The sequence below is a fragment of the Paenibacillus xylanexedens genome (assembly GCF_007676705.1).
Lineage (GTDB): Bacteria > Bacillota > Bacilli > Paenibacillales > Paenibacillaceae > Paenibacillus > Paenibacillus xylanexedens_C.
This window is the reverse complement of sequence record NZ_VEBF01000003.1, coordinates 403,700-519,042: the sequence shown is the minus strand read 5'-3', so window position 1 is coordinate 519,042 and position 115,343 is coordinate 403,700. Positions and strand designations below refer to the sequence as shown.

Genomic DNA, 115,343 nt, shown 5'->3' with positions numbered 1-115,343 from the left:
CTGACCTTCATTTTGGTCTGACCATTCCTTAAATGCTTTAATTAACATCTATATAGCTCCTCCTCAAAAAAACTGACTTTACAGATTTTCTGTAAAATCAGTTTATCATATTACCCGTTTACGTACGGGCAGTTTATGATTGAAATCATGCAATCATCTATACTTTCGGCTTTGTTTTTCAATCCAAAATGAGGCTCCGGGCTGCTGTTATCAGCAATCTGGGGCCTTATTGATGTGAGTCTAGGGCTCAGCCTAATATGACATTCGTGAAACGTTTTGCGTGGAGATCACGTTATAATAGAGTAGACTTAGGGCTGGATCTTCATTTGTAACCATGAGGTTTCGGCAGCCGATGTGCCTTTCAGTGATTCTCCGCCATCATCATGCATGCGGGAGAGCACGGTTAATGTTATGGACAAGGCGAAGGCGAGCAGCACGTATATGAAAATGTTTTTTTTGTTCATAGGGAGGTACCTCTCTTGTTGATGAGCTAAAGTAGACATCCGGCCGTTATGAGAAAAAAAGCACAACGTCTGGTATAGTAGAGTTAGCAGAACCAGATATAAATCGTTCCTGTATATCACTATATGGATGTATAGCGGTGCAAACAATGGAACAAATCTGATGATCTTATCATTATTGTTACGAAATGTTTATAGAGATCGATTGATCATTGAAGGTGGGAGAATAACATGCGGGAGACGGCAAAAATCGTCATTCGTACGCCAGGACAGGAAAGTGATGGCTCATTCGCTTATGTAAGCCAGGGTCGCTCCATTACCGTGGGACGTTACACAGGCGGCAGCGAGTTGGACTTGTCTGTCTATAATCAGATGATATCGAAGCGGCATTGCCGCATTCATTATGATGCACAACAGCAGCTATGGATTGAGGATCTGGATAGCAAAAATGGAACCGAACTGAACGGGCAGCGCCTCGTTCCGTATGAGAAATATCCGTTTGGCGAGGGAGACAGCCTGACGTTGGTCAACGGCCTGATTCAGCTTCGCACGGAAGGCGATCTTGGAGAGACCAGGGAGTATCGTGTGTCGGATCTGCTGGGTGAGGGCGTACGTTTACAGGATCACCTGCAAACGGTGCAGATTGGAGAAGTGGAAATTCCACTATCCAAGAAGGAATATCAGCTGTTCAAGTTGCTGTACAGTGAGTTGGACCACTTTGTGACAAGGGAACAGATTGTGGCTCAGGTGTGGCCGGAGCGGAGCATGCTGGAGAGTGAAGCGGTAGGGATCGACGAGATTAACTCGCTGATCTATCGGACGAATCGCAAGCTAGGTGTACACTTTACCATCAAGTCTGTTTACAAAAAAGGGGTATACATGAAGTCTCATGTGCCGGAATGAATGAGTGATAACAAAGGGATGAGTTCATGTTCATCATTTACCTGATTCCATGGCTGATTGCCGTGGTGACATTGATCGGCGTCATATCCATCGTGCTCATCAGTTGGAAGAATGGAATTTCACCGATGCCCACATCCAGCCGCGTCAGGCAGGTGGTCATTCAAGAGGTGAACCGGATTCCCGGGTACGGGGATGTGCTTGAAGCAGGCTCCGGATGGGGCACATTGGGACTGGATGTTGTAAGGCATTGTCCTGGCAAAAGGCTGACTGGGATTGAGAATTCTATCATTCCCTTGTGGTCTTCCCAACTGATTGCCTATCTGAGTGTTCGCTTAAGGCGAGCGAAGGGAAAAGGACATTCTCTTCAGGGCAGGCTGCGCTTCATGCGCGGGGATATCTACACCAGTTCCTACGAACATGCAGACTGTGTCATCTGTTATCTGTTCCCGGGAGCCATGACCCGGCTTCTGGACAAGTTCAGTCGTGAGCTTCCGCCCGGAGCCAAGGTGATTAGCGTCTGTTTTGCCTTGCCGGGAAAAGAACCGCTACGCACCATTACATGCCGGGATGCCTTGCGCACCAAAGTGTATGTCTACACCTTCTGAGGGAAGGAATACATCCACTTTCCCTTAAACAGGGCGGTGTAATCCTGTTTCTAGAGAGATAACGTAAAAAGGCTCCGAACTCACTGTGAACGTGAATTCGGAGCCTTTTTTGTTTAGTCTTAGCTAGCGAGGTAACCTGTATCGCTCAGCATCATGTCTTATTTTGCAGAATCCGTAGTAGTGCCTGTGCTCTCAGAGGTTGTACCGGATTGCGTCCGATTTCTACCGCCTCCGAAGCCGCCTTGGCCACGGCCTCCTCCTGGACCACCCATACCTGAATTGGCTGTAGTTACACCAGATTCATTGACCCAAGTTACATTGCTTGTCGATTGGAAGGCAACCACTTGAGTTCCACCACTATACGTACCGTCTGTGTAGAGTCCATCTACCGCTTTACCTGTCGATGTACCACCAGAGTAGATCACGTAGGAACCATCTTTCGCAAGATCCGGGGAGCTGACAACCACGGTTTGATAATCTTTTGCCGGAGCGAACGTCAGAATGTTGTTGCCTTCGCTATCTTGTACATGTACAAGTGTTCCAGCTTTTTGTGTTTCAGGGAATGTCATCACAATGGTATTTTGCGTAGACGCGTCGGATGTTCCTTGTGCCATGCCAGAGCTTCCGGCAGCCACCAGGTATCCACCACTGATTTCAAAGGTGCCGTCATAATCCAATGCTCCGTTGCCGCTATCCGTCGGTCCGTTCACAATAACCGTTCCGCCAGTCATGTTAATGGAACCATTGGAATCCAGTCCATCACCACCTGCGTTCACCGTGAGGGAACCGCCGTTAATGTGAAACTCGTTATTGCTCGCTGTTGCACCTGGCATACCGCCGGGTGCGCGGCCTTGACCTGCATCTGTACCTTGGGATGCCTGATCGGTAGTCGATGTTGTGCCCGTCGTTTCGGTCACAGAGATGTTGGATGTCGTTGCGGCACCAGTTGTTGTGGTAGCACTATCTGTACTTGTCGTTGTATTCGCGGCTGTTTCCGTCTCGCCACCTGCAGCGTTTACGCCATCATCGGATGCCGTTACATCCACATCCCCATCATTCAGGGTGATGACTGCCCCCTCAAGTCCTTCGTAGCTCTTCGCAATGGTGATAGTTCCACCGTTAATCGTCAGGGCCTGATCTGCATGGATGCCGTCATCACCAGATTCAATGCTGAATGTTCCATCGTTGATGGTTACGTTATTGTTGCTGTGCAGGGAATCATCCATGGAATCAATGGTATACGTACCGCCATTAACCGTAAGGTCTGTACCTGCTTTGAGCGCTTTGGCACTTGTAGACTCGGTTGCTGTTGTGGCTGAATCAGCATCGGCATTGGAATCCGTCGCTGGTGCTGCATTAGCAGAACTGGATGCTGCTGCGCCGTTTGTATTAGCACCTGCATTCGTACCGCTGCTATTCGGAATCTCCGGCATATCTGCAGGAGGTTCGCCATCCGGTGGTGTGCCCATATCCGTTGGAGGTGTGCCGCCACCCCATCCACCGCCACCGCCGCCAAATGGACCTTCTTCTACTTTGGCTGGTGCATTGGCGCTACCGCCGGCAGTCACAATGTTGTATGTGCCGCCATCCGCAACGAGTGCGGTTTCGGCTTGAATACCATCGTTGCCACTCTGAATATCGAAGGTACCTCCTGCGATAGCAACGTAGCCTTTGGTGGTATCCGTGTCATTGGTCGATTTAATGCCGTCGCCTTTGGCCTGAATAGTAATCGTACCTGCTTGGATGGCGACCATATCTTTACCTTTGATGCCGTCATCGGCTGCTTTGACACTGATGGTCCCGCTAATGATTTTCAGGTCATCCTTGCTTGTAATACCTTCATTATAGTTACCTGTGACGGTCAATTGACCTGCACCGTTGAACGTAAGATCCGCTTTACTGAAGATCGCAGCATCCGGCTCATCTGTCGTAGCGTCGGCGTACACATATGTTTTACCATCGGAAACGGTATTCTTGGTTCCTTTTTCGAGCGTTATCACCGCTTTACCGGCTTGCTGAATGTAGATCGCTGCACTGTCGTTATCATGAATGGTTGCTCCGTTTAATACGAGATGTACGGTGCCCTTATCGGCAACGTTAACCACGATCTGGCCGTCGGTTAGCTCACCGCTAAGTACATAAGTGCCTGCCTCGGAGATGGTTACTGAGCCATTCGCTGCTTTGGCACCCGAACCGGTTACTGTTGCCGTTGTTCCGTTCAGCTTAATCGCTGTGGAATCCCCCTCACTCCAGCTAATATGGGTATCGTCCGCATCCAGAGAGACCAGATCTGCGTATTTTACAGAAGTTTGCTCGCTGATGGATACCGTTTTGGTTGTTCCTGTCGTTGACGTTGCGGCATTGGCCGTTGTGCTTGTGGTTGCTGGTGCACTGCATGCTGCGAGTAGGCTGGTAATCATAGCGATGGACCATAGTTTGCTGCCTGTTATCATGTTCTTCTTCATATTGGATCGTTCCCTTCGAATTAAAAATTAATATTCCGTTGTTGGACTCATGGTTAAGGAGATATCCAGGTTGCCGTTCCGTGTACGGATGGCGTCGAGGAATTCCTTTTGGCTAACACTTTCGTGAATGGTTACACTGTAGACCAGCTCATACAGACTGCCGAGTTCGGTCGTTCTGATTTTTTTCAGATCAAAAGGTACATTGAATGTATGGAACACTTCATTAAGGGCTTCTTCATAGCTCAAGTTCTCGGGAATGGTGACTTTCAGCGTTTTCAGCTGACTTTTCTTGCTGCCGAAGTTGAAGCGACTCAGTACAAACATCAGTACACACAAGATAATGGTGAACAGCACCGCGTATCCAAAAGCACCTACACCGCAGGCAAGACCGGAAGCCATCGTGAACAATACATAAGCAATGTCTTTTGGATCACCAGGCGCACTGCGGAAACGAATGATGGAGAAGGCACCCGCCAAGCTGAAAGCTCGTGCGATGTTGCTGCCGATGAGCAGGATGATAATAGCGACAATGACGGGCAGGACGACCATCGTTAAGGTAAAGCTCTGGGAGTATGTGCTCTGGTTGGTCTTCATGTAGGTGAGGCTGATGATCAACCCCAGAATGATGGCAAGACCAATGGTGATGACCGCGTTGTTAAACGTCAGGTTGGTATCGGTTAGGGCTGAACTGAAAAGGGAATCAAGCATATAGGACACGCTCTCTTTCTATGATCGTTTTATCTTGTTCTATGGATGGGTTGAAATCGGTACCTGGTACAAGAATGCGTTCCGTCTGGTAATTCAGGTTCGTTGTTCTCGCCAGATGTCTGTACTCGTTGCCGTATTTGGAGAATCCGGTACGGTACAGTCCATGTTCGGACAGCAGTTGTGACAGCCACATCGGAACGGTTTTCTCGGCTTTCACTTCCATCAGCCATCGACCGTCCTTCACCAGCGGTTCACCGTAATCTCCCTGTTCCAGCTTCAGATCGTATCTGCGACTGCGGATGTTGGTGTCAAAGGTAATGCGGAGATCCCGACTGTTCTTGTCGAAGAGCGCTTTGCGTTCATACGCCAGATACACTTTAGGTTCCAGATCGTATACCCGAAGGAAATACTTGATCTCCTCGACAACCTGCTTGTTCATGTAATCCGCCAGCTCCGGCGCCTGTCCCGAACGAACGAATTCGTAAGCTTCATCCAGCTTCAAGGCGGTTCTGCGCTTGTTCACCAGGCCAAATACTTTCTTTTTGATCTCCAGATACACTTTGGCATTTTCTTCAGGTATTCCATAAGCCCGCAGTCTCAGCTTCTCCTTATATTTCGGTTTGGAGAGACTGGCGCGGATCAGCGAATCTTGTGGAGTGTCAAAGTACAGGTTACTGATGGAGTAATACTCATGTTTCTTGTTGTAGGCATCCAGCTCCATGTATTTCAGCAGGTCATTGTAGAAATGTGCGTACTGCTCATCCGTCAGAAGATACTTGCTCTCATATCGGTTGAATACTTCAATCGCCATGTGGGACTCATTCCTTTCGTTTGCGAGTTGTATGTTTTGTTCCATCGTGTATTGCTTCCATGTCTGTATCTTAGAGCGCCAACCTTGAATGAATCTTAAATGGTTTTACATTGCGTTAACATTTTTTTTACCTTCCTATAATAGTGCGCATGCACAAAATGAATTAAGATTGATTCAAGGTTTGATTGATAGAATAGGCGATATCATACAAGGGTTAATGAAGACGAATAATTCAAGCAGAGGAATGAATAGATGATGAGAATATTAATTGCGGAAGATGAGGTTCATTTGGCTGAGGCTGTGTCGCAGATTTTGAAAAAAAACAACTACTCCGTGGACATGGTCCACGACGGCAGATCAGGGCTCGATTATGCGCAGAGCGGTATCTACGACCTGTTACTGCTCGACATCATGATGCCGGAGATGGACGGGATCACCGTCCTGAAGAAACTTCGCAGTGAAGGGAATCATACCCCTGTCATTCTGCTTACTGCGAAAGGTGAACTATCAGACAAAGTTACAGGCCTTGATTATGGTGCTGATGATTATATCGCCAAGCCCTTTGCCACAGAGGAATTGCTGGCCCGGATTCGTGCAGCCTTACGGCGGAAGGGTGAAGTAGTTCCCGAGGATGGACTGAAGTTTGGCGACATTGAGCTGAATACAACTCAGTTGAAGCTGAGCGTTCAGGGGAAGGAGATCAAGCTGAACTTGAAAGAGAATGAACTGCTGGAGCTGTTGATTGCCCGCAAACAGGCGATTACTTCCAAAGAGCAGATTATTGAAAAGTTATGGGGATTCGATTCGGAAGTGGAATATAACAATGTGGAGGTCTACATCTCGTTTTTACGCAAAAAGTTAACCTTCCTGAACTCTGCTGTCCGCATTAACACGATTCGGGGTGTGGGGTATGTACTTGAGGTGACATCCTGATGTTCAAGAAACTCCGAAATCGATTCCTAATCGTGAATCTGGTGTCCATCTCCATTATGATGCTGGTAGCATTTGCGACGATCTATACGATTACTTATCAGAATGTGCAACGTGAGACAAATATGGAGTTGTACAAAGTGTCGGATTTCTACCACAGTCCTTATAATTCATCCAAGATGCCGCGCGGGGAAGGGCAGGGTTCCGGTTCAGATTCGTTTCCCTCCGATGCCATGGGTGGTGATAATGGAGGACCGGGAGGGGATCCCAACTCACCTCCGGCACGTTCCGTGTCGTTCATGATCAAGACGGATGACCAGTGGAAGATTACGGATACGCATTCCCGCTTTGATATGGAAGATACGTTCTACACCGAGGCACTGCAAAAGGTTGACCAAGATAGAGTTGGTGATTCGGGACGGCAGACTGGACAATTTGCGCTGGATGGAACGGACTGGGCCTTTGTGGTTGATCCGAGCGGTGATGGGCACATGATTGTCTTCATTGATGTGACGGCACAACAAGGTATTCTTACGAATCTGATCTATACATTTGCAGTTGTCGGACTGGTTATGCTGATTGTGATCTACTTCTTGAGCCGTTATTTTGCGAATCGTTCCATTGCACCAGTGAGGGAAGCGTTTGAGAAGCAAAAACAATTCATCGGAGATGCTTCACATGAGTTGAAGACGCCGCTGGCGATCATCAATACCAATGCCGACGTGTTGCTCGCGAATCAAGAGGATACCATAGCGAATCAGGCGAAGTGGCTTCACTATATCAAGTCGGAGACCGAGCGAATGACCGGACTTACGAATGATCTGCTCTATCTGACACAGATGGACGACTCGCGCTCCACGATGATTCATGCGAAGTTCAATATGAGCGATGCGGTGGAAAGTATTATTTTGCCGATGGAGGCCGTTATATTTGAGAAAAATATCTCCCTCGATTACAACATTGAGCCGAACCTTATGGTTCATGGGAACTGTGAACAGATCAAACAGGTCATTCTGATCCTGCTCGATAATGCTGTGAAGTATTCTGGTCCCAAAGGATCCGTAAAAGTCACGCTCCAGAAACAGAATAATGATGTCATGCTGGCTGTGTCCAACACAGGGGAAGGCATTGCACCGGAACATCTGGACCGGATCTTCGATCGATTCTATCGTACGGATTCTTCAAGAGCCCGCAAACATGGTGGGCATGGTCTGGGGCTGGCGATTGCTCGTTCCATTGTGGATCAGCACAAAGGAGAGGTATACGCTCGAAGCGTAGTCGGGGAAGGCGCTACATTTTACGTGCGTTTGTCGTAAGGGTGGAGTGATGGGCTCCTTTGCTCCCGCTCTATAATCGTTGGTCAGGCATAAGTTCTGCCTGTATTGGGTTAACCTATGCTACAATGGCAACAGTATGTATGAATCAAGGAGATGAACTGACGTGGCAGAAGCAAACGCAATTAATGAACAAGAAATGATGCAGTATATTGCAGATAAAACGAAGGCAAGCCAGGCGAATATCGCCCTTGTGCTGAAGCATGAGCAAGCGTACATCAACAAGGCGCATGAGAATGCCAAAGGCAACGATGTTGATATTGACGGCGATGATCTGGCTGACTATATTCTTAGCTGCAAAGATGTGAAGTTGGATGAGTTGACGGTGGAAAGCATTCTGGATGCTGAAATGGACTATCTGATGGACAAGGGTCACGCAGGGTACGTGGATTAAGTTCCGCGTAGGCAAAATCTAAAGAACCTGACAGACGCTATTCAGATTTTTCTGGCTCGTTTGAGAATTTAACGAATCTCAGAGATGTTATTCTCTGGATATATGTGAATTTCCGATGTAGTTGCAGCATTTCTGCAGAATTAGCGTGTCTGAGGTTCGTTAGAGTGATCACAGAGTGTAACGAAGCGTTAGTGGTTATTCCAAAAGTGGAATTTTATCTATGCAGCCATCTGCATGCGATGTGTTGTACTGAAAAAAGACCTCAACTCCACGTTACTGTGGTGTTGAGGCCTTTTTTTGGATTGTAGCGATCGGCATCCCTTCGTGACAAGCTATCGGTGTAGCTCTACTAAGGATGGAATTGGAGTTCTATCGACCCAATCTCTATCAATCCTACCGTTTGCAGCTTCTTATTGACCCATCATGCCGCCATCTACGGTGTAGAGGGAAGCTGTTACATAGGATGCTTCTTCGGACAACAGGAAGTTCATCACCGCAGCGACTTCTTCCGGTTCGCCATAACGGCCCATTGGAATGCTGGACACAGTTGCTGATTGATAGTCTTCCACGTTACCGGAATTAGCTTCGATCTGGCGCATCATACGTGTGTTGATTGTACCTGGCAATACAGCGTTAACCCGGATGTTGTAAGGTGCCAGTTCATTCGCAGCGGTACGCGTGAGACCAACTACGGCATGTTTGGACATAATATATGGAGACACAGCAGGTGCACCCATCAGACCCGCGAGGGAAGAGGTATTGAGAATCGCACCGGATTTTTGTTTTTTCATAACCGGAATAACGTTTTGCAGACCCAGGAATACCCCACGAATGTTGACGTTATAGACCATATCCAGTGCTTCAACACTCAGGTCTTCGATCAGCCCTGTTGGACCTTCGATCCCAGCATTGTTGGCAAAATAATCGATTCGGCCAAACGCATCCAGTGCTTTTTGCACATAGTTTTTCACGTCTGCTTCCTGAGATACGTTCGCTTTTACGGCGATTACGTGCTCTTTGTCGAGGTTTAGATCGGTAATTGTCTGCTGGATGGCTTCTTCATTCAGATCCACCAGAACCAAGTTGATTTTGCGCTCAGCGAGGCGGCGTGCCAATTCTTTACCAATGCCTCCGGCTGCTCCTGTAATAACGGCTGTATGTGTATAAGATGTACTCATGATATATCCGCTCCTTATTCATTATTGGCAGGTATTTCTCAAAAAAAGTTTCAACCTGTCGTCTATCTTTCCTGTCTCAATGTTAAGATATACATAGCAGTGTGACAATAATCATTGACAGCGCATATGTCAGCTATCGGACAGAGATGTAAGCGGTGTTCATTTATATTACAATAATGAACAAAGGAGGCGAGAATGTTGATCATTGAACATCCTCAGGACCGGAGAGCACGAAGAACGCAGGATGCCATCATCGCTGCGGCAGTTTCTTTGATATTAGAGAAGGGAGCGGATGCATTAACCATTCGGGATATTACGGAGCGGGCGGATTACAACCGAGGAACCTTCTATTTACATTTTCCCGGCAAACCGGAGTTGTTGCAGTTCATTCTGGATGATTTCATGCAGGGAGTGGGGCGAGCTTATGCAGAACCATACGCACAGCTCAAAGAAGTGGACATGACTGTATTGCTGCCATCCACGATGCCTGTATTCGAATATATTGAAGCCCATCAGGATATCTTTCGTGCATTAATAACGATGCATTCAGATATGGGTTCCCGGCTGTGCAATATGTTTAGAACGTATCTAACCGAAGATTTTGTATTGGTGACCGAGGATAGTGAGTGGACGATTAATTACGACATCATGTTAAGTTATCTGGTATCTGCTACGGTAGGCGTGATCATGCATTGGGCAGAGATTGGATTCAAATATTCTGCGCATTATATGGGAGAGCAGCTTACGGCGCTGATTAACATCAAACCGACCCGTCTGCTGATTGAACCAGGGCAGAAGGGTCGGACTATTCACGAGCGTATGCTGTTGGATTGAGTCAGATTATCCGGTCATGGAGGCGTTCGCGGCCTGTTGCATCTGAAGCAGCTGTTCGCGGATCAGGACAGACTCTCCGACCATAATTAATGCGGGATTATTCACTTTATGCGACTTGGCGAGGGAGTGGAGTTCGGCAAGTGTGCCGGTAATAATGCGTTCCTCCGAAGTGGTTCCCCGTTCGATTAAAGCCGCAGGGGTGTGTCCACTTTTGCCATGGTGAAGCAATTCATGTTGGATCTGGGGCAGTTGGCTAATACCCATATAGATGACCAACGTATCTACACTATGGGCGAGCAGGTCCCAGCGGACCGAAGATACACTTCCATCACTGCCGGTTCCCGTGACACATGCGAAGGATGAAGCAACCCCGCGATGGGTTAATGGAATAAGGGATGAAGCGGATGTACCTACAGCCGAAGTAATACCGGGAATGATTTCAAATGCAATCCCTGCTTCCGCCAGCACAAGCGCTTCTTCACCACCACGACCAAAGATAAACGGATCGCCACCCTTGAGTCGTACGACTTGTTTGCCTTCTGCTGCATGCGCAGCAAGCATCCGTCCAATCATCTCCTGACTCATGGAGTGAAGGCCTGGAGCCTTGCCGCAGTAGATGCGGAGTGCTCCTTCACGAGCCTCAGCGAGCAATTGATCATTCACAAGCCGATCATACATAATGACATCTGCAGACTGAATACGTTTCAGGGCTTTTACCGTAATCAGATCGGGATCTCCAGGACCAGCGCCAACAATACTAACCAGGCCCCGACTCATGATCGTGTCCCCAGTTTCGGTCCAGCATCGGAACTTGCCAATCCTGAACGACCACCCTGAATGGTCGCCAGTCTGGTCGATATCTTCACCGGATTTCCCCAGTGGTGGGCGGCATACAGACCGAGTCCAGTAAATACGGCTCCGCCTATGAGATTGCCAACCAATACCGGAATCTGATTCCACAGCCACCAGTCAGCGAGACTGACCTGTGCGCCGAGCATCATGCCTGCTGGAATGACGAACATATTTACCACAGCGTGCTCAAATCCCTGAGCGAAAAATATTGTAATGGGCAGCCACATCGCTACGATTTTGCCCAGTGTGGAAGTGGAGGTCATCGCCATCACTGCCCCGAGTGTGACCATCCAGTTACATAGAATGGCTTTGATGGTGACCAGAACAATCCCAGCTCCACCCAAGTGCTGATACCCCAGTGTCTTGGCTTCACTGGTCTGGATCAGCGTTTGAATTAGAGGGTTGCTCATATCCGTACCCATCTTCGTAATGGTCAGGCCGTATAAGAGAGCATAGAATGCACATCCGATCAGATGACCGGTAATCACCCAGAAATAATTTCGGAGCATCTCCATCCATGTAATTCTACGTTTCATCACTGCGAGTGGAAGCACCGCAAAGTTTCCTGTCACCAATTCAAGACCCAGTAGAATAATAATGGCGAATCCAGCCGGGAATATCAGTGCACCTGCCAAACCAACGGAAGTTTGAGATACAGCGGTATATGCCAGTGTCGTTGCAAAGGCAAGGATAGCCCCCGCCAGAAAACCACGGATCAGCATCTGTACCCGGTTCATTCTGGCCTTGCTCTCACCAGCTTCGACCATCGATTGCAGCACTTCTGCAGGTTTAACAAAATCCATAGCGCACGCCTCCTTGATGTCAGGGTATCTCTAGCATTTAGCCCGCAATCGTGATGTAAATTTCTCCGCTGTTGCCATCCACTTCTGTTTTGTAGGTATTCAAGCAGCCTTCATCCGGCTCATGTACCTTACCGTTACGCAGATCAATCTTCCAATCATGCAAAGGACAATGAACGGTTGTCCCGCATACCATGCCTTCCGACAGCTTGCCGCCCTTGTGAGGGCAGCGATTCTCGACGGCGTGCAGACTTCCGTCGCTCAGTTTGAAGACTGCAATTTCGGTATCCTGTATCAGGAATGTCCGTGCTCCCTTTTCATCAATATCCGCAAGGTGTCCAATCCGGAATTTGTTCATCGCTGTTCCTCCTCTTCTAGTGGGTTACCGGCTCGGCACCGGACAGTGGGGTGAAGTTTTTACGTAATTTCTCGTCTTGAATGATTTCTTTCCAAGGATCAACCGTGTGACCCAGTGTAACTTCCAGACGTTCAACCAGAGCGAGACGCACATCCCGATCCGCCAATGCTTCCTTCACATGATCCAGACCTACCCGTTCAATCCATGCCGCTGTTCTCTCATTCCATTTTGCGTTCTCTCTATAGTACTGCAGGTAAGAGTAAGTCCACTCTTCCACTTCTGCATCGGTCTTCACCGTACACAGCAACTCGGCTGCACGAACCTTGACTCCGGCGTTACCACCAACATGAATCTCCCAAGCGCCATCAATGGCGACAACACCCAGATCCTTGATGGTCGCTTCAGCACAGTTCCGCGGACATCCAGAGACAGCGAGTTTTACTTTGGCTGGAGCCACCATCTTGTCGAGTTTTTTCTCCAGACGAATACCCATCTCAATGGAATCCTGTGTGCCGAATCGGCAGAACGTATTACCTACACAAGTCTTCACCGTACGCAGCGCCTTGCCATAACCGAAACCGGAAGGCATATCGAGCTCTTCCCAGATCTTCGGCAGGTTCTCCTTCTGAACACCGAGCAGATCGAGTCGTTGTCCACCCGTGAATTTCACCAAAGGCACATCGTATTTCTCTGCAACAGTCGCAATTTTGATCAATTCCGCTGGAGAAGTAACACCACCATAGATCCGTGGAATAACGGAGTAGGTACCGTCCTTCTGGATGTTGGCGTGATAACGTTCATTGGTGAATTTGGATACACGCTCGTCTGTGTATTCAGCCGGCCAGATCATACCGAGATAATAATTGAGGGAAGGACGACACTTGGAGCAGCCTTCTGGTTCATTCCAACCGAGAACATTCATGACTTCCTTAACGCTTTTGAGTCCCATCTCCTTGATCTGAGCAACAATCTCATCCCGATCATAGGATGTACAGCCACAGATGCCTTCTTTGGTCTGTTCGCCTACATTATCACCTGCGTAATACGTGAGCAGGTTTTCGATAATAGGTTTGCATCCACCGCAAGAAGCGGAAGCTTTGGTACAGGACTTGATTGCACCGAGCGTATTACAGCCTTTGTTCAGAACAGCATCTCCGATGGAAGCTTTGGTAACACCGTTACAACCACAGACGATCTCGTCATCCGGCATGCTCGCCATGCGTTCTGCGACAGATGGGCCAGATCCGGAGCCACCGGAAGGTATGCCGAGCAAAATTTCTTTCTCGCGGCCACTGATGTTCTCACCACTCTTAATGAGGGAAAATAGAGAAGCGCCGTCTGTGGTATCCCCGAACAATACAGCTCCGATCAGCTGTCCGTCTTTGATCACCATCTTTTTGTACACGCCATCGACGTCATCCTGAATACGAATGCTGCGAGTGTCCGCAGCGTCTTTGAATTGTCCGGCAGAGAATACGTCAACACCGGATACTTTCAGCTTGGTAGAAGTGACTGAACCTTCGTATCCCTCGGTTGCCGCGCCAGCCAGGCGTTTCGCGAGCACCATACCTTGTTCATATAATGGCGCAACCAGTCCGTAAGCAATGCCACGGTGTTCTGCACATTCGCCGACGGCAGAGATGCCAGGAATGCTGGTATGCATATAATCATCTACAATGACTCCGCGATTCACATCGAGGCCGGTATTGCGAGCCAGTTCAATCTGCGGACGAATCCCGACTGCCATGACAACCAGATCCGCTTCAAGCACCGTTTGATCAGTGAAACGTATGGCTTTTACTCGATGTTTCCCTGTGATTTCTTCGGTATGTTTGTTCAAAAGGAACTTCATGCCCTGATTTTCAAGCTCTCGCTGGAGCATCAGGCCTGCCGGCAAATCCAGATTCCGGTCCATCAGATGGCCGTTAATATGGATGACAGTGACGTCCATGCCCAGATTAAGCAGTCCCCGCGCTGCTTCCAGTCCAAGCAATCCGCCTCCAATGACGGCAGCTTTACGATACTTTTGTGATGCTGCCATCATCGTTTCACAGTCTTTAATATCGCGGAATCCGATAACGCCTTCCTTATTAGCGCCGGGAAGTGGCAGGATGAACGCCTGTGAACCTGTTGCCATAATCAGCTCATCATAGGTTGCACGTACACCATTTTGAGATACAACTTCTTTGCGCTCGGCATTGATCTGAACGACTGGGTCACCGGGGTATACCCGAATGCCGTTATCTTCGTACCAGCTCCACTCGTTGATTACGATATCTTCGATCGTTGTTCCGCCTGCCAGTACAGAAGATAGCATGATACGGTTGTAGTTGGGATGCGGCTCTGCGCCGAAGACTGTAATTTCATAAGCATGCGGAGCAAGCTTAAGGATATGTTCAATTGTGCGGATTCCCGCCATGCCATTACCGACCAGCACCAGTTTTTTCGTTGTACTCATTATGATTAGCCCCCTTAGGTCCATTCTGCAAACTGCCTCAAAACCTTGTCTCTAAAATCGAAAAAGCCTGTTATGCCTCGGAGGACTGCGCATATACATACGCATCCCTTGCTCCGAGATTGCAAAACAGGCTTCATTGCCGTTTCAACCAGCTACGCCGTTGTAACTGTGATCGATTCAAATATGGAGTTGTTATGGCTTAACTATAAAAGATCGACTTAACCATGTCAAGATAGTTAACATAAAAAAGTATTTGAAATTTAAAGTTAATTATGTTTACATGAGTTTATTGGAATATCAATGGGACGACGACGTTTTACAGACATACCTTCATAAGAATGAAGGATTTAGATAAAATTAGTATACCGGATACAAATAAAACTGTAGAAAAGGTGCCATGGTCACTGTTTCACCCTTTTTTAGTGCAGGATGGCGAGGCGTGAAATGCTTATCAACATGTTGAATTCAGAACGTATAATCGTGACTATTTGGTTTTTGTCAGGTAACATGACACATTTATTGCTTTCGTGTATTAACGCCTTAAATGTTATGGACTCTGACTATACGTTATAGGGAGGGATTGATCCATCATGCGATCTTTATTGGTCATCCGTGTACAACCAACGATAGCTGCCTCATCCGATGCAATCCCTCTGACACCGGAGAGGCTGCTGGGAGCAAACGGGTACCATGTACAGGTGGCAGGCAGTGAAACGGAAGTGCTGAAGCTGGCTCGTGAGGCGGAAGCATCCATTTTACACCTATCCCTGACTGATGTGGAATACTGGGGGAACTGCCTGGGAAAGGGCAAGTCGGATACCCCGCTGCTCTGGTGGTGCGCGCCAGATACGGCCTCTTCTTCCGCAGAATCTTGCGAGATTGAGACCTCACTTGATGGAATACTTACACCATCGATGTCCGGACCGGAGATCCACTGGACCCTTCACTTTGCAGCCCGGCGCTACATGGAGCGCAAACAGTGGGAGCAGGAACGGAAGCAGCTGCAATCCAGGCTGGAAGATCGGAAGTGGATTGATATGGCGAAGGCTATCCTTAGTGATCTGAAGCAGATCTCCGAGGCCGAAGCCTATGACCTGTTACGTAAGAAAGCGATGGATGAACGCAAACGGATGGTCGATGTAGCTACAGCAATTGTGAAGGCACATCAACTGCTCCAGTCTTAATCGGAAGGAGGGTTCTGCATGGATATGTCTCAAATACTCCGAGAGGTCGGACGTGGGAAACGAGGCTCGCGTGATCTGAATTATACAGAGGCACTGACCGTAGCAGAGAAAATCCTGAAACAGGAGGTTTCTCCTGCCCAGACGGCTGCGTTTCTTATGGCTGAACGTATGAAAATGGAAAACGTCGAGGAACTGGAAGCTTTTGTTCATGCTTGTCGTAACAGTGCGGAACGTTTCTCCGTATTTCAGGACGGTTTGGACTGTGCCGGTCCTTATGATGGACGGACAAAGTCATTCATGGCTACGTTTCCGGTTGCATTTGTACTCGCAGCGGCAGGGTTGCCGGTAACTTTACACGGGAGTGATCCTTTACCACCCAAGTGGGGCGTTACGTTGTCGGTACTGTTGAAGGAAGCAGGAATAGATGCAGGTAAGATGGATCGTGAAGATGCCCGGAGTGCTGCACTGCGTTCGGGTGTCATGTACGTGCCTTCCGAGGATTGGTGCGCGCCTCTTCGTAAGCTTCGTCCGTTACGGGAAGAGTTGGGCTTCCGCACGGTGTTTAACACGGCAGAGAAACTGATAGATTATAACCGTTCACCATACCTGGTGTTTGGTGTATTTCATAATACTTTTCTAGATCGGATTGCGAAGCTGCTTACCCGCTTTACTTACCGCCGTGCTTATGTGGTACAGGGAATGGAAGGTTCTGAAGATCTGTACATCGATCGGCCGACCCGCGTATACGCAGTAGAAGACGGAGATATGAAGCTGGAACTCATTGACCCCGCTGCTTATGAACTGGATATGCCTGTGCCGGAACTGGTATGGACGGCTGCCAAGCAGCTCGAAGTGGCAGAAAGTGTGTTAAGCGGGGAGGGTCATATTGCTTTTGTGAATCAGGTCTTGTTAAATGGGGGCTTCCGTTTGTACGCGGCGGGACGTGTCAATTCCATCGAAGAGGGCATATACACTTGTCAGGGGTTACTGGAGAGTGGTTCGGCGTATCGCCTCTACCAACAGTGGTGTGTCTCCATGGGTGGCGAACTGCCGGATAGCAGACCCATGTCCATCTATCCGGCATCGTCCAGATAATGTAATGCTTGTGTTCAAGCTTGTTATTGTTTAGCGTGTTTTTATTCCCATGGATAAGTGACGGTCAGGAAGTCAGCGAATTTCTTGCTCTCTTCCCGCCGTTGTTTCCGCATGGCCGCCCGATCCGGAGCGGTCTCGTATAGTTTCTTCTCTTCTTCCGTCTCCGGGATAATGCGGGGTACGATCAGTTTGCGATTATTTTCGTCTAAGGCCACAAAGGTCAGAAAAGCCGTCGCCGCAATTTTCTTCTCTCCGGTCTTCAGATCCTCACGAATCACCTTCACAAAAATCTCCATGGAACTTCGTCCTGTCCAGGACGCGAACGATTCCAGCGTAACGGAATCTGTCGGGTTAATCGGGTACAGAAAATCGACTGAGTCGGTTGAAGCCGTTACGGTATTGACCCGACACAGCTTCGATGCAGCGATGGACGCAATATCATCAATGTAGGACATCAGCTTGCCGCCGAACAGCGTATTATGATTGTTGACATCCGTTGGAAACACCCGTGCCGTCTTAAAACAACGCGTTTCGCGTACATACTTTTTCTCCACCTGATCCATCTCCGTAGGTTTCGGTATCTCTCTCATGCTTTTTCCTCCTTACAGTATGGCTGCTGTGGCATTTGTTGTGTTGCAGGGTCTATTTATGATCTATTATCCCTAGTATAGGTGTCGGACAGATACATATTCAATTGAAGTCAGACTGCAAAAAAACCGCCAGGCGCGGACCGGCGCGCTGGCGGTTTACTGCTGTATATTAAGCCTTGGGTTTGAAGATGCCGGACGGTTTGCCGATCGGCAAGAACGCATAACCGAAGTGAGCGTTCAGTACCGAAGCACCTGTACCATACAGGGACACAATTCCGATCGCCAGTTCAGCGTATGCTGCAATGGTGTGGAAAATGTGAGGAGCTACGCCGAAAGCGTCAAAGGTCAAGCCAAGGAACAGGAAGTCAATCAGAATGAAGATGATAAGCAATACTTTATTCGCTTCAATAGCACCGATCGTCATGAACAGGGTGAATACGAGGTATCCGGCAAAAGCAAATCCGAGCTGCTTGCCATCGGCCTGTTCAGCGAGAGTGGAGCCAAATACGCCCATTTTGATCATCCAGTTGGCAGCCATGGCAAACCAGAAGAATGCGTACGCGCCAAAAGCCGTTGTGCCAAAGGTGTTGTTACGTTTGGAATCTTGAATACATGCGAATAGCTGGGCAAAAGCACCCAGGAAGATCGCCCAAGGAATAGCGTAGCTAAGTCCTTCTGTAATGCCAAGCTTTTGGGAAGAAGCGACCAGGGTTACGATAGCCAACCCAAATAATCCCATTGCGCTGGGATCGGCGTTAACAATTTTGACTTTAGTCTGTGAATCGGTCTGCATGGTGATGATAAGCCTCCAATAATATCAAATCAGGATCAATGGCCGTCGTTGGCCGTCCTCTACATTACATCATTTGTATCCGCCGGGTCCGGACACACACATCGCCCTATTGTACCTGAATGACCCCATTATGGAAAGGGATTTTATTACCTTTTAAACCAATAGACTTTTTGTTTTTTCAATATACACATTTACGACACAATCCGTTCTGGCCGTGAATGATGAGGCCAGACGTTAGAATCCAACCCTCGGTGATACCACTAAAATTGCGTCATATCAGCCATTTTCGGATAAGCTCTAGTGTGATAAAATAATCTTTATCAAAATTTGGAGAAGAATACAAAACATCCTTGTCTCCTATGCCATATGTTAATCCAACTATAGATTGACAGGAAAAACTAAAATGGTTCACAGAATAAGGAGGTATCAGGGGTCATGGTTATGAGTTTGGATTTGAAAAATAAAATAGAGAAGGCCAGACATAACCTTCATATGCTGGTAGAGCATAACAAGGGTGGTCTTGGGCATCCCGATGTGATTCGGCAGTCTATGGCATTGGACGAATTGATTAATGAGTATAACCGAATTAGCCGAAACCATTCACGGGCCTGAACCCAAAGCGATTTTAATTTTATACACGGAACAAATCACATAGATTGTAACGCTTGATCGTACAGACGGGCATGAATATAGCCGGTATGGACAGCCTCAGTTGAAGAGGCGGTATCCTACCGGTGTAATATTCATGCCCGTTTGTTTTTGCATCGTATCCATCATGCATCTGTTTAATGCAGCAATCGTTTGGCTTCCAAATATAGGACCTGCACGAACTTTTTTGTATTAATGCGTGTCTGGGACAAGGAAGGCTCCACATTGTTTTGCAGCTCCAGCATTTTCTTGCGAATTTCGGTAAAATCGAAAAATTTGGATGCATAGTTCTCGAACTTGGGATGTGTATAATCTGTTAATCCCAGAGAAACCACATGGCTCAGAGTCTGGAAGATGGCCCGGCGAACACGTTGTTCTGATGCCTTGATCTCCTTATTCACCTCTGCGAGAGAGGCGTCTTCTCCCAGTTTACGTATCGCTACATTCTGGAAGATGTCTTTGAGGGATGGGAACGTATAGGGGGACAGCTTATGTTCATCTGTCTCTACCTGTTCCAGATATTCCAGCATGTCCAGCAGATCCCTGCTGCCCGCTTCGCCGATCATGCCCATCTCGGACAGCAGGAAATGTCCTGCAGTCGTGATTGTTTTGTCCGGAACCGGAGCCGCAGCACGTTCGGTAGAATTTAAACCGGACAATCCCTGCAATGTCCGCTGAATATCTGCGATGGATTGCTGCATACGCAACCTCTCGCCTACCAGCCGCAGAACAGACAGAATCTCCAGTCGATTAATCGGCTTCGTAATATAATATTCAATCCCTAGTGAATAGGCTTCTCCGATCATGTTTTTCGACTCAATCTGGGAGATCATGACGATCTTGCCCTCGAACCTTCCTTCAAGCGCCCGCACAGTCTGAATCCCGTCCCGTTGTGGCATCAGTAGATCAATCAGCAGTACATCGACCTTATGCAGCTCCAATATCTCTGCGTGAATATGTGCTCCGTCCTCAGCTTCTCCGGCAATATCGCCAAGTCCTTCATCCTCAATAATATCCATCAGCATGGAACGAACGCCAGGATCATCATCCACAATAAAATAACGCATATCCGTCATCTCCTTTCTCTGCCAATGGTGTGATCGATAAATTTATGATAAAGACGGTTAGCTCCGCCGCGAACTCTCGTTCCAGTGTAATCGTTCCTTTCCTTCTTGCATAGAACCTGACATGTTAGGTTAAATGACAAAGATTGGGCGAGCAACGCCCATTTTTAAAATAAATGTAGAGAGTGCATGTAGGTATTTGTCGATTTTCGTAGATGTACTTGTAGTATAAGTAACATCCCAGAGTCTGGGTCAAGAGTTGTGCAGAATGGTACAAACTTTTCATGTGACCCATCTCTGTAACGTGAAATACACCTATAAAGGGGCATACCGATGGAGCAAACAATACAAGATATTGTCGTCATTTTCAATGATTTTCTATGGTCCAAAGTGTTAATTATACTATTGGTAGTATGTGGTATATACTTCACCACCAAGACTCGATTCATGCAATTCCGCATGATTGGAGATATGGTGAAGGTGCTTCGAGAGCCGAAAAGCAAGGAACCAGGCAAAATTTCACCATTTCAGGCGTTCTGTATCAGTATGGCGGCCCGCGTAGGTACAGGGAATATTACCGGTATTGCACTAGCCATCGCACTGGGTGGACCTGGGGCAGTATTCTGGATGTGGGTTATTGCGATTATTGGTTCTGCCTCCAGTTTTGTGGAGAGCACGCTGGCTCAGATCTATAAGGTGAAGGATAAGGGCGGATTCCGTGGGGGTCCTGCTTATTATATGGAACGTGGGTTGGGCAAACGCTGGATGGGGATTTTGTTTGCCATTCTCATTACGCTCTCATTCGGATTGGTCTTTAATGCAGTACAGTCCAATACGATTACAGTCGCATTCGAAAACTCATTCGGTACGGATCGGTTGACGGTGGGTATCATTATGGCTGTGGTATTTGCAGGAATTATTATAGGCGGTGTCAAACGGATTGCAAAAGCATCGGAATACATCGTCGTTGTGCTTGCCGTATTATACATTGGAGTAGCGGCTTTTGTGGTGCTGGCGAACATTACCCAGCTTCCGGCCATGATCGCATTGATCGTTAAAAATGCCTTTGGCATTGAACAGGTTGCTGGCGGAACGTTGGGTGCTGCGCTGATGAACGGAGTGAAACGCGGATTGTTCTCCAATGAGGCGGGCATGGGTAGTGCCCCGAATGCCGCTGCAACAGCGGATACAACACATCCGGTGAAGCAGGGACTTATTCAGGCTTTTGGCGTGCTGACAGATACACTTGTTATATGTACAAGTACAGCCATGATTATTTTGCTATCCGGGGTGTACAAAGGTTCCAATCTGGGTGGCATTGAATTGACTCAGGCTGCATTGAGTGTACATATTGGTCCATGGGCATCGGGATTCCTGGCGGTCATGGTGTTCCTGTTTGCCTTTAGTACGCTAATCGGAAACTATTACTACGGGGAAACCAACATTGAGTTTATCAAGTCCAACAAAGTTTGGCTGTGGGTATACCGCATTTGCGTTATCGCCATGGTTATTTTCGGTGCGGTTGCCAAGGTGCAGCTGGTATGGGATTTGGCAGATTTGTTCATGGGGCTCATGGTTGTTGTGAACCTGATTGCTATTCTGATGCTGTCCAAGGTGACTTTTGAAGCACTGAAGGATTACAAGAAACAGAAAGCTGAAGGACGTGACCCGATCTTTACGCGGGACCGCATTCATATTCCGGGTGAGGTGGAGTGCTGGGAATCCGAAGCAGAGGTTATTGGGGATAAATCATTCCATGTGATGAAGTAAGATTGCAGCTGATTTGGGTTGAATTATAGAAATGGACTTAATTAAACAGGACTTGGATTATCCATTATTGGGCAACCCGAGTCCTGTTTGTACATATATATTAGGTGGTTCCTCGGACTAGCCGAAGTTCATCTAAAGATACATTGTGATTTAGTTTTTAATCGAGTAGCTAATCAGTTGTTCAGACAGAATCTTCATTCGCTCGCCTGTGTCATTGAGCTTCTCGATGACATCTGTGAAGGAGGATACAAGCGTCGCTTGTTCCTGTGAAGAGGCAGCAATCTGGGAAACCTCAACTTCCATCTGTTTGATCACCTGTTGCACATCTCTTAGACTGACATCAATATCCGTTGTGGCTTGCTTCGCATCCACAGAGAGCTTACGTACTTCGGATGCAACCACACCGAAGCCGGCACCAGCTTCACCAACACGGGCAGCTTCAATGGCAGCATTCAGGCCAAGCAAGTTCGTTTGTTCGGAGATTTCGCGAATGAATCCGGCTACCTTATTGATTTGGGAAGAATTCTGAACAGCAAGTCGTGTATTCTCCAGAATCTGCTCACTGGTGGCTTGCAATTCTTCGGCATGAGCGGCAACGTGCTGTACCATTTCAACCAGGTTACCATTGATGGTTTGATTTTCTTGTATAATATCTTCAAGTTGATTCTGATTCGATTGGTCGTATGATACGCAGAAAACAGCCACGACTTTTTGCTGATCATCAAAGATGGGGATGTTCAGGGTGTCCAGTTCGAGACCGAAAACCTCCTTGGGGATTGTAGAAAGGCTGGCCTCTCGTCCATTTTTCAAGACGGCAAAGTTTTGGAATGAATCCAAAAGCGGCATTCCTTTTTCAAAACCAAGGTCAAACCTCTCTGTGGTGATAACTTCCAATACCTTCTCGTGATCATATACCGTTAGGCTTGCGGGTTCTCTAAGAATCTGACTGATATAAGGCATGACTTTAAGCAGTGCATCTACAACGTTCATGGAATAGGACCATCCTTTCAATATATGAATAAATTATTTTAACGGTCTATGGAATGACTCTATCTATCATCGGATAGAAATGGCTTTTCGTGAACGGCATTCTGTTAAAAGAATGAACATTTTATGATTAAATTTTAAAATATTTCCCATCTAAAATGATTTATTGGATATAAGTGTTAGTTGTAACTATTTTTATATCAAGATATTTGTACGGATGTATATCAAATATAGGACATGTGTCCTTTTGTGTACGTTATATAGGGCAACGGAGGGAAGTCGAAATGAAAGAAATCATGGATTTTGGACTTGTGCGTCAGCTCGCACGTGAGAATGGGTTGGACCAGGTGTTGGACGAGCCTGCACTCGCAGAATTAAGACTGCTGGAGGCTGCTAAAGGCGAATTGATCTGTGCCAAAGGTGAGCGGCCTGAACGATTGTATTTTCTTGTACAGGGTAAGCTCAAGATCTATACCACACTGTCTAACGGCAAATCTCTGTTGCTCCGTTTCAGTACGCCATTAGCGCTCGTCGGCGATCTGGAGCTGGTTAATGGCAAGGAGGCCAAGAATACGGTAGAGTCTGTGAGCAACAGTCTGCTGCTTGGTATTAGCTATCGCTCTCTCCAGAATACGTATGCGGAAAACCCTAAATTTCTCCACTTCATGCTCAGTCAAGTTACGCACAAGCTGTACACCTTCTCCAACCTGTCCAGTCTGAATATGCTGTATCCGGTAGAGAGCCGATTTGCCAGCTACCTGCTGTCTACAATGGACCCGAACGAGTCCACCTCGGAAGAGATTCAGACCTCCAAACTGACCGAACTGGCGGATATGCTGGGTACCAGCTACAGACATCTCAACAGGGTCATTCACGAGCTGTGTAATCGAAATATTATTCGCAAAGTGCAGCGGAAGCTTGTGATCTGTGATCTGGAGCAGCTGCGCGCCATCGCAGGAGGCAATATATATGAGTGATGGTTATAAAATAAAGGCCAAGTTGGCGTATCTATACGACATGACACGACATAGTAAAATACATTAGGTACAGCCAAGAACACCCTCCGGGAAAAAAGAGGGTGCTCTTGGTTCACCGCGCTTTAAGCGAATTAGATATCTCCGCGTTGCTCAAACAATTGAGCGATCTCTACAATGACACGAGTTGCCTTAACCATATTGTCTACCGATACATATTCGAATTTGCCATGGTAGTTCTCTCCGCCAGTAAAGATATTCGGTGTTGGCATGCCCATATAGGAAAGCTGGGAACCGTCTGTGCCTCCCCGGATGGGGCGAATTACCGGTTCGATGTCGAGTCGGGTCATGGCTTCATGGGCAATGTCTACGATTTGGCGTACCGGTTCGATTTTCTCACGCATGTTGTAGTACTGGTCATTCAACTCTACAGTGATGCTTTTCTCTCCGTATTTGATCTTCAGTTCGTTTGCGATATTCAGCAGATTCGTTTTGCGAGCTTCAAACTTCTCCCGGTCAAAATCACGAATAATGTAGCTCATTTTCGTCAGCTCAACATCACCCTCCATGGACAATAGATGGTAGAACCCATCATAACCGTCCGTGAATTCAGGAGCTTCCTCTGCAGGCAGACGTCGATTCAATTCCATCGCAATTTTCAGAGAGTTCACCATTTTATCCTTCGCTGTTCCGGGATGCACATTGGTGCCTCGTACTGTGATTTTGGCGGCAGCTGCGTTAAAGCTCTCGTATTCCAGTTCGCCAAGGGGTCCGCCGTCGACCGTGTAAGCATATTTGGCTCCAAAAGCAGCTACGTCAAACTTGTGCGGTCCACGGCCAATCTCTTCATCCGGGGTAAAAGCAACCCGAATCTTACCGTGTTTCACTTCCGGGTGCTCAATCAGATAGGCCATTGCCGTCATAATCTCGGCAATGCCAGCTTTATTGTCTGCCCCAAGCAGCGTTGTGCCGTCCGTTGTAATCAGGGTGTGGCCTTTATATTCGTGGAGTTCCGGGAAATCCTTGTTGGACAGCACAACGTCCAGTTCCGAATTCAGAACAATGTCACCACCGTCATAGTTATCGATAACCTGCGGTTTAACATCTTTACCTGTAAAGTCAGTCGCTGTATCAAGGTGAGCCAGGAAACCAATCACGGGAACATCCTTGTCGGTATTGGACGGTAATGTAGCCATGACATAACCGTTCTCATCCATCGTCACTTCCTGCAGACCAATAGATTTACATTCTTCCACGAGTAGTTTGCCCAATTCCAGCTGGCCGGATGTGGAAGGGCATGTCTCACTATTTTCATCGGATTGGGTGTCCATCTGAACATAAGTACTCAATCTTTGAATTAATATATCTTTCATCTATAATCTCTCCTTGGCTTGAGTAGTATATAAGTTGAACTACTTGTTTTACACTGATCCACTACGAGGCCAGAACAACCTTCTGATCTATCTGAGGATAAAGGCGAAGTGTATGCTTTCGAAGTAGCTTTCTTGCAGAAAGCTTTTAGCTTCGCTTCTACAGGTTATTTCTGCCCTCTTCGTTTTCGTGTAACCGTTAGTCACAACTTATGTAAATTGGGTATAGTATTCTTGCGTATCTCTATGGTTATTATCATATCATGTTTTGCAGTCATTTCCAGAATGGAGCAGAACCGATATGTGAGGGGATGACTAGGTATCAAAAAGGGCCCTAGGCACCAAAATGTACGTACTTGCATTTCCATACGTCAGGTTCATAATAATCAGTGAAGAAAGGATGTGTTCAAGACATGCCATTTATCACCGTTAAGGTACTGGAAGGCAAGACGAGGGAGCAGAAACGTCAGTTGATTGAACGTATGACCCAAGTGGCTTGTGAGACACTGGATGTTGATCCGAGCAAGGTCTTTATTTTCATTGAGGACCTGGAGAAGGACAACTACGGCAAGAATGGGAAGATGTTTTCGGACTTGGACCAATAAGTAAGACTTCATATATATCATGATCAAGGAACAGGAGATGTAGCATAAATGACTGAGCAATTATTTTCCCCCTATCAATTTAAGAATTTGCAATTAAATAACCGTGTCGTCATGGCACCCATGTGCCAATATTCCGTGACGGCAAAGGATGGCATTCCGAACGATTGGCATCAGGTTCACTATGTAAGCCGTGCGATTGGAGGCACAGGACTGATTGTGATCGAGATGACGGATGTGGACCCAGATGGACGCATTACGGACAATGACTTGGGAATATGGTCAGATGAGCACATATCTGCCTTCACCAAACTGGTCGATGGAATGCATGCTTATGGCTCCAAAGTAGCTATTCAGATTGCACATGCGGGACGGAAAGCAGAGGATGCAGAGCAACCCGTTGCCCCATCGGTGGTCACATTCCCGGGAGAAAAGTACAAGAAACCTCGTGCTTTGAGTACAGAAGAGGTAGAAGCCATGGTGCAGAAATTCGCAGACGGTGTTCGCCGCGCAGTAAAGGCGGGAGTGGATGCCATTGAGCTGCATGGTGCACACGGTTACCTTATTCACCAGTTCCATTCTCCGTTGATGAACCAGCGCGAGGATGTATATGGGCAGGATCTGTCCCGTTTTGGGGTTGAAGTCATTCGTGCTGTGAAAAAGGAAATGCCGGAAGGCATGCCGCTCATTTTGCGGATTTCAGCTGTAGAATACGCAGATGGTGGATATGACATCGAGCATGCGATTCATATCTCCCGTGCCTACCAGGACGCAGGTGTGGACATGTTCCATATCAGCTCAGGCGGTGAAGGGCCTTCCGGACAACGGAAACCTGGCAACTATCCAGGTTATCAATTGCCTTTTGCCCGTCGTTTCCGTGAAGAACTGAACGTTCCTGTTATCGCAGTGGGAATGCTGGAGGATGCAGCTCTGGCCCAAGCGGTTATTGGCAACGGGGATGCGGATCTGGTTGCGGTTGGCAGAGGTATGCTGCGCGATCCATACTGGGCGAACCATGCGGCTCTGGAGCTGGGTGTCAGCAAGGATCAAGCTGCCATTGCGGAGCAATATTCTCGTGGATACTAATTGGCTCTAAATTATATTAATAGTAAAAAAGGCCGCAGCATGGGTTAAACCTTATGCTGTGGCCTGATTTTGTATAGAGAGAAGCATATACGTCCAATCATGGGTGACTACGTTCTTCGAGTCGCTTCATAGACAAATTTCTGATTCGATTTTGTAGGTGGCTGATCCGGGTTGAAGTCGGCGTACACTTTGATATCGGAGAAGCCAACGTGTTTGAGAATCAGGCGTAACTCTTCTATGCCGTACCAACGCAAGTTGAGTTGTTGCATCTCGGTCGCAACAAGAGCGCCCTGATGCCATTGTTCATAGCGAATTAAACTCACTTTGTACTGGTGAAGAAGGTTCACTTCAATGGTTTTCACTTCTACTGTGATCGTATCACCATCGGGTAATGAAACGGTTGATGTTTCTACCATAGAGGGCTGTGTCACATCGGGCAGAAACAGATCAAATACGAGCTTGCCTCCAGGCTCCAGGTGTTGAAATAGATTACGCAATGCGTTAATCGATACCTGTCTGTCTTGGATGAGGAGCAGAGAACCTCCGGGAATGATAATTGTTTCGTATCGATACGGAAGATCAAGCTTCTCCAGATCGGCAACGAACAACTCAGGCATGGGCAATGCCCGTTCCTTGCAACGAGAACGGCAGGAGTCGATCATATCTGTTGAGTAATCAAGGCCATCTACTTTCAGCCCAGCTTCAAGCAACGGAATGAGTACTCGGCCAGAACCAGACATGGCTTCAAGGATACGTCCTTTGCAGCCCTGAAGATGTTGGCGATAGAATTCAATGTCTCCTCCCAAGGAGTGTCCCACGGGTTTCGTTAGATCATAAACGGCGGTGCATAATGGACCGTAATAACGGAATGACATGGTATAGGTATCCCCCACATGTAAATGTATTAAAATGAAAACGTGGAAGGGAAGTCATTAAGATTATCCCTTCCGGCAACGGTTGGAATTGGATTTTTCAGAGCAGACTATCATAGGAATCACGCACCTTTTATGTAATATGTTCCAATTATATATTATACGAACCAATTTGACATCTATCTTCAAAACTCAAACAATGAATGATATATATCCAAGGAGGCGATACGAGTGGAATCATCATCAAGTGCATTGCCGGATATCCGGCAAGAACTATTACTTCATGCACCTGTGGAGAAGGTTTGGGAGATGGTCTCGACGGCGCAAGGACTGAAAACTTGGTTCATGCCAGGGGGTCTGGAAGCCGTAGAAGGTCATGAATTTATATTGGAAGCAGGACCCTTTGGTCAATCGCCTTGTCAAGTGACGGAGGTCCTTCCGCTACAGAAGTTATCATTTCGATGGGGGAAAGACTGGACTTTGACGTTCCAATTGCTTGAACAGCCGGAGGGAACGGATTTCACACTGATTCACAGCGGTTGGGATGCGGATAAACTGACTGAGTTTGGACAGGCTCACGCCATGGTCCGCGAACGTATGGAACAGGGATGGGCAGGGATTGTTCAAAAGCTTGCCCAAGTTGTGAAGTAGAAGCGAACAAGCGTCGCTGGCTGCAGACTGAACAGTTTCGAAAAAGCCAAGATTAGATACAAGAAATAAGTGCAACCCCAGGTCGATCCGCCCGTTCACTCGGTGGAAGTCGGCTTGGGGTTCTTTCAAATTATTACGAATTTGACCGATTATCCTATCTTTGTTACGGCTTACGCCGATCATGCGGTGGAGGCATTCGAGCTGCATGCACTGGATGATGTACTTAAACCGATACGTACTGCGCGATTGATCAAAACCATGACCGGATTGTAGGTAAGATGTCAACTCATTCGCAGGTTGCAGCACTGCAGAGCGCCAAGAAACATAAGTGGCGCACAACCAAATCCCAGGAATTGTTTGCTTTTCTGTTTCATCACAGGGAAGAGTGGGTAAGCAAGGAGATTCTGCTGGATAAGCTGTATGACTCGCAAGCTGGGGTACAACATGAATCGCTATCGTCTGTTAACATGCAATCTGGTGAGTGACGTGGAACAATTCGAGAGAGCCGTGGTCTACAATGCCATCACATCAGACAATGTCGATGACCTGAGGCATATGATTCCACTCTATTGTGCTGATTATCTGGAAGAGCAAGATTACCACTGGGCGAGAGCCAAAGCAAGGGAACTCCGACGCACATCGCCGGAGCAGGAAACAAGCAGGTTATATCAGAACCTGACGAAGAAATAAACGTGAGTTCAGGTAGGAGGGTGAGGCATGAAGCTATTCATACACCGTAAAGACTTGCGTACAGATGATCTGGCCGCATTCGATTATTTACGGGAACACGAAGAAGAGAGTGTACATGTACTCATCTACGATCCTTTTCTCCTGCGGCAAGGGCGAGAGAAGGAACACAGCGGTGTGAATTTCAGGCAGCATGCGGCGGAACTAGCCAGGCAGTATCTTGAAGCCAAACGAAAACTGCATGTTGCTTATGGTAAACCGGCCGAGGTGGTTGATTTCATCTTAAAAGAATTCAAAGGTGATATTGATGAGATTGTGGTCCACCGGGACATGACGCCATATGCAATGGAGCGGGACAGAGCCATACGCAAGGTAAGTGAGGCGCACGATGTTCTGTTCACGCAACTGACGGATCATCTACTGATGGATCTGAATGGATTTGCTCATTTTACAGGCAAGTCGGAGCCGTATAAAGTATTTGCGGCTTTCCACCGGCGGTGGGTGGAATTCATGAATGAACATCCCAATCCTCCTTCGGCAACAACGGTTGCAGATTTGAAGGTGAGTGATCGCCAGATTGAATGGCCGGATGCGATGAGTGTACCTTCAGAGTTGCTGGAGTCCAGTGGTTCAGATGATGAGGACCCGCATCTGCTGCTGGACCAATTTTTGTCGGATCGAATTGCTGAATACGGTGATCATCGGGATGAATATGAGGCCTACGAACCAAGCCATCTCAGTTCTTATGTGGCAGTGGGGGCTGTATCCATTCGCAAGATGTATGATGCAGCGAGCCGGACGGCAGAGGCGGGGGAATGGATCAGGCAGCTGTGCTTTCGCGACTTCTACCTGTATCGGGCAGTCTATGAGAGTCACTATTTTACATATGAAACGGTGTACGATCTCTCGGCCCTCCATGACGGTCACTTCGAACGTTGGTGCGGGGCCGAGACAGGCATTCCGATTATTGATGCAGCGATGACGGAGCTGAATGAGACTGGACATATGCCGAACCGTTTGCGCATTCTTACGGCGATGTTCCTTACCAAAAACCTTCAATGCCCGTTCACTTTGGGCGAAGCCTATTTCAGACGCAAGCTGCGTGATTATGACAATATTCAGAACCGTGGTAACTGGTTATGGTGTGCCTCGCTTGGTGAGAATGCAGCACCGTATTTTCGGGTGAACAATCCGGTAACACAATCCGAGAAATATGATCCGCAAGGCGATTATATTCGCAGATGGTTGCCTGAACTGAAGGATCTGCACAGCAAGGACATCCATCAGCCGCGCAAGGACGCCATTGTCGATCTGAAGGCATCAAGGCAGGCAGCTATTGACGTGTACAAACAGATTCTGGCGAGTCGTGAGAAGTAGGTTCAGTTCGGGACGAATTCATGCTACACCCAAATTTACCATTCTCAACCGGTTGAACCAACAATCATTGGTTGGAAGCAGGATGTTGCATAGACCGCGTACTCGCGGTCTTTTTTACATATATAGACATGAAAATACTGTGAAATATGATGAAAATTTAGGAATTGTTAAGAAAATGGACTACCCATCTTAAGCATTATGGCTTTTAATAGATAGAGAGCTTTATTGTATTAAGTCATATCTGACATATTGACGAACACATGAAGGAGAAACGTTAACATGAGTGAAACACTGAAAAGAGAGCGAATTCCGGAGCTGAATCTGGTACGTGCCATGGCGATTATCGGCGTACTGAGTGTGCATTCCACTTCTTACGCGACGGTGGACATGACCGGTTCGGGCTATTATTGGCTGTACAACTTTATTAATATCTTTATGAAATATGGTACGCCAACCTTTATTTTTATGAGCAGTTTCGTACTGTTCTATAACTATTATTCCCGTCCACTGGACAAGAAACTCGTAAGTAACTTTTACAAGAAAAGATTTGTGTATATTTTGCTTCCGTATTTCCTGTTCTCCTTAATGTATTTTGTGTTGCTGCATTTCACGCATTATCAGGGCCGACCGTTCGGCGAATCGGCTGTAAGTTTCATTACGAAATTGTTTACGGGTAAGGCCTATACACATCTGTACTTTGTGTTTATTAACATGCAATTCTATCTGTTATTCCCATTGGTGTTGTGGCTACTCAAGAAGTATCCCTCCGTGGTGAAATGGTCTGTACCGATTGGATTATTGATTCAATGGGCATTCATCGTAAGTAATAAATATGGGTTCCAGGTACCCAATAAGGGAAGCTGGGCGTTCTCGTACTTTTCCTATTTTATGCTTGGGGCATTTATCGGGGTGTACTTTCCTAAAATTAAGCAATGGTTCGTTATCAGTCGGGCCAATGCAACCAAAGGGCGCGTAGCTTCATGGATTCTGCTCTGGGCGGTGTGGATCATTGCCGGACTGGGCCATGTGTACATCTATTATCAGCTGCGTCTGAAGATCGCAACGTATAACACACTGTGGTATGAATTTTTCTGGAATGTGCATACCTTCGCTTGTGCGCTGGTACTCATCCAGATCTCTTATCTGCTCTACCGCAAAGGGCCGTCGCTGATCGTAAAGCCGCTGAACCGGCTTGGGGCACTGTCCTTTGGAATCTATCTGATCCATCCATTCTTCCTGCTGGTGTATCGGAATTATCCACCGCAAACAGGAGTGTCTTGGTTAGTGCATCTGTGGTATGCCGGAGGATTCGGTGTAGCTCTGATCGCTTCGTGGATCGTTGTTGGATTGACAGCAAGGTTCGTTCCATATGCATGGGTGATCTTTGGTAATCTGCCAAAACCGAAACCACGTCTCGCGCCACAACAGAACTCGGGACAATTGGACGTACGTTAAGATACATTTCCAATTAGAGGAATAATAAACCGTTTCTTGGTCGACCTTAGGGGAGAGCAGGAAGCGGTTTTTTTGGTCTATTCATATGAGTGTGATGTGGGGAACGGGTGTTTCTTTATCATGTACGAGGGTAATCATAAGGCGGAACGAAACTTTCTAAGAACAGGATTAAGGTGAGAATAATGACAACATGTGATAAATGCGGGAGACCGATGGAAGATATATTGGAATATGTGGAACACATTCTTCACGAATGCAGTGAACAGACACAGGAGTACAATTCGAAAGATTATCAGGCCTATGGCCATGAGGGTGTTCACGAGCAGATGTGATACAATAGAAAGAAACCGGATTCATTCGGAACCGAGGTGACAACATGGAGACGGGGCCAGCCCCTTTCCGGCAAGGAAAGACGGAACAAGAAGCGCGATTGACCAAGACATGTATGTATTGCGGACAACAGCGGCCTATGTCCGAATTCCGGCGTAGAACCGGGAAGCGGTCTGGCCCCGGAGCCAGACGGGGAGCCTGTCGCAGCTGTCGTCAGCTCGGTGGACAGGCTGATCACGATGCCGGTTCAAGCGTGAGCGGGCAAACGAATGAACAGATCGGGCGTCCACGTGATGGTTTGGAGACCCGTGTGGTTACTGACAGGCCGTCTGCCTCAGCGAAGAATGAACGAGAGCGGGCTGCTCATGTGAAGCAGGGATCTGCTTCCACGACTGAGCGGGAGAGACGTATGGATTCATTGCCATTGGCAGAGTCATCTTCTACAGAGGATGGACATCCCGAACATGCTGACTTGGTGACTTCTTCAGGTACTTCTTCCTCGGGCAACCGGAAGAAGAGGAGAAGACGCCGGAAGAGCAAACGTGCAGAGATTCTCACCGGCAATGCGCAACCGGAGACGAGCTTAGAGCGTGATGGCTCGGCAGATGAGGTCTTGGTTGATCCACAGCCACGTGAGCGCTGGCGGGGGGAAGAAGGGCATTCGCAGGGCCATACTGCTGCGAATGATAAGGGCACTGCACAGCGGGCAGGCGCGCGAGCTGCCGCTGCAGTGCAGGCCGCCGAGCAGACCGCGGCGGCCCAAGCTCTGCTGCCGGCTGAGCCGCAAGGCCTGGCAGCAGAGCCCATGGCTGCGGATCAACAGACCGCAGCCAAATGCAAGCGCAAGCGGCGCCGCAAGCGTGCTGCCGCGCTCGCGCCCGGCGCAGGGCAGGCCCGCAGCGTAGCTGCTGAGGCCCATGCGCCGGCCCTGAGCGACCGTGGCGATGCCACCACGGTCGCTGCACCTAAGGCGGCGGAGGCACAGCCTGCCGCCACCGGGCGCGAGCCCGGGCAAGCGCCGGGAGCTGCTGCGGAGGCAGGGCCTCCTGCGCCCGTGCGCCAGCCTGGCTCGCCAGGGTCCAAGCCGCGCCAAACGCGCAAGGAGCGTGCGCCCAAGGCGAACGGCGAAGACGCTGCCCGCGGTACATCAGGGCAGCGCCCCGCGCATTCCAGCCGCAGTCACGCAGCTGGAATGGACGGCCGTCCCCGCCGCCAGACTCCGGCGACCCCGGTGGCCATCGACCCGGAAGATCCGGCTTCGCTCCGGACCAACCGGCAAGGTATGGTACGGATGCGAGGCAAGACGGATAAGGGCAGACGATGGCATCAGGAAGTGGACATGGAGCTTGCGGTCACGCTGGTCAAGGAAAAAGCTGCTGTGGTGGTCAATCGGTACACGATTCGCCGATTGTTCAGCAATAAGGATTTCAAGCGGTATATTCTGACCCGGGATCACTACACCTGTTACTTCTGTGGTTCGTATGGAGATACGATTGACCATCTGCTGCCGCGTGCCAAAGGTGGACATACCACCCCGCTGAACTGTGTCTGCGCCTGCAATCTGTGCAACCAGTCCAAAGCAGCGATGGATGCCGAAGAGTTCATGCGTTCAGGCATTCCGGAATGGAATGCAGCACATCAGGCAGAATTGATTGAACTGGAAATGCAGGAAGCACAGCTGGAAGAAGGATAAATGCCCCCAAAGAAGGATCGGGGTTTCGATATGAAGAGCACACCAAGACCACAAGAGGTCGAGGTGTGCTTTTTTGATTTAATTTTGATTTGGGTGGGAAGTAAGTTTGCAGTGCAATAATTTCTTCAAATTGACAACGGTGTTCATCGAAGATGTACGTTATACTGGGAGGACGTTAGTTAGGATGTGTCTCAGCATTGGTTTGAATGATGAAGTTGCATGTGGAATAACCAACACTAGAAAGTAGACTGTATAGATTGGATGGATGCAGATGACCCCGGCAGCATTGGACATTATGTCATATATCACGGAAGAAAATATTCGTTTCTGGCTGGAGAAGTTTCGCTCTTTGGGCCCGTTACCGGGAATTTTGCTTACGTTTATGAAATCATTTGTGCCGCCACTGCCAACGCTATTAATTGTGGGCGTGAACGGTGCGGTATACGGTCTGTGGGCAGGGTTTTTATATTCATGGATCGGCATGGTTCTGGGTTGTACCGTTACGTTTCTGATCGTACGGGAGATCGGGAAGTCCGCTTTTGTGGAACGATGGGCACGCAAACCCCGTGTGCAGCGCAGCATGGTATGGATTCGGAGGAACGCGTTCGGTTATGTCTTTCTTCTGAGCATCTTCCCGGTAGGTCCATTCGTCATTATTAATGTGGCGGCAGGTATCGCGCGAATGCGGTTGTTATCCTTCCTGCTGGCAGTGGGCTGTGGTAAAGCGATCATGATCTTCTCTGTTACGTATATTGGTTCCAATGTGGAACAATTCCTGGAGCACCCTGTACGCTGGGTAGGCGTATTGCTGTTCATTGCAGTATCCCTGTGGGCAAGCCGCAAACTGGAGCGACACTTTACCCGGTCATCGTCAGATGGTGAAGATCTACATGATCTGAATCAACCCTCTGGAAAATCGATTTCATCGTAATAAAAGAAGTTATGAGTGCAGATATATAATTTTTTTTGAATATTGACGCTTGCATGGGGGAGGATCAACATGATTGACGATATGTATGCATTCAGCCGAATGTTAAATCGCATGAAAGAAGATGAACTTCGTTCATTGCTGCGTTATGTCTATATGAAATCTGAATCAGTGGTCAAGCGGCAGGAAGAGCAATGCGAAAAGGTGGATTTTGCGGACGCGGTACAGTCACTGTTTCGGAATATGGATACTCCTTTTGATCTGGGGCGTCTGGAACAACAAGCTCTCGCCGAGGTCGACAAGCCAAATGAAATTCATATTACGTTTGGAGAATCACCTCTGAGTAGTCTGAAAATGGGAATGAGTACATTACCTGATCAGGAAAAACGGAGCTTTTTCTCTATAGATGATAATTATGCGGTAGGGCCGTTAGGTGATCTGACCCGGCGTGCAGACTTGCAACGCAGGCATCTCTGGCTGACCGAACGAATGTGTCTCAATGACCGTGAGGCATACGCCATGCATGAACTGGACTCGTTGTCTGAACTCAACACCAGACTACAGTCTATTGATGACAGGACTTCAATCATCATCTGGTATGCGAATAATGCACGGGAGAAGACGGGACTGCTCTACGCCATGTATCTATTGCGGAACAGCGAGAGTCCCATATATCTTATCGAGACGAGTGGCTTATATCAGCAATTATTCAATCGTCCTGACATTCAATACGATGTGCTCCACACAGGCGAGATTCTTCCGGAAAAGCTTCTGGCGATGTGGCACGTCTGCTCCGAGCAAGAGCCGCTGTCCAAAGAAGAACGCCTCCAGCTGGAACAGGATTGGCTGGAACTTTCGGTACAGCCTGGGCTATTACGTATGGTGGAGAATGGCGCGATTCGGAGCTTAACTGAAGATGCGTTGGACGAGTACATTATGCAGAAGGTGAGGGAACTGACACCGAACTGGGAGCCAGGCAAGTATATCCGAGCAGCTCGTATTGTGGGTGAAGTGATTGGTACGAGTAGCCAGCATATAAGTGATGCGTTCGTGGAGTACCGTCTACGACAACTGGTGCTGCAAGGCCAACTTGAGATGGATGGAAAGCCACTTGCAATGAGGTATTACAGTGTTCGGCTTGCCGAGCACTGAAAGGGACTAAGGCTGAAACGCACAGATAGAAAGTAAGCGACAAGATCGCAAAGTTTGAAATAAGACGGAAGATTTGAGCACTTCCTTCCGCATACAGGAAGATGATCACGAAGTGTCTCCGATACCAGCTGTTCAGACTTAACACTTAAATAGACTGTTCCACCGGTGAGTGACTCCTACATGTCCGGGGAACAGTCTATTTGTTTCTCGTTAAGTACTGAACCAACTTCGCTTGTGCATTGTCCAATAACATTCGTCTTTATGATCATCATTTGTATTATGATTTCTTCCCATTCCAGAGTTCCATTAGAGGCCCATCTTGTCCATAGACCGGATCAGTATGCGGGATTGGAACCTCTTGAATCTCCTGAAGAGCCTTGTGTCGCTCGCCTTCCTCACCTGTGCGTGTGTTGTAACTCATGCCGCCCGGATAAGCACCGGCAATACGAAAATCAGCGCTGGACTCCAGACGTTTATGCCCTGTTCCAGCGGGAAGCACGACAACGTCGCCTGTTTGAAGGTAAACTTTCTGACCATTTTCTCCGCCTAAAATCAGTTTCACGAATCCACTCACCACAGCAAGAGCCTCATGAGCATTACTATGATAATGATGATAATTGAACACACCATTCAACCAGCTATTTCCCCATCCATTACGGTTCAGCAACGACTCTGCGTGAAGGGCCTCCTCTGCCCAAATGTTCTTATACAGAAGCACAGGCAGGGTCGGATGATTGGGAATTACACCGTCATCCTGAAGAAATAACGTCTCTATGTCCTTTTTCCGTTCAGTCATCTCATATCACCTCACTTTAAATTACCCGATAACCTCAAGGACAAACAAAAAACAATTGTAAAATGATACAAAATGTATCATTTTAAGGTTATACTCAGTACATAAACTCTCTTCAATGCACTCGTTGTATAAATCGCAAGGGGGAATCGTGTGTGAACATTGTGATTACAGGGGCTTCTGGATTTTTGGGATTTAATCTTTCACAGTATTTGGCCCAAAAGGGGCATCGAATTACCCTTTTGGATCGGGATGATTATTGTCAGAGGCTTGTTCATATCTCTCCTCTGCATGAGATGCCTTTCATCTGTTGTGACCTTGCATCAGATCGGATTCAGCTGCCTGCAGGAACGGATTACATTATTCATCTGGCTGCCATGCCACATGTGGATTATTCGTATCATCAGCCAGGGGAAGTTTTCCGCAATAATACGCTCAGCACACAGGCTATCCTTCAATATGCTACGGAACATCACATACCGGTCTTGCTGGCCTCATCCGTTGAAGTTTATGGCGGCGATTGGGGCAGAGTCTATCATGAATCGGATCCGTATGCACCCGTCTCTCCTTATTCCGCGTCCAAAGTCGCCTGTGAAATGCTTGCTCATTCATACGCTCAATGTTACCAGCTTCCAGTCAAACTCTTCCGTTTGACCAACCTCTATGGTCCATGGCAATTGCCAGACCGTGTTATTCCCCGAAACTTCGGTCGGATGCTGGATGGACTGCCTCTGGATATCCAGGGATCGGCAGTGAGGGATTTTTTGTATGTGGATGATGCGCTCCGGGCTATTGAACAGATTATGCTGAAAGGCAAAGACGGGCAAGTGTATAACATCTCAACAGGGATTGGGACAACCATGCAGGAAATCGGGGAATTGTTGAAACCGATGGATCGATCCGTAGCTGCTGTAGAGATCCGGGAGCAGGAACCAACCCAGTCCAGAGGATCCAGTCTGGTCGTGCATTCAGGCAGGTTAAGAGCGGAATTGGGATGGCTACCGCAAATTAACCTAGAGCAGGGATTGGAAAGAACCTTCCGTTGGTACCAGGCACATCCTGAATGGGTGAGACAGTTCAGCCGTGAATATCATACAACAAGAGAGACGCGCAGTTTCATTATCGATATGGCAAGGTACGCAGTTCCAGCTGTATAAATTGCACAAAAAAAGCCAGGGAAGGGTGTATTGAGTAACACCTTCCTTGGCTTTTTTGCGCCTCCGTCACATATACGGATTCATCCGAACACGGACGGTTAGGCTATTTTAAAACGATCTATTGCACGAAATCTTCGTGCTTTCTGACTTTTGCATCAAAAGAATCTAGTGATCTCTTTTAACGTCGGCAATTTTATCCTGTACAGCACCTTTGGCTTTGTCTTTTTTACCCTCAGCCTGAAGGGATCTGTTGTTGGTTGCATTACCGATCTGATCCTTCACTTCGCCTTTGGCCTTGTTTACGCCTGCTTTGATTTTATCGCTAGTTGAATTACTCATATCGAACATCTCCTTCGTTGTCTGGTGTAGTCCTAATTAACCGGGATGCCAGCATTCTAAACAAAAGAGGTTTGATACAAATTTTGCATTCGCGGCGCAAGAGGTTCATACTTGAAATAGAAAAGATGTCTCAATAATGGAATAAGGCTGTGCTCATCGCTGCATAATAACGACAGTGACCAATTTCGTTGCGCGAGATGATTGAATTTGGAAAACAATTCCTGTGGATATCGATAAACCAATCCTTCCTTGTGTACATATCGCACATCTGGTCATATGTGATCTTGTCTTAATACCACATGTGGTAGGAATACGGATCTTGGACAGGAAGATCGGCAGCGTTAGCTTGCCTGCATGGGTTGACAAAAAAATCGATTTTGTTACAATGTTCACAATATCTTCACAAGTGTAAAAAATTTCTTTTTCATGTTCATGTGTAAGAGGTGTAATATAAGGGTATAGAGTTCGGTTTCGGCCTGCTTGTCGTTTTGTGCGTCAACACATGTTGTCCGCAATAGATCCAAGATACAATGCATGATATGGGAGTGGCCATGAGCTACGCTCATCCTATTGTGTGAAATTTGGTACATTTAGATGTATTCGATGTATTTTGTGGTTCGGCTCTGCTTGACAGGCATCATGAAAGTCGCGGACTTCTATCCCAAAGTAAAGGAGGACTTTCTCTTATGTCACAATCGCCTACTCAACAAGAGGTGCCAGTTACAGAAGGTGCCAACGTTTCCGAGCGCCAGTCCTTGGACGTTCTGGATCAACTGATGAAGCCTGAGGTACAGGAGTCTTTAACCGTTCTGGTGGAGAACCTGCCTAAATTGGCTGAAATGGTTACTGCTATGACGAAAGCTTATGACTTTGCACAAAGTGTAGCAACAGACAAAGTTCTGATCAGCGACACAATGAGCGCGATGGGTGAGTTCGCTAAGCCTGTTGTAGACAAAGCTAAAGGTGTAGCTTCTGCTGCCATCGAAGCCAATGACCGTGCGCAAACAGAGCAAACTTCAGTTGGCTTGTTCGCTATGCTGAAAATGCTCAAAGATCCAAACGTACAACAATCGCTTCGTTTTGCTCAATCTTTCCTGAGCATCTTGAACGAGCGTCAACAACCGAAACGTTAAGACTTAGAAGAACGGAGGATGGATATGTCGAAGCAAATTTTGATCTTGGGTGGAGGATACGGCGGTCTGTTGACTGCATTGACTGCGCGTCAATACTTGTCTCCGGAAGAAGCGACAATTACTGTCGTGAACCGTTACCCTACACACCAAATTATCACGGAACTGCACCGTCTTGCAGCGGGAAGCATTGCTGAGCAAGCAGTAGCTCTTCCGCTCGAAAAATTGCTGCGTGGCAAAAACGTGAACTTGAAAATCGATACGGTGGATACAATCAAGCCGGACGAGAAGAAAGTTCTGATGACCAGCGGCTCCACATACTCTTACGATGCACTCGTCGTTGCCCTGGGCAGCGAAACGGCATTCTTCGGAATTCCGGGATTGCAAGAGTACAGCTTCACGCTCAAATCGGTTAGCGATGCAAACCGTATTCGTGCACATGTTGAAGCGCGTCTTGATGCGTACAAACAGTCCGGCAACAAAGCAGACGCTACGTTTGTTATTGGTGGCGGCGGCTTGACAGGTATTGAGCTTGTTGGCGAATTCGCTGACCTGCTTCCTGCAGTATGTCAAGAAAAAGGGATCGACTTCAAAGAAGTATCCCTGTACACGGTTGAAGCAGGTCCATCCATTCTGGCAGGATTCCCGCCAGAGCTGGTTGAGCGTGCAAAATCGAGTCTTGAGAAACGTGGCGTTAACTTCATCGTTGGCGTAGCGATTACTGAGATGAAAGAAAACGAAGTTCTGCTGAAAGACGGCAGTTCCATCCCTACGAACACACTCGTATGGACAGGTGGCGTACAAGGCAACGCGGTTGTTGCTAACAGCGGAATTGAAGTGGATCGTGGCCGTGCGAAAGTTACGGAAGTTCTGCAATCTACTTCTCACAAAGACGTGTTTGTTGCTGGTGACAGCGCAGTGGTCTTCCCTAGCGAAGGCGCTCGCCCTTACCCTCCAACAGCACAATTGGCTTGGCAAATGGGTGAAACCATTGGTCACAACCTGGGCGTAATGTTCAAAGGTGGCGCAATGGAATCCTTCACACCAGTATTCTCCGGTACGCTGGGAAGTCTGGGTCGTAAAGATGCTGTCGGCATGATCGGTGGCAACCAGACTCGTCTGAAAGGTCTGCCTGCAACCATGATGAAAGAAGCAAGTAACATCCGTTACCTGGCTCACATTCACGGTTTGTTCGCACTGGCTTACTAATCTTCATGCTATTCAAGGGCGCCCTTTTGGGCGTCCTTTTTTGTTGTGAGGGTTAAAAGAATCACAGGTATGCAGATGTGAAAAGGGACCAGCAGAAGTGGTCCATGTGAGGTCGCGTATAAACCACATAGGGTATATGGTATATTAATGGGACAAGGGAATATGGAACGACATGACCTGGAAGCCGGCGCTTAGAAGCGCCGGCTTTCGTTTAAATTATAGGATGAGCATCTCTAAATAAAAGGAACGGGTAGCCGCAACAAGCGTCCGTTCAACTGAGAGGAGAAATGACGTATGAACGTTTTAGTTATAGGAGCAAATGGACAAATCGGCAAGTTTGTGGTGGAGCAGCTGGTGCAGGAAGGCAAACATAAAGTAACGGCCATGATCCGCAAACCGGAGCAGGCGGATGCGCTGAAGGAACTCGGTGCAGATGTGGTGATCGGTGATCTGGAGGGCAGTGTTGAGGACTTGGCTGAGGCAATGAAGGATCATAATGCCATTGTGTTTACGGCGGGTTCTGGCGGATCTACCGGTCAGGACAAAACGCTGCTTATTGATCTCGACGGTGCGGTGAAGACGATGGAAGCCGCAGAGAAGCAAGGAATCTCCAGATATATTCTGGTCAGTGCGTATGGCGCAGATCAACGGGAGAAATGGTCAGAGTCCATCAAGCCATATTACGTGGCCAAACATTATGCGGATCGTGCACTGTTTGCAAGTGATCTGAATTACACTATTATTCGTCCTGGTGGTCTGGAGAATGAACCGGGCACGGGCAAGATTGCAGTTGGAACGGATCTGGAGCCGGGAAGCATCCCGCGTGAAGATGTGGCCCGCGTCATTGTGGCTTCTTTGCACGAAGAGAAGACGTACCGGATGGCCTTTGATCTGATTGCCGGGGATCATCCCGTAGAAGATGCTTTGGGCAAACTGTAGATAGTGTTGTAAGATAACGGGAGAATGAAATGATGGGAATGAGGGGGAGCGCTGCATGAACGAAGCCGTGCTGGTCATAGAGGATGAGCCCAAAATAGCACGTCTGCTTGAACTGGAATTACAGTATGAGGGATATCAGGTGGGCAAGGCAGGTAGTGGAACAGAAGGGTTGGAGAAGTATGCGGAAGGACAGTGGGATCTGATTCTGCTTGATGTGATGCTGCCTGGTCTGAGTGGAATTGAGGTATTGCGCCGAGTTCGGGCCAAAGATGCTGCAGTTCCGATCATTATGCTAACCGCCAAAGATTCCGTGGAAGATAAGGTATCTGGTCTTGATCTCGGAGCCAATGACTACATCACCAAGCCGTTTCAGATTGAAGAATTACTAGCCAGAGTTCGGGCCGCATTACGGCTTAGTGCAGTCGCGTCCGTTGCTTCTTCTGCTTCATCTTCTACATCTAGTGCAGGGAATGACTCGTCTGGGTATAAGGATGAAGCTGAGGGCTGGTTAACGGCTGCCGGATTGAAACTGCATGAAGGAACGCGAGAGGTATTTCGAGATGGTGTGCCTATTGAGCTTACTCCGCGTGAGTTCGACCTGCTGGTGTACCTGCTTCAGAATCAACGTCAGGTGCTCAGTCGTGACCAGATTGTGCAGGCTGTTTGGGGATACGATTATTATGGAGATACCAATGTGGTGGATGTGTATATCCGTTATGTGCGCAAAAAGGTGGATAACGGATTCACTCCCCCTTTAATACATACCGTACGTGGCGTAGGATACGTCCTGAAGGAACAGTTATGAGCCTGCGCAGTAAAATCTACGGATATTCGTCTGTATTATTTGCTGTGCTGTTAATCGCGGTGAACCTGTCCGTCTATATCGTGTTTGAGCGGATGTCGATTGATAACGAGGTTAATCGGGTGGAGGCGGAAGCGGAGTCCATTGTCAAAGGAGTGCGTCAGTCTGCCGGCTCTATTCCGCCGGACGACTTGCTGCGGGCCTACGCGCCTGTGAACGGCATGCTTCGGATCGTCAATGAAGACGGCACCAGTTCCCCGGTGACGACAACAGCAGCTTCTGAGCAGCTCAGCAAGCTGCCTTATAAGTACGAAAGTGAGAAGAAGTCAGAGTATACCCAAGTGGAACAGATTGGGTATGTATGGGTTTCAGTCCCGGTCATCTGGCCAGATGGCGAGGTGGTGAATGTGCAGGTCACCGAGAGCGTTGCAGAGACAGAGAATCGCCTTTCTGTACTGCGAACCGTGCTTGTGGCGGTCACGATTATTGCTCTCATCCCAGCCATTATCTCCAGTCGGATTCTGGCGAACCGGATGACCAGACCGATTCAGCAGATGACACGAACGATGAGTGACATTCAGTCCAGCGGCCAATTCAAGCGTCTTCCACTGGAGGAAGGATCGAAGGATGAACTGAAAACGATGGGGCAGACGTTCAACCGGATGATGGACCTGCTCGAATCGAACTTTGAACGACAGGAACGATTCGTATCCGATGCATCTCATGAGCTCAAAACTCCACTGACCATTATTGAGAGTTATGCCAGTCTGCTACAGCGGCGAGGAAAAGAGCGGCCCGAGGTATTTGATGAAGCGGTGGAAGCGATTCTGTCCGAATCTGTCCGTATGCGGGAGATGACCGAGCAACTGCTACTGCTCGCGAAGCAGCCAGAGCAGTGGAATGTGCAGTTGGCGCGTGTGGATATCACAAGACTGGCAACAGACTCCACACGTGCGTTTCGCGAAGCCTATCACCGCGAAGTCCGGTGTGAAGATTCGGGTCCAATCTGGGCGATCAGCGATGAGAGCAAGCTGAAGCAGTTGTTGTTTATTTTGCTGGATAATGCCCGTAAGTATAGTGAAGATGCGATTGAAGTCAGGCTGGAAGCCAAGGGACAAGAGTGCCGTATTCGGATCGTGGATACCGGGATTGGTATGCGGGATGATGAGCTGGAGAAGGTATTTGACCGATTCTACCGGGTTGATCCGGCCAGAACACGCAGTGGAGGTGCAAGCGGTTCAGGTCTGGGGTTATCTCTTGCCAAAGAACTTGCCGGTGCAGTGGGAGCCCGAATTGAACTGACCAGCACCGAGGGTGAAGGGACCGAAGCTTCGATTATTTTGCCCCTATCGGTTCAGAACGGACCGCTCTCATGAAATTCTCATTCTTCTCTTATATACTGATAAGCATCAGATCAACTGGGGATGATAAGAGAGTGCATAGGGGGAAACGTGATGACAGAGCATGAGCAGCGACCACCGGAAATGAAACGGGAAGAACAAGGGAACAGCGGATGGGCTAAATCGCGAAGATCACTCTGGTGGAGTGCAGGAATTCTGGTTGTGCTGATTGTGGCAGTTGTTGCTTGGTGGAAGCCGTGGCAAACGACTGGTGCGGTGCTTACGGCAGATGCAGCAGCTCAATCCGTACTGGATCAATATCCAGGGGAGATTGTGAATTCTACGCTGAAGGACGGGACGTACATTATGCAGCTTCGCTCGGAGACCGGACTGTATGATGTGCAAGTGGATGCCGTTACAGCCACTGTGAATTCCATCAAACGACTGGAGTCCAATCCGCAAGCGGAAGAGAAGACGTTATGGAGCCGCGAGCAGATCAAGACGGCGCTGTTAAAACAACAAACGGATGACCAATTGGTCTCCCTTGAACTTGTGGAGCAAGAGGGCAGTCCGGTATACACCGCGGTAGTGAAGGCAAAGGATAACAGCCGTGAAGAACTCACGATTGATCCATATACCGGAGAGACGATATCCTCCAAAACAATAGCAGCACCGACAACTGAACCGACCAAGGAAGATCCCAAGCCTCAGTTTCTGAGTGAAAAGCAAGCGAAGCAGAAGGCACTTGCAGAGGTCCCGGGAGAAGTGGACGACATCGAACTGCGTGGAACCAATAGTGGGAATCCATATTACCTGGTTGAGATTGATCTGGAGGATGGCCGGGAGGCCATTGTGCAAGTGAATGCCATCTCGGGAGTGATTCGTTCCGTGACTTGGGATGAGGACGAGGATTAACACTTGTACAGGAACCCATTGAATATAGAGTGTCACCTTGTTGAACAGATGATTCCTAATTTAGGGGTCATCTTTTTCATTTAGTTTAGATTACATGCAGAATGAACACCTGTTAAATGAGTACTCTCCTCATTTTCTCATCAAATTCTAATCTAACTCTCGCTGATCTCTCATTCCTGCAGGTTATTCTATAAATGTAGACGAGAACGAAAACAACAAACGAGGAGATGAATGATGATGATGAACAAACATAAACTTTGGATTGGTAGCTTGTCAGCAGCCGTATTACTTGGTGGATCAGCCGTAGCGGCTAGCGGGAATGTGAACGGACAATCGGTGCAAACTACACCAACATCAACAACGCAATCTGTAACACAGAATCAGAACAGCACAGGCAAAATGCTGAATGCATCACAAGCGAAAGCGCTAGCGTTGAAAGCAGCCGATGGTAAAGTGGATGACGTGGATCTGGAGCGTAGAAACGGCCAAACGTTCTATGAAATTGAGATCGACAGAAAAGGAAACAATGATGTTGTCGTTCGTCTGGATGCCTACACAGGTAAAATTCTTGCAGTCGTGAATGATGAAGACTACGATGACGACGATGATTATCAAGGTACTGTAACAAGCGACACATCTAACACCTCTGCTTCCAAGCAGGTCAAATTGACGGCATCCCAAGCTTCAAACATTGCATTGAAGCAGGTGACAGGTGGTAAAGTCACCAAAGTCGAGCTGGATCATGATGATGGTCGTTATGTGTATGAGATCGAGCTGAGAACCGCTCAAGGTGAAGCGGATGTAGATATCGATGCCAACACAGGCAAAGTGTTGTCGTTCGACCAAGATTTTGACGACGAAGATTAAGCAATAAGGGCGAGTATACGCCGATAAAACATCATATCATGCACCTGCCCACGAACAGCCACACACAGCCAGAGACAGTTACATCATGGAGGGCAGGGCAGGTATAGCAGAGGACGCCTCGGGGGAAGCGTCTTTTTGCTGTCTATGGAGAGAGCGGAGTATGAAATTGTACATGTTCAGCCGGATTGTTCACTATGCGAACAGGGACGTGGCGCATACAATCAGAGTCAGGGAGGTGAATGCCTAGCCAGTCTTGCCAAGAATTCTAATGCTATAATGCATCATCGATCGGAGGCAGATGAGACATATCGATTTTAATTTTATGTAAGCGCTTCATAAAAAACATGGAGGTGCATTACGATATGGCTATGAACGATGAATGGTTGAAAAAGAATACACATTCACATCGCTTTACCCGGCGCTTAAGTTATCTGCTTGCTTTGGTTTTGGCGCTGCAATCCATAGGTATGCTGCTTGCACCCGGACCGGATGCTTCAGCTGCTCCGCTTAGTGTAACGAACGGGATACAGTTCAAGGATACCAATGGCAATGTCGTTCATGCCCATGGGGGCGGGATGATCAAGGCAAACGGGTATTATTACTGGTTTGGAGAGAACCGCAATACGAATGGAACGTTCAAGGCAGTGTCCGTGTATCGTTCATCGGATCTGAAGAACTGGGAGTATCGCAATGATGTGCTGACCAGCAGCTCGGCTACCGAGTTAAATATCTCCAACATTGAACGCCCGAAGGTCCTCTATAACAGTTCGACTGGCAAATATGTGCTGTGGATGCACAAGGAGAATGGTCTGGATTATGGCGAGGCCCGAGTGGCGGTAGCTACTTCGAATACGGTTGATGGCAACTACACGTATGTGGGCAGTTATCGTCCACTTGGGTATGATTCCAGAGACATGACGGTATACAACGATAACGGAACCGCTTATCTGATCTCTGCGACCCGAGTGAATGCAGATCTGAATATATATAAGCTGACCCCGGATTTCCTGGGAGTGGAATCCCTTGTCACAACACTGTGGCCCGGACAATATCGTGAAGCGCCTGCTATGTTCAAAAAAGACGGCATCTACTTCCTGATCACCTCGGGTGCGACTGGCTGGAATCCGAATCAGGCCAAATATGCCACAGCCTCCAGCATTACAGGTACATGGAGCGGTCTTAGCAATTTTGGAGACAGCACAACGTATGGTTCTCAATCCACCTATGTTGTTCCGGTAGAGGGATCACAGACCACATCCTATCTCTACATGGGTGATCGCTGGGCGGGTGCCTGGAGCGGGCCCGTGCAGGATTCCAAGTATGTCTGGCTGCCCCTCTCGTTCCCGAGCGCAACCAGTCTGGCGATGAACTGGGCCAGCAGTATTACGATAGATACAACAACAGGGGCTGTGACTGGAGCGAGTACCCCGGATGTATGGGACCCGAATGCTTCATATCAGCTGATTAGCCGTAAGAGTAACAAATTGCTAAATGTCATTGGTGGTTCCGCCGCTAATGGTGCGGATCTGGAGCAGCGATCAGATGGGGGGACGACAAGTCAGCAATGGCAGATTACCGATGCGGGTGGCGGCTATGTCAAAATCATCAATCGTTCCAGTGGTAGACTGATTGGGGTGGAGAATGGTGCCACAACCGATGGGGCTGTCATTGAACAGTGGAATGATGGTGGCTGGGCCAGCCAGCAATGGCAGCTCGTCAGTGTAGGTGGTGGTTATTATAAACTGAAAAACCGCAGTACAGGCAAGGTGTTGGACATTTCCAGTCAATCCTTGGCAGATGGTGCTGCGGCCATCCAGTGGACGGATAATGGGGGTACGAATCAGCATTTTCAGATTGTTAAGATGCAATAAGACGTTTTAAATATTATAAAATAAGGTTCAACATAACGTGTAAGCCCTTGTCTCTTACCATAAGGTGGGACAGGGGCTTTATGATGTATTCACGCTTGTTACGTGATGCTTTTACTCGAAGGGGATATCCAGACGATGGCTCATATCGTGACCTATTTCCGATCATTACCATCCCAATCTGTGGTAAACTAGTAGAATTGTAGAAAAAGATAGAGACAGGAGCTGGATAACGAAGTGAGTGAACAACAAGTGCTATCAATTGAAAGCTTGCGTATGAGATACAACGGACGTTATGTGCTGAACGGCATCGATTTGGAAGTGAATCGCGGTGAGATGATTGGATATATTGGTCCAAATGGGGCTGGCAAAAGTACGACGGTTAAGATTTTACTCGGGCTGGTTGAAGGATATGTAGGCACGGTGCGAATCTTTGGTAAAGATATTGCGGATGGGGATGTAGAGTATAAGCGCAGAATTGGCTATGTTCCGGAGGTGGCGGAATTGTACGAACAATTAACGCCTGCGGAGTATCTGACTTTTACGGGAGAGTTATACGGTATGTCCTATGAAGATGCGGATTACAAAGCCAAGCTCTTAATGGATTGTTTTGGACTGGAAAAATCATATCATTCCCGCATTGCATCCTTTTCCAAAGGTATGCGTCAGAAAGTGCTGTTGATCTCTGCGCTGCTGCACGACCCGGATCTGCTATTTCTGGATGAACCACTCAGCGGATTGGATGCCAATAGTGTGATGGTGGTCAAAGAGATTTTGTCACAATTGTCAGCCAAAGGCACAACCATCTTCTATTCGTCCCACATCATGGATGTGGTGGAGAAGATCAGCAGTCGAATTGTACTGATCGCTGAAGGACGCGTGGTAGCAGACGGTACGTTCAAGCAGCTCCAACAGCAGTCCATGGAAGGTTCATTGACATTGGAGGAAGTATTCAATCAATTGACGGGCTTCAATGAACATAAAGCTATTGCGGAGCGTTTTGTATCGATTGTGCAGGAGGTGTACTGATATGGAGGAATCCTCCGACTTCCGCACGCTCAAGATTCTGGATCGCTTTCGTCCGCTCATCGCCAGAACAGGGGCTGATTATGATGTGCTGCGTTTGATTTTGCGAGTGAAGTTCCAGATGGATCAACGCAGAGTACCTACCATTTTATCCAACAATTCAGGGAAAAAGGAGCGCAAGGAAGGTAATCAGTTTCTTCGTTCCCTGTGGTTGTATGGATTAATGGGACTGATGATGGTTCCCTTCATCGTCTGGGATACGGGGCATTTCATGCTTCAGATGGGACTTGTGTTTGGCATATTAATGTTTATGATCATGACGTCTATGATCTCGGATTTTTCCTCCGTGCTGCTGGACATCCGGGATCGTAATATTATTATGACCAAGCCCGTTAATGGACGAACGGTGGGGATGGCCCGAGCCATCCATGCGGGCGTATATCTGCTATTGCTGACGGGTTCATTAACCGGTATACCGCTAATTGCCGCGTTGGTGACGCATGGGATCGGATTCTTTCTGATTTTCCTTGTAGAACTGATTCTGATCAATATGCTGATTCTGGTGACAACGTCCCTGATCTATCTGTTCATGATGAAGTTTCTGGATGGTGAGAAGCTGAAGGATATGATCAATATGGTGCAGATTCTGCTTTCCGTGGGGATTGCGATCGGTTATCAGCTGGTCATCCGTTCGTTCAGCATTATTGACTTTGGTATGGTATTTACCCCGGCATGGTGGCAGTTGCTGTTGCCTCCGTTGTGGTATGCGGCCGCATATGAATGGTTATTTGCAGGGGGCGGGAATGTGTGGATCTATACGTTCACAGCACTTGCAGTCTTGGTTCCTGTGGTGAGTATGATCGTATATGTGAAGCTTATGCCTTCCTTTGAATTGTATTTGGAAAAAATGGCACATTCGGGTCAGTCCTCCGGACGCAGACGCGGAAGATGGGATCGGTTGATCTCCAAGGTGGTCAGTCGTTCCAGAGAGGAACAGGCTTGCTTCCGTCTGTCAGCCAGCATGATGCGTAATGAACGGGAATTCAAGCTGAAGGTATATCCATCGCTTGGTTTATCATTTGTTTTACCTTATGTATTTTGGTTCACCGAATTGCAATCTTCTACCTGGGCGGAGTTTAGACAAAGTTCGTTTGTATACACCTTTTACATCGTACTGATGCTGGCTGTAACGGTTGTAGTCATGCTGAAATTTTCAGGACAATATAAGGCGTTCTGGACCTTTCGCGCTGCACCGATGGCAAATGATAGCGCGTTATACAAAGGTGCTCTGAAGGCATTTTTGTGCAACATGTTCCTGCCTATATTTCTGGCGAATGCCATTCTGTTCACCTGGACATTTGGATTACGGATACTGCCGGATATTGCAATTATTATGCTTACAGCTACGGCGCTTGTCCCACTGGCAGGCAAATTGTTGCTGCGTAAGCCACCGTTCTCCCAATCCTTTAGTATGGCGCAGCAAAGTGATGGTTGGTATGTATTTGCCGCCCTCCCTGTGCTTGCCATGTTATGGGGAGTCCATGTCTTTTTCCGATCAGTGTCAGGGGGCGTATGGATCTATGGTGCGCTACTGATCGTAGCGAATGTGTTGCTGTGGACGCTGCTGTTTCGAGAGAAGAAGACAGCGAAGAAGAGGTCGGTTGCAGTTTGAGAATAGAGTAGTAGAGAAAGAGAGTAATAGCGCTAAACAATAAGAGAGGATAAAAGAGCTAACCTAGACGCTGATGTCGAGGTTAGCTCTTTTGATAAGTGATGCTACCCCCAAAGAAACCTTCGCCCGCAACGCTAACGAACCTGAGACAACCTATTGGTGGGAATAATCAGAAAAATAAATTCTAACGAACCTCAGGAACGCTATCCTTGAAAAGTAGTTATTTAGCTTGAAAAAGGACCAAACTATGCACAATAACGTGTCTGAGATTCGTTAGATTTAAGATCCATGCTAAAAGGGGCTAATAACGTGTATCAGGTTCGTTAGAATGGAGTGAAGCAGTGGAGGCACTCTTTGAGTACGTCGAAATATTGAAATCGAGCGAAGCCTATGATGAGTTCCAGTTATATTATAACTTTGAACCAATAGCGTGGCGGCGAATGTGTTGGTGGTATGAATATACTTGGGTGGCAGGATGTTTGCATACAGAAGCTGTGTCCAGTGTAGTGATAAGGACTAGCAGTAGCGTCGTGCCCAGCAAGCGAATATTAGTTCAGGTGTGTGTGAATGCATGAGTGCACAATCACCCGGCGTGAATTGTGGTAGAAGCGAGTAAGCTAATACGGGATGGTTCTGGACTTGTTTACAGCTTAGGGTCCTATTTTGGAACGGTTCTTTATCTGCATCTTTAGGCAGAGTGGGGCGACCTATTTTTTATGGCTTGCTCGGAGGATGGATTCCGCCAGCCGATCGGCTGCATCGGCTGTAGAGATTGCAGATTGCGTAGCCTCAGCGTATACCTTGCTCAGCGTGCCTGCAATCCCCGCCACGTTCTGGAGGATCAGGTCAGGCCCGGCGCCTTCCAGCTCGTAGGCGGTGGAGATGATTCCGCCTGCGTTGAGCACATAATCAGGTGCGTACAGAATGCCGCGCGCCTGCATGCGGCCTGCAACCAGCTGTCGTTCACTCAGCTGGTTGTTGGCCGCCCCGGCAACGATGGAGCAGCGCAGCTCCTCCACCGTTGCCGGGGTCAGTACGCCCCCTAGGGCACAGGGGGCGAAGACCTTGCAGTCAGCGGCGTGGATATGGGCCGGATCGGCCGAGATGGCGCCGCTGAACTGCACAAGGGCACGTTGTACACGCTCCGGTACAACGTCTGCCACAATGAGCCGTGCCCCGGCTGCATGCAGGTAACGGCACAGGGCATACCCGACCTTGCCCAGTCCCTGGACGGCAACGGGAATGCCCTGCAAAGATGCAATGCCTTGCTGGCGCAGCGAGGTCACAATGCCGATGTATACGCCGTAGGCGGTCATCTCGGCAGTGAAGTCATCCTGCGCCCCAAGCGAACCCGTGGTGTCCGTCACATGTGCGGTCTCCATTCGGATCTGGTCCATGTCTGTCGCCGTGGTACCCAGATCAAGACCGGTCACGTAACGCCCGTTCAGCCGCTCCAGACAACGTCCCAGTGCACGAAAGCGCTGCGCCCGCCTGGATACGTCCGTATCCAGGCTTTTATCTTGTAGATGCGTCACCTGATCGGCAGCGACTTTCTGTTCAGAGGCAACCCGCTCTTGCTGCTCTACCCCTAAGTCCCCAGCAACATGCTCAACGCTTTGAGACCCGTGACTCCCCTGATCCAGTTTTGCATTCTTTGCAAAAGGTACATCCCATACGACCACTTTTCCACCGCCGTACGGTAGTCCAGAGATTGCATTTTTGTACGTCATGCCTTTGGCAAGCTTTACGGCATCCCGAACAGCTTCTTCTTGGGACGCATACGTCCAGTAACGGCATCCGCCCAGTGCAGGTCCAAGGGCTGTACTATGAATGGCAATGACTGCCCTCAATCCACTATCTGCATCATGGCAAAAAATGAGTTCCTCCATGCCTTCCCGCTCCATCTCCTGCCATAACTGCATGACGGTACCCCCTTTTGTTTTGACCCTTCCAACCTGGTACTAACCTGCTATCTTGCGCGAGCGTGCTCGGCTATATGACGATATAGCATATTCACAGACACGAGTTTTCGACCCTGGGACCTCCGCCGGGTTGATAATCGGTACAAACGGTTCTATAATGGCAGTTCCGGCATGCCGGAGAGTAGAAAATGCCTACGGATTTACATTCAACCGTTTAGAATGAGGGCATAACGTCCAATGATGGAGATAGAGCGAACGTACAGGAAGCATGGAAGAAACGAAATCGTTGAGGATATGCAGCAGAGGGCCAAGTTAGCTGTGAAGGCCAGGAAAGAGGGATTGTGATTGTTTAAAATATTGGTATTTATCTTTTTGATCCAGATTGTATACGTATCGGCTTATACATTACGGATGATTCTGACACTCAAAGGACAGAAATATATCGCCGCACTGATCAGCATGGGTGAGATTGTGATCTATGTGCTCGGTCTGAATCTGGTGCTCAAGTATCTAACCCAACCTTCTGCCCTGATCGTCTACGCGGTAGGTTATGGGCTCGGTGTGTTACTCGGGGCCTGGATCGAAGAGAAGATTGCCCTTGGTTACGTTACCGTTAAAGTAATCTGTAACCAGATGGGAAGCAACGTTGCGAATGCCCTGCGGGACAAAGGCTACGGCGTTACGGCCTGGGTGGGTAGTGGACGTGATGGAGATCGGCTCGTGATGGAGATTCTGGCGAAACGGAAAAACCAGAAACTGCTCTATCAGACGATTCTCAGTCTGGACCCCAAAGCATTTGTCATCACCGTAGAGCCCAAACAGTTCCATGGCGGCTTCTGGACACGTTCCATTAAAAAGTAAAATCGAGCAGGTCTGCAGCAGATGCAGTCCTGCTTTTTTGGTTTCATCCCATCCGACATTTTCTAGTTGCCTCGACGTATCCCTGAAACCTCACTCCCCAAGTTAACTCCGTACGATTCAAGGTTGCTTATAGTACAATCCTTTCTGTACCAGCCATTCCCGCCTACATGTGAGATAGGGATTATTGTTGTAATCGCTTTCAATATGTACATTGAGAACATGTCCTTCGTAACACGGCATGGCAGCGATGGGCGAATGTAATCATTATATTTCGGGAGGAATGGAATCGATGAAAATCAAATTTCGAAGTTTATGCAGCACAGCCTTGGCTCTAACGTTGGGGTTAACTTTATTGTCCGGACCGGCAAGTGTGCAGGCAGCGGGCAACGCAGACTACAATCTCACAGGCTTCTCCCAAGGAAATGCAGGTGGCGGGATCATCAGTGAAACGAACACATCCACATATAAGAAAGTGTATAATGCGACCGATCTGGCGTTGGCTCTGAAAAAGAACTCCGGTGTCAAAGTCGTCGAGATTATGAACGATCTGAATCTGGGATGGAATGAAATTCCGAGTGCAGCGAAGACATCTCCTTTTGCCAAGCATAATGATGCGTTGACGCATCCGGTATTGAAACAGACAGGTGTTAGCAAACTCACCATTGATGGTTTCAACGGACTCACGATTTTCTCCGCCAATGGTTCCAAAATCAAACACGTTGCGATCAGCGTGAAACGAAGCTCGGATGTCATTATCCGTAACCTGGAATTCGATGAGTTATGGGAATGGGATGAGTCCACCAAGGGCGACTATGACAAGAACGATTGGGATTATATTACCCTGGAAGAGAGCAGCAACGTATGGATTGACCACTGCACATTCAATAAAGCCTATGACGGACTCGTCGATTCGAAAAAAGGAACCAGCGGCGTGACCATCTCCTGGTCCCTTTTCAAAGGGGATGACGGCAGCTCGAATAGCTGGGTTACTCAGCAGATCAATGAATTGGAAGCAAACAAGGCTTCCTATCCCATGTACAACTACCTGCGCAGCAGTGCGGTAGGTCTCAGCAAAGCAGACATAATCGCCATCTCTGGACCGCAGAAGAAAGGGCATCTGGTCGGTTCCACCAGTCTGGAATCGGCTAATGCCAATCTGTCCATGATGCTGCACCATAACCTGTACAAGGATATTCAGGACCGCATGCCACGTCTCCGCGGAGGTAACGCACATGCTTATAATATTGTGATGGATGCAACCGGAGCACGTGCCGCCAAAGCCAAAATCACCACCGCGATGTCGACAGCGATTGCGTCCAAAGGTTATAAGTTCGATATCATTGGCAATGGGGCAATCTCCACAGAGAGCGGAGCTGTACTGGTCGAGAAATCAGTCATCAAGGATGTTCTGTATCCTGTTCGCAACAATCAGACTGATCCCGCCGATGCCAACTATACTGGCAAAATCAGAGTGACCGATACCATGTACTCCCTCGATGGAAGCTCATTCCGTGGCAGTAGTGATACATCCGGAAGTCCGCTTGCGCCGATCCCGGCCGTGGTAAAACCATTCTCCTGGAACGGCTTCACGTCACTTCCATATACCTACACCACGGATGACCCATCCACGCTGAATGCACGTCTCACCGCATCCAATGGCGCAGGTTCCGGTAAATTGACCTGGTCCAAGGATAATTGGTTGAAGACAAGTTATTAGGCGATGATGTGATGTAAGTCTGAGAACAAATCGTGGAGACATCCGAGTAAACCTGTTGCTTTTTTATTCTTCAAACAAAGAAAAGAGTGCTCCTGCAGCTACGATAGCCGGGAGTGCTCTTTTTATATGAATCAGCTTCGTGAGCGTTGTATATCGATATTCATCTTCATTACCTCAGTGAGTAATTTATGACAAATTATCCATTTTAACAAATTCACCTTGTAATTTTACTTACCGGTAAATATAATTTATTAGAATTGACCACTTATTTACCAATATACAAAAACGAGCAAGTGAATATGAGTTGAAAAATATAACACTTTTGCAATGGCTCATAGAAAGGGGGGGGTTAAATTTGGAGAACCGATCCAGCTCTTGAAGATTGTCGAAATGAATAATAAGCAATACACCTGTTAAGTTTATAAAGAAATAACACGCAAGTTTTGAAAATTAAAACAGCCGTTTCTGTCTAATACGGCTGAATATAGGGATGGTGAAGCAGCTTGGATGTATGGATATACTTCGCACTTACTCTTGTTTATTTGATACTTGTTATTCGGATGACCGTCGCTTTGACCCAGAGGAAGCAATGGCTGACGTATGCCAGTTTTCAGTTATTCGTAGCGTTCAGCTTAGCATATGATAATGGAATTATTGCTCTAGGTAATATACTAGGTGAAGGGGAACCGCTAATGGTTCTCAGTAGCCTTCGATTTTGGCTACATGCCTTTGCTACCCCTACCCTTGTTCTTGTTAGCTACCATATCTTGCGAAGCTCAGGTGCCAAGTTTGCAAATAACAGTATAACGAATGTGGCAGCATGGCTGATAACACTGGGTCTGGTTTTCTACCAGATTGTAGGCTTTACTATATCCGAGGTTAAAAATCTCACGGTTATAAAAGAGTATGGAGTACTGAGATATATGGCAGAAGGTCATGGAGGTCCGCCGATGATGGTTATCATCGTTGGGATTGTACTCTTATTTGTTAGCCTGATCGTTCTTTATAAACATAAATGGGTATGGCTGTTTGTTGGGACTGCATTGTTGTTTGTAGGGCAGTTAATCTCCCTGCCAGTGGAAAGTGGAACTTTAACCAATGTGTATGAGCTGATCCTCATCCTCTCAATTTGGCGAACGACTACATTTTTGATGGATTCAACAGATCGTCGCCGTCCTTAAGCCCCGATGCATCAGAAAAGACTGGCCAGTAAGATATAGGCCAGTCATCTGTGTTCGTTTATTTCATTTTTTAATTCAGATATCCATGGTATCTGATGAGACAGACGCAGCACTTACCGATTCACGATAGATGATGTTGCCTTTCACGTGTACACGACCGAAACTGCGGTTCGGGTTGTCGATCTTCTTGAGCATGGACTGAACTGCCGTGCGCGCCATCTGTTCCACATCCACTTCAACGGTTGTCAGCTTGGGATCGGAGAGCATGGCATAGATATCATTATCAAAACCAACAACGGAGCATTGGCCAGGTACCTGAATATCCATGGAAGTCAGTTTTTGAACCAACAGATGAGCGACCTGATCACAGTTGCATACAAAAGCGGTTGGCAGCTGCTCGGGCAGATCAATCTCAATAAATGTACCCCGTTCATCCCGATCATTCAGAACCAGATCCGGATTCATCGGCAACCGATGTTCCAGCAAGGATTTGTAATATCCGAGGAATCGGTCCTGAATGCTGCTCGTGGAATACAGGTTCCCCACGTAAGCAATGTTACGGTGGCCCTGCTGAACCAGATAGTTTGTCAGCTCATAGGCAGCGTAGAAGTTATCGGTAACGACGGAATCGATATCCGAATGTTCATCGTAGAAGTCGAGAAACATCTTGGGAACATCCATGGATCGTACCAATTCAATATACTCTTTGCTGATCTGTCCAAGCACGATGAAACCATCAACCTTGTTATCGCTGTACAGCTTGGGCAGCGTTAATTCTTCCTCATCCTCCACATTCAGAATGTGCAGAATGCCGTAGTAGCCCTGTTCCTCCAGATGTTTGGTGATGCGCTGGAACACGCGTACATAGAACGACTGCGTCGGCCCGGTAAAACGCTCCGGGATAATTACGCCAATATTATGGGTTAAGCCTTCCTTCATGGAACGGGCAGCAGCATTATACCGATAGCCCATTTCAACAGCAAGCACTTTAATTTTTTCCTTTAATTCGCCACTCACGCCATCTTTATCATTCAATGCTTTCGAGACGGTCACACTGCTGACCCCGAGCCTGTCGGCGATATCCCGCATGGTGATATTGTTCTTCAGTATGGTCGCCTCCTTCAAGCCGGTATAGGCACAATGTGCTGTCATTATGATGAGCGCTTTCTCCATACATAATAACAATCCATATCAGTATACATCGTTACCAACTTGGAATAAAGCAATTCTGACTGTTGTTTCGCTATTTTCAGCATATTTCAGGTTTGCATGAAAGGTTGCTATAGCGATGTTATGTCAATTGTTTCTGTAAAAGCTTCTCATTCTGTTCTATCAGCTGACCCCGCTGGCTGGCACAGTCCAGTGAACGATATGGATCGGCCGGTGTATTGAACGTATAATCGACTAGTTTTTCCAGAGTGGTTGTTGCCACATGACAGCGGGTATCACTGGATGCGTAATAGATAAAGACCTCATTATTTTCGTTGACCACAGCACCATTGCAGAAAATAACATTGGATACATCGCCTACACGCTCATCGTCATAAGGGGCAATGAAGTGGCCGCCCGGCTTGGCGATAATACGCGCCGGATCATTCAGATCCGTAGCGAAGGTGTATAACACATAACGCAGGCCTGCCGCGGTGTTCCGAACCCCGTGAGCAATGTGAATCCAGCCACGATCCGTTTTGAGCGGAGCAGGGCCCTGGCCATTTTTGACCTCATAGACTGTATGATATTGCCGTTCGTCGATAATCGTCTCTTCATGAATGATCGGGTTCAATATATCTTCACACAGACCGAAGGCAATTCCGCCGCCGCTGCCTGTCGAGATGAATCCGTCCTGTGGACGGGTGTAAAAGGCATACTTTCCATCCACGAATTCCGGGTGCAATACAACATTGCGCTGTTGAGGGGAATTCGTTGTGATGTTGGGCAACCGTTCCCAGCTTGTGAGATCTCGTGTCCGAACCAATCCTGCCTGTGCCACTGCGCTGGACGTGTCAAATGCAGGAGTATCCGGGTCTTTGCGTTCCGAGCAATAGATGCCATAGATCCAGCCATCCTCATGCTGAACAAGGCGCATATCATATTGATTGGTTTCATCCGCATCAATATCTTCCCAGACTAATGGTTTACCTGTAAAGCGGAATCCGTCGATGCCATTGTCACTCTCGGCGAGCGCAAAGATCGATTTGCGATCCAATCCTTCGGTACGAATAACCATGACGTATTTGCCATTGAAATAGATGGCTCCCGGATTCAGCGTCGCATTAATGCCCAGACGTTCCATGAAATGCGGGTTGGTCGTCTCATTCAGATCGAATCTCCAATGCAGCGGTACGTGGTGGCGAGTGATAACCGGATATTGATACCGATCATATATGCCGCTGTAGAAGGAATGATTGATCTCATTGGGGCGAGTAAGCAGCTGCTCCTGTTTCTCCAGTAACTCCTTGTATTTCGGGTGTATCATTCTGATCCCATCCTCTCGATTAGTTCAATGCAGAATCTGCTATTGTGATACGGGCATTTCCACGGTCCGGCAATTTCGCTCTGATCCGGTGTGCCGTTCCCATCAACCGACCAGTACCATTCCCCACCAGCGCGCTGATCAATGATGTTTTCTTTTGTATAGTTCCACAGGCGTTCCACTCTCTCCAGAAACAGTGGATCACCTGTACGCTGATATGCATTATAGAAACCGACCATCGCCTCGGCTTGAACCCACCAAATTCGCTTCTCATCGATATGGTCACCTTCTTGTTCATTTAGCAGGGAACCATCAGCATTCACGGCTACATTGGAGATGTTATAGGCAATATCCGTTACCATCGCTGCATACTGCGGATGTTGTTCCAGCCCCAGCACTTTTAACGTTTCGTCGATCAGCCAGCTGGCTTCAATGTCATGTCCGAACGAGCGCAGATCGATGATGGATTCCCACTGTTTATTGAAAAATACCCCGAGAAACTTGGTGTCTTGGTCATACACGCGTTCATACAAAATTCCGAGCAGGCGTTCCAGCGCCGCCTTCACTTGTTGATCCGGCCACACTCGATAGAGCGTGGTGTAGGCCTCCAGCACATGGATATGCGTATTCATTGTGTAATCCGCAATAACCCCATTTTCGCTCAGCATTTCATTGGGCTGTTCCTTCCATGTGCGATCAAATTGTTCCTTGTACGCAGGTAGTTCGGCATCCAGACCTTTGTCCTCGATTAGAGCAAAAAGCGTTTTTGCAAGTTCCAATGCAGAAGCATCCCCGGTAGCACGATAGTACTCACTGAGTGAATACACGCCGAATGATTGCGTATACACATGTTTGCTCGTATCCAGTGCTTCCCCTGTGTAATCTACCATCCAGTACATGCCGCCATATTCGGTATCCATCACATGATCGGCGAGAAAACGGTATGCATGTTCAGCGTGCTCGCGCCATCTTTCGTTTCCGGTAACCCGATACGCTGCTGCAAAAGACCAGAGTTGCCGTGCTGTGGCGATCCCGCCTTTGGGTGCCTGTTGATTAACCTGAAGATCATTGCCGACCCAACCGTAGAATCCACCGTGGGTTGTATCTTGAAGGTTGGACCAGAAGGGTAGAATCTGCTTCTCCCAATGTTCCTTCATCTCAGATTGGAGTTGGGTTGTTTTGGTATTCATAAGTGAGCACTCCTTCAGAATGTTACATCAATCTCAATTAGTTAAGTTAACGGTAACTTTATTTATCAATATTAGTGCTCAGAAAAACAGATGTCAACGAATTACCTCGCAATTTTTCTTGTTAGGTTATAAATAAATGAATTGACAGGTAAGCGTTACCATACTAGAATTCATTTTGTAACCTTAACGATAACTTAACGAATTTAAGAAAGGGGTCGAAACAATTGAGAAAAAACAAAGGTTGGATGATGTTGCTGACGATGCTGCTCATCACTTCGCTACTTGCTGCATGTTCATCCGGAGGTGGATCTTCGCAGGCAGGGGAGGAGATCAGTACAGATCCGGCAGATATCAAAGGTGAAATAACCGTTCTGACGCAACGGACAGATATTGTGGATACCGTGTTCAAAGACTATGCGGCAGAATTCAACAAGGAATACCCCGATGTAAAAGTAAACTTTCAGGCGCTGGCCGACTACGAAGGACAAGTGAAAATCCGTATGAGCACCAAGGATTATGGTGATGTACTGATGATTCCGACCAGTGTTCCGATCGCAGATATCCCGGACTTTTTCGAGCCGCTCGGCACGTACGATGAATTGAAAGACAAATACACCGCCATTGAAGAACGCATGGTGGATGGTCAGGTCTACGGTATCCCTACCGTGATTACGTTCTCCGGAATCATTTATAACAAACAGGTCTTCAAAGACGCAGGCATTATGGAAGTTCCAAAAACACCGGAGCAATTCCAGGCTGCGCTTCAACTGGTCAAAGACAATACAGATGCGGTTCCGCTTTACACCAACTATGCATCTGGTTGGGCTCTCACCCAATGGGAATCGGATCTGCCAACAGTTGCAGGCAGTGTGGATTACGTTAACGTGGACCAACCGAACACAGATGAGAACTTTGTGCCTGGTCAGCCGCACTACGAACTATATAAGGTGCTCTATGATGCAGCCAAGAACGGTCTAATCGAGAAAGATCCAACGACAACCGACTGGGAAAGCTCCAAAGCGGATCTCGCCAAAGGCAAAATTGCTACGATGGCACTGGGCTCTTGGGCGATCACACAGATCCAAGGGATGACGGATACTCCGGACGACATCGGATTCTTACCTTTCCCAACCAATGCAAGTGAGGTTGTGGTTCCGCTCTCCGCCGACTATAACATCGGCATGAACGTGAACAGTGAGAACAAACCTGCTGCCAAAGCCTGGATTGACTGGTTCCTGGCGAAATCGAACTACGCAGTTGAACAGGGCGGCGGTATGGATGCAGACAAGAATGCTGAATTGCCACCGATTTTGGATCAATATAAAGATGTGAAATTCGCCACGCTTACACCTGCCAAAGAAGGTCAGGAAGGTCTGGTCGACAAGATTGATAACGAAGGTGAAATCGGTCTCTGGCAGCCTGACTTCAAGAAACGCATTATCGAAGCAGGTATTGGGAACCGCAAGGAATCGTATGACGACATCATGAAAGATCTGAACGACAAGTGGGTAAAAGCAAGAGCGGAACTCACGAAATAACGAGAATGACCTAAGTGAATCTGGCGGTAAACGGACTGCGGAGGGCATGTAAGTCCATGTATAAACGGAGCATCTGGTACTCGGAAGCATGATGCCAGATGCTCTTCCTCGGCAGTTGTTCCGCCAGAATTCCATTGGACGGGAGTCTTTCGATATATAGGCGGGAGAACCGCTTGGAGGTGTGGAGAGCATGAAGTACTTAAAACTTTCGAATTGGGGCTACTCAGCGCAACGCATATTTATCATCTGTGCCTTCTCAATTATTCCGCTGGCGTTGCTGTTCACGTTTGCATACTTACCAGTCATCAACATGTTCAAATACAGTTTCACCGATTGGAACGGATACAGTAAAAGGTTCGATTATGTTGGCTTTGAGAACTACACGCGCATATTCAGTGATCCCGAATATTTCAAAGTATTTATTGTCAGCTTGTACTACTTCGTGGCTACGTTCTTACAGATGGGCTTGGCGCTTTACTTTGCCACGATTCTGAGTTTCAAAGTTCGAGGCAAAAACTTCTTCAAAGGCATACTGTTCTTCCCTTATTTGCTGAATGGGGTAGCCATCGGTTTTATCTTCCTCTTTTTCTTCAAACCGGACGGTACACTCGATATGCTCATGCATGCTGTAGGGCTGGGACAATACACGCAGCTCTGGCTCGGTAACCCGAATATTATTAACGTGTCACTCGCAGGTGCCTCGGTATGGAGATACATGGGCTTCAACTTTATCATTTTCCTGGGTGCAATCTCCTCCATTCCGAAGGATGTGTATGAAGCATCCGATATTGATGGTGCCAATCGCTGGCAGCAATTCCGCCACATCATCCTGCCAAGCATTACACGCATCCTGCAGCTCAACCTGATCTTGGCGATTAGCGGCGCAATTAGTGCGTTCGATATTCCATATATCATGACCGATGGTTCCAACGGCAGTATGACATTTGTAATCCAGACGGTTCATTTGGCGTTTAAATATGGCAAGCTGGGACTGGCATCCGCCATGGCTGTGGTGCTGCTCTTGATCGTTATTCTCGTTACGCTCGTTCAGCGCGTCACCATGAAAGGGGAGGAATGAACGTGAACCAATTCAAATACACCCTTGCGAGCGTGGTTAAATATGCTTCCCTGGTTCTTGCGGCGTTTATCGCGCTGTTACCCATCGTGGTCATCCTGTTTGCATCTCTCAAAACCAATGCAGAATACGCTACCAGCAGCCCGCTTGCCCCGCCAGCCAACTGGCTGAACTTTGCGAATTATACGAAGGCTTTTGTGGATGGCAACATGCTGGTCGGATTCAAAAATACGATTATTATCCTGATCATCTCCATTATAGGTGCAACCTTAACGGGTTCCATGATCGCGTATGTGCTGGATCGTTTCAAATTCAAAGGCAAGAAAATCATGGTCGCTGCATTCCTGCTCGCTACCCTGATTCCAAGTGTTACGACGCAGGTTGCCACATTCCAGATCATCAACGCCCTCGACCTGTTCAACACGCGCTGGGCAGCCATTGTAATGTACCTGGGTACAGATATCATCGCGGTTTATATTTTCCTGCAGTTCCTGGGTTCCATCTCAAGTGCACTGGATGAATCCGCCATGCTGGATGGCGCTTCGTACTTCACGATCTACTGGAAAATCATTCTACCACTGCTGAAGCCGGCCATTGTAACGGTCATTATCGTGAAGGGTGTGAACATCTATAACGATTTCTACACACCGTTCCTGTACATGCCGAAGACCGATCTACAGGTCATATCCACCGCCTTGTTCAAATTCAAGGGACCGTTCGGATCGCAGTGGGAAGTGATCAGCGCCGGCATCATGATCGCCATTATTCCAACGATGATCATCTTCCTGCTACTACAGAAGTACATCTACAACGGCTTCGCGCAAGGCTCCGTTAAATAAAAAAACACGAAAGGCTATATGAAATGCATATGAGAATACACAGAAACGAAGAGGACAGAAAAAAGCTGGGGAAACGGAGGGGGCGCTAAAAGCTTTCTGAAAGAAAGCTCGCTCCGTAAGCATACGCTATCCCCGGATTTCCCCCTTTCATAAGGGTATCAAAAAAATCTGGGGATAACGGCGATCGGAAGGTTGTTCTGTCATCAAAGTGGTCTAGTGTAATTTTAGTATTCATTTCATAAAGCCTAACCGAAGGGAGAAATGAAAATGTCAGTTGCCGAAACGAAAAACGTACACATTGTTGGGGACGCTTTGCCGAATATGCCGTGGGAGAACAAACCGGAGGGAACGGAAGGCCCGGTATGGAGACACTCGGCGAATCCAGTGGTTCCGCGTAATCCGGTCAAAGGCGTTGCCCGCATTTTTAACAGTGCCGTTGTACCGTATGAAGGGAAATTCATTGGGGTATTCCGTGCTGAAACCGTTAATGGCCGTCCGCACCTTCACATGGGAGCGAGTAAGGACGGTTTGGAGTGGACGATTGAGGAAGAGCGCATTGCATTTGTAGATGAGAATGGCGATCCGTTTATGCCGAATTATGCGTACGATCCACGTTTGGTCAAAGTCGAGGATACGTATTACATCATCTGGTGTACAGACTTCTACGGCGCAGCACTGGGCCTGGCCAAAACAGATGACTTCAAAACGTTTGTCCGCCTCGAAAATCCAATGCTGCCATTCAACCGTAATGGCGTATTGTTCCCGCGCAAAATCAAGGATAACTATGTGATGTTGTCCAGACCAAGTGACAGTGGACATACCCCATTCGGAGACATTTTCCTGAGCGAAAGCCCGGATCTTGTGTACTGGGGCAAGCACCGTCATGTGATGAGCAAAGGCGGTCAGGGCTGGTGGCAATCGGTCAAAATTGGTGGCGGTCCTGCTCCGATCGAAACGTCCGAAGGCTGGCTGATGTTCTACCACGGCGTCACTGGGACCTGTAACGGATTGGTATATAGCATGGGTGCGGTTATTCTGGATCTGGATGAACCATCCAAAGTGAAATATCGCTCCTCCAACTTCGTGCTGACACCGGAAAAATGGTACGAGGAGCAAGGCTTCGTTGATAACGTCATCTTCCCATGCGCAACGTTGCATGATGCAGAAACTGGGCATATCGCTATCTATTACGGCGCTGCCGACACATATGTTGGCGTGGCTTACACCACCATCGAAGAGATCGTGAACTATGTGATCGAGACGGACGAAGTCATCGCCGGAGACCATGAAGAGGGCAAGCTGTAATTGAAGTGAAATTGCAGAACCAATCTGAAGAATCGAAGTGGTCGCATAACGGCGATCGGAAGATGGTCCTGCAATCGTAGTGGAAGTGTATATATTCGGTCATTGAATTTACATTAAGTGAACAGGAACACTGGGGAGCAATGCATATGGATTATATTAAGGGATTTACATTTGGCTGGATGAGTGGCAAGGGTGACTTCCGCAAGCCGAAGGCCAAAGAATCCTTGCGCCTGATGGCCGAACGTACAGGCAGTTCACATGTTATTTTTGCACTGGCGGCACATCAGGATCATCCGCAGGCGGTAGAGGTCAAGTATCGGGGTGAACATCTGATCGAGGATGATGAACTGGTCGACATGATGCGATATGCCCGTACACTCGGGCTGCGTGTCATTCTGAAACCAACCGTCAACTGCACCGATGGCACATGGCGTGCACATATTAACTTTTTTGATATCGATGTGCCGTGTGAGCCGAAGTGGAAGGATTGGTTCCGCAGCTACACGGCATTTCAGAAGCATTATGCAGCGATTGCAGAGCAGGAAAAGTGTGAGATGTTCATTGTAGGTTGTGAGATGGTGCAATCCGAGCGTCGGGATCAAGAGTGGCGCGAGGTGATCGCCGGTGTGCGTGAAGTGTATACTGGGCTGGTGTCATACAACACAGACAAGTATCAGGAAGGCCATGTGAAGTGGTGGGATGCTGTGGACGTGATCTCTTCCAGTGGGTATTACCCCATCGGAGATTGGGAGGCACAGCTGGATCGAATTGAGCAGGCGATTGCTCCCTATGGCAAACCCTTTTTCTTCGCGGAAGCAGGCTGTCCCAGCCGCAGTGGATCGGCCCAGGTTCCAAACGATTGGGGGCTGGAAGGCGAAGTAAGCGCGGAGGAACAGGAGCGTTTCTATGAGGCGATGTTCCGGCATGTCAGTCAGCGTGACTGGGTTCGCGGATTCGGTCTGTGGGATTGGAGTGCACATCTGCACGCGGAGAAGGATGCGCTGACCGATGACGGATATGGGGTGTATGGTAAGCCCGCGGAGAAGGTTATTCGTCGGTTCTATGAAGGCATCACTGTAGAAATGTAAACGAGAAACAAGAAGGTATATGTGAAGATGAATCTCAGTGATATATCTGCATATGTACTTTCGTGATTTCCATGCTGTGAGCAAGGAATAGCAGTTTATGGTGGAGCTTATTTTTCCAGTTGTAATTCATTTTCAGATCAAGAAGCCTTTCCTCCCACAGGAAAGGTTTTTTGGCTATTTTAGTAACAACACATACCATGTCGAATTTTGTTGACAAAAGGAGGGCTCCTGCCTATTCTTAATGGATGAATATGATAATCATTATCATGAAATAGAGAAAAGGGGTTCAACATCCATGTCTGTACAACATCGCAAATCTTCGGCTCTCACATTGGCAACTATGCTCTTGTTGCTATTGGTTATCGTGGGCTGCAGCAATACAGGAAGTGCAGATCAATCCTCATCTGCTGCTTCGGATCAAACTTCTACGAAGTCGATTACGATGTCATGGCCACGTGATATCGGTACAATGAATCCGCATACGTATAATCCTTCGCAATTATTTGCTCAATCCATGCTCTATGAGCCGCTGATCAGTTACCAGAAGGACGGAAAACTGGAACCTGCCCTGGCAGAATCATGGACCATCTCCGATGACGGCAAAGTATATACATTCAAGCTTCGCCAAGGTGTGAAATTCTCAGATGGTACGCCATTTAATGCTGAGATTGTGAAAAAGAATTTTGATGCTGTTATGAAAAATAAAGATACACATAGCTGGCTGGGCATTGTAGGCGTGCTCGACAAGACGGAGGTTGTGGACGATCAGACTTTCCGGTTGACACTCACAGAGCCGTATTATCCGGTCTTGCAGGATTTATCTGTAGTTCGTCCTTTCCGCTTCCTGGGTGAAGCTGGATTCCCGGATGACGGAGATACTTCCCAAGGCATCAAAGAGCCGGTTGGAACGGGCCCGTGGATGCTGGCTGAATACAAGCAGGACGAATATGCCGTCTTCAAGCGTAACCCGAATTATTGGGGAACAGCACCGAAAGTAGATCAGATTACGGTTAAGATCATTCCTGATGGGGAGACCCGTGTCCTTGCTTTTGAAAAAGGTGATCTCGACCTGATCTACGGTGAAGGTGTGATCAGCCTGGATGCATTCCAACAACTTCGTGACAACGATGAGTATGTAACCCAATTGTCTGATCCTGTGGGAACTCGCAGTCTGTTGCTGAACTCTTCCAATCCGAAGATGTCCGATGTCAGAGTACGGATGGCGCTCCAGCAAGGATTCAACAAAAAGGCGATGGTGGAAGGCGTCACTTCCGGTTTGGAAGAACCAGCCGATACCGTATTGTCCAAAAACTATCCGTACACTAATGTAGACTTGGAACCGATCACGTATGACGTGGAGAAATCCAAAGCTTTACTGGATGAAGCGGGCTGGAAGCTGCCTGCAGGTGGCACGGTTCGTGAGAAAGACGGTCAGCAGCTTGATTTTGAGATGATTTTTGACAAGACGGACCCGATTCAGAAAGCAATGGCTGAGACCATTCAGGCGGAATGGAGCGAGCTTGGGGTTAAGGTGAACCTCACTGGACTGGAACTGACTGTACAGATCAAGCGTTTGAAAGCCAATGATTTCGACCTGTATTTCTGGTACAACTATGGTGCGCCATATGATCCACATTCCTTCATTAATGTTGTAGCAAGCCCTGGATTCGGGATTTCCGAGACCTTGAGTGCGTTGCCGATGAAAAAGGAACTGGACGATCAAGTACATGCAGCCCTGTCATCCACAGACGAGACGAAACGCCAAGAGCTATATGGCTCCATCCTGAAAACACTTCAGGAGCAATCGGCGATCGTACCGATCTCTTATATTAAGAAAACGGCTGTATATCAGAAGAAAATCTCCAACTTTATTTTCCCGGCGAACCGTGATGAAAATCCGTTTGTGGGCATTGAATTGGGAAATTATTAAGTAATGACTTTGAGAGTGGTAAGGTCATGTAGCTTGATAAAAGGGAGGAACGTTTGGTGATCGGTTATATTGGTAAACGAATGATCGCGATCATTCCTATCGTTTTTATCGCTACACTTGTGACCTTTGCGCTTATTCATATATCGCCGGTTGATCCGGCCGAGGCTTATCTGACAGCCGCTCATATCTATCCAACACCGGAGCTGCTTGCGCAAAAGCGGCATGAGTTCGGTCTGGATCAGCCTATGTTAACCCAATATGTGCATACGATTCAGAAGATTGCCAAGCTCGACTTCGGCACCTCATATCTCACCAATAAACCTGTATGGGATGAAGTGAAATTAAGGCTTCCCGCTACGGCTGAACTAGCCTTCTGGAGTATATTGTTATCGGCTTTGGTGAGTATTCCTTTGGGAATACTGGCGGCGGTGTATAAGAATAGCTGGATTGACATGGTCAGCCGTGCGATTTCCTATTTTGGAGCATCTATTCCGCAGTTCTGGCTCGGTTACCTGCTGATCTTCTTTTTCTCAGTGAAGCTGGACTGGCTGCCTGTGGAGGGGCGTGGATCGTGGGAGAATCTGGTTCTGCCTACGATTACACTCTCCTTGATTCTTATTGCGGTCTACACCCGATTGTTGCGTTCCAGTGTACTGGAGCAATTGCAGGAGACATATGTACAGTACGCGAGAACACGCGGGATTCGCGAACGAGTCATTATGCTGAAACATGTCCTGAAAATCGCCATATCGCCCCTCATTACGGGGATGGGGATGAGTATGGGCAAGCTGCTCACAGGCACCATTATTGTGGAGCAAGTGTTTTCCTGGCCTGGGTTCGGACGATACTTTGTCGATGCAATATTTAATCGGGATATCCCCGTAATACAATGTTATGTCTTTCTTGCGGCATGCCTGTTCATCGTATGCAATCTGCTCGTTGATCTGGTGCAGCTCGTTATGGACCCACGGATTTCAGCGAAAGGACGGGCAGAACATTGATAAACAAATGGCGTGCGGTATGTAAAGGACAGAGAGCCATCCAGATATGCTCGGTAATCATATTGCTTTTCTTCATGGTAGCGTTATTAGCCCCATGGATTACTCCTCATGACCCTGTGAAGGTGAATCTGTTACAGAAGCTGGCGAGTCCATCGCTTGAGCATTGGCTTGGAACGGATCATCTGGGACGCGACAATCTCACCAGGCTGATGTATGGCGCGCGGGTGTCGCTCGGATTTGCTACCCTGATCTTTCTGTCTTCTTTGCTCATAGGTGTCATTATGGGTTCGATCTCCGGTTACCTTGGTGGCTGGGTGGACAGTCTGCTGATGCGCTTGTGTGAAGGCATTATGGCGTTTCCGAATCTGGTGCTTGTGCTGGGTATTGTGGGGATCTTTGGTCCAGGTCTGATGCAGGTGCTTCTGGCCCTCATGATGGTACAGTGGGTGTATTATGCACGTATCTGCCGGAATATGGTCGTTAGTCTGAAGGAACGGAACTTCATCGCAGCGGCGCGGATTAGCGGCTCCTCTTCGTGGACGATTATCCGCAGACATATCATTCCCAACGTGCAGCGTCCCATTGTTGTGATGGGCACGCTGGAGATGGGCTGGGCGATTATGGATATATCTGCGTTGTCCTTCCTCGGACTCGGTATTCAACCGCCGAATGCAGAATGGGGCGCCATGATTCATGAAGGAACGGGTTATATTCGCAGTCATCCGGAGTTAATGATCTACCCGGGTGCATTGATTCTGCTGGTGGTCATTACGTTCAACATTTTGGGAGAAGCGTTATCCGAGCGTTATGGCATTGCAAAAAGGTAGTGGTTCGGAATCGAAAGCATATGGAGGTGAATGTAACGATGGATGATGCAGCGAAAGTACTCGAAGTTCGTGGTCTGCAAGTGAATCTTAGAACAGCGGAGGGTTCAGTCCCGTTACTGGAGCCCATTGATCTTGAATTAAAAAAAGGTCGTGTCTTCGGCTTGGTTGGCGAGAGTGGTAGCGGCAAGACCGTTACGTGTAATGCGCTGCTCCATCTGCTTGATCCGCGCAGGATGGAAGTGTCGGGCAGCATACGTCTGAATGGACGTGAGCTTGGCTCGTTGTCAGGTGAGGAGATGCGACGCATCCGGGGCAAGGACATCGGATTTATTATGCAGAACCCGATGAATGCTTTTACACCCGTATATACGATCGGATCTCAATTCATTGAAACTTTGCGTACGCATTCGGGAATATCCAAAGCAGCGGCCCGAGAGCGGGCTATTGCTGCCTTGGCAGATATGAACCTGCCCGAGCCGGCCAAACTGATGAAGCGATATCCATTCCAACTGAGTGGGGGCATGTTGCAGCGGGTGATGATCGCCATATCGATGTGCCTGCGACCGGCCTTGGTTATTGCTGATGAACCAACGACGGCGCTGGATGTCGTGAATCAGTTGAAGGTGCTTCAGGAATTGGATCGGCTACGTACGAAGTATGGCACATCCATCTTGCTCATCTCCCACGATCTGGGCGTGATCTCGCAAATGGCGGATGAAGTCGCGGTTATGCAGAAGGGACGAATTGTAGAGCAGGCGGATGTGTATCAACTGTTTGATCACCCGCAGCATGAATATACACGGATGTTGTTAAATGCCAGGCCCAGTATGTTTTTGGGACGATAGGAAGTTAGCGACTAATAAAGAGTGGAATCGTTAGTGAATGTAAGTGTAGAACTGGTGTGAGCTCTGTTTGAAGCGGGTAGCGCAGGGGTGGGATGGACATGATGATGTGTAATTTCGTCTTCTTCGGAGATTGCTTCTGCCAAGTACAAGAGAGGAGGATGACCTGATGCTTCAGGTACGTGAAGTAAGCCATAGCTATAGCAAACGCAATTGGCTGGATCGTTCGGGAGCGCGTCCTCCTGTGCTGGCAGACATTTCACTTACGATTGAAAAGGGTGTTTGTCTGGGACTGTTGGGTACCAGCGGAGCAGGTAAAAGTACCTTGGGGAAAATCATACTTGGGCTGGAGAAGCCCAGCCAGGGTAAGGTTTTGTTTCAGGGTCAGGATATCTATCGATCCAGCAAACCAGTGCTCAAGGGATTACGACGTGATCTGCAGGTCGTGTTCCAGGACTGTTATTCGGCTGTGAATCCGCTTATGACTGCCGCGCAGATCATTGGGGAGCCGCTGGATAATTACGAGCGTTTGTCGGCAAAAGAACAACTTCGTGTGGTTGGACAACTGCTTGAGCAGGTTGGACTTACACCTGAGGATGGGAGCAAGCTTCCGCACCAGTTCAGCGGTGGGCAATTACAGCGAGTCAACATCGCACGAGCCATTGCGCTCAAGCCGAAGTTAATCGTACTGGACGAGTCGATCAGCAGCCTGGATATGGTGCACCAGACACAAATCCTATCCTTGCTGGCGGAGCTCAGAGCGTCGTACGGGTTGTCGTACCTTTTTATCACGCATGATATTCGGGCCGCCATGACGATCTGTGACCGCATTGCGGTAATGGATCAGGGCAGGATTGTCTATAGCGGTGATGCGGGGGATTCGGTGATGCAGTCGGATCACCCGGCTGTGCAGCAGCTGGTTACATCTATTTTGCCTGAGCATCCATCGGGTCGTATTTCGTTTGGGTAAATAACGTGTGCAAGGTTCGTTAGACTATAACGAACGCAAAAAAAAGGGGTGTCCCGTCTTGAACATGACGCAGGGACATCCCCTTTTTTGTTTTGTTTAGGATTAGGCAATTTTCTGTCTTACCCCATCTTCCGCCCAAGCTGCTCGATCTTATCCAGCCAATGCTTTCTTTGTTCATCCGACTTTTTCCCCACTTGATCTACCGTTGTTATACGCACAGGTTTGATGCCTGTCAGTCCAAATGTGGAGATTTTCATCATCTTGTGTGCGGGCTCACCCTGGAACCATTTGAAGTACCAGCTCGGACCATCCATCGTGGTGATCATGCGGGCGGTGCGGCCTTTGAGTAGTTGATCCGGGAAAGGTTTTCCTTTCTGATACTTGAAGGCATAACCTGGCATGAAGATCCGGTCAATGAAACCTTTCAGCAGGGCAGGCGGTCCTCCCCACCAGATTGGGAATACCCATACGAGATGCTCGGCCCACTTGATCGCTTCTTGGGCTTGCAGCAAATCTGGTTCGAGTGGAAGTTTATTGCGATATCCTCCTTCCAGATTCATATTAAACGCCAACTCGTTCAGGGTGATCATGCGGACGTCGGCACCAGCTTGCACCGCACCTTTGCGGTACGCCTCGGCGATTGCGCCGTTGTAACTGGGGGAGACGGGATTGCCTTGAATAATTAATATTTTCTTCATCGAAGATGACACGTCCTGACTATTTTAGTTAATGAACACTAACCTCATGTGCAAAAAGAAAAGGTCACGTATGACCCGGTAATCCATCTGTATATCCTGAAGGTATGTTGACGCTCTCTTTTTATAACGTGTAGCTCCGACCCTTTTTTGGTGTTCTGCGAGGTCAGAATGGCTACCACTCTCCCTCGCTACTCTTGGGGTACCTGTCCCAACATTGATGCAAGACGATGAACAGTCTCGCCCGTATAAGGTACCAACAGCTCCGGTAGCTCACCTTGCATACTGGAGACCGCCATACGTGTAATCGCACCGATAATCAGCACGGCCGTGAGCCTCGAATCCTGCTGAGGCAGTTCACCCCGCATGATTCCCTGATCGATCAGATCCATTAACGCATCCAATGGCTGACGGTAATCCTCGCTGCTTCCAGCTTCAATGAATATTTCGTGATTTTGTGAAATCAGCAGCAGCCCGTAGGGATCTTCATCATGCAGATGGAGAACCTCGGTAACCAGTTGCTTGAAGCGTTCCAGCACGGGACCTTCCCGGCGAACATACCCGTCAATCAATGCAGTATAGTCGACACAGTATTGAGTGAAGGCTTCCAGGGCAACGGCATCTTTGTTTTTAAAATGTTTGTAGATCGCCGCATCGGTTACTCCGGCGGCGTCACCGATCTCTTTGACGGATATGCCGTCAACGCCTTTGGTTGCGAACAAGCGCATCGCCGCTTGTACGATATCTTTCTTTTTGCTATCCACATGAGGTTTGTTCTTCATGATTGTATAGTAAGTGATTACTAACCAAAATGCAAGGAGCACTTTTGAATTCTCTGACTTGATACATCGAATAAGCGCTTACGACCAAAGCTTGCAGGCTTGTGAGCGGCAACGTATGATGGATAGAAATCATAACATGAGGATACGAAAAGTAGGGAGAACGATATGGATGGTGGGTAGCGTGTATGAAGAGAAGGATGCACACAGCTGGGTGACGCCTGAAGGAATGCTGAATGATCAATATATAACCAATCGAGAACCGTTGTATAAAGGAATGAACGGACGATATGTAGAGCGATTCACTGTTCCTACCGGTGGGAGATATATTTTCAAACCGCTGACGAATTCTGCGCAGCATGGACGGGAACGATGGATGTACGAGCGTGTGATGTCTGTTCTACCGCCGTTCTATCCACAGCTTATTGCTGCGTCTGACCTTACAATTGCACCAGCACAGAGCTGGATGATCTACGAGGATCTGGGGCAGCTTGTGCATGATTCGCAAGAAGCGACGATGCTCGGCGCAGCGGCACATATGGCAGCGTGGCATGCATTGCCTGTTACGGATTGGAGCGAGCTGCCTCGCGTGGGCCAGAAACCGTCCATTCGCACGATGTTGGATGAGTTGCAAATGCAGAAGCAATCTACCGTTGATCTGTTGGCCAGACTGGACATGCAGCTGTCCGCATCGGATTGGGACAAGATCGCTAGGTTGATCCTTACAGCTGAGGAGCAACTTCCAACCGTTTTGTGTCACGGAGACCTGCATCCAGGTAACATGGCGGAAGTGGACGGCAGGCTGGTCATCTTGGACTGGGAGCATGCCCATCTGAATACGCCGCTGTGGGATGTATACCATCTGGTGGATCTCTCGCATCCGCTGTTCCCCAGAACGGTTACGCCTGCCCTGCGAGAGCGGGTTATGGATGTTTATTTGGACAAACTGGGGAGCTTGGGCGTACAGATTGAACGGGTTCTTTTTACAGGATGGTACGATGCCTATGCTATTGTATTTTCGCTCTGGATGCTGCGTTTGATTGACAGTGATCTGAGGAGTGAGGGATGTGTGTGGCCGAAGGAGCAGCTGCGAAGCCAATGGCACGAGACGGCAGCGACGCTGGAACAGTGCATGAAGCACATGCGTGAGGAATAGAAATGAGGGGTGAGAAGCTTGCGTAAAGTCGGACTTGTTATGCGTAAAATTCAATTTACAGAAGCTCAGGGGCCACGCGTATTTGCGGATCGGCTGAAGCAGATTGGTCTGGAGTTGGGTGTTGATATCGTGTTCATCTCGCCGGAGCGTCATGTCAGCGGATATGACTGGTTGCCCGGTTACGAGCATGAGAAAGGCGACCTGGTGAATTACGATATCGTGCTGGATCAGATTCATAGCCAAAATATAGAACATGTCATCTACACCGTGTCCGGGTTTACGTTTTTGAAGATGTTCTTACCGAAGAGCGTGTTGTTCCCGCATAGTTTCCCCGATCCCGCGCTGACGGGATATGAGATGATGAAGCCATTTTATACGATGGTGGATAAAGCCATTGTACAGACGGAGTTTTTGAAAACAGAGCTGGGTCGCAATTTCGGTGTACATGACGTGAACGTCATCCCGATTGGCTTTAGCGAAGAGCTGGCGAACCGGCACTATGACCCGAGTCAGGTTGTGCATAATCGTGTGCTCTGGATCGGTCGGGATGAGGCGAACCGTCGCCCTGACCTGGTCCTGGAATATGCCCGGCAGAACCCGGACAAGGAAGTGTATATGGTGTTCGGCGGTGTGCGCTATCAGGAAACCATGAAGAAGTACGACATTCCTGCCAATGTGAAGCTGAAGTTTGCGCTCACGCAGGATGAGATATTTACGTTGATGAACTCATCCAAGGTGTATTGGAACTGTTCGGCCTTTGATACGTTTGGGATGCCGCTGACGGAAGCGATGGCGATGGGTAAAATGGTCGTGAAACCGGAGCACGCGTGTTACGGACACATTCGATCCACGCATGCCTTTGCAGGCAATGAGGACAATTGGTTTGAACTGGTGAACATGGCTGCGGCAGCACCGCGCAGTGTGTCAGAAGACAACCGGGAGTATGCGTTTGGTGCTTTTTCGCGGACGAAGATGAAAGAAGGATACCGGAACTTTTTCTCGGATTGGTTGAAGTAAAGGCAAGTCTGTAACAAAGGGCTTGATCCATCCAGCAACAGGAGGGGAACCTTATGGAAGTACTGATCATGTGGACATTGGGAATGTGGGCGGTGCAGCTGCTGATTGAATGGCTTATCTATCGGTTGCAAGGACGGCGAATGACGTGGGTTCAATATATATTGCCATGTGTGGCCTTGCTTGGCGGTGCCGTTGTAATCATGATCAGCATCAATATTGGCGGATGGAATGGCATCGGATATGCTCTGCTCGGTGTGTCACTCGGTACCGCGGGAATGTTAACACTCATTACGGTGGCGATCAGGGATGTGGTGCTTCGGCGACGGGGCAGAAATTAATCAGAGCAGTAGCTACTGTACAGTACGGATGAATTGGGCGATGGGATGGTTGCAGGAACGCATCCGTCTGTGATATATTGACATTAATTATGACAAGGGAGGTGAAGACAGGTGAATCACGAGATGCTTAACAACCGTATTAGCCAGCTGCCGATTGCTATGGCTGGCATTGTTCATACTTTTCTGACCAACGGGAGAAGTCTGTCCAATTTTGAATATACGGAAGTTAACATTTGCGAGAAGATGCCTGCCTTGACCTCATTCGGACGATAAGCGATATTGCTTGAATTCTGAAGGGCCGCGGAGCTAACCTCCTGCGGCTCTTTTTGTGTTGCGGTCAGGATCTTCCAACCTATAGGAGGAACCTTATTATGATGATGATTAGCGCGCAACAACTGACTCAATACCACGGAGCACATCTGGTGCTGGACGGCATTACGTTTGAAATTATGGAAGGTGATAAAGTCGCCCTGATCGGCCGCAACGGAAGCGGCAAGACAACACTTATGCGCCTGATGGCAAGGCTGAACAAGCCGGACGAGGGTCAATTAATGATAAAGAAAGATACACGAATGGGATATGTGGCACAAGTTCCGGAAGGACTGGATGACCATACCGTTCTGGATGTATTGAGTCTTGGATTCAAGGAGCTCATGGTATGTTCCACGCAAATGAAGGAAATGGAGCAGCAGATGTCCGATCCGGCATGCGCAGCAGACCCTAGTCAATTGGAGCGCCTGCTGAAACGTTATGCAGCCCTGCAAGATCAGTTCGAGCGTGAGGGTGGATACGAAATGGATGCCCGGATCGATCAGGTGGCGGACGGTCTGGATATTGACAAGGCGCATTATGGTTGGCGCTTCGGTTCCCTGTCCGGTGGGGAGCAGACTCGGGTAGTGCTGGCTTCACAGTTAATCGTAAGGCCCGACCTGTTATTGCTGGATGAGCCGACGAACCATCTCGATCTGGAGCGGGTCGAGTGGCTGGAAGGATATTTGCGAGAGTACACGGGAACCATTGTCCTGATCTCGCATGATCGCTATTTTCTGGATCGGGTCGTGAATCGAACACTGGAGCTGGAGGATGGCGAAGCAGAAACGTCTGCTGGCGGTTATACGGAATATATGAAAGTGAAGGAACAACGGCTGTTGCAGCAATTCGAGGAGTTTAAAGAGCAGCAGAAGGTTATCAAAAAAATGAAAGAAACGATCCGCCAACTGGAGGAATGGGGTCGTGTGGGCGGCAATGAAAAGTTCTTCAGACGGGCGGCTTCGATGCGTAAAGCAATCGAGCGGATGGAACAGGTGAAGCGTCCTGTGCTGGAGCGCCGCAATGCCGAGTTCGATGTGCGCCCTACGGATCGAACGGGTAAACGGGTAGCGGTATTGGAACAGGTCGAGAAGAGCTATGGTGAGCGTGAAATCCTGCGCGGAATCTCGGGTCTGCTGGAATATGGGGATAAAATTGCACTCATTGGCCGCAATGGTTCCGGCAAGACGACCCTATTCAAGCTGTTGCTTGGTGACGAGCAACCCAATGCTGGCAAGCTGGAGTGGGGGGCGCGTGTGGATGTCGGGTATCTGGCTCAACAGGAGGAACCCACGAATCCGAAGCTGAATGTACTTGAATACTTCCGTCTGGAAGCGGGTGTGGAGGAAGGCGAGGCTCGCGGGATTCTGGCCCGATATCTGTTCTATGGAGCGGATGTATTCCGCTCTGTCGGGCAATTATCTGGCGGGGAATGGACGCGCCTGCGGCTGGCTCTGCTGGTTCAACGCAAACCCAATGTACTGCTGCTCGATGAGCCGACCAACCATCTGGATGTCGCATCCAGAGAAGCGCTGGAAGAATCCTTGGTTGATTTTGAAGGAACCGTACTTGCCATCTCGCATGATCGGTATTTCGTCAATCGCCTCGCTTCCCGTGTCTGGGAACTGGAGGACGGACAGATGACCGCTTATCTGGGAGACTATGAGGCGTATCGTGAGAAGAAGCTTGATATGCAAGCTCGTGCAGCGGCGACAGGTCAAGTTACAGCAGGAGCGGGAGTTTCTTCTCGTGGGAATGCCAAGTCAGAGATGAAGTCAGGTTTAACGTCCGCGCCCGGCGGGACTGCCAGATCAGGGAAGCAACCAGAAGCAACCTCGACATTGAACGGTTCCACTGTTGCGGCTACCGATGGAAGTCGTGATCATGAAGTTTCCACAGGATCAAGCAAGGCGTTGACTCCTTCGGCAGTAACTGCATCGAATCATAGAAGTAGCAACGGCAATATACTGTCTGCGGAGAAGCTGGAGAAGACCCTTGCTCGTCTTGAGGCAGAGATTCAGGTGCTGGATCAACAGTTGGAAATGGTACAGAACAATCCGCTTGAACTGGAACAAATCTGGAATGACCGGGAGCAATTGTCCACTGAATACAATGATGTATTGGCCCAGTGGGCTGAGTTATAAGTCAGAATAGTATGAGCATAAGATTGAACAAGCGAGGTCGGAGAGTCTTCTCCGGCCTTTTTGCACCTGGGATACATACCAAACGCGGAACCTGCGTGCTAGCCAAGCAAGCGTTAAATCACGAATGTAGCATCATCGACGACGCCTCGAACAGTAGCTTCTTTACATGTCATGGTGAATAGAATCAATTTCATAACTCACTAAAAATGGAGTTTTGTAACTAGACATAGACAAATTAAACCATTTTGATCTATGTCTAGCCTTGATTTGAAGCAGCTAAAGGTACTATGAAATTGATTCACTAGTGTAACTTTTTTCCTTCTGATGCGTTAAATACGTTTGTATGAATTGAAACGGCTCACCTAAGAGCTCGCAAAAAAGGGAGGTTATCGGTATCTATTATTCATTGACGTATCGGAGTTGGTCAGATGATCGACAGGCGGAGACAGGGGTGCTGGAACAGACTTCAGTCACGCGTGATGAACTATTCATGCGCAAACTGGTGGATGCTACCCTGATGAAAAACAAACTCTGGGCACATCTGTCCAATGAATGCCAGGATGGGCGGGAACATGCAGTATACGTGACGGCATATGACCAACAGATGCCGGATGAGTACGGTGCAGCCATTGCGGATGCTGCGCTGGCGATGTGCAAAATGTCTTCCATGTACAGCGCAGAGTATATGCTGTGGAATGGAAGTTCGTTTCAGGAGTTGGAGCTCACAGCGTCATCCACCTATACGATGGAGCTTGCCGAGCAACTGCTGGACCATTACATGGTCCGCAGTGGCAAGACGTATGAGTTCCTGTATTCCGTGCTGGATGCGGATCGCAAGAAAGTATTGTTTTATATGAAAGAGGTGGATCTGTGATGAGTGACCAAGAGCGGGGGCAAGCATCCAAACCCGGATCAAAAGCGAAGCTGGTTGCTTTCTCCCTGATGCTGGCGGTTCCTGCCGTGTTATCCGGTTGTGGCAGCAACAATGATGAATGTGACCCGGAGTATGATACCGGATGTGAATATGATTCCAGTAGCGGACACTATTACTACGGCGGGTCGTCGTATCGAAGCAACAAGGACAGTAACAGCTCCTATAGCAAATCCAAGTCCAAATCAAGCGGCTTCGGTAGCTTCTTCCGCAGTTCGGGAGGATAACCGGATGAGGCAAGTGGTTCAACTGCCCTCTAGTCACGAAGAGGTATTTCAGGGTGAAGCAGGACAACAGATCCCATATCATCGAATGTACGGGAAGCAGTATTGTGTGCCTGCATTGACGGTCTATTCTCCCTTGGAGATGCAGGAGCTGCGTGCGGCAGCGGAGGCGGTAGACGGCATTTACTGTAAAGTGATGCGATTTATCCAGCAATATATGCCGGATTCATTTTTAGAGCATCAGCTCGGTATCCATCCGGGGCTTATTCCGACGGCACGTATGGAGATGGTGACTGGAGGCATTACCCGTCAGGATTGGATTATTGGAGATGCTGGGCCGAAGTGTATTGAAAATAATACGGACACCCCTACGGGTATACCGGAGGCTGCTGCACTGGAGGATATCCTGGTTGGTCTAACTGAGGATGCTGCGTTCACTGCGCCATCTGCCAAGATGGATGCACGTATTCGGGCGTGTTTCAAAATGTGGCTGGAATTCTATGCAGAGCAGGGATTGCAGGGTCCGGTGACGTTTACTTCTTTTGGCGAACATATCGAAGATCGAACGAATACGGAATACCTGATGAGACGCTGTCAGGAAGCCGGATACGATGTCTTCTATGCCCCATTGGAGGAACTGGAGATTGTTCCTGGGGAGGCGCTTTACCATCAGGGTCGGGAGATCAACCTGCTATACCGTCTCTATCCGCTGGAGTATCTAATCGATGATCGGGATGAGACGACAGGCGTGGAGATTGGTGCTGCGCTGCTTGATCTTGTACGGGAGGGACGACTAGGCCTGATGAATCCGGTTCAGCATGTACTGATGCAGAGCAAAGGCTTCATGGCGGCAATCTGGTCGCTCTACGAGCGTAACGAGCAAACCCCGGATTATTGCGGGTTTACCCTCTTTGATGAAGCGGAAATGGACGTGATTTCCCGATATCTGCTGCCCACCTATTTTTCGGCAGAGCCTTTCGAGCTGAATGCCATACCGTATGTATCCAAAAGTTATTGGGGACGCGAGGGCAGAGGTACTCTTTTGCTGGATGGAAGTGCAGTTCAGGAGGAAGAGTCGGCTCACGATTCAACCCTGAGGGTGAAAGACCAAGCCAAAGAGGATGAAGAGGAAATTACAGCTTATTACGAAAATCAGCCCAAAATCTATCAGCAGCTGGTTCCGATGGAACAGGTTGTGATCGAGACGGAAGCTGGAGCGTACAGCGGCTATCTGCTTACAGGGGTGTTTGTTATCGGTGGGCGTTTGGCTGGGTTGCTACCACGGGTCGGGGAGAAAGTAACCGGAGATATGGCCTATTATTGTGCGGCTACGGTTCGTGAACGGATGAATGATGAGGAGGAGAAGGAATGGAGAACTTGGGATTGAACTTGCTGAATGTTGCGGTGGGTGTAGGCATTCTGCTGGTGGTATTGGTGTGTGGATATTTCGCTTTTAGCAAATTGACCCGGTATAACGATAGTGAAGAAATCGCCAAAGGTAACGAGGCGGCAGGCATGTATATGGGCAGCAAATTGCTGGGACTGTGTATTATCGTAGGAATGGTGTCTTTCTCGACGCATTCGTGGCTGGATATGCTGCTGTGGTCGGCGCTTGGAATTATTGTGTTGTGCCTGGTCTATATTATATTTGATTTCCTGATTCCGAAAATGCGGGTGTGTGACGAAATTGCACGAGGCAATATGGCGGTAGCACAGCTGCTGCGTTCGATTATCATCGGCGTTTCCATCGTCATCGGTACGTTTTTGATGTAAAATAAGACATAGGGATTAACGATAATTTAGAATGAATATAGTGTTTACACGTAAACGAAGAGGACAGAAAAAATCTGGAGAAGCGAAGCGTTCGCTTGAAAGCTTCCTGAAAGGAAGCTGCATCGTAAGCATAAGCTATCATCGGATTTTTACCTTTGAGAGAAGGTATATAAAAAAATCCGAGGGTAACAGCGATCATAAGATTGTTCTGTACGCAGAGTTATTAAGTGTAATGTTGTATTTTTGTTCTAAATGAATATCAGACGGAAGAAGGAGCGCGGCATCATGAGAAGAGTCATCATCGATACAGATACAGCAGGAGACGATACGATTGCGATCCTGACGGCATTGCACCACTTTCAGGTGGAAGGCATCACGATTACGGGCGGTAACGTACAATTCGACCAGGAAGTTGAAAATGCCCTGTACACGGTACAGGTTGCTGGACATGGCGGCAAGGTGCCTGTATATAAAGGTTGCGAGCGTCCGCTAATGGCCTATGGAAAGGCTCAGCACCGCACAGTGGAAGATGTGCATGGCGATGACGGCATGGGCGGCGCGCATTTTCCCAAGGCGGATCAACGTCCCGAGAGCGGGCACGCGGTTGATTTTATCATTGAGAAGGTGCACGCACATCCAGGTGAAATTGAGCTGCTGGCGATTGCCCCGCTGACTAATATTGCAATGGCGATCCAGAAGGACCCCACAATTATTCCGGAGATTGCTCACCTGTATATCATGGGCGGAACGAATAATGCACTGGGCAATATCACACCGGCGGCGGAATATAACTTCTACGTGGACCCGGAAGCAGCGAAAATTGTACTGCATGCCGGCATTCCAATCACGATGGTAGGCTGGGAGATGTGCACGCAATATTCAGTCATGGACGATGATGATCATGCAGAAATTGCAGCTCTCGGTACATCTGGTGCTGATTTCTTCACAGCCATTAACAAAGTGGTTATGCAGTTCAACAAGTCGGTACATAAGCTGAATGGCACCACTCATCCCGATACGTTGCTGATGGCTGTAGCTGCGGATGAATCCATCATGACCAAGTCAGGTCAATATTATGTGGATGTGGAAGCGGCAGGAGAGCTGACACGTGGATACAGTGTGGTCGATATCAACGGACGTTTTGGCAAAGAGCCCAATGTGCGTGTATGTGAGGGCATTGACCGGCCCAAATTCAAATCCATGCTGCTGGATGTTCTCTCAGCCATCCAATAAACGCAGTAATTAAACTGCAGGAACAAGAAAAAATCCGTGCCTTTTCCAGGTACGGATTTTTTTGCTCATTTTAATCTAACCTTGCTGCAACAAAAACGAACGGATGCCAGTCGTGACCAGATCATGGTCTTCCTCATCAGGCAAACCCGATATTGTAATGGTGCCGACCTGTCCCTCATTTTCCAGAATCAGCGGGAAAGCCCCTCCAGCCAGGACATAATCAGATGCAGGCAGATTGAAGTCTTGCTCAAGGGTCTGGCCCTCGTTTCTAAGGCGTAGGGCTGTATGCCAAGAGCTAGAGGAGAAATGATTGACTACATTGTTCTTGCGGCGAATCAAATCTTCGTTATCGGGATGAGTGCCTTCCATGGCGTGCAAAAAGAGGCGATGTCCCTTCAGGGTGATATCAATGGTTACGGCTTGTGAACGACGTTTCGCTTCCTCGACCAGATGCAGGCCAAGTCTAAGCGCCGTTTCAGAATCAAATGTGCTGAATACCAAGTCCTTTTCTTCCTGCTGCATTTCCTTTAATTTCTCTGTCATGGTCAGGTTCAAATTACAGGCAGCCCCTTTACATATATGATTGATGTCTACATTCGACATGGATTGGTGTAGTCCCTTCTCGATGAAGTCTGAACGAGGTTAGTAGATTTTTTATGCAAGTTAAAGAGCGCTCATTTGGAGACCATACATCGGCTGTGTTAAAGTGAAGGGAACCTAATATACAAAACTCTTAAAGTTAAAATAATTTGTCGTTCAGTAGGCAGGAGGAGAGGCACGATGCTGTTTTATTTTGTAGCACTGCTGGTAACTTTGGTTGATCAGGGAACCAAAATCGCAGTGAGGATGTATATGGAAGTCGGTGACGTGATGAGACTGGGTGACTCCGGCATGCAATTGCAGCATTACGAGAATAGCGGAATGGCTGGCAGTCTGTTTCAAGGGAATGCGCGTCTCTTTGGCGTGATCGCTGTTTTGTTCATAGCAGGTATGCTGTATTACCGCAGAAAAGGTGAGATTCGCGGTTTCTGGATGCAAGCTGGCGCTGGTTTTATGGTTGGCGGAGCCTTGGGAAATGCGATCGATCGATTTATCTATGCCAGGGTAACGGATTTCCTCGTGTTTCCGTCAGGGCGGGGGATTCTGAATTTCGCCGATGTCGCGATTAATGTGGGTGTGGTCATGATCATTATTGGCATGCTGATTCGTGCATTTCAGAGTTATCGGGCCAAGCGTTTACGCAATGCTTTGCCGAAGGTTGAGCGTTCGTAATAGGTTGGATAAATACGTTACAGTGGCTAAATATAAGCTTAATAAATGAGGGACATTGGATATCATCCAGTGTCCTTTTTGTTATGCCCGATTCGGGTCATGGGAAGAACTGCCTTGATTCAATTTTACCGAAACCGTTTTAGAAATAATAAAGGCTTATATCATCCATTCAGATTGAAGTTAGTTTGGAAGGATTAACCAAATGGTTATTTCACCAATTGAATGGGTAAATCTTTACGTATATAAAGTGAAACTAAGATATACACGAACACGGAGAGTGCAGAACCAATCTGAAGAAGCGTAGCTAAAAGCTTTCTGAAAGAAAGCTGCTTCGAAAGCATACGCTAAAACCGGATTTTCCCTTTGAGGAAGGGAATCGAAAAAATCTGGGGATAACAACGATCGGAAGATGGTACTGCAATCGGAGTGACAGCGTGTAAATCACATTAGTTCAATTTATTAAGCTGAGGGAGGTACAACATGAGAACAACGCTTACCAAGGCTCTCGGGACAATGTTGCTGTGTGGAATGATGGCTGTACTTCTATCTTCCTGTACCAGTGGGGATAGTGCGAATGGCAAAGTGCAGATTGAATTTTTCCAGAACAAACCTGAAGCCAAAACAACCTTTGATGAATTGATAAAGACGTTCAACGCGGAGCATGACGATATTCAGGTGACACAGGTGAATCCGCCCGATGCAGAGACGGTATTGAAGACGCGTGTCGTCAAAAATGATATCCCGGATATTATGGCCATGGGGGCAACCGACACCTACTCCATTTTGGCTCAGAGTGATATTTTCACCAATTTGACGGACAGTTCATTACTCCAGACGATTGATCCGAACTACATACAAATGCTGAAGGATCTCACAGGCATGGATGAAGTGACAGGTATTCCTTACGCGACTAATGCAAACGGCATCATGTACAACAAAACGCTGTTTAAGGAAATGGGATTGGACGTGCCCAAGACGTGGGATGAACTTATCGCGACCGCCCAAAAGATTAAAGATGCAGGTGAGATTCCATTTTACTTCACATACAAGGATGACTGGCAGACGAGCCTGCCCTTCAATGCACTTGGCTCCAATCTGGTCGGTATTGATTTCTACCAAGAGCGGCGCGATAACAAAGTGACGTTCAAGGAGGAATACCGCGAAGTAGCTGAGAAGCAGCTGGAACTCATGAAGTACGGTCACGGCGATAACTTTGGTAAAGCCTATTCGGATGGTAACCGTGCTTTTGCTAACGGTGAAGCCTTCATGTACATCCAGGGAACCTGGGCCATCTCGGAGATTCGCAAAGCGAACCCGAATGTTGACATCGGTTTCTTCCCATTCCCAACGGGCAACGATGCAAGCGAGATCAAGCTGGTGAACGGGATCGACTCCCTGTTTACCATTGCAGCGGACACGCCTAATCGCGAGCAGGCAGAGACGTTTATTGCGTTTCTGTTAGATCCTGAAAATATCGGAAGATACATTGACGAACAGACGCTGTTCTCTGCGGTAGAAGACGTGAAGCAGGATGATCCTGCCGTACAGGAATTGATGCCATACATTGAGCAGGGCAAGGTCATTGACTTTGCCGATCACTATATACCGGCTGCCGTGCAGCTGAATTCCATCGTACAGTCCTTTTTGCAGAACCAAAACATCGACAACTATCTAGATACACTCGACAAAGAATGGGACAAGGTCGCGAACCGGCGTTAAGCCTTGTCTGAAGGAGGATGGAATATGAACAAGCGTATCGCACCTTATTACTGGATGACGGTTCCGGCGGTAGTATTGTTCTTTGTATTTATGACACTGCCGGCCCTCCAGGGCATCTATTATTCATTTACGAATTACAACGGATTCGGGAAAGAATATGATTTTGTTGGCTTCAAAAACTATTTCAACTTGTTCCAAGATGACAATGTAGGTAACGCCTACTGGTTTACGTTCAAGTTCGCGATCGTTGTGACGATCCTGACCAATATCCTGAGCCTGCTCATTGCACTGGGGCTGAATGCCAAGATCAAGTTCCGTAACTTTTTCCGCGGCATCTACTTCCTGCCCAATATTCTGAGTGTACTGATCGTAGGTTACATATTTAACTACCTGTTCTCCAACGTATTCCCAATCTGGGGACAAAATCTGGGCATCAATGCGCTATCCACCAACATTCTAGGTAGCGAAAGTCTGGCTTGGATCGGTATCGTCATTGTTGCAGTATGGCAATCCGTGGCCCTGAATACGATTCTGTATTTGGCTGGTCTGCAAACGATACCAACGACACTCTACGAGGCATCCAACCTCGACGGTGCAGGCAAATGGCGTGAATTCTGGAGTATTACCTTCCCGCTCATTGCCCCGTTCTTCACCATTAATATGGTGCTGGCAATGAAAAACTCGCTTATGGTCTTCGACCAAATCGTAGCCTTGACCAACGGTGGTCCCGGACGGGCGACGCAGTCCATCTCCCATCTGATCTACACCGGCGGATTTGAAGGCGGCGAATATGCGTATCAATCTGCGAACTCGGTTATTTACTTCATCGTTATTGCGGTGATTTCAATTCTGCAAATCCGGTTCCTGCAAAGAAGGGAGATGGATCTGTAATGAGAAGCCGTACACGAATCAATTGGCTCGTTATGCTGCTCGTTGTGCTGGGTACCCTGTTTATCCTGTTCCCATTGTACATGACCGTTACGATTGCTTTGAAAAATCCGGAACAGATGGCCCAATCGGTCTTTGCTATTCCGACCACACTTCACTGGGAGAATTTCGCGAGGGCCATCGACATGACGAACTTCTTCCAATCGTTCCGTAACAGTGCGATCGTTACCGCATCAACTGTGCTCTTGACGCTGCTCAGTAACTCGATGGTGGCCTATGCGATTGCGCGGAATATGGAGAAACGCAAGTTTTTCAAAGGGCTCTATTATTACTTCGTCAGCGCGATGTTCATTCCATTCCCAATCATCATGCTGCCGATTGTTAAGCTGACCGCATCGCTGGAAATGACGAATCTGGTAGGTCTGATCCTGCTGCACACGGTATATGGCCTGGCATTTAACGTATTTGTGTACGTTGGCTACATCCGATCCATTCCGGTAGCGCTGGAGGAAGCGGCGTTTGTGGATGGGGCGACAACCTGGGGCACGTTCTGGAAAATCATTTTCCCGCTCATGGCACCCATCAGTGCCACGGTCGGTATTCTGACTTGTCTGTCCACGTACAACGACTTCTTGCTGCCACTCATTATTATCAGTGATCCGGAACAGTACACGTTGCCGCTGGTACAGTATGTATTCCAAGGGCAGTTCAATACCGAGTTTAATCTTGCGTTTGCATCCTACCTGCTCGCGTTGCTGCCGATGATTATCATCTATCTGTTCGCACAGAAGTGGATCATCAACGGAGTTACACAAGGGTCCGTGAAATAACGGATAGATGTGAGAAAGAATAGAATAGGTGCAAGAGAATCAGATAAGAGAGGTGGACTTTAACAGTCCCCTCTCTTTTTTTTGATCATTGGCATTTAGCGTTCGAAAGCTTTTCAGGTGGATTGATTAACCTGTAAATTTATGCTATTTTTTAGTCGTTAGTTTAAACGGTAAACAAAGACTAGAAGAGAAGAAGATTAAGGTTCAATTTTGCAAGCGCTTTAACGAATGAACTGAATACGTGGATGAATCCGGCATCGTTTGTACCCAGTCTTCAAGAGCACAGGCGTAAGTTGGCGGTTTCTTTTACATGCAGAGAGAGGAGAATGGGAAAGTTGCAGGGGAAAAAAGGACATTTTAACTCACTTCGCAATCAGATCTTCATTGGTTTCGTTATGGTGATGCTCGTTGTTCTGCTGCTCGCAGGCATATCTGCCTATGATCGGGTAGCTGCTCTACTGAAAAGCAATGCCGAGAAACATATCCATCAAACCGCAGTCCAAGCCAGTGGCAGAATGGATGCACTCATTGCACAGGTGAACTCCCTGACAGCCCAGGTGGCGGATGATTCATATGTACAGCGTCTGCTCAGCGATGAGAAGCAAGGCAAACCGGCCACCTTTAATCAGCGTCAAGCTCTTTTGCAGATCGCAGGTAGTTATCAATCTTTCATCAATGGCGCGCAAAGTATGGAGATATACACTACGGGTTATAATCGTATTTTTCCGATGGATGACCGATCCCTCGATCTCAGGGTGGAGCGTAGCTGGATCACCCAAGCGGACGTAGGAAAAGGCAGGATGGTGTGGGCAGGCTCTGATCCGGAAGATCCGGGAGTGCTTCTGGCGATTCGAAGGATTAATCTGCTGGATCATTCTTTCGAACATGGAGGTTATGTTGTGGTGCGGATGCAGCGGAGTTTTTTTCAACTCAATGATTCGAATGGGGCAGATGGTTCGCAGGACTCCATCATGCTCTTGGACGCAGAAGGGGAGGTGGTGACTTCCGATCCGAAGATTAATCTCGACCCAAAAGCCATTCTGTACAGTGGATCTGTCGTCCAGAACGGAGAGGAATCCTATATCGTCGTTCGACAAAAGTCTGAATTAACCGGATGGACACTTGCTGTCCTGACACCGCTGCGGGAGACAACGGAAGGTGTGTCCATCTTGAGGACAGCGCTGCTCGTCTCGGGAATGATAGGTGTTATTCTGTTCCTCGTCATGTCGTTCTTTCTATCCACGATGATTACACGTCCGTTAATCCGGCTAATGCGAGCCATGCGCGGTGCACAGCCGGGAGCGATGAAGCCCAATCTGATGGTCAGTTCTACGATGGAGATCAATGAACTCAACGACGTGTATAACCAGATGGTCTACAGGCAGAACGAATTAACCCGAGTGGTTCATGAGAAGGAAGTCATGCAGTCCCGGGCTGAATTAAAGGCATTGCAATCTCAGATTAACCCACATTTTCTATTCAATACACTGGAAGCGTTCTATTGGTCCCTTGAGGAGAAGGGAGACGAGGAGATGGCACGTATGGTCGTAGCGATGTCCCGGTTGTTTCGCTACATTATCTCCAGTTCCCAGCAGGATGAATGGGTTACGATGGCCGATGAGCTGGAACACGCCGAGCGTTATCTTCGAATTATGCAGATGCGGTTGGGAGAAAGAATGCAATGGGAGATTCAGCTAAGCGATGCGGTGCGTAAGGTCCCAATTCCGAAACTGCTCATACAGCCTTTGGTCGAAAATGCGATTCTTCATGGGATTGAAAGTAAACTGGGCCCGGGAAAGATAATCGTCCATGTGGCTTCGACCGAGGAGAATCTGGTTCGCATTGAGGTTCGGGATGATGGTCCCGGGATGGATGAATCCCGGCTTCAATCTGTCATTCATGCCTTACATGGCGGTCCCGCTGTATCCAATAAGGGTACAGGCGTAGGTCTGATCAACGTACATCGGCGGTTGAAGCTTTACTTTGGCAGCCAACTCGGCGAACGTTGCAAGCTTTCTATTACGAGCAAGGTTGGGGAAGGGACCGTCATTTGCTTTGAGATTCCCAAGGGAACGGAGGGTGCATATGATTCATGACAAAACGATTCTTGTCGTTGATGATGAGCCACGTACAAGAGAGGGTATTCGCAAAACACTGGAAGGATGGTCGGCAGGACGAAATCACATTCAGACTGCAGAAAGTGGCGTCGAGGCCGTGGAATGGCTCAAGAAAAAGCCGGCAGATCTGTTAATAACGGATGTTCGCATGCCGGAGTTCTCAGGCTTGTCTCTGATTGAAGCCATTCAGCATTTTTCGAACAAGCCTGTTGTCCTGATTATGTCAGGGCATGCCGATTTTCAGTACGCCCAGCAGGCTATTAAGCTGGGGGTCGTGGAGTATATGTTGAAACCCATTGATAAGGAACAGTTGCTTCAGACCGTCGAAAAAGCCCTAAAGTTCAGCGAACAACAGCGACGCATTCAAACAATGCAGGAAATGGTTGACCCCAAGCTTCTGGATGCCAAGGAGCGCGGGGAACAGAGGCTTAATAGCCAGATCAGTGAAGCTTTGGCTTATGTGGAGACTCATCTGGGTGAACATGTGACCATGCGTGATATTGCTGATTTACTTCATCTAAACTCCAGTTACTTCAGCGTATTGTTCAAGGAGCAGATCGGAATCAATTTCAGTGAGTATCTTACCCGCAAACGCATTCAGCGTGCCAAGGAGTTGCTTGTGCAGACGACTATGCCGATCTCGGAGATTGCGGAACAGGTCGGTTATCAGACGGATAAGTATTTTATCAAGGTATTTAAAAGTCTGGAGGGGCTCAGTCCAAGCAAATATCGTCATTCCCTCAATAATACAAGGTAACAATTACCTCAAAAAAGTGGAGTTTTTCCAAATCGTCCTAGTCTTATGGGTGTGTTGGGTGCGTGCTACAATTTGGTTAAAGCGGTTACATTAACCGAAAAAACCAAGGGGGTTGGGATGATGAGCAAAAAGACGATGGCCATGCTTCTGTCATGGACGCTGGTTCTCGCAGTAATTTTATCCGGATGCAACAATTCAAGTTCTGATCAAGAGGGTGAAACGGGCGGCAATGGTACAGATGGAAAAGTGACCCTCAAATTCATGCACCTCTGGCCAGCAGGAAGTTCCGCACAACAGAACAAACTGGTCAACGATATCATTCAGCAGTATCAGACGGATCATCCGAATGTGACCATTAAGCAGGAAGTGCTGGAGAATGAACAATACAAGAACAAACTGAAAATCCTGTCCGCATCCAATGAGCTTCCTGATATTGGTGTAACTTGGGCTGCTGGATTTCTGGAGCCTTATGTGAAAGGCAATCTGTTCGCACCGGTGGATGATCTGCTGAGCGGCTCGCTAGGCGAGAAATTCATAGCCGGCACAACCGAAGCCTATGCGATAGACGGCAAAACATATGCGTTACCCATTGAGCTGAATATCTCCCCCATTTATTATAACAAGGCCATTTTTGCCAAATATAATCTACAGCCGCCAGCAACGTACGATGAATTCCTGAGTGTGCTGAAGACACTGACAGAGAACGGTGAAGTACCGATCGCACTGGGTAATAAAGACCGCTGGACGGGCTCGCTCTGGTATATGTATCTGGCGAATCGGTTAGGTGGAGATGCATTGGAAAAGGCCATCAGTGGCTCTGGCAAGTTTGACGATCCGGCTCTGACTCAAGCTGCTGCCGAGGTACAAAAGCTGGTGGATATGAATGCTTTCAACAAAGGCTTCAACGGATTGTCTAACGATGAGGGCAAATCGGAATTCATGAACGAAAAAGCTGCCATGTACCTGATGGGTACCTGGGAACTGCCGAACTTCACAACCAACCCGGACATTCCACAGGAATTCAAGGATAAGATCGGATTTTTCAAATTCCCGACGATTGAAGGCGGCAAGAGTGACATTAACAGCTGGGTAGGTGGTCCAGGCGTAGGACTGTTCGTGGCCCAGAACTCCAAAGTGAAGGAAGAAGCGCAGAAGTTCGTGCAATACTTTGTGGAAAAATGGGGCGAGAGCTCGGTGACTGAAGCAGGTGTCATCCCGGCTACCAAAGTGGATACGGCTCAAGTGCAGTTGCCACAGCTCTACACGGACCTGCTGAACGAATTGAATCAGGCCAGCAGCCTCACACTCTTTGCAGACGTGCAGATGAGACCGGCAGCCGCTCAGGCACATCTGGACATGATTCAGGCGTTGTTTGGCAAAGCGGTGACACCAGAGGACTTTGTGAAGAATCATCAGGCTGCGATTGATAAAGGCAATTGACGTACACACGCTTGAACGCTTGAAGGGAGGATAATGTGATGGACAAAGTCATGTCCAACCGTCTCGTTGCTGCGTTGTACGTGCTTCCTGCACTGCTTCTGCTGCTGGTCTTGGTCTACATCCCAATCGTGCTCACCGGATATTATGGTTTGATGCAATGGGACGGGATCGGTGCAATGACCTTTATTGGATTGGATAATTACGCCAGATTGCTTCAAGACGGAACATTCTGGCAGAGTGCGAATCATACCTTTTTACTTGCTTTGTTCTCCGCGCTGAGCCTGATTGGTTATCTCATGATTGCTCTGGTGCTGTCGGGCAAGATCAAGGGCGCGAACTTGTTTCGAAAAATATACCTGATCCCGATGCTGTTGTCTTCCGTAGCTATCGCCCAGCTATGGCTGAAAATATATCATCCCAGCAACGGGGTGCTGAATACATTCCTTGAAGCGATCGGATTTAGCAATCCACCAGCCTGGCTGGCGGAGCCATCCCTGGTGTTGTATGCACTGTTCGTGCCAATTCTGTGGCAGTATGCGGGCTTCTATATTTTGATCTATTATGCGGCGCTCAAAAATATCCCGGAATCCTTGGTGGAAGCAGCCCGGATTGACGGGGCAAGTCCGTGGCAGATCGCTTTTCGAATCAAGCTGCCGCTAATTACAGAAGTCATCAAGGTGACCGTGGTGCTCGCTGTGGTGGGCTCGCTCAAGTATTTCGATCTCATCTACGTGATGACCGATGGCGGACCGAATGGTTCCAGCGAAGTGATGGCCTCCTATATGTATCGTCAGGCGTTCCGCAGCTTCGACTTTGGTTACGGCAGTGCTGTAGGTTTCTTCCTGCTCTTGATCTGTCTGCTCGTTACCTGGTTGCTTCGAAAAGCGACAGCATCCAAAGATACGATTCAGTATTCCTGACATAAGTGAAATGAAAGGAGGTCCATCCCGGTGAAGACGGATACGGCCGTTAGATTGCCAACTTACCCGGGGACAGGCCGAGGTTCGGCATGGTTGAGAAGATTCGGCTATGTTCTACTATATTTCCTCTTGTCCCTGGTAGCTGTGCTGCAAATTCTGCCCTTGGTATGGTTGCTGTTATTCTCGCTTAAAAATAATCAGGAAGTATTCGACATGGCGCCTTTTTCCCTTCCTGCTACGCCGCGTTGGGAGAACTATGTCAAGGTATGGACTGAAGGCAATATCAGCCTATACTTCTTCAACAGTGTATGGATCACAGTGGTCTCGGTGGTGTTCACTGTGCTGTTTGCCAGTCTGGTGACCTTTGCCATTACACGTATGCGCTGGAAGGGTCGTTCACTGGTGCTGGGGTTATTCATGGTAGGTCTGATGATTCCGGTACACTCCACGTTGATCCCGCTGTTCAGCTTGTTCCTGAAGCTTCATCTAACGGATCATCCTTTGTCAGTCATCCTGTCCTATATTGCATTTAATATGCCAATTACCATTATGATTCTACTCGGATTCTACTACGCGCTCCCTCGGGAAGTGGAAGAAGCCGCCGTGATGGATGGTTGCTCCGTGCATCGGATTTTCTTCCGGATTGTGCTGCCGATGACGTCTTCGGTCATCTCCACAACGGCGATCATCAACATGATCTATAACTGGAATGAATTCATCTTCGTCAATACGTTCATCAGTACAGATGCGTATAAGACCCTGACCGTTGGGGTGCAGAACTTTATCGGTCAATATACAACGGATTGGGGAGCCATTGGTGCGACGCTGATGATCAGCATTATGCCAATCCTGATTGCTTTTCTCATTCTGAGTAATCGAATCGTGGAGGGAATTGCTGCGGGTTCGGTTAAAGGTTAAAAGGTTGAGGGTTAGGGTCCTTCCATTACTTGCTTCAAAGGCAAGTTGGAAGGGTCCCTTTTTGTCTTCTGAAACCTTTGGTAAGTGTACGGAAGATGGGCTTGATGAAAACATTGAAAATCCCTATTTATGGTATTACAAAAAACTTTCAACTATTTTCGCAAAACTACTGCATTTTCAAACCACCTGTGCTAACATACCCTAAGAATTAAAGCCCACATGGGAAAGGTGAGAAAATGACAGCAATATCCTCAACCAAAGAGTCCCTTCGGTCTGATGCCAAGGATCTGAATCTGATTCGGCTGACATGGCCTATTTTCTTGGAACTCTTCTTATTTATGTTGATGGGGAGCGTAGATACGCTCATGCTCAGCTCGGTGTCCGATAACGCGGTCTCCGGCGTTGGTGCAGCCAACCAGATTATTTCTATCGCTATACTTGTACTGGAAGTCATTGGTCATGGTGCTGCGATTGTAGTGGCACAATATATTGGATCGAAAAAGCTAAGTGAAGCAGCACAGGTTACAGGTAATGCCATTACACTGAACCTTATTGTGGGGCTGGTCCTGAGCGGAATCTTCCTTCTGTTCGGAGGACATCTGTTATCACTCCTGAACATTCAAGGCGAAATTTATGATTTTGCCCGTTCGTATATAAATATCGTCGGGGGCGGGATCTTCCTCCAGGCACTCATTAATGCACTGGCTGCGACCATCCGTACACATGGTTATACCAAAGAAACGATGTACGTCGCTGTATTCATGAACGTGATTCACGTGGTTGGTAACTATGCATTGATCTTTGGTCACTTCGGTCTGCCGAAGCTTGGGGTGGAAGGGGCAGCCATCTCCACGGTGGGAAGTCGTTTTATCTGCCTGCTGATATTCTTCTGGTTGTTGTATCGTGTGAGCGAGGTGCGGGTGGATTTCGAATACTACATTAAATTGTCCAAACATTTTATTGGCAAAATTCTGCGGATTGGCATTCCGTCTGCGATGGAATCGATGGTATATCATTCCTGCCAGCTCGTGTTCACGCTGTATGTGACCTATCTGGGCGCAGAAGCCATGGCAACCAAGCAGTATGCGGGTAATATCTCCAGCTATATCTACTTGTTCAGCATGGCGATTGGTATGGGGACATCCATCATTGTAGGCCGGCTTGTGGGTGCGCGGCGCAAAGACGATGCGTACAAACGTGTTTTTGACAGTGTAAAATGGGCGCTTCTGGCTACGGTCATCATTGATGTGATCATCATTCTGTTCCGTGTGCCGCTGATGAGCATATTTACGGATAATCCGGAAATTATCAAGCTGGGGGCTCAAGTGATTCTACTCAGTCTTTTGCTCGAAACCGGGCGTACCTGCAATATTGTGATTATTGGTTCCCTGCGTGCGGCAGGAGATGCAAAGTTCCCGGTATACATGGGTCTGATCTCCATGGTCTGCATGAGTCTGCCACTGGGGTACCTTCTTATATTCCAGCTTCATCTGGGGCTTGCTGGTGTGTGGCTTGCCATTGCGGCAGATGAGTGGACCCGAGCGGTCATTATGTACTTCCGCTGGAAGAGCAGAGCCTGGGAGAAACATGAACTGGTGGAGCATGATGAAGAAGAGTCGGGTGCACAGCCAGTACCGGCTGTCTGAGGAAGAATGGTGTACGAATAAATAAAAGGAGAGTCAATGACGGAAAGGAAATAATCCGTGATTGGCTCTTTTTTGCGTTTATGGCAGAGGCCAATTGAATCCAAGTTAGCAAAAATGATCAAAACGGCGATGACATCGTTCACGTATAGTAAGGATATGGAAGGGGGCTTTACTTCAGTTGAGCCGTTACCGTGCAATGATTCAGCAAAGTTTGTTCTATATTGAGACCCATCTGTATGAGGAGATCGGGCTGGAAGAAGTGGCATCGGAGGCGTTGTTGTCGCCTTATCACTATCACCGGATTTTCCGTAATGAGGTTGGCATGACCGTCGTGGATTATATCCGCAATCGCCGGATGAGTCTGGCGTCCACGGCCCTGCGAACCACGGATGCAGGCATTCTAGACATTTCCCTAGCATGTGGATTTGAGAGTCAGGAAGCCTTCACCCGCGCATTCCGCAAATTATATGGCATGCCACCAGGACGTTTTCGCAAATTGTTCGATCTGAAATTATTCGAAGGAAGAACCAGAGGAGGAGAATTACAGATGAATCAGACGTCAACGATTACAGGCTGGATGTTAACCGGAAGTCACCCGCAGAATTATGAGATGGGTATTGATCCTGCCGAAGTGCATCAGGGGAAAGCTTCAGGATATTTGAAGGCCGTTAAGCCGATGGAGCCTAACGAGTTTGCAACGATGATGCAGCAGTTCAGGGCGGACAAGTATGTGGGTAAGCGAATGAAGTTATCGGGATTTGTGAAGACCGAGCGTGTGGACGCGTTCTGCGGATTATGGATGCGTGTGGATAATAACGTCCATGATGTACTTCAATTTGATAACATGCATGATCGGCCGATTACGGGTACGCAGCCATGGAATCAGTACAACATTGTGCTCGATGTGCCGGAAGGTAGCGCGGTCATTTCATTTGGGGTTATTTTGAACGGTAAAGGAGAAGTGTGGGTCGACAGCTTCCGCTTCGAAGAGGTTGATCTGAACACACCGCTGACACATATGGAGACAGAGTACGAGATGTCGGACGAGCCGCTGAATCTGTCCTTTGAGGAATAAGCATATTTATATACAGTTCATAATGATTATGAACTGTATATAAATAAAATTGAACCTGAGATACGATTAAAATCCAATAGATTATTTAATCTCATAGGAGTATAGAACTTCAAGGAATTTAGTAATTAGTTCTTGTCTTAAGTCTTCCCTGTTTTGATTGTTTGTCTGACGAAGAGATTTTTTGATTTTTGGCTCGAACTTTTGGATAATTTCCAGAACTGCAGTCTGACTCCCTGATCTTGCCTCAGTCAGTAGATCGTACATCTCATATGAATTATTCATTATTTACCTCCTATTAATTTTTTTAATGCTGTGATTAGAGTCTAGTGATTGTGCAAAGATTGGATAAGGTGTATGAGTTAATAATTAGCTTTCCTCTGAGTAAAGAAACTTTCGTAATTTATTCAATGCATTTTTTCTTGATTTTGAAACACTTTGTTGGCTTACGCCCAACTTTTGAGCAATTTCTATATCTCTCTCCTCTCTACCATAAGAGAGGTTTAATATCTTCTTTTCGCGATGCGATAGTTTCAAAAAAAGTTTGTATAAATTGGGGTCACTAATCTGGTTTTCTAATCCATATAATTCGTGCTTAAACAACTCATCATTCGTATGATTTAAATCACTTTCTTCAACATCATCCATGATTAAGGCAAACCTATCTTGATGTTTTCGAATTTTTTTATCAAAGTTTATTGAGTTGAAGTGTAGGAGAGTTGATATGTAACTAACAAATTTTTTCTCGAGCTCAGCTTTCATACTATTCTGTAAACCTTTTGTGTCAACCATAAATTTTCCTCCTTTTAAATGAAGTGTGTACAACAAACTAGGAACATATGTTCTTGTCTTATTATACACTTTTTCTGTAAAAAAATGCTTGATAATTTAGGAATTAAATACATTAATTATAAATAAAAAAAGGTAACCCATCATTTAGATGAGTTACCTTTTTTATTGAAATAATCACTACTAATTTGGGTTGGAATTATAAAATGTGAACCCTGAAAGAGTGCGAGCAGTAGTGTTTCTAATCATACTAGTATTAACTTTAACTGCAGCAACGCCCTGTTTGGATTCTGCTGCAAGGATACCTCCTTGTGTAACATAGTTGCCAATTACCGCACCGGATTCTGGTGCACCTTCTGCAACAAATCGATCACCACACTTACATTTGAAGAATCCGCTATGTCCAGGAAACTGTTTAGTTAAAAGCTTGCCAGTACTATCTGCAACATAAGCTGCCCCCTGTAAATACATTCTATGACTTGCTCCATAAGTGGTACATACTGCTTCTGCCATTAATATCTCCCCTTAATATTTAATTTCAAGAACGTTCTTTCCGGATAAGAGCGGCCTTGTAATAAGATAAAGAGATGCGAATTCGAAAAAAAACAACCACAATAAATATTTTATTTATCAGATAACAGTTCCACAGTAATTTGTCGCGTTGCAGTCTCTACCAAGCAGGAAAATTAAAGTTGAACTATATGAGTCAGCATTTATCGGAGTTTACTTCATAAGGTTTTCAATGTCCTTTTCATGTTTGAGGTATAAAGAAAGTAGAGCCGAGCGAAGCTGAGAGGATACACGCTTTTTTTAAACCCTTGAGTCCTTCATAGCCAATTCGCACGGACCTTGTTAACATAGACCCATGAACCAACTCATGACATAGATAAAGAGGATGAATTCCATGAATAAAAAGGTGCTCGTGGTAGATGACGAATCAAGCATCGTCAGTGCCATTGCTTACGCGCTACGGCGCGAAGGATATGAAGTAGAGACCGCGAGTGACGGTGAAGAAGCTTTGGTCAAGGTCGCATCTTTTCATCCGCAGGTTATGATTCTGGATGTGATGATGCCGAGACTCGATGGATACGGTGTCTGTCGCAGACTGGAGGACCGGGAGGATATCGGCATTATTTTGCTGACCGTCAAAAATGATATCGTAGACAAGATCGTCGGCCTGGAAATGGGCGCCGATGATTACATGACCAAACCATTCGAGATCCGTGAACTGCTCGCAAGGGTGAAAGCGCTCATGCGCCGTGTCGAGAAGAGCAGTCCACCCCCTGAAGATTCGAAGAACCAAGCTATCGTAAATGGCGAACTGCGTATTCATGTTGCTCACCGCACGGTGACCGTGAATGAGGAAAAACTGGATCTGACACCAAAGGAGTTCGATCTGCTGACCATTCTCATGTCCAATCCTGAGCGGGTGTACACACGAGACGAATTGCTGGATCGGGTATGGGGGATGGAGTATGCGGGTGGAACCCGAACCGTGGACATTCATATTCAGCGTTTGCGCAAAAAAATCGGAGATACGGATCAGCAAAAATTGCAGACCGTATACGGGATTGGCTACAAAGCTGCTGCGCCTGAATCGGGCGGGGCCGTATGAGAGTCAGCATCAAGCTGAAATTCAGTGTTTTTCTGGCGGCATTGCTCATCCTGACGGTGGTGGTGCTCAGTTCACTTGTACTGCGAGGTATTGAACGCAATCAGCAGTCACAGATCGAGGGTATTCTGTCCCAGCAGACACGGCTGGTCAATCTGAACGTAAGACAGTCCTACTATACCGAATCTGTTCATCTGGAACAGGAAGCCTTTTTACAACAAAACGGCCGCAGGCTTGCGCAGGAACTGGCCAACTCCACTGGATTGCCGATAGCGTTATATGATATGAAAGGCCAACAAGTCGGTTCATCGATCAGCTCCGGGGAGAGTGCGATTGTTCAGGAGACGCTGAACTATGCACTGCAAAATAAAATTGCCTATCATGAACAAGGGGACACCCTGCTCTACGCCGCGCCATTGGACGGTCCGGATGGGCAGATGGGTGCCGTGTGGATACAGTATCCGGTCCAGAGTTACCAAGATTTTTATGCCCGTATCCTTCAACTATTTATTTGGGCAGGGATTGCGGTTGTGGCGCTGAGCTTCATTCTGGGGTATCTGTTCTACAATCGGTTTGCTGTCGCGATTACCCGGCTGAAAAAGTCTGCAGATTCCATTCGCGAAGGGAACTACATTACGGAGTCTCCTTTAAAGCGCAAGGATGAGTTGGGCGAGCTGGGGCAGGGCATCTATTATATGAGTACATCCATTCAGCAAAATATCACAGCCATGCATGCGGAGCAGCAGAAGCTGCAACTGGCGATTGAGAAACTTCAGGCGCTGGAACAGCAGCAGAAACAATATATCGGTAACATCAGCCATGAGTTCAAGACACCGCTGACATCGATCAAAGCTTATGTGGACCTATTGGACATGTATAAGGACGATCCGCAACTGCTCGATGATGCTACGAATAACATTGGCAAAGAAACCGAGCGGTTGTACGAGATGGTCGAGAAAGTCTTACATTTATCTGCCCTGGAGAAGTACGACTTCGAGAACCAGGCCGAAGATGTCGAGGTCAGCGCTCTGTTGGCAGATGCCTGTGGCCGGATGCGTGGGAAAGCGGAGAAGTTTGCGCTGAACATGGAACTGGATCTTGAACCGGCGGTGATCCGCAGCGACCGGGAGAGTCTTATGCATATTTTCATCAACATGCTGGATAATGCCATCAAATATAACGTTCCGGATGGTGTGATCCGGGTGAAGAGTGAACTGCGGATGCAGGAGCGTCAAGCGGTCATTCGCATCTATAACTCGGGTACGCCGATTCCTGCAGAGGCGCAGGAGAAGATTTTTGAACCCTTTTACACCGTGAACAAAGACAGAGCCAGAAAAACAGGCGGAACCGGACTGGGGCTATCTCTCGTGAAGCAGTTTGTTGAAAAACAGGGCGGTACAATCACCTTGCTACCAAGTAATCCGGGCGATCCAGAAGATGGGGAAGGTGTGACATTCCAGCTCATATTTCCTTTGGCTGATGCAAGTTTACAAGTTCGAAACAAGTCTGAATAACTTTGGAAGTATGCGATGTGTATGCTTGGTCTATAGCAAGAGAAACCAGGGGGGACCATCATGAATTGGAAACAAGCAGCTTTGGGCACGTTCGGGGCCATTGCCCTGCTAACGACAGCAGCATGCGGGGGAACGACGGAGCTGGGGGGCAACGCACAAGGTGGGAAAACGGGCACCGATATTATAGTGAAAGATAATACCAACACGTCTGTGTACCAGAGCTTCAAGCTGGAGAAAATTGATAAGCTGCCGAATATGCGCGGGATTACATGGCTTAGTGATGATTGGATTGTATCCGACAAGGAGAACAAGTCCTTGAAACCAGTCACGGTTGAAGGCCAGGAAAGATACCCGCATAACTTATATATGTATGATCTGGCCAAAGGTACAGACACGCCGCTCAAGGAAAGTGAAGCCAATCTGGGTGCACCGCTGGTGTCACCGGATGGTCAGTACCTGTTCTACCGGGAGCCGGAGGGAAATACGGGCAAAGGCTACTTCCTGAACCTGCATAATGGGGAGACAACCCCTGCTGGCAAGGAGGACGGATTTATCCAAGAAGGCGCGTGGCTGGATAATGAACATGTTGTTTTTCCCAATATGAAGGGTGATCTCATCTCGGCAAGTGTGGAGGGTACAACGAAGGTGCTGGTGGAGACGGGTAATTTCAATGTACGGAGCATCGAGGTTTCAAACGGTACGATCTATTATATTACGGGCGAAGACGGTCAGTTGAATGCATACGATGCGAAGACGGGTGAAGTGAAACAGGTGTTGAAAAGCGTGGAGTGGGTCATCCCTTCTAATGATGGAACAAGGCTTGCGATTGTGAAAAGAACGGCGGATACCAAACGGGCGCTGGTGCTCACCGATCTGGAAGGCAATGAGAAGGCCACGCTCGCCAGAGGCACACAGATATTCGGCACGAGCTGGTCAGGTGACGATTCCAAGATTGCATATACGATCAATTCCGAGAATGACAGTGAGAAAGGACTGTTCGTCTCCAACACGGAGTCGGCAGAACAGTTCCAGATCTCGGCGGATATGGACAATGCTTCTGACCCACTCGCCTGGAGCCCGGAAGGCAATAAGATTCTGTTATCGCAGGCGATATTGGAGAATGAATCGTATCACTTTGTAACCTCGGTCATTACGATCTCGGAATAAAACAATCAGAAAAGCCTGTTCCCGGAAGGAACAGGCTTTTAGATATATACACTAATTTTTTGCGTTCAACAGTAGTTTGACCGCTTCTGCACGCGTGGTTTTATCACTTGGAGCAAAGGTATTGAGCCCTTTACCGTGCAGCATCCCGGCTTTTTGCATGCCAGCGACAGCTGCTTTGGCCCAAAGCGGAATCTGTGCGTCGTCTGCAAAGGTTGAGCTTGTGCCAGTTATCGCTTTTAATTGAAGCGCACCGGCTACCAGGACAGCCATCTCAGCACGGGTTACAGCATCATTGGGGCGGAAAGCTCCCTCAGTGTCTCCCTGAATAAACCCTGCTTGCACGGCACGAGCTACAGCAGACTGCGCCCAAGCTCCTATTTTTGCCTGATCGGTAAAAGATATTGCCGCTTCTGTGTATTCTGTATTCAGTGTATTCATTAGCATCACTGTAAATTCTGCACGTGTAACGGATGCATTAGGCTTGAAGGACCCATCGATATACCCTTTCACGATACCTTGAAGAGCAGCCTGCTGGATGACTTCTTTCGCCCAGTGACCTTCGACATCATGAAACGAAATGTCTGCTGGCTCTTTGGGCTGATCAACCGCCAACACGGCGAACTTGGTAAAATGATCTACGCCCACCCGAATGCGCTTGCCTTCCACAGTAGGTTCACCAGCGGATAGCCAAACCTTATCTTGTTCATCAAAGTAAAATAGTTCAGCCCGCTGATTGCTCTGCAACTTTGATGGATCAAATGTCAGTGATAAGGTTACGGGCACAGTGAAGTTTTGAGGAGCGTTCTTGAGCAGTTCATATACCGGGCTGAGCAGTTGGACCTGATGGGTCAGCAAAGCAGAAGGATCTGCAATCTGTTCAATGGTGACCTTGAGTTCCTGATTCATCGCGCCGGCAGGGATGGATACCATAATGTCCTTACCCAAACTTAATTGCCCGGCCTGCCCCGCTACAAGTGTTAAACGTCCATTCGTGGAAGAATGGGTTATGGTATTAGGCGACGAAGGGGTACTGCTCGAACCGTTGTTATTCTGGTTACCAGAGCCGCCGCCGCTGCTGTTACCATCACTACCACCTGATGGTGGCGTGGAATTAACACTCCATTTGGCATATAAGATCAGATCGGCTGTAATCTCTGTTTGAGCAAAGTTGAATGGAGTCTTCAACTCGGGGTCTGCATACCAGCCTGCAAACGTATAGCCGGAACGGCTTGGCGAAGCAGGTGCTGAAAGTTTCTTTCCGTATTCAACAGCTGCATCGGATACTGCTGATCCTCCAAGTGTATTGAACGTTACCTTATATGTGTTTGGTGCCCATTTTGCATACAATGTGGTGTCCTGGACAATCGATCTAGTATTCAGGTCAAATGGCGTACTCCATTCAGGCTCAGTATACCAGCCAGCGAAAGTGTGTCCTGCTTTGATTGGATCATCAGGAGCTGCCGCCAACTCACCATACTGAACAGTCTGTTCAGGAACGACTGTACCACCACTAGTTTCGAAGTTAACGGTATAGGAATTGACCGTCCATTTCGCATATAAAGTGAGATCATTGGTTACGGTGGTATTGTCGAAATCAAAAGCCTGACTCAATCCTGAATCGGTAAACCATCCAGCAAAGGTGTGTCCAGCTTTGGTTGGAGTATCAGGTGCAGCCGCCAAGTCACCATGTTGAATTGACTGATCCGCAACGACTGACCCACCATTAGACTCGAAGTTAACAGTATAGGAGTTGACCGTCCATTTCGCATACAGTGTGATATCAGCGGTAACGGTGGTATTGTCAAAATCGAAAGCCTTACTCAATCCTGAATCGGTATACCATCCACCGAAGGTGTACCCTGCTTTGGTTGGAACGTCAGGAGCTGTCACCAACTCACCGTATGGGACCGTCTGATCCGCAACGACTGACCCACCATTAGGATCGAAATTAACAGTATAGGAGTTGACCGTCCATTTCGCATACAGAGTGATATCAGCGGTAACGGTGGTATTGTCAAAATCAAAAGCCTGACTCAGACCTGAATCGGTATACCATCCAGCAAAGATGTATCCTGCTTTAGTTGGAACTGCTGGAACAATAACCTTGTCACCGTAAGACACCGTTTGTTCTGTTACTTCAGAACCGCCGTTACTATTAAAGCTGATCGTTCGCGGCGTATAAAAGCTGAAATGCAGAGTTGTGGTATTGCCCGCACTATCGGTAACAATCAGTGCATATTCTCCTTCAGATTGAACCGTTCCTCCGCTGCTGAAGGGTGAACCGTTCAAAGTGGCTGTTCCTTCATTAAAGGTGATTGTTGGGCGTTCATTGTATTTTCCATTATCGGTGACACCCGATACAACAGGAGCTGCCGTATCAATGGAAAAATGCACGGTTGTACTGCCAATACTGTTGGTGACCACCAGTGTATAAACGCCATCAGCCGTAACTTCAGTGCCGCTCGTGAATACAGCGTCATTCAGAAGTGCGGTACCACTATTAAATGCAGGTGTTACCGTTTGATTATATATTCCACCGTCAGATACGCCGTTGACGATGGGAGGGGTGGTTTGCCCAATCGTTATGGTTACTAACACCGGTATACTTGTACCCCATTGATTGTTGGCGCTATAGGTAAAGCTGTCGCTTCCCACATAATTGGTGTTCGGAGTATAAGTAAATGCCCCGTTGGGGTTCATTACCAATGTTCCGTTCATCGGCCCACTTTTCAAAATAGCGGTAGAAGCATCGCTATCATTGGAAAGTACGCCTGGCGCAGACTCGGCCAAAGTGGAGCTTTGGTTCGTGGTATAGGTGTCTTCGATTGCTTCCGGAAGCTGCCCACCGTCCAAGCTGGGGAACGCTCCTGCGTTAGCAACATAATAAACCAGGTCGGATTGGCTGCTGTTCAAATTAGGTACTTTAAATTCGGTCGAACCATTGCCGCCAAACTTGGTGCCCAATAGGCTGAATAAGGGTTGGTTATCGTTGGTGGGGAGTGTCGTACCATTAGCTAATATCCAATTGTTCGTCGAGAGATTAATGAGCATGGGAATGATCTCGCCAATGAACTCGTTACCTGTACCATTCTCTGCATGGTTGGTTGGTTTTGTAAATATAGCGTAATGCACCCCATTAATCTCTGGGAATTTAGGCAGCTTGAATTCATCCGGTTTGTCTGATCCGTAGGTTGTACCAATCATTTCATATAGATCCGAATATACGGATTTATTAACGCTCTGCCCATCAGCAGATAACCAACCCGTAGGAGAGAAGAAATATGGAAATAGGCGAACCTCGCCTAACACAGCATTTTGGGTATACAGAGTATCTGGGTCACGGGAAGGGAATGTGCCAATCATGGATATGTAATAGCCCATTCCTTCAGGCGCAGTATGGGTAAGGTCAGGTAGGGCAAATGTTGATTTTCCGTCACCGCCATATTTATTGCCTAGCAACGAGTAGAGAGCTGTATTTTGGCTTAAAGAGAGCGTCTGTCCTCTGGCGGGCATCCATCCTGTAGGGACCGCACTGTAAGGGAATAATCTGATCTCACCAAGATAGGGCTCTGCGGCCGCGGCATGGGCTTGCTGTATAATGTTGGGATTATTCCATAGACCGCTTAGTCCGATCAGGAATACTAACCATAGGATGCTTACTTTTTTTAATAGTGTTAGACGCATGATCTCATTCCCCATTTTCCATTTAAATATGTTACGTTATGGTTATTCCCGTCCACTGTACTTTCCTAATTCATAGAGGTAAGCCATATAATGATGAGCATAGTTTAATGGATATGAAAGCAAAAATGAATATGATTTTAGTTCAAATTCGAAATATTTTTTTGGATTTTCCAGAGACAAATCATTTATGGTTGAAATGTTCCATAACTTTCATCCCTTTCTATACATTTATATTGACTAAGCTATTCCGGTTCCGATAAACTAGAATGCAGGAATAAAAGTCGAATGTCAGGCAGCAGTTCGAGACGATGTTTCGGGCGGCTGTTTATTTTCTTTTTAACAGTAAGGGTGCAACGTAGTCGTCTTGCCGAATGATCCGGCTAATAACAACATGGAATAGGAACAGGTGATATACATGTGTAACAGCGCGTACCGCGTGCTTTTATATTATAAGTTCGTGAAGATTGAAGACCCTGAGACGTTTACACAAGAGCATCTGCAATACTGTAAGGACCTGGGTGTGAAAGGCCGTATTCTGATCGCATCCGAAGGCATTAACGGCACCGTATCCGGAACGCCTGAACAGACAGAACAGTATATGAAAGACATGCATGCCAACCCGCTGTTCAGCGACATGGTGTTCAAGATTGATGATGTGGAAGAGCATGCGTTCAAAAAGATCTTTGTTCGTCACAAAGCAGAGCTGGTTACGTTCCGCGTGGACGAAGATCTTGATCCGAATGTGATTAGCGGCAAACGCCTTTCACCGAAAGAGTTCCATGAACATCTGCAACGTGATGACGTCATCGTTATCGATGGTCGCAATGACTACGAATACGAAATCGGTCATTTCCGCGGGGCCATTCGTCCAGATGTCGAATCGTTCCGTGAGTTTCCGGAGTGGATTCGGGAGAACCTGGGTGACATGAAGGACAAAACGATCATTACCTACTGCACTGGCGGCATTCGCTGCGAGAAGCTGACCGGGTTCATGATCAATGAAGGATTCCAGGACGTGGCTCAACTGGACGGTGGTATTGTCACGTACGGTAAAGATCCGGAAGTACAAGGCCATCTGTTCGATGGCAAGTGTTACGTGTTTGACGAGCGGATCTCTGTACCGATTAACCGGACAGAAGAAGATATCGTCATTGCAAGCTGTTATCACTGTGGAACGACACATGACCGATATATTAATTGTCCAACCTGCAACCTGCAGCATGTAAGCTGTGAGGATTGCGAAGAGACGCATAACCGCTTTTGCTCGGATGCTTGCCGGGAGGCAGCACCGGTACACGCATAAGCAGGAGAGCAGGTGCTGATCGTGAAGCGCGAAGAGGAACGAACGACGCGTGAACGGATTTTGTTCATGCTGAAGCAGCAAGGCACAATGACTGCGAGGGAAATGACTGCTGAGCTCGGTCTGACCGGCATGGCCATTCGTCGTCATCTGACGGCATTGGAGCAGGACGGCTGGATTGAAGTTGGGGAAGCCCGGGCTACGGCTGGACGTCCGTCCTCGGTGTACCATCTAACGGTACGCGGGGACAGCTATTTTCCAAAATCATATTCGTCCCTGACGCTGGAACTGCTTGAAGAATTGTCGGACTCAGCCGGGAGCGGTGTGGTGGATACGTTGTTCGAGAGTCGCCGGGACAAGCTGCTTCGCAGCGGATTACCACAGATGGAGGGCCAGGATCTGGCCGGACGGGTGGAGGAACTCGCGCGTATACAGAATGCCAACGGATATATGGCGGATGCGTCCAGAGAAGAAGATGGAACCTACGTTATTACGGAAATGAACTGCCCGATTGTGCAAGTCGCGAGTGTCTACAAGCAGGCTTGCCGCTGTGAACTGGAACTGTTTCGCTCGCTGCTTCAAGCTGAGGTAGAGCGTACCGAATGTTACGCTGATGGCGGCAAAAGGTGCAAGTATGAGATTCGCGAAGCGTCGGGGAATTAGTTGAATAAGACATAGGCAACTCGCATAACTTGCGGGTTGCTTTTTTGCCGTTATGTAATGTTTTCTATCACAATCATACGATGAAACTAAATTGGAAGCGGTTCAACCATTGACGGAAATCGGGACGCACCTTAATATTAGGGAAACAATATTACAGCAACACGGGTCATGGACTTCAGTCGCATGAGGAAAGTCTATATTTGTCTACTTTTGTCGATCAAAGCAACAATGCGTTGAAGCGTTCGTTTTGTCCCGCCTTATCGTGCCAATGGAATGGCGATAAGGTAAGGGTAACTACATTTTATAAGATGGAGAGGGGTTCTCACACATGAAAAAGAAATTCTGGATGTCACTGATGATGGTTGCTTCAATGATCGTTGCGGCAGGTTGCGGAAATAACAGCGGTACAGGTTCGGAATCCGAAGGATCGGGGACTACAACAGGTGGAGGCAGCGAGGAAAAATCATACCAGATTGCCATCTCGCAGATTGTTGAACATCCATCTCTGGATGCTACACGTGAAGGATTCATCGCAGCCCTGAAGGAAGCAGGCATTGAAGAGAACAAGAACCTCAAAATCGATTACAATAACGCGCAAGGTGATTCGACGAACAACCTGTCCATTGCACAGAAAATCTCGGGTGATTCCAAAAACGATCTTGTACTCGGTATCGCAACACCATCTGCACTGGCTTTGGCTCAACAAGTGAAGGACAAGCCATTATTGTTCGCAGCGGTAACGGACCCACTGGGTGCCAAATTGGTGACTGATATGAATAAGCCGGGCGGAAATATCACAGGTGCATCGGACACGAACCCGGAGGCCATCGTGCAATTGGCTGACTTTATCGCCAAAAATCTGCCTGATGTGAAAACGGTAGGTTTGGTCATTAACGAAGGTGAGCCGAATGCGGTGGTTATGGCAGATAACGCAGAAAAAGCACTGGCGACACATAATATCAAGCTGGTGAAAGCACCAGTTACGAATACATCTGAAGTAAAACAGGCAACGGATTCCCTTGTTGGCAAAGTAGATGCGTTCTACATCACGCTCGATAACTCGGTCGTGAGTGCGGTTGACACTATTATCCAAACAGCAAACAGCAACAAAATTCCGTTCTTCTCCAGTGACCGGGATACCGTTGAAAAAGGAGCTTTCGCAACCGTGGGCTTCAAATACTATGACCACGGATACCAGGTTGGTGAGATGGCTGCGGACATTCTGAAGAATGGTACGAAACCGGGTGACATGAAAGTCACCGTTCCGGACAAACTGGATCTGATCCTGAACCTGAAAGCGGCTGAAGTCCAAGGCATCACGGTTACGGATGAGATGAAGGCAGAAGTGCAAGACCAGGACAACAACATTATTCAATAATTGTGGACCGGATCATAATCCGGCAGTAAGGATGCGAGGCGAACGTGCAACGGGTTCGCCTCATTCTTTTCGATAGACAGGGAGGAAGTAGCGTGAGTATAAGCTGGAATTCAATTGAAGGAGCAATCGAGCTGGGGCTTTTATACGCACTGATGGCACTTGGTGTATATATTACGTTCCGCATACTCGATTTTCCTGACCTTACCGTAGACGGAAGTTTTACAACAGGAGGCGCAATCGCGGCGGTTATGATATCCAATGACTTTTCTCCTTGGCTCGCTTGTTTGGCGGCAATGGCTGGAGGCATGGTGGCTGGGGCATGTACAGGTCTGCTTCATACCAAAGGCAAAATTAACGGATTGTTATCCGGGATTTTGATGATGATCGCGCTCTACTCCATTAATATGCGTATCCTTGGCGCACCGAATAAATCCATTATGGGCATGGATAATCCATTCTCGGGCGAACATGTCATGGTGCTAATTATCATCGTCGTGCTGGTGTTTAAAATCATGCTTGATCTGTTCATGAAAACAGATATTGGACTTGCGCTACGCGCGACAGGTGATAACAAACGCATGATTCGCAGCTTTGGTGCAAATACGGATGTGACTACGATTGTAGGTGTCAGCTTATCCAATGGATTGGTTGCCCTGTCTGGCGCATTCATTGCACAACAATCCGGCTTTGCGGACATCACGATGGGTATCGGTATGATCGTCATCGGACTGGCTTCCGTGATTATCGGTGAGGCCATTCTTGGAGCAAGAACGGTATTCTGGGCTACACTCGCAGCGATCGTTGGTTCAATCATCTACCGGATTGTGGTCGCGCTTGCCCTTCAAGTCGAGTGGTTCGATACATCTGATCTGAAACTGATCACCGCTGTGATCGTCATTATCGCCCTTGTATTCCCAACGATGCAGCGCTCCATGAAGCAGCGAAGTCTGGCTCGCAGACGAACAGAAGAGTTGATGCGATCCGGGGGCCAACAGGCGAAGGGAGGTATGTGATCATGCTGGAGATTACGCAAGTAACCAAGCTGTTCAACCCAGGTACAACGGATGAGAAGACCGCGCTGGTTGGTGTGAATCTGACGATGAATCCGGGAGACTTTGTGACGGTGATTGGCAGTAACGGAGCCGGAAAATCCACACTGATGAACATTATCTCGGGTGTGATGAAGCCGGATATGGGTGATGTACTGATCAATGACCGTTCGATTAAAAACTTGCCGGAGCACAAGCGCAGCAGCTGGATTGGCCGGGTGTTTCAGGACCCGATGGCAGGAACAGCGCCACATATGTCCATTGAAGAAAATATGGCGATGGCATACAAACGTGGCAAGGGGCGTGGACTGGGCTTTGGCGTGACCCGTGCCAGACGCGAGATTTTCAACACGCAACTGGAGAAGCTGGGAATCGGACTGGAAAAGCGGCCTAACGCGAAAGTCGGTTTATTGTCAGGCGGGGAGCGGCAGGCACTCAGTCTGCTGATGGCGACCTTTACCCAGCCGCAGATTCTGCTGCTGGATGAGCATACGGCCGCTCTTGACCCTTCACGTGCCGAACTGATTACGGAACTGACAGAGACACTTGTGCGTGAGATGAGATTGACTACGCTGATGGTAACGCACAATATGGAGCAGGCGATTCGTCTGGGTAACCGTTTGATCATGATGGACAAAGGCCGAATTATTCTGGATGTCAGCGAAGAGCGCAAGCGTACGTTGACGGTACCGGAACTACTGGGCGAATTCGAGCGTATTAGCGGCAAAAAAATGGCGGATGACCGCGTCGTACTCGGTTAAGGCAAGAAAATAACTCGTTCGAAGAATAGATACACGACAGAAACCTTTTGCGTTCTCGCAAAGGGTTTTTGTGGTATGTTGAACACACGATGAGAAGAATATATAGGAGGAACCAAGCATGTCTTTGCAATTGGATGAGGGGACATATACGGTAACACGGCGAACGGAATCCATTCGTCTGCTGGCGAAGGAATTTGCACTTTTTCGTTTTTTGTATGAAAACAAGGATAAAGCCTTCACTCGCAGTCAATTACTGGACCGGGTATGGCCGCTGGAATATCCGGTTGAACGCACCGTGGATGATCATATCTATCGTCTGCGTAAGAAACTGAAGCACTGGGACGAGATTAGTCTGGATACGGTACGGGGATACGGTTATCGGCTTGCTGTGCATGAGAATAAGTCCGCTCTACCCGCTAGCCCTTCTGCTCAGAACCCAGAAATGCAGGAAGCCATTCACGGATTACTTCGTAAATATCACTTGTTTGGACAGGGAAACGCCATACAGACCCTGGTGCAACAGCAGGAAGCACTCGGCATTCAGATTGTGCCTTATTATCAGTTGTATATCCGTTTTATACAGGGAGATCTGGCATGGCTGCTTACAACGAAAGAAGTTGCTTTCGAAGAACGCTTGTACTGGTTATTAATCTATGTTCACTCGCTAATTGAACCATCCGTAAGCTTACCTATGTATGAACAGGCATTGAATTCATCTGCTTTGTCTGCCGATCAGCTTCGGGAACTCCGCATTTTGAACATAATCGAAGTCTATGTAGAGGTAGGCCAATATCAACGGGCCAAAGCACAGCTGGAAGAAACGTATCGTGTATTAGAGACAGACGAACTCAAGAATTTCAGACTGCCTGTAGCACTTGCAGCGTTGTATGTGGAACTATGGGGTGGCAGCGGCGAAGCTGTTGAGGCTCAGATGGCAGTCCTGCGAGCAGGGTTGAAGGATGCACCCTATCTGCGAGAGATTGGACGTTTTCAGGTGATGGAAGGCCTATGGTTGCTTCGACAGGGACGGATTCGTGAGGCAGAGTTAAGAATGGATGACGGTCTGGATGTGTTGAAAATGTCGCTGAACGCACCATTATATCTGAATGCTGCATATCAGATTCTCCTATTCCTGGGTCATCATCGAATTGAAGGCAGACTTCGCAGCAAATATCGTCAAGTGTATGCAGAGATCGGTAAAAGTTACGGTGTTCCCGCATATGGACAACAAATTGTAGATAAGGTACGTCACTTTTTGTCTCCTGTATCCCCATCCTCTGATCTTCCTCTGATATAACTCCCTTATGATTACAGCCAAGGAACATACAGACCACAATTGGCTGTAATCAAGGGAGGAAATACATGTATGACCGTCATTTCAAATAAGCCCACATCCAATGAATCTACCGAAGTACCAGCTCCATCTGCTGAACCCTCCAAAAGCTTATGGACCAACCTCCGGTTTGTCCGCATGTTTATCGCATACGCTCTGGCTACGTTTGGAGACTGGTTCGATACACTCGCCATCCAGGTGATGGTGGCCTACCGATGGGGTGCCGACCCGCTGATCATTGCGCTTATTCCAGTATGTATGGCTGTCCCGGGTATATTGCTGGGCTCCGTTGCAGGTGCATTGGCTGATCGACTTCACAAAGTGAGGATCATGATGCTGTGTGATGTGATTACGGTTGCCCTGACCATTGCCATTCTGTTTGCGCCAAGCCCAATATGGTTGCTTCCACTTCTTGCCCTGCGGGCCATGATGAATGTATTCCATGTTCCAGCCCAGCAGGCGTTAACCCGTCAGGTGGTGGCAGAGGAGCATCTGTTCCAGGCATCTTCCCTGAACGGTTTTGTGAGCCAGTGCTCGAAAGTGGCAGGACCGCTTCTGGGCGCAGTCATTTTGGCCTTTTTTTCACCACAGATCTGTATTGTCATTAATGCCTGTACCCGTCTGTTGTCGGGCGCAGTGCTGTGGCCTTTGCGGCGGTTGGTGGAGAAGTCGGAGCCTGTTGAACCAGACGGGAGTGTTGATGGCACAGAGGGTGCATCGGAATCCTTGTTTACCCAGTGGCAGCAAGGTTGGCGGTTTATTCGGAGCAGCCGTGTCGTACTAAGTACGATGTTGTTTGGCTGTTTTGGACTCATGGCCATTCTCATGATTGATTATCAGTTTACGACCCTGTTCCGGGAGATCAAGCCGGGTAATGAATCATTGCTAGGTTGGTTAGGTTCATCGGCAGGTGCGGGAGCGGTGGTCATCATTCTATTGATAAATCGGCTGCCGAGAATGGGGTATGGGTGGGGACTCGGTGGAGGATATCTGTTCGTGGGTGCCGGAATCGCTGCCTTGGGGTGGATCGGCCCAGATACACCCGAAATCTGGATCATCATCTGGGGCCTTTGTATCGGGATAGGCAATGGGCTCTTTATGGTAACACTGAATTATTTGCTGCAAAAGGAAACCCCTCCTGCCTATGTAGGACGTGTCTTTGGTATTCAAAACTCGTTATCCAGTGTGGTGCTTGTTATTGCACCGATTGCCGGTGGTGCCCTGATTCGTGCCACAGGGGCGAGTCCTACTTTTCAGTATATTGGTCTCGCTACGTTAGTCATTGGCTTGGCCGGCATACTGCTGCAGCGTATCTTGTGGGGGGTGAGGCAACCCTCCATGTCTGAAGCCAAAGAGATCATTCCGCAGGAATCGGCATGACTGCTTTGACCTGATTCCTAACATCATTGTATCTACAGTCAGACAAACAGCGGCTTCCGGTAGTCACCGAAGGCGGCTGTTTGCTGTGCTGGAATGTTGGATATTGAGCAATCACACTTCCGCCTGCGGCACGCTCGCGCTGCTCGCCGGGCGGTGTATTTCACATGTTTCCATAGCTATCCTCCGATTGAACGTGAAATAGCAACGGAGCTGCCGATAATCGGAGTATTTCCCGAACCGTGCATTGTTCCGTTGCTAATGGATCAGTCCTCAAGCCCTCAATTTTCCACCTGCCTTAACTCAACGCAATGCAACCAGTCTCAACCTTTGCATATCACAGCCCGGAAACATCTAATCGGCGTGCCATACATATCAGACCAGATGGCGTCGTCAGGTTCTTCCACGTTCAGCTTATCTTCAATGGTTAATCCGGTAACAGCCATGATCGTCTCCAGTAGATCCGGTCGCATCTCTGGTACATCGAAGGTAGCGATCAATTGTCCGTCCGGCTTCAGTACTCTGGCGAACTCGCGAAACGCCCGCAGCATCGTGCCCGTATCCAGATGTTCCAATACGGAGATACAGAACACCCGATCAAACTTACCCGACTCATACGGAAGCTGTGCCAGATTGGCCTGCGCACGATGTAACCTGACGAGAGCCGATTCCGGCAGATCCTGAGCGGCCTGCTCGCCAAAATCCGCAGCAATATCCAGCCGGATCGCCTCTTCAGACAAAATACGTTCATCCCAGTCGCAGGCATGAACCTCGCGGCAGTGTTCTGCAAGCCAGAATTTGAATGGATGGGAGATGCCGCAGGCTGCATCAAGGACGACATCATCTGGACGTGCAAAGCGCCGGGCCCATTCATATTCATAAGGACGGCTCCACCATGCAGGATGCAGGGGGAAGACGAATGTGTCCGTTTTAGGGTCACTTTGCCGAATGTATCTTGATTCCATGAATTCCGTTGCCTTGGGCGTATCCATCATCCCCGAATTCCCTCCTTCAATCCTGTCTCTGCCAAAAAAGTCTCCAGCACCGTACTCCACCGGCTCCGCCATCTGGAAAGATCATAGGACAGTGCGGCCTCGCGCGCGTAGATCCCGAGTCGTTCACGCTCGGCTCGATCCTGAACGAGACGTACCAGTGCGGCAGTCAATTCCTGCTCGCCAGGAGGCACCAGCAGCCCGTTAAATCCGTCTTGAATCAGATCATTCAATCCACCAACATTGGACGCAATCACGGGAAGTCCGCAGCTCATCGCTTCCAGACAGGCATAGGAGGTACCCTCTGAGAAAACCGTTGGAATTACGGCGATATCTGCCTGATGGTAGGCCTCCCGAATATCCCGAAAATCATACGTGCGCTGGTTAATTCGATCTGCATGTGGATGAGTACGATGCCAATAACGAAAGGCTCTTCCAACCGTACTGCCTTCGATCAGTTCCCCTGCAAATTCAATCTCCAGATCGGGAAAGGCTCCGAGCAGCTTATCTGTTGCCAGCATCATCGGAATAATGCCCCGCTCCATGCTAATGCGGCGCGGATATATAATGCGAAGGGGACGGGCAGAGGACACATGGGCATCCACAGCTTGCTTTTCAAATGATCCCTCTCGGTTGCTATCTCCCTGATGTTTACCACTGTCCGCTCCATCACCATTCGCTCTATCCTTGCCCTTTACTACCTGCATCCCTGATATAACTGCACCAACATTCTCCTCATGACTCGCCAGATCGCTCTTCCAAGCAGCAAGCCATTCGTCTTCACGTTCCTGCTCCAAGGTGCGTGTTGGCGGGGCTGGTGTGAAATAGGACGTATCCACTGCATTGGGAATCAGGACAACCTGTTTTGGATCGGTATAGGTGCATGCGGCCCGGCAAAAGGTCTGGAAATGCGAATCGACAGACACAATACGTACAAGTCCATCCAGAGCCAACTGAATATGTTCCGCCACTTGCTGTTTGGTCTCCAGTGGCAGTCCGGGACGGTCCCAGTTAATGCCGTGACAGATGCCAAGACTGCCGGGTTTATAGGTGATAGGTTGCCACAGACAACTGGCATAGATCACTGGGCCACGCGCTGCGGCTGCCATCCGGTCGAAGGCTTCGGGCACATCGTTCATGTCGTACGCATAGCCAAATACATCGATCTGCTCCGTCCGGGTCTGAAACGCTTCAAAATAAGAGAGCTGATGAACCTCGGGAATATGCCCGAGTCCACGGATGACACTGCACAGATCCAGAATGTAGCGCTCCAGTCCACCGCCAAATACCCGCCCGAACTCCCGATTGTATCCATCGGTGAAGCTATGCGTCAGAATACTCACCACGCCCATCTCACTGTCCCTCCTTCCAGGGAATCAGCCGAGGTTCCGGATCAAGAATCGACTCGTAATGTGCAAGATTGCCCCACTCACCGCTCGGATCAATACGTTTGTAGCGCAAATATTTACGAACCCGGTCCTCCAGGCTGCCAGCCCAACCGAGGTGCTGTACCTTCAGTTCCGTGCTGACCCCGGGCAATACAGTGCAGGACAAGGGAAGACGGGGAACATGATGATTCTGCTGTGGATAAAAATAAGGATATCCAGGCATATACCGTACAAGTGAAGCGGTATGCCGTTTGTGCAGACACCAAAGATCATCTTCCCGGTAGTGAGTCCGGCCACCCCACATATCGTAGAAACGGAATGCAAACCAGTCCGCATACTCCTGATTAATCAGAGCGCGTATGGCTTTCTTGGCCTCTGCGCTGTATAACTCATCCGCGTCAACCGAGAGCAACCAGTCGGGATGTGTTCCCGCAGCTGCTTGCCATAAGGTATTGCGAAGTCGCCATTCCTCGGCGAATAACGGTTTCTCCAGCACCTCCAGGCGGACCACCTTCGGATAGGCTTTGCATAGATCCGGGGTTCCATCTGTGCTGGCATCGTCCACAATGACGATCTCGTCTACGAACTCACTCAGATCATGCAATACTTCTTCAAGGTATCGGCCACGCTCATTGCGAACCTGAAGCATGGCGGTCAGCTTGTTGTCTTTGCTTTTGCGAACCCGACGAAGGGAGAAGGGCTCTTTGAATAGGCTCGTTTCCTCGTCTATTGCAGCAGTATACTGATCCAACTGACCTTGTGCGTCAGTCCAGAGATGCACTTGGCTTCGGGAGTCATGTGATTGTTGTGCGTGATCCGGCGTGTGATCGCCATTTTCCAATAAGTTTATATGTGTCCTATCCACTGTTTCCGTTGGCGTGAAAGTGGTTTCGGTTCGGATATCCCTGTGCACCATCGGCCCATTCACCTGTTGTCTACGCTT

The 115,343-nt window shown here is 48.2% G+C and carries 108 protein-coding genes and 1 pseudogene (2 of these 109 running past the window's edge); 77 read left to right on the top strand and 32 right to left on the bottom strand.

Annotated features, from left to right (window positions below; all coding sequences use genetic code 11):
- Window positions 1-48 carry the start of an SMI1/KNR4 family protein gene (locus tag FS628_RS20180; RefSeq protein WP_145324819.1) on the bottom strand. The gene continues 456 nt to the left of window position 1, outside the view, so 48 of the gene's 504 nt are visible here — the first part of the coding sequence; its start codon is at window positions 46-48; its stop codon lies off the left edge, out of view.
- A gap of 260 nt (window positions 49-308) precedes the next feature.
- Window positions 309-464 (bottom strand): hypothetical protein, encoded by a 156-nt coding sequence (locus FS628_RS31460; protein ID WP_186327895.1) that lies wholly within the window; start codon window positions 462-464, stop codon window positions 309-311.
- 228 nt (window positions 465-692) lie between these two features.
- On the opposite strand from FS628_RS31460, the gene FS628_RS20175 reads away from it, so the two are divergent.
- Both FS628_RS20175 and FS628_RS20170 read left to right on the top strand, forming a co-directional pair.
- Window positions 693-1,364 carry an FHA domain-containing protein gene (locus FS628_RS20175; protein ID WP_145324818.1) on the top strand — a complete coding sequence of 224 codons (672 nt, stop codon included), beginning with the start codon at window positions 693-695 and terminating at the stop codon, window positions 1,362-1,364.
- A gap of 26 nt (window positions 1,365-1,390) precedes the next feature.
- Window positions 1,391-1,969 (top strand): class I SAM-dependent methyltransferase, encoded by a 579-nt coding sequence (locus FS628_RS20170; protein ID WP_145324817.1) that lies wholly within the window; start codon window positions 1,391-1,393, stop codon window positions 1,967-1,969.
- 158 nt (window positions 1,970-2,127) lie between these two features.
- Here the strand turns inward: FS628_RS20170 and FS628_RS20165 are convergent, their stop codons facing one another.
- From FS628_RS20165 to FS628_RS20155, 3 genes are read right to left on the bottom strand one after another with little or no spacing between them, the layout of a single operon-like run.
- A complete protein-coding gene (locus FS628_RS20165) occupies window positions 2,128-4,434 on the bottom strand; it encodes a carbohydrate-binding domain-containing protein (RefSeq protein ID WP_145324816.1) in 2,307 nt (768 codons plus the stop codon).
- Window positions 4,435-4,461: 27 nt separating this feature from the next.
- The gene (locus FS628_RS20160) at window positions 4,462-5,142 is read right to left on the bottom strand and encodes a DUF4956 domain-containing protein (protein WP_145324815.1); all 681 of its coding nucleotides are present in this window, start codon (window positions 5,140-5,142) and stop codon (window positions 4,462-4,464) included.
- A complete protein-coding gene (locus FS628_RS20155; protein WP_100528190.1) occupies window positions 5,135-5,953 on the bottom strand; it encodes a polyphosphate polymerase domain-containing protein in 819 nt (272 codons plus the stop codon). Before FS628_RS20155 ends, FS628_RS20160 begins: the two co-directional genes overlap by 8 nt.
- Window positions 5,954-6,208: 255 nt before the next feature.
- On the opposite strand from FS628_RS20155, the gene FS628_RS20150 reads away from it, so the two are divergent.
- The 3 genes from FS628_RS20150 to FS628_RS20140 all read left to right on the top strand — a co-directional run bounded on the left by FS628_RS20150 (window position 6,209) and on the right by FS628_RS20140 (window position 8,611).
- Window positions 6,209-6,886, top strand: coding sequence for a response regulator transcription factor (locus tag FS628_RS20150; RefSeq protein WP_036612327.1), 678 nt, complete (start codon window positions 6,209-6,211; stop codon window positions 6,884-6,886).
- Window positions 6,886-8,199 (top strand): sensor histidine kinase, encoded by a 1,314-nt coding sequence (locus tag FS628_RS20145; protein ID WP_145324814.1) that lies wholly within the window; start codon window positions 6,886-6,888, stop codon window positions 8,197-8,199. Before FS628_RS20150 ends, FS628_RS20145 begins: the two co-directional genes overlap by 1 nt.
- A 157-nt stretch (window positions 8,200-8,356) precedes the next feature.
- The gene (locus FS628_RS20140; RefSeq protein WP_145325019.1) at window positions 8,357-8,611 is read left to right on the top strand and encodes a hypothetical protein; all 255 of its coding nucleotides are present in this window, start codon (window positions 8,357-8,359) and stop codon (window positions 8,609-8,611) included.
- Window positions 8,612-9,021: 410 nt separating this feature from the next.
- Here FS628_RS20140 and FS628_RS20135 read toward each other — a convergent pair whose 3' ends face one another.
- Window positions 9,022-9,789 carry an SDR family NAD(P)-dependent oxidoreductase gene (locus FS628_RS20135; protein WP_145324813.1) on the bottom strand — a complete coding sequence of 256 codons (768 nt, stop codon included), beginning with the start codon at window positions 9,787-9,789 and terminating at the stop codon, window positions 9,022-9,024.
- Between the two features lie 195 nt (window positions 9,790-9,984).
- Between FS628_RS20135 and FS628_RS20130 the strand changes: the two genes are divergently transcribed.
- Complete coding sequence (locus tag FS628_RS20130) at window positions 9,985-10,623, top strand: TetR/AcrR family transcriptional regulator (protein ID WP_091012478.1); 639 nt, start codon at window positions 9,985-9,987, stop codon at window positions 10,621-10,623.
- A 6-nt stretch (window positions 10,624-10,629) separates the two neighbouring features.
- Here FS628_RS20130 and cobA read toward each other — a convergent pair whose 3' ends face one another.
- Genes cobA through nirB form a run of 4 tightly spaced genes read right to left on the bottom strand, consistent with a single transcriptional unit; the run spans window position 10,630 to window position 15,091 of the window.
- On the bottom strand, window positions 10,630-11,400 hold the full coding sequence (gene cobA, locus FS628_RS20125; protein WP_145324812.1) for a uroporphyrinogen-III C-methyltransferase: 771 nt from the start codon (window positions 11,398-11,400) through the stop codon (window positions 10,630-10,632).
- Window positions 11,397-12,278 (bottom strand): formate/nitrite transporter family protein, encoded by an 882-nt coding sequence (locus tag FS628_RS20120; protein ID WP_145324811.1) that lies wholly within the window; start codon window positions 12,276-12,278, stop codon window positions 11,397-11,399. The genes cobA and FS628_RS20120 overlap by 4 nt, the downstream gene beginning before the upstream one ends.
- 37 nt (window positions 12,279-12,315) lie before the next feature.
- Window positions 12,316-12,633: a nitrite reductase small subunit NirD gene (gene nirD / locus FS628_RS20115; protein ID WP_076213936.1), complete on the bottom strand. Its 318-nt coding sequence runs from the start codon at window positions 12,631-12,633 to the stop codon at window positions 12,316-12,318.
- A 16-nt stretch (window positions 12,634-12,649) separates the two neighbouring features.
- Window positions 12,650-15,091: a nitrite reductase large subunit NirB gene (gene nirB / locus FS628_RS20110; protein ID WP_145324810.1), complete on the bottom strand. Its 2,442-nt coding sequence runs from the start codon at window positions 15,089-15,091 to the stop codon at window positions 12,650-12,652.
- A 590-nt stretch (window positions 15,092-15,681) separates the two neighbouring features.
- Between nirB and FS628_RS20105 the strand changes: the two genes are divergently transcribed.
- Window positions 15,682-16,275 (top strand): ANTAR domain-containing response regulator, encoded by a 594-nt coding sequence (locus FS628_RS20105; RefSeq protein WP_145324809.1) that lies wholly within the window; start codon window positions 15,682-15,684, stop codon window positions 16,273-16,275.
- Window positions 16,276-16,293: 18 nt separating this feature from the next.
- The gene (locus tag FS628_RS20100) at window positions 16,294-17,370 is read left to right on the top strand and encodes an anthranilate phosphoribosyltransferase (protein ID WP_145324808.1); all 1,077 of its coding nucleotides are present in this window, start codon (window positions 16,294-16,296) and stop codon (window positions 17,368-17,370) included.
- 41 nt (window positions 17,371-17,411) lie between these two features.
- Here the strand turns inward: FS628_RS20100 and FS628_RS20095 are convergent, their stop codons facing one another.
- Window positions 17,412-17,924, bottom strand: a complete 513-nt coding sequence (locus tag FS628_RS20095; protein ID WP_026081401.1) for an acyl-CoA thioesterase — start codon at window positions 17,922-17,924, stop codon at window positions 17,412-17,414.
- A 205-nt stretch (window positions 17,925-18,129) separates the two neighbouring features.
- Window positions 18,130-18,753 carry an acetate uptake transporter gene (locus FS628_RS20090; RefSeq protein ID WP_036671640.1) on the bottom strand — a complete coding sequence of 208 codons (624 nt, stop codon included), beginning with the start codon at window positions 18,751-18,753 and terminating at the stop codon, window positions 18,130-18,132.
- 435 nt (window positions 18,754-19,188) lie between these two features.
- Between FS628_RS20090 and FS628_RS20085 the strand changes: the two genes are divergently transcribed.
- Entirely contained in the window at window positions 19,189-19,365 is a 177-nt protein-coding gene (locus FS628_RS20085) for an aspartyl-phosphate phosphatase Spo0E family protein (RefSeq protein ID WP_017691636.1), read from the top strand.
- Between the two features lie 173 nt (window positions 19,366-19,538).
- On the opposite strand, the gene FS628_RS20080 is transcribed toward FS628_RS20085, so the two are convergent.
- The gene (locus FS628_RS20080) at window positions 19,539-20,468 is read right to left on the bottom strand and encodes a response regulator (protein ID WP_145324807.1); all 930 of its coding nucleotides are present in this window, start codon (window positions 20,466-20,468) and stop codon (window positions 19,539-19,541) included.
- Window positions 20,469-20,798: 330 nt separating this feature from the next.
- On the opposite strand from FS628_RS20080, the gene FS628_RS20075 reads away from it, so the two are divergent.
- Window positions 20,799-22,235, top strand: coding sequence for an alanine/glycine:cation symporter family protein (locus FS628_RS20075; protein WP_145324806.1), 1,437 nt, complete (start codon window positions 20,799-20,801; stop codon window positions 22,233-22,235).
- 150 nt (window positions 22,236-22,385) lie between these two features.
- Here the strand turns inward: FS628_RS20075 and FS628_RS33050 are convergent, their stop codons facing one another.
- Window positions 22,386-23,225: a methyl-accepting chemotaxis protein gene (locus FS628_RS33050; protein WP_145324805.1), complete on the bottom strand. Its 840-nt coding sequence runs from the start codon at window positions 23,223-23,225 to the stop codon at window positions 22,386-22,388.
- Between the two features lie 281 nt (window positions 23,226-23,506).
- Between FS628_RS33050 and FS628_RS20065 the strand changes: the two genes are divergently transcribed.
- Window positions 23,507-24,199, top strand: a complete 693-nt coding sequence (locus FS628_RS20065) for a Crp/Fnr family transcriptional regulator (protein ID WP_145324804.1) — start codon at window positions 23,507-23,509, stop codon at window positions 24,197-24,199.
- Between the two features lie 131 nt (window positions 24,200-24,330).
- On the opposite strand, the gene pepT is transcribed toward FS628_RS20065, so the two are convergent.
- Window positions 24,331-25,569 carry a peptidase T gene (pepT, locus tag FS628_RS20060; RefSeq protein ID WP_145324803.1) on the bottom strand — a complete coding sequence of 413 codons (1,239 nt, stop codon included), beginning with the start codon at window positions 25,567-25,569 and terminating at the stop codon, window positions 24,331-24,333.
- Between the two features lie 410 nt (window positions 25,570-25,979).
- Here pepT and FS628_RS20055 point away from each other — a divergent pair, with 410 nt between their 5' ends.
- A complete protein-coding gene (locus FS628_RS20055; protein ID WP_145324802.1) occupies window positions 25,980-26,171 on the top strand; it encodes a tautomerase family protein in 192 nt (63 codons plus the stop codon).
- A 48-nt stretch (window positions 26,172-26,219) separates the two neighbouring features.
- The gene (locus FS628_RS20050; protein ID WP_145324801.1) at window positions 26,220-27,254 is read left to right on the top strand and encodes an NADH:flavin oxidoreductase/NADH oxidase; all 1,035 of its coding nucleotides are present in this window, start codon (window positions 26,220-26,222) and stop codon (window positions 27,252-27,254) included.
- 107 nt (window positions 27,255-27,361) lie between these two features.
- Here FS628_RS20050 and FS628_RS20045 read toward each other — a convergent pair whose 3' ends face one another.
- Window positions 27,362-28,129, bottom strand: coding sequence for a class I SAM-dependent methyltransferase (locus FS628_RS20045; RefSeq protein WP_145324800.1), 768 nt, complete (start codon window positions 28,127-28,129; stop codon window positions 27,362-27,364).
- Window positions 28,130-28,357: 228 nt separating this feature from the next.
- Between FS628_RS20045 and FS628_RS20040 the strand changes: the two genes are divergently transcribed.
- From FS628_RS20040 to FS628_RS20010, 9 genes and pseudogenes are all read left to right on the top strand, one after another.
- On the top strand, window positions 28,358-28,777 hold the full coding sequence (locus FS628_RS20040; RefSeq protein WP_145324799.1) for an SRPBCC family protein: 420 nt from the start codon (window positions 28,358-28,360) through the stop codon (window positions 28,775-28,777).
- Window positions 28,778-28,891: 114 nt separating this feature from the next.
- A complete protein-coding gene (locus tag FS628_RS31455) occupies window positions 28,892-29,050 on the top strand; it encodes a hypothetical protein (RefSeq protein ID WP_186327894.1) in 159 nt (52 codons plus the stop codon).
- Window positions 29,051-29,055: 5 nt separating this feature from the next.
- Window positions 29,056-29,262 (top strand): hypothetical protein, encoded by a 207-nt coding sequence (locus FS628_RS31450; RefSeq protein ID WP_186327893.1) that lies wholly within the window; start codon window positions 29,056-29,058, stop codon window positions 29,260-29,262.
- On the top strand, window positions 29,222-29,467 hold the full coding sequence (locus tag FS628_RS20035; RefSeq protein WP_186327892.1) for a hypothetical protein: 246 nt from the start codon (window positions 29,222-29,224) through the stop codon (window positions 29,465-29,467). The genes FS628_RS31450 and FS628_RS20035 overlap by 41 nt, the downstream gene beginning before the upstream one ends.
- Window positions 29,468-29,494: 27 nt before the next feature.
- Window positions 29,495-30,841, top strand: coding sequence for a cryptochrome/photolyase family protein (locus tag FS628_RS20030; protein ID WP_145324797.1), 1,347 nt, complete (start codon window positions 29,495-29,497; stop codon window positions 30,839-30,841).
- Between the two features lie 279 nt (window positions 30,842-31,120).
- The gene (locus FS628_RS20025; protein WP_145324796.1) at window positions 31,121-32,296 is read left to right on the top strand and encodes an acyltransferase; all 1,176 of its coding nucleotides are present in this window, start codon (window positions 31,121-31,123) and stop codon (window positions 32,294-32,296) included.
- Between the two features lie 1,579 nt (window positions 32,297-33,875).
- A pseudogene (locus FS628_RS20020) lies at window positions 33,876-34,319 on the top strand (HNH endonuclease); the annotation flags it as partial.
- Window positions 34,320-34,590: 271 nt separating this feature from the next.
- Window positions 34,591-35,250, top strand: coding sequence for a TVP38/TMEM64 family protein (locus FS628_RS20015; RefSeq protein WP_145324795.1), 660 nt, complete (start codon window positions 34,591-34,593; stop codon window positions 35,248-35,250).
- Window positions 35,251-35,319: 69 nt separating this feature from the next.
- Entirely contained in the window at window positions 35,320-36,399 is a 1,080-nt protein-coding gene (locus FS628_RS20010) for a DUF1835 domain-containing protein (protein WP_145324794.1), read from the top strand.
- Window positions 36,400-36,676: 277 nt separating this feature from the next.
- Here the strand turns inward: FS628_RS20010 and FS628_RS20005 are convergent, their stop codons facing one another.
- Window positions 36,677-37,195 (bottom strand): cupin domain-containing protein, encoded by a 519-nt coding sequence (locus FS628_RS20005; RefSeq protein ID WP_145324793.1) that lies wholly within the window; start codon window positions 37,193-37,195, stop codon window positions 36,677-36,679.
- A 152-nt stretch (window positions 37,196-37,347) separates the two neighbouring features.
- On the opposite strand from FS628_RS20005, the gene FS628_RS20000 reads away from it, so the two are divergent.
- Complete coding sequence (locus FS628_RS20000) at window positions 37,348-38,349, top strand: NAD-dependent epimerase/dehydratase family protein (RefSeq protein WP_186327891.1); 1,002 nt, start codon at window positions 37,348-37,350, stop codon at window positions 38,347-38,349.
- Window positions 38,350-38,514: 165 nt separating this feature from the next.
- On the opposite strand, the gene FS628_RS19995 is transcribed toward FS628_RS20000, so the two are convergent.
- Window positions 38,515-38,688: a CsbD family protein gene (locus FS628_RS19995; RefSeq protein WP_017691655.1), complete on the bottom strand. Its 174-nt coding sequence runs from the start codon at window positions 38,686-38,688 to the stop codon at window positions 38,515-38,517.
- 686 nt (window positions 38,689-39,374) lie between these two features.
- Here FS628_RS19995 and FS628_RS19990 point away from each other — a divergent pair.
- The 10 genes from FS628_RS19990 (at window position 39,375) to FS628_RS19945 (ending at window position 50,456) form a co-directional block, all read left to right on the top strand.
- Window positions 39,375-39,821 carry a DUF1641 domain-containing protein gene (locus FS628_RS19990; RefSeq protein WP_017691658.1) on the top strand — a complete coding sequence of 149 codons (447 nt, stop codon included), beginning with the start codon at window positions 39,375-39,377 and terminating at the stop codon, window positions 39,819-39,821.
- A 24-nt stretch (window positions 39,822-39,845) separates the two neighbouring features.
- Complete coding sequence (locus FS628_RS19985) at window positions 39,846-41,027, top strand: NAD(P)/FAD-dependent oxidoreductase (protein WP_036606574.1); 1,182 nt, start codon at window positions 39,846-39,848, stop codon at window positions 41,025-41,027.
- A 294-nt stretch (window positions 41,028-41,321) separates the two neighbouring features.
- Entirely contained in the window at window positions 41,322-41,966 is a 645-nt protein-coding gene (locus FS628_RS19980; RefSeq protein ID WP_145324792.1) for an SDR family oxidoreductase, read from the top strand.
- Between the two features lie 55 nt (window positions 41,967-42,021).
- Window positions 42,022-42,771 (top strand): response regulator transcription factor, encoded by a 750-nt coding sequence (locus FS628_RS19975; RefSeq protein ID WP_145324791.1) that lies wholly within the window; start codon window positions 42,022-42,024, stop codon window positions 42,769-42,771.
- Window positions 42,768-44,144, top strand: a complete 1,377-nt coding sequence (locus FS628_RS19970) for a sensor histidine kinase (protein ID WP_145324790.1) — start codon at window positions 42,768-42,770, stop codon at window positions 44,142-44,144. The genes FS628_RS19975 and FS628_RS19970 overlap by 4 nt, the downstream gene beginning before the upstream one ends.
- Before the next feature lie 78 nt (window positions 44,145-44,222).
- Window positions 44,223-45,023, top strand: coding sequence for a PepSY domain-containing protein (locus FS628_RS19965; RefSeq protein ID WP_186327890.1), 801 nt, complete (start codon window positions 44,223-44,225; stop codon window positions 45,021-45,023).
- A gap of 240 nt (window positions 45,024-45,263) precedes the next feature.
- Entirely contained in the window at window positions 45,264-45,890 is a 627-nt protein-coding gene (locus FS628_RS19960) for a PepSY domain-containing protein (RefSeq protein WP_222125266.1), read from the top strand.
- A gap of 362 nt (window positions 45,891-46,252) precedes the next feature.
- Window positions 46,253-47,761, top strand: a complete 1,509-nt coding sequence (locus tag FS628_RS19955; RefSeq protein WP_260871121.1) for an RICIN domain-containing protein — start codon at window positions 46,253-46,255, stop codon at window positions 47,759-47,761.
- Window positions 47,762-47,995: 234 nt separating this feature from the next.
- Window positions 47,996-48,787: an ABC transporter ATP-binding protein gene (locus FS628_RS19950; protein ID WP_145324787.1), complete on the top strand. Its 792-nt coding sequence runs from the start codon at window positions 47,996-47,998 to the stop codon at window positions 48,785-48,787.
- A 1-nt stretch (window position 48,788) separates the two neighbouring features.
- Window positions 48,789-50,456: a hypothetical protein gene (locus FS628_RS19945; protein ID WP_145324786.1), complete on the top strand. Its 1,668-nt coding sequence runs from the start codon at window positions 48,789-48,791 to the stop codon at window positions 50,454-50,456.
- Window positions 50,457-51,163: 707 nt separating this feature from the next.
- On the opposite strand, the gene FS628_RS19940 is transcribed toward FS628_RS19945, so the two are convergent.
- Window positions 51,164-52,378: a Leu/Phe/Val dehydrogenase gene (locus FS628_RS19940; protein WP_145324785.1), complete on the bottom strand. Its 1,215-nt coding sequence runs from the start codon at window positions 52,376-52,378 to the stop codon at window positions 51,164-51,166.
- A gap of 345 nt (window positions 52,379-52,723) precedes the next feature.
- On the opposite strand from FS628_RS19940, the gene FS628_RS19935 reads away from it, so the two are divergent.
- From FS628_RS19935 to FS628_RS19925, 3 genes are all read left to right on the top strand, one after another.
- Window positions 52,724-53,239, top strand: coding sequence for a DUF2179 domain-containing protein (locus tag FS628_RS19935; protein WP_091012544.1), 516 nt, complete (start codon window positions 52,724-52,726; stop codon window positions 53,237-53,239).
- A 289-nt stretch (window positions 53,240-53,528) separates the two neighbouring features.
- Complete coding sequence (locus FS628_RS19930; RefSeq protein WP_145324784.1) at window positions 53,529-54,956, top strand: pectate lyase family protein; 1,428 nt, start codon at window positions 53,529-53,531, stop codon at window positions 54,954-54,956.
- Window positions 54,957-55,648: 692 nt separating this feature from the next.
- On the top strand, window positions 55,649-56,137 hold the full coding sequence (locus FS628_RS19925; RefSeq protein WP_145324783.1) for a hypothetical protein: 489 nt from the start codon (window positions 55,649-55,651) through the stop codon (window positions 56,135-56,137).
- A gap of 75 nt (window positions 56,138-56,212) precedes the next feature.
- On the opposite strand, the gene FS628_RS19920 is transcribed toward FS628_RS19925, so the two are convergent.
- The 3 genes from FS628_RS19920 to FS628_RS19910 all read right to left on the bottom strand — a co-directional run bounded on the left by FS628_RS19920 (window position 56,213) and on the right by FS628_RS19910 (window position 59,800).
- Window positions 56,213-57,289 (bottom strand): substrate-binding domain-containing protein, encoded by a 1,077-nt coding sequence (locus FS628_RS19920; RefSeq protein ID WP_145324782.1) that lies wholly within the window; start codon window positions 57,287-57,289, stop codon window positions 56,213-56,215.
- 139 nt (window positions 57,290-57,428) lie between these two features.
- Window positions 57,429-58,613: a glycoside hydrolase family 130 protein gene (locus FS628_RS19915; RefSeq protein ID WP_145324781.1), complete on the bottom strand. Its 1,185-nt coding sequence runs from the start codon at window positions 58,611-58,613 to the stop codon at window positions 57,429-57,431.
- On the bottom strand, window positions 58,610-59,800 hold the full coding sequence (locus FS628_RS19910; protein ID WP_145324780.1) for an AGE family epimerase/isomerase: 1,191 nt from the start codon (window positions 59,798-59,800) through the stop codon (window positions 58,610-58,612). Before FS628_RS19910 ends, FS628_RS19915 begins: the two co-directional genes overlap by 4 nt.
- A 224-nt stretch (window positions 59,801-60,024) precedes the next feature.
- Here FS628_RS19910 and FS628_RS19905 point away from each other — a divergent pair, with 224 nt between their 5' ends.
- The 10 genes from FS628_RS19905 (at window position 60,025) to nikE (ending at window position 71,215) form a co-directional block, all read left to right on the top strand.
- Window positions 60,025-61,338: an ABC transporter substrate-binding protein gene (locus tag FS628_RS19905; protein ID WP_145324779.1), complete on the top strand. Its 1,314-nt coding sequence runs from the start codon at window positions 60,025-60,027 to the stop codon at window positions 61,336-61,338.
- 190 nt (window positions 61,339-61,528) lie between these two features.
- Window positions 61,529-62,416 (top strand): carbohydrate ABC transporter permease, encoded by an 888-nt coding sequence (locus FS628_RS19900; RefSeq protein ID WP_017691677.1) that lies wholly within the window; start codon window positions 61,529-61,531, stop codon window positions 62,414-62,416.
- Window positions 62,413-63,252 (top strand): carbohydrate ABC transporter permease, encoded by an 840-nt coding sequence (locus FS628_RS19895; RefSeq protein WP_145324778.1) that lies wholly within the window; start codon window positions 62,413-62,415, stop codon window positions 63,250-63,252. The genes FS628_RS19900 and FS628_RS19895 overlap by 4 nt, the downstream gene beginning before the upstream one ends.
- Before the next feature lie 267 nt (window positions 63,253-63,519).
- Window positions 63,520-64,557, top strand: coding sequence for a glycoside hydrolase family 130 protein (locus FS628_RS19890; RefSeq protein WP_186327888.1), 1,038 nt, complete (start codon window positions 63,520-63,522; stop codon window positions 64,555-64,557).
- Between the two features lie 146 nt (window positions 64,558-64,703).
- Window positions 64,704-65,645, top strand: coding sequence for a glycoside hydrolase family 113 (locus FS628_RS19885; RefSeq protein ID WP_145324776.1), 942 nt, complete (start codon window positions 64,704-64,706; stop codon window positions 65,643-65,645).
- A 295-nt stretch (window positions 65,646-65,940) separates the two neighbouring features.
- Window positions 65,941-67,575: a nickel ABC transporter substrate-binding protein gene (gene nikA, locus FS628_RS19880; RefSeq protein ID WP_145324775.1), complete on the top strand. Its 1,635-nt coding sequence runs from the start codon at window positions 65,941-65,943 to the stop codon at window positions 67,573-67,575.
- A gap of 56 nt (window positions 67,576-67,631) precedes the next feature.
- A complete protein-coding gene (gene nikB, locus FS628_RS19875; protein ID WP_145324774.1) occupies window positions 67,632-68,576 on the top strand; it encodes a nickel ABC transporter permease subunit NikB in 945 nt (314 codons plus the stop codon).
- A complete protein-coding gene (gene nikC / locus FS628_RS19870; protein ID WP_145324773.1) occupies window positions 68,573-69,403 on the top strand; it encodes a nickel ABC transporter permease subunit NikC in 831 nt (276 codons plus the stop codon). Before nikB ends, nikC begins: the two co-directional genes overlap by 4 nt.
- Window positions 69,404-69,441: 38 nt before the next feature.
- The gene (gene nikD / locus FS628_RS19865) at window positions 69,442-70,248 is read left to right on the top strand and encodes a nickel import ATP-binding protein NikD (RefSeq protein WP_145324772.1); all 807 of its coding nucleotides are present in this window, start codon (window positions 69,442-69,444) and stop codon (window positions 70,246-70,248) included.
- Window positions 70,249-70,414: 166 nt separating this feature from the next.
- Entirely contained in the window at window positions 70,415-71,215 is an 801-nt protein-coding gene (nikE, locus tag FS628_RS19860; protein ID WP_145324771.1) for a nickel import ATP-binding protein NikE, read from the top strand.
- 119 nt (window positions 71,216-71,334) lie between these two features.
- Here nikE and FS628_RS19855 read toward each other — a convergent pair whose 3' ends face one another.
- Both FS628_RS19855 and FS628_RS19850 read right to left on the bottom strand, forming a co-directional pair.
- The gene (locus FS628_RS19855) at window positions 71,335-71,913 is read right to left on the bottom strand and encodes an NAD(P)H-dependent oxidoreductase (protein WP_145324770.1); all 579 of its coding nucleotides are present in this window, start codon (window positions 71,911-71,913) and stop codon (window positions 71,335-71,337) included.
- A 188-nt stretch (window positions 71,914-72,101) separates the two neighbouring features.
- Window positions 72,102-72,692 carry a TetR/AcrR family transcriptional regulator gene (locus FS628_RS19850; RefSeq protein WP_145325015.1) on the bottom strand — a complete coding sequence of 197 codons (591 nt, stop codon included), beginning with the start codon at window positions 72,690-72,692 and terminating at the stop codon, window positions 72,102-72,104.
- A gap of 169 nt (window positions 72,693-72,861) precedes the next feature.
- On the opposite strand from FS628_RS19850, the gene FS628_RS19845 reads away from it, so the two are divergent.
- From FS628_RS19845 to FS628_RS19805, 10 genes are all read left to right on the top strand, one after another.
- Window positions 72,862-73,845, top strand: a complete 984-nt coding sequence (locus FS628_RS19845) for a phosphotransferase family protein (RefSeq protein ID WP_145324769.1) — start codon at window positions 72,862-72,864, stop codon at window positions 73,843-73,845.
- A gap of 18 nt (window positions 73,846-73,863) precedes the next feature.
- Window positions 73,864-74,862, top strand: coding sequence for a glycosyltransferase (locus FS628_RS19840; RefSeq protein ID WP_145324768.1), 999 nt, complete (start codon window positions 73,864-73,866; stop codon window positions 74,860-74,862).
- A gap of 53 nt (window positions 74,863-74,915) precedes the next feature.
- The gene (locus FS628_RS19835; RefSeq protein WP_145324767.1) at window positions 74,916-75,200 is read left to right on the top strand and encodes a YesK family protein; all 285 of its coding nucleotides are present in this window, start codon (window positions 74,916-74,918) and stop codon (window positions 75,198-75,200) included.
- 111 nt (window positions 75,201-75,311) lie between these two features.
- Window positions 75,312-75,473 carry a hypothetical protein gene (locus tag FS628_RS31445; RefSeq protein WP_017691697.1) on the top strand — a complete coding sequence of 54 codons (162 nt, stop codon included), beginning with the start codon at window positions 75,312-75,314 and terminating at the stop codon, window positions 75,471-75,473.
- Between the two features lie 98 nt (window positions 75,474-75,571).
- Window positions 75,572-77,653, top strand: a complete 2,082-nt coding sequence (abc-f, locus tag FS628_RS19830; protein WP_145324766.1) for a ribosomal protection-like ABC-F family protein — start codon at window positions 75,572-75,574, stop codon at window positions 77,651-77,653.
- Between the two features lie 406 nt (window positions 77,654-78,059).
- A complete protein-coding gene (locus FS628_RS19825; RefSeq protein WP_145324765.1) occupies window positions 78,060-78,527 on the top strand; it encodes a hypothetical protein in 468 nt (155 codons plus the stop codon).
- Window positions 78,527-78,811 (top strand): hypothetical protein, encoded by a 285-nt coding sequence (locus FS628_RS19820; protein ID WP_036671603.1) that lies wholly within the window; start codon window positions 78,527-78,529, stop codon window positions 78,809-78,811. The genes FS628_RS19825 and FS628_RS19820 overlap by 1 nt, the downstream gene beginning before the upstream one ends.
- Before the next feature lie 4 nt (window positions 78,812-78,815).
- Entirely contained in the window at window positions 78,816-80,195 is a 1,380-nt protein-coding gene (locus tag FS628_RS19815; RefSeq protein ID WP_145324764.1) for a glutathionylspermidine synthase family protein, read from the top strand.
- The gene (locus tag FS628_RS19810) at window positions 80,177-80,581 is read left to right on the top strand and encodes a DUF350 domain-containing protein (protein WP_145324763.1); all 405 of its coding nucleotides are present in this window, start codon (window positions 80,177-80,179) and stop codon (window positions 80,579-80,581) included. Before FS628_RS19815 ends, FS628_RS19810 begins: the two co-directional genes overlap by 19 nt.
- A 285-nt stretch (window positions 80,582-80,866) precedes the next feature.
- Entirely contained in the window at window positions 80,867-81,814 is a 948-nt protein-coding gene (locus FS628_RS19805; RefSeq protein ID WP_145324762.1) for a nucleoside hydrolase, read from the top strand.
- Window positions 81,815-81,889: 75 nt separating this feature from the next.
- Here the strand turns inward: FS628_RS19805 and FS628_RS19800 are convergent, their stop codons facing one another.
- Window positions 81,890-82,357 (bottom strand): heme-degrading domain-containing protein, encoded by a 468-nt coding sequence (locus FS628_RS19800; RefSeq protein ID WP_145325014.1) that lies wholly within the window; start codon window positions 82,355-82,357, stop codon window positions 81,890-81,892.
- A 237-nt stretch (window positions 82,358-82,594) separates the two neighbouring features.
- On the opposite strand from FS628_RS19800, the gene lspA reads away from it, so the two are divergent.
- From lspA to FS628_RS19745, 11 genes are all read left to right on the top strand, one after another.
- Window positions 82,595-83,086: a signal peptidase II gene (lspA, locus tag FS628_RS19795; protein WP_145324761.1), complete on the top strand. Its 492-nt coding sequence runs from the start codon at window positions 82,595-82,597 to the stop codon at window positions 83,084-83,086.
- A gap of 528 nt (window positions 83,087-83,614) precedes the next feature.
- Window positions 83,615-84,805 (top strand): ABC transporter substrate-binding protein, encoded by a 1,191-nt coding sequence (locus FS628_RS19790; protein ID WP_440131300.1) that lies wholly within the window; start codon window positions 83,615-83,617, stop codon window positions 84,803-84,805.
- Between the two features lie 24 nt (window positions 84,806-84,829).
- Complete coding sequence (locus tag FS628_RS19785) at window positions 84,830-85,696, top strand: carbohydrate ABC transporter permease (RefSeq protein WP_036606633.1); 867 nt, start codon at window positions 84,830-84,832, stop codon at window positions 85,694-85,696.
- A complete protein-coding gene (locus FS628_RS19780; RefSeq protein WP_145324760.1) occupies window positions 85,696-86,523 on the top strand; it encodes a carbohydrate ABC transporter permease in 828 nt (275 codons plus the stop codon). The genes FS628_RS19785 and FS628_RS19780 overlap by 1 nt, the downstream gene beginning before the upstream one ends.
- 335 nt (window positions 86,524-86,858) lie before the next feature.
- A complete protein-coding gene (locus FS628_RS19775) occupies window positions 86,859-88,619 on the top strand; it encodes a sensor histidine kinase (RefSeq protein ID WP_145324759.1) in 1,761 nt (586 codons plus the stop codon).
- Complete coding sequence (locus FS628_RS19770) at window positions 88,609-89,397, top strand: response regulator transcription factor (protein WP_145324758.1); 789 nt, start codon at window positions 88,609-88,611, stop codon at window positions 89,395-89,397. Before FS628_RS19775 ends, FS628_RS19770 begins: the two co-directional genes overlap by 11 nt.
- A gap of 120 nt (window positions 89,398-89,517) precedes the next feature.
- On the top strand, window positions 89,518-90,837 hold the full coding sequence (locus FS628_RS19765; RefSeq protein WP_145324757.1) for an extracellular solute-binding protein: 1,320 nt from the start codon (window positions 89,518-89,520) through the stop codon (window positions 90,835-90,837).
- A 38-nt stretch (window positions 90,838-90,875) separates the two neighbouring features.
- On the top strand, window positions 90,876-91,757 hold the full coding sequence (locus FS628_RS19760; RefSeq protein WP_036606643.1) for a carbohydrate ABC transporter permease: 882 nt from the start codon (window positions 90,876-90,878) through the stop codon (window positions 91,755-91,757).
- Window positions 91,758-91,811: 54 nt separating this feature from the next.
- Entirely contained in the window at window positions 91,812-92,675 is an 864-nt protein-coding gene (locus FS628_RS19755) for a carbohydrate ABC transporter permease (protein WP_145325012.1), read from the top strand.
- A gap of 236 nt (window positions 92,676-92,911) precedes the next feature.
- Entirely contained in the window at window positions 92,912-94,321 is a 1,410-nt protein-coding gene (locus tag FS628_RS19750) for an MATE family efflux transporter (RefSeq protein WP_145324756.1), read from the top strand.
- A gap of 178 nt (window positions 94,322-94,499) precedes the next feature.
- On the top strand, window positions 94,500-95,396 hold the full coding sequence (locus FS628_RS19745) for a helix-turn-helix transcriptional regulator (protein ID WP_145324755.1): 897 nt from the start codon (window positions 94,500-94,502) through the stop codon (window positions 95,394-95,396).
- A gap of 81 nt (window positions 95,397-95,477) precedes the next feature.
- Here the strand turns inward: FS628_RS19745 and FS628_RS19740 are convergent, their stop codons facing one another.
- From FS628_RS19740 to FS628_RS19730, 3 genes are all read right to left on the bottom strand, one after another.
- Window positions 95,478-95,678, bottom strand: coding sequence for a helix-turn-helix domain-containing protein (locus tag FS628_RS19740; protein ID WP_145324754.1), 201 nt, complete (start codon window positions 95,676-95,678; stop codon window positions 95,478-95,480).
- An 84-nt stretch (window positions 95,679-95,762) separates the two neighbouring features.
- The gene (locus FS628_RS19735; RefSeq protein WP_145324753.1) at window positions 95,763-96,185 is read right to left on the bottom strand and encodes a sigma-70 family RNA polymerase sigma factor; all 423 of its coding nucleotides are present in this window, start codon (window positions 96,183-96,185) and stop codon (window positions 95,763-95,765) included.
- 180 nt (window positions 96,186-96,365) lie between these two features.
- Window positions 96,366-96,695: a hypothetical protein gene (locus FS628_RS19730; protein WP_100528243.1), complete on the bottom strand. Its 330-nt coding sequence runs from the start codon at window positions 96,693-96,695 to the stop codon at window positions 96,366-96,368.
- 391 nt (window positions 96,696-97,086) lie between these two features.
- On the opposite strand from FS628_RS19730, the gene FS628_RS19725 reads away from it, so the two are divergent.
- Genes FS628_RS19725 through FS628_RS19715 form a run of 3 tightly spaced genes read left to right on the top strand, consistent with a single transcriptional unit; the run spans window position 97,087 to window position 100,475 of the window.
- A complete protein-coding gene (locus tag FS628_RS19725) occupies window positions 97,087-97,797 on the top strand; it encodes a response regulator transcription factor (protein WP_145324752.1) in 711 nt (236 codons plus the stop codon).
- Window positions 97,794-99,308, top strand: coding sequence for a sensor histidine kinase (locus FS628_RS19720; RefSeq protein WP_145324751.1), 1,515 nt, complete (start codon window positions 97,794-97,796; stop codon window positions 99,306-99,308). Before FS628_RS19725 ends, FS628_RS19720 begins: the two co-directional genes overlap by 4 nt.
- A gap of 60 nt (window positions 99,309-99,368) precedes the next feature.
- Entirely contained in the window at window positions 99,369-100,475 is a 1,107-nt protein-coding gene (locus tag FS628_RS19715; protein ID WP_145324750.1) for a TolB family protein, read from the top strand.
- A gap of 51 nt (window positions 100,476-100,526) precedes the next feature.
- Here FS628_RS19715 and FS628_RS19710 read toward each other — a convergent pair whose 3' ends face one another.
- Window positions 100,527-104,159: an InlB B-repeat-containing protein gene (locus FS628_RS19710; protein WP_186327885.1), complete on the bottom strand. Its 3,633-nt coding sequence runs from the start codon at window positions 104,157-104,159 to the stop codon at window positions 100,527-100,529.
- 415 nt (window positions 104,160-104,574) lie between these two features.
- On the opposite strand from FS628_RS19710, the gene trhO reads away from it, so the two are divergent.
- From trhO to FS628_RS19675, 7 genes are all read left to right on the top strand, one after another.
- Window positions 104,575-105,462, top strand: a complete 888-nt coding sequence (gene trhO, locus FS628_RS19705) for an oxygen-dependent tRNA uridine(34) hydroxylase TrhO (RefSeq protein ID WP_124116691.1) — start codon at window positions 104,575-104,577, stop codon at window positions 105,460-105,462.
- A 12-nt stretch (window positions 105,463-105,474) separates the two neighbouring features.
- The gene (locus FS628_RS19700; RefSeq protein ID WP_145324748.1) at window positions 105,475-106,122 is read left to right on the top strand and encodes a helix-turn-helix transcriptional regulator; all 648 of its coding nucleotides are present in this window, start codon (window positions 105,475-105,477) and stop codon (window positions 106,120-106,122) included.
- A 328-nt stretch (window positions 106,123-106,450) separates the two neighbouring features.
- Window positions 106,451-107,500, top strand: a complete 1,050-nt coding sequence (locus FS628_RS19695; RefSeq protein WP_145324747.1) for an ABC transporter substrate-binding protein — start codon at window positions 106,451-106,453, stop codon at window positions 107,498-107,500.
- Between the two features lie 152 nt (window positions 107,501-107,652).
- Entirely contained in the window at window positions 107,653-108,513 is an 861-nt protein-coding gene (locus FS628_RS19690; protein ID WP_440131299.1) for an ABC transporter permease, read from the top strand.
- 2 nt (window positions 108,514-108,515) lie between these two features.
- Window positions 108,516-109,310 (top strand): ABC transporter ATP-binding protein, encoded by a 795-nt coding sequence (locus tag FS628_RS19685; RefSeq protein ID WP_036606660.1) that lies wholly within the window; start codon window positions 108,516-108,518, stop codon window positions 109,308-109,310.
- 118 nt (window positions 109,311-109,428) lie between these two features.
- Window positions 109,429-110,607, top strand: a complete 1,179-nt coding sequence (locus FS628_RS19680; RefSeq protein ID WP_145324745.1) for a winged helix-turn-helix domain-containing protein — start codon at window positions 109,429-109,431, stop codon at window positions 110,605-110,607.
- Window positions 110,608-110,676: 69 nt separating this feature from the next.
- Window positions 110,677-112,023 carry an MFS transporter gene (locus FS628_RS19675; RefSeq protein WP_145324744.1) on the top strand — a complete coding sequence of 449 codons (1,347 nt, stop codon included), beginning with the start codon at window positions 110,677-110,679 and terminating at the stop codon, window positions 112,021-112,023.
- Between the two features lie 320 nt (window positions 112,024-112,343).
- Here FS628_RS19675 and FS628_RS19670 read toward each other — a convergent pair whose 3' ends face one another.
- The 3 genes in view from FS628_RS19670 to FS628_RS19660 are tightly spaced (at most 1 nt apart) and all read right to left on the bottom strand, a layout consistent with a single transcriptional unit that may run on beyond the window.
- Window positions 112,344-113,015: a class I SAM-dependent methyltransferase gene (locus tag FS628_RS19670; protein ID WP_145324743.1), complete on the bottom strand. Its 672-nt coding sequence runs from the start codon at window positions 113,013-113,015 to the stop codon at window positions 112,344-112,346.
- Window positions 113,012-114,364: a glycosyltransferase family 4 protein gene (locus tag FS628_RS19665; protein ID WP_145324742.1), complete on the bottom strand. Its 1,353-nt coding sequence runs from the start codon at window positions 114,362-114,364 to the stop codon at window positions 113,012-113,014. The genes FS628_RS19670 and FS628_RS19665 overlap by 4 nt, the downstream gene beginning before the upstream one ends.
- Window position 114,365: 1 nt before the next feature.
- Window positions 114,366-115,343 carry the 3' portion of a glycosyltransferase gene (locus FS628_RS19660; RefSeq protein ID WP_145324741.1) on the bottom strand. Its footprint extends 15 nt past the window's final position, so 978 of the gene's 993 nt are visible here — the last part of the coding sequence; its start codon lies off the right edge, out of view — the gene reads right to left on this strand; the stop codon is at window positions 114,366-114,368.

Excerpts from the sequence above, each read along its gene's own strand:
- FS628_RS19855 (WP_145324770.1), bottom strand. The coding sequence starts at position 71,913 with ATGAAGAAAATATTAATTATTCAAGGCAATCCCGTCTCCCCCAGTTAC.
- FS628_RS19780 (WP_145324760.1), top strand. The coding sequence starts at position 85,696 with ATGAGAAGCCGTACACGAATCAATTGGCTCGTTATGCTGCTCGTTGTG.
- FS628_RS20155 (WP_100528190.1), bottom strand. The coding sequence starts at position 5,953 with ATGGCGATTGAAGTATTCAACCGATATGAGAGCAAGTATCTTCTGACG.
- FS628_RS19810 (WP_145324763.1), top strand. The coding sequence starts at position 80,177 with ATGGAGAACTTGGGATTGAACTTGCTGAATGTTGCGGTGGGTGTAGGC.
- pepT (WP_145324803.1), bottom strand. The coding sequence starts at position 25,569 with ATGAAAGATATATTAATTCAAAGATTGAGTACTTATGTTCAGATGGAC.
- FS628_RS19695 (WP_145324747.1), top strand. The coding sequence starts at position 106,451 with ATGAAAAAGAAATTCTGGATGTCACTGATGATGGTTGCTTCAATGATC.
- FS628_RS19735 (WP_145324753.1), bottom strand. The coding sequence starts at position 96,185 with ATGGTTGACACAAAAGGTTTACAGAATAGTATGAAAGCTGAGCTCGAG.
- FS628_RS19970 (WP_145324790.1), top strand. The coding sequence starts at position 42,768 with ATGAGCCTGCGCAGTAAAATCTACGGATATTCGTCTGTATTATTTGCT.
- FS628_RS19805 (WP_145324762.1), top strand. The coding sequence starts at position 80,867 with ATGAGAAGAGTCATCATCGATACAGATACAGCAGGAGACGATACGATT.
- nirD (WP_076213936.1), bottom strand. The coding sequence starts at position 12,633 with ATGAACAAATTCCGGATTGGACACCTTGCGGATATTGATGAAAAGGGA.
- FS628_RS20080 (WP_145324807.1), bottom strand. The coding sequence starts at position 20,468 with ATGCGTTATTTTATTGTGGATGATGATCCTGGCGTTCGTTCCATGCTG.
- FS628_RS20085 (WP_017691636.1), top strand. The coding sequence starts at position 19,189 with ATGGTTATGAGTTTGGATTTGAAAAATAAAATAGAGAAGGCCAGACAT.
- FS628_RS19900 (WP_017691677.1), top strand. The coding sequence starts at position 61,529 with ATGAAGTACTTAAAACTTTCGAATTGGGGCTACTCAGCGCAACGCATA.
- FS628_RS19820 (WP_036671603.1), top strand. The coding sequence starts at position 78,527 with ATGAGTGACCAAGAGCGGGGGCAAGCATCCAAACCCGGATCAAAAGCG.
- FS628_RS19920 (WP_145324782.1), bottom strand. The coding sequence starts at position 57,289 with ATGACAGCACATTGTGCCTATACCGGCTTGAAGGAGGCGACCATACTG.
- cobA (WP_145324812.1), bottom strand. The coding sequence starts at position 11,400 with ATGAGTCGGGGCCTGGTTAGTATTGTTGGCGCTGGTCCTGGAGATCCC.
- FS628_RS19925 (WP_145324783.1), top strand. The coding sequence starts at position 55,649 with ATGGTTCTCAGTAGCCTTCGATTTTGGCTACATGCCTTTGCTACCCCT.
- FS628_RS20140 (WP_145325019.1), top strand. The coding sequence starts at position 8,357 with ATGATGCAGTATATTGCAGATAAAACGAAGGCAAGCCAGGCGAATATC.
- FS628_RS19715 (WP_145324750.1), top strand. The coding sequence starts at position 99,369 with ATGAATTGGAAACAAGCAGCTTTGGGCACGTTCGGGGCCATTGCCCTG.
- FS628_RS19690 (WP_440131299.1), top strand. The coding sequence starts at position 107,653 with ATGGCACTTGGTGTATATATTACGTTCCGCATACTCGATTTTCCTGAC.
- FS628_RS19765 (WP_145324757.1), top strand. The coding sequence starts at position 89,518 with ATGAGCAAAAAGACGATGGCCATGCTTCTGTCATGGACGCTGGTTCTC.
- FS628_RS31450 (WP_186327893.1), top strand. The coding sequence starts at position 29,056 with ATGTCAACTCATTCGCAGGTTGCAGCACTGCAGAGCGCCAAGAAACAT.
- FS628_RS20150 (WP_036612327.1), top strand. The coding sequence starts at position 6,209 with ATGAGAATATTAATTGCGGAAGATGAGGTTCATTTGGCTGAGGCTGTG.
- FS628_RS19995 (WP_017691655.1), bottom strand. The coding sequence starts at position 38,688 with ATGAGTAATTCAACTAGCGATAAAATCAAAGCAGGCGTAAACAAGGCC.
- FS628_RS20005 (WP_145324793.1), bottom strand. The coding sequence starts at position 37,195 with ATGACTGAACGGAAAAAGGACATAGAGACGTTATTTCTTCAGGATGAC.
- FS628_RS19785 (WP_036606633.1), top strand. The coding sequence starts at position 84,830 with ATGAACAAGCGTATCGCACCTTATTACTGGATGACGGTTCCGGCGGTA.
- FS628_RS31460 (WP_186327895.1), bottom strand. The coding sequence starts at position 464 with ATGAACAAAAAAAACATTTTCATATACGTGCTGCTCGCCTTCGCCTTG.
- FS628_RS19850 (WP_145325015.1), bottom strand. The coding sequence starts at position 72,692 with ATGAAGAACAAACCTCATGTGGATAGCAAAAAGAAAGATATCGTACAA.
- FS628_RS20165 (WP_145324816.1), bottom strand. The coding sequence starts at position 4,434 with ATGAAGAAGAACATGATAACAGGCAGCAAACTATGGTCCATCGCTATG.
- FS628_RS20055 (WP_145324802.1), top strand. The coding sequence starts at position 25,980 with ATGCCATTTATCACCGTTAAGGTACTGGAAGGCAAGACGAGGGAGCAG.
- FS628_RS19985 (WP_036606574.1), top strand. The coding sequence starts at position 39,846 with ATGTCGAAGCAAATTTTGATCTTGGGTGGAGGATACGGCGGTCTGTTG.
- FS628_RS20010 (WP_145324794.1), top strand. The coding sequence starts at position 35,320 with ATGATTGACGATATGTATGCATTCAGCCGAATGTTAAATCGCATGAAA.
- FS628_RS19815 (WP_145324764.1), top strand. The coding sequence starts at position 78,816 with ATGAGGCAAGTGGTTCAACTGCCCTCTAGTCACGAAGAGGTATTTCAG.
- FS628_RS20120 (WP_145324811.1), bottom strand. The coding sequence starts at position 12,278 with ATGGATTTTGTTAAACCTGCAGAAGTGCTGCAATCGATGGTCGAAGCT.
- FS628_RS20075 (WP_145324806.1), top strand. The coding sequence starts at position 20,799 with ATGGAGCAAACAATACAAGATATTGTCGTCATTTTCAATGATTTTCTA.
- nikD (WP_145324772.1), top strand. The coding sequence starts at position 69,442 with ATGGATGATGCAGCGAAAGTACTCGAAGTTCGTGGTCTGCAAGTGAAT.
- trhO (WP_124116691.1), top strand. The coding sequence starts at position 104,575 with ATGTGTAACAGCGCGTACCGCGTGCTTTTATATTATAAGTTCGTGAAG.
- FS628_RS20145 (WP_145324814.1), top strand. The coding sequence starts at position 6,886 with ATGTTCAAGAAACTCCGAAATCGATTCCTAATCGTGAATCTGGTGTCC.
- FS628_RS20050 (WP_145324801.1), top strand. The coding sequence starts at position 26,220 with ATGACTGAGCAATTATTTTCCCCCTATCAATTTAAGAATTTGCAATTA.
- FS628_RS20045 (WP_145324800.1), bottom strand. The coding sequence starts at position 28,129 with ATGTCATTCCGTTATTACGGTCCATTATGCACCGCCGTTTATGATCTA.
- FS628_RS20105 (WP_145324809.1), top strand. The coding sequence starts at position 15,682 with ATGCGATCTTTATTGGTCATCCGTGTACAACCAACGATAGCTGCCTCA.
- FS628_RS19680 (WP_145324745.1), top strand. The coding sequence starts at position 109,429 with ATGTCTTTGCAATTGGATGAGGGGACATATACGGTAACACGGCGAACG.
- FS628_RS19990 (WP_017691658.1), top strand. The coding sequence starts at position 39,375 with ATGTCACAATCGCCTACTCAACAAGAGGTGCCAGTTACAGAAGGTGCC.
- abc-f (WP_145324766.1), top strand. The coding sequence starts at position 75,572 with ATGATGATGATTAGCGCGCAACAACTGACTCAATACCACGGAGCACAT.
- FS628_RS19800 (WP_145325014.1), bottom strand. The coding sequence starts at position 82,357 with ATGACAGAGAAATTAAAGGAAATGCAGCAGGAAGAAAAGGACTTGGTA.
- FS628_RS19940 (WP_145324785.1), bottom strand. The coding sequence starts at position 52,378 with ATGCAGTTATGGCAGGAGATGGAGCGGGAAGGCATGGAGGAACTCATT.
- FS628_RS19720 (WP_145324751.1), top strand. The coding sequence starts at position 97,794 with ATGAGAGTCAGCATCAAGCTGAAATTCAGTGTTTTTCTGGCGGCATTG.
- FS628_RS19670 (WP_145324743.1), bottom strand. The coding sequence starts at position 113,015 with ATGATGGATACGCCCAAGGCAACGGAATTCATGGAATCAAGATACATT.
- FS628_RS19845 (WP_145324769.1), top strand. The coding sequence starts at position 72,862 with ATGGTGGGTAGCGTGTATGAAGAGAAGGATGCACACAGCTGGGTGACG.
- FS628_RS19665 (WP_145324742.1), bottom strand. The coding sequence starts at position 114,364 with ATGGGCGTGGTGAGTATTCTGACGCATAGCTTCACCGATGGATACAAT.
- FS628_RS19740 (WP_145324754.1), bottom strand. The coding sequence starts at position 95,678 with ATGAATAATTCATATGAGATGTACGATCTACTGACTGAGGCAAGATCA.
- FS628_RS19710 (WP_186327885.1), bottom strand. The coding sequence starts at position 104,159 with ATGCGTCTAACACTATTAAAAAAAGTAAGCATCCTATGGTTAGTATTC.
- FS628_RS19890 (WP_186327888.1), top strand. The coding sequence starts at position 63,520 with ATGTCAGTTGCCGAAACGAAAAACGTACACATTGTTGGGGACGCTTTG.
- FS628_RS19835 (WP_145324767.1), top strand. The coding sequence starts at position 74,916 with ATGGAAGTACTGATCATGTGGACATTGGGAATGTGGGCGGTGCAGCTG.
- FS628_RS20170 (WP_145324817.1), top strand. The coding sequence starts at position 1,391 with ATGTTCATCATTTACCTGATTCCATGGCTGATTGCCGTGGTGACATTG.
- lspA (WP_145324761.1), top strand. The coding sequence starts at position 82,595 with ATGCTGTTTTATTTTGTAGCACTGCTGGTAACTTTGGTTGATCAGGGA.
- FS628_RS20025 (WP_145324796.1), top strand. The coding sequence starts at position 31,121 with ATGAGTGAAACACTGAAAAGAGAGCGAATTCCGGAGCTGAATCTGGTA.
- FS628_RS19980 (WP_145324792.1), top strand. The coding sequence starts at position 41,322 with ATGAACGTTTTAGTTATAGGAGCAAATGGACAAATCGGCAAGTTTGTG.
- nikE (WP_145324771.1), top strand. The coding sequence starts at position 70,415 with ATGCTTCAGGTACGTGAAGTAAGCCATAGCTATAGCAAACGCAATTGG.
- FS628_RS19945 (WP_145324786.1), top strand. The coding sequence starts at position 48,789 with ATGGAGGAATCCTCCGACTTCCGCACGCTCAAGATTCTGGATCGCTTT.
- FS628_RS19975 (WP_145324791.1), top strand. The coding sequence starts at position 42,022 with ATGAACGAAGCCGTGCTGGTCATAGAGGATGAGCCCAAAATAGCACGT.
- FS628_RS19770 (WP_145324758.1), top strand. The coding sequence starts at position 88,609 with ATGATTCATGACAAAACGATTCTTGTCGTTGATGATGAGCCACGTACA.
- FS628_RS20100 (WP_145324808.1), top strand. The coding sequence starts at position 16,294 with ATGGATATGTCTCAAATACTCCGAGAGGTCGGACGTGGGAAACGAGGC.
- FS628_RS19895 (WP_145324778.1), top strand. The coding sequence starts at position 62,413 with ATGAACGTGAACCAATTCAAATACACCCTTGCGAGCGTGGTTAAATAT.
- FS628_RS19685 (WP_036606660.1), top strand. The coding sequence starts at position 108,516 with ATGCTGGAGATTACGCAAGTAACCAAGCTGTTCAACCCAGGTACAACG.
- FS628_RS19930 (WP_145324784.1), top strand. The coding sequence starts at position 53,529 with ATGAAAATCAAATTTCGAAGTTTATGCAGCACAGCCTTGGCTCTAACG.
- FS628_RS20030 (WP_145324797.1), top strand. The coding sequence starts at position 29,495 with ATGAAGCTATTCATACACCGTAAAGACTTGCGTACAGATGATCTGGCC.
- FS628_RS19760 (WP_036606643.1), top strand. The coding sequence starts at position 90,876 with ATGGACAAAGTCATGTCCAACCGTCTCGTTGCTGCGTTGTACGTGCTT.
- FS628_RS19730 (WP_100528243.1), bottom strand. The coding sequence starts at position 96,695 with ATGGCAGAAGCAGTATGTACCACTTATGGAGCAAGTCATAGAATGTAT.
- FS628_RS20035 (WP_186327892.1), top strand. The coding sequence starts at position 29,222 with ATGAATCGCTATCGTCTGTTAACATGCAATCTGGTGAGTGACGTGGAA.
- FS628_RS20175 (WP_145324818.1), top strand. The coding sequence starts at position 693 with ATGCGGGAGACGGCAAAAATCGTCATTCGTACGCCAGGACAGGAAAGT.
- FS628_RS20160 (WP_145324815.1), bottom strand. The coding sequence starts at position 5,142 with ATGCTTGATTCCCTTTTCAGTTCAGCCCTAACCGATACCAACCTGACG.
- nikA (WP_145324775.1), top strand. The coding sequence starts at position 65,941 with ATGTCTGTACAACATCGCAAATCTTCGGCTCTCACATTGGCAACTATG.
- nirB (WP_145324810.1), bottom strand. The coding sequence starts at position 15,091 with ATGAGTACAACGAAAAAACTGGTGCTGGTCGGTAATGGCATGGCGGGA.
- FS628_RS19885 (WP_145324776.1), top strand. The coding sequence starts at position 64,704 with ATGGATTATATTAAGGGATTTACATTTGGCTGGATGAGTGGCAAGGGT.
- FS628_RS19750 (WP_145324756.1), top strand. The coding sequence starts at position 92,912 with ATGACAGCAATATCCTCAACCAAAGAGTCCCTTCGGTCTGATGCCAAG.
- FS628_RS19955 (WP_260871121.1), top strand. The coding sequence starts at position 46,253 with ATGGCTATGAACGATGAATGGTTGAAAAAGAATACACATTCACATCGC.
- FS628_RS20065 (WP_145324804.1), top strand. The coding sequence starts at position 23,507 with ATGAAAGAAATCATGGATTTTGGACTTGTGCGTCAGCTCGCACGTGAG.
- FS628_RS19675 (WP_145324744.1), top strand. The coding sequence starts at position 110,677 with ATGACCGTCATTTCAAATAAGCCCACATCCAATGAATCTACCGAAGTA.
- FS628_RS19960 (WP_222125266.1), top strand. The coding sequence starts at position 45,264 with ATGAACAAACATAAACTTTGGATTGGTAGCTTGTCAGCAGCCGTATTA.
- FS628_RS20130 (WP_091012478.1), top strand. The coding sequence starts at position 9,985 with ATGTTGATCATTGAACATCCTCAGGACCGGAGAGCACGAAGAACGCAG.
- FS628_RS33050 (WP_145324805.1), bottom strand. The coding sequence starts at position 23,225 with ATGAACGTTGTAGATGCACTGCTTAAAGTCATGCCTTATATCAGTCAG.
- FS628_RS19725 (WP_145324752.1), top strand. The coding sequence starts at position 97,087 with ATGAATAAAAAGGTGCTCGTGGTAGATGACGAATCAAGCATCGTCAGT.
- FS628_RS19910 (WP_145324780.1), bottom strand. The coding sequence starts at position 59,800 with ATGAATACCAAAACAACCCAACTCCAATCTGAGATGAAGGAACATTGG.
- FS628_RS20015 (WP_145324795.1), top strand. The coding sequence starts at position 34,591 with ATGACCCCGGCAGCATTGGACATTATGTCATATATCACGGAAGAAAAT.
- FS628_RS19915 (WP_145324781.1), bottom strand. The coding sequence starts at position 58,613 with ATGATACACCCGAAATACAAGGAGTTACTGGAGAAACAGGAGCAGCTG.
- FS628_RS19965 (WP_186327890.1), top strand. The coding sequence starts at position 44,223 with ATGACAGAGCATGAGCAGCGACCACCGGAAATGAAACGGGAAGAACAA.
- FS628_RS19790 (WP_440131300.1), top strand. The coding sequence starts at position 83,615 with ATGATGGCTGTACTTCTATCTTCCTGTACCAGTGGGGATAGTGCGAAT.
- FS628_RS20090 (WP_036671640.1), bottom strand. The coding sequence starts at position 18,753 with ATGCAGACCGATTCACAGACTAAAGTCAAAATTGTTAACGCCGATCCC.
- FS628_RS20135 (WP_145324813.1), bottom strand. The coding sequence starts at position 9,789 with ATGAGTACATCTTATACACATACAGCCGTTATTACAGGAGCAGCCGGA.